Source organism: Synechococcus sp. R70.1 (genome assembly GCF_047461675.1).
Lineage (GTDB): Bacteria > Cyanobacteriota > Cyanobacteriia > Thermostichales > Thermostichaceae > Thermostichus.
In genome coordinates this window covers 1-92,622 of record NZ_JANSHR010000078.1, presented here as the reverse complement: position 1 = coordinate 92,622, position 92,622 = coordinate 1, and the positions used below count along the sequence as shown (strand labels likewise).

82 protein-coding genes and 2 pseudogenes are annotated in these 92,622 nt (G+C 60.1%); 61 read left to right on the top strand and 23 right to left on the bottom strand.

What is annotated here, in order from left to right:
- Nucleotides 1-151 precede the first annotated feature (151 nt).
- Nucleotides 152-1,390, bottom strand: a complete 1,239-nt coding sequence (locus NW807_RS09415; protein ID WP_414393861.1) for a phosphoglycerate kinase — start codon at nucleotides 1,388-1,390, stop codon at nucleotides 152-154.
- A 134-nt stretch (nucleotides 1,391-1,524) separates the two neighbouring features.
- Between NW807_RS09415 and pds the strand changes: the two genes are divergently transcribed.
- The 3 genes from pds to NW807_RS09400 are packed head-to-tail and all read left to right on the top strand — an operon-like array spanning nucleotide 1,525 to nucleotide 4,739.
- The gene (gene pds / locus NW807_RS09410; RefSeq protein WP_414425935.1) at nucleotides 1,525-2,937 is read left to right on the top strand and encodes a 15-cis-phytoene desaturase; all 1,413 of its coding nucleotides are present in this window, start codon (nucleotides 1,525-1,527) and stop codon (nucleotides 2,935-2,937) included.
- Nucleotides 2,938-2,985: 48 nt separating this feature from the next.
- A complete protein-coding gene (locus tag NW807_RS09405) occupies nucleotides 2,986-3,873 on the top strand; it encodes a phytoene synthase (protein ID WP_414425932.1) in 888 nt (295 codons plus the stop codon).
- 50 nt (nucleotides 3,874-3,923) lie between these two features.
- Nucleotides 3,924-4,739 (top strand): ABC transporter permease, encoded by an 816-nt coding sequence (locus NW807_RS09400; RefSeq protein WP_414425931.1) that lies wholly within the window; start codon nucleotides 3,924-3,926, stop codon nucleotides 4,737-4,739.
- On the opposite strand, the gene NW807_RS09395 is transcribed toward NW807_RS09400, so the two are convergent.
- Entirely contained in the window at nucleotides 4,736-5,158 is a 423-nt protein-coding gene (locus tag NW807_RS09395) for a hypothetical protein (protein WP_414425930.1), read from the bottom strand. The two genes, NW807_RS09400 and NW807_RS09395, sit on opposite strands and share 4 nt — an antisense overlap.
- Complete coding sequence (locus NW807_RS09390; protein WP_414425929.1) at nucleotides 5,113-5,430, bottom strand: hypothetical protein; 318 nt, start codon at nucleotides 5,428-5,430, stop codon at nucleotides 5,113-5,115. Before NW807_RS09390 ends, NW807_RS09395 begins: the two co-directional genes overlap by 46 nt.
- A 155-nt stretch (nucleotides 5,431-5,585) precedes the next feature.
- On the opposite strand from NW807_RS09390, the gene NW807_RS09385 reads away from it, so the two are divergent.
- Both NW807_RS09385 and NW807_RS09380 read left to right on the top strand, forming a co-directional pair.
- Complete coding sequence (locus NW807_RS09385) at nucleotides 5,586-6,155, top strand: DUF3727 domain-containing protein (RefSeq protein ID WP_414412124.1); 570 nt, start codon at nucleotides 5,586-5,588, stop codon at nucleotides 6,153-6,155.
- 82 nt (nucleotides 6,156-6,237) lie between these two features.
- On the top strand, nucleotides 6,238-8,019 hold the full coding sequence (locus NW807_RS09380) for an NFACT family protein (RefSeq protein WP_414405994.1): 1,782 nt from the start codon (nucleotides 6,238-6,240) through the stop codon (nucleotides 8,017-8,019).
- A gap of 3 nt (nucleotides 8,020-8,022) precedes the next feature.
- On the opposite strand, the gene NW807_RS09375 is transcribed toward NW807_RS09380, so the two are convergent.
- Together NW807_RS09375 and NW807_RS09370 are read right to left on the bottom strand one after the other, a co-directional pair.
- Nucleotides 8,023-9,315 (bottom strand): serpin family protein, encoded by a 1,293-nt coding sequence (locus NW807_RS09375; protein ID WP_414425928.1) that lies wholly within the window; start codon nucleotides 9,313-9,315, stop codon nucleotides 8,023-8,025.
- Nucleotides 9,316-9,435: 120 nt separating this feature from the next.
- Nucleotides 9,436-10,752: a lipopolysaccharide biosynthesis protein gene (locus NW807_RS09370; protein WP_414425927.1), complete on the bottom strand. Its 1,317-nt coding sequence runs from the start codon at nucleotides 10,750-10,752 to the stop codon at nucleotides 9,436-9,438.
- Between the two features lie 46 nt (nucleotides 10,753-10,798).
- Here NW807_RS09370 and mrdA point away from each other — a divergent pair, with 46 nt between their 5' ends.
- The 4 genes from mrdA (at nucleotide 10,799) to NW807_RS09350 (ending at nucleotide 15,602) form a co-directional block, all read left to right on the top strand.
- Complete coding sequence (mrdA, locus tag NW807_RS09365; protein ID WP_414425926.1) at nucleotides 10,799-12,691, top strand: penicillin-binding protein 2; 1,893 nt, start codon at nucleotides 10,799-10,801, stop codon at nucleotides 12,689-12,691.
- A gap of 280 nt (nucleotides 12,692-12,971) precedes the next feature.
- Nucleotides 12,972-13,280, top strand: a complete 309-nt coding sequence (locus NW807_RS09360; protein ID WP_414393879.1) for an HU family DNA-binding protein — start codon at nucleotides 12,972-12,974, stop codon at nucleotides 13,278-13,280.
- A gap of 60 nt (nucleotides 13,281-13,340) precedes the next feature.
- Nucleotides 13,341-14,522, top strand: coding sequence for a pyridoxal phosphate-dependent aminotransferase (locus tag NW807_RS09355; RefSeq protein ID WP_414405990.1), 1,182 nt, complete (start codon nucleotides 13,341-13,343; stop codon nucleotides 14,520-14,522).
- 168 nt (nucleotides 14,523-14,690) lie between these two features.
- Nucleotides 14,691-15,602 (top strand): hypothetical protein, encoded by a 912-nt coding sequence (locus NW807_RS09350; RefSeq protein ID WP_414425925.1) that lies wholly within the window; start codon nucleotides 14,691-14,693, stop codon nucleotides 15,600-15,602.
- A gap of 20 nt (nucleotides 15,603-15,622) precedes the next feature.
- Here the strand turns inward: NW807_RS09350 and NW807_RS09345 are convergent, their stop codons facing one another.
- Both NW807_RS09345 and NW807_RS09340 read right to left on the bottom strand, forming a co-directional pair.
- On the bottom strand, nucleotides 15,623-16,099 hold the full coding sequence (locus tag NW807_RS09345) for a bis(5'-nucleosyl)-tetraphosphatase (RefSeq protein ID WP_414425924.1): 477 nt from the start codon (nucleotides 16,097-16,099) through the stop codon (nucleotides 15,623-15,625).
- 148 nt (nucleotides 16,100-16,247) lie between these two features.
- Complete coding sequence (locus NW807_RS09340; protein WP_414425923.1) at nucleotides 16,248-17,669, bottom strand: DUF2079 domain-containing protein; 1,422 nt, start codon at nucleotides 17,667-17,669, stop codon at nucleotides 16,248-16,250.
- A 361-nt stretch (nucleotides 17,670-18,030) separates the two neighbouring features.
- Here NW807_RS09340 and NW807_RS09335 point away from each other — a divergent pair, with 361 nt between their 5' ends.
- From NW807_RS09335 to NW807_RS09320, 4 genes are all read left to right on the top strand, one after another.
- The gene (locus NW807_RS09335) at nucleotides 18,031-19,755 is read left to right on the top strand and encodes an electron transfer flavoprotein (protein ID WP_414425922.1); all 1,725 of its coding nucleotides are present in this window, start codon (nucleotides 18,031-18,033) and stop codon (nucleotides 19,753-19,755) included.
- A 142-nt stretch (nucleotides 19,756-19,897) separates the two neighbouring features.
- Nucleotides 19,898-21,304 carry a sugar transferase gene (locus NW807_RS09330; protein WP_414425921.1) on the top strand — a complete coding sequence of 469 codons (1,407 nt, stop codon included), beginning with the start codon at nucleotides 19,898-19,900 and terminating at the stop codon, nucleotides 21,302-21,304.
- Nucleotides 21,305-21,322: 18 nt separating this feature from the next.
- Nucleotides 21,323-22,093, top strand: a complete 771-nt coding sequence (gene purC / locus NW807_RS09325; protein WP_414425934.1) for a phosphoribosylaminoimidazolesuccinocarboxamide synthase — start codon at nucleotides 21,323-21,325, stop codon at nucleotides 22,091-22,093.
- Between the two features lie 49 nt (nucleotides 22,094-22,142).
- Nucleotides 22,143-23,552 (top strand): DUF2157 domain-containing protein, encoded by a 1,410-nt coding sequence (locus NW807_RS09320; RefSeq protein ID WP_414425920.1) that lies wholly within the window; start codon nucleotides 22,143-22,145, stop codon nucleotides 23,550-23,552.
- Between the two features lie 988 nt (nucleotides 23,553-24,540).
- On the opposite strand, the gene hemC is transcribed toward NW807_RS09320, so the two are convergent.
- On the bottom strand, nucleotides 24,541-25,527 hold the full coding sequence (gene hemC, locus NW807_RS09315) for a hydroxymethylbilane synthase (protein WP_414425919.1): 987 nt from the start codon (nucleotides 25,525-25,527) through the stop codon (nucleotides 24,541-24,543).
- Between the two features lie 265 nt (nucleotides 25,528-25,792).
- Between hemC and NW807_RS09310 the strand changes: the two genes are divergently transcribed.
- From NW807_RS09310 to NW807_RS09285, 6 genes are all read left to right on the top strand, one after another.
- Complete coding sequence (locus NW807_RS09310; protein ID WP_414405981.1) at nucleotides 25,793-26,254, top strand: YlqD family protein; 462 nt, start codon at nucleotides 25,793-25,795, stop codon at nucleotides 26,252-26,254.
- 182 nt (nucleotides 26,255-26,436) lie between these two features.
- A complete protein-coding gene (locus NW807_RS09305; protein ID WP_414425918.1) occupies nucleotides 26,437-27,864 on the top strand; it encodes a glycosyltransferase family 2 protein in 1,428 nt (475 codons plus the stop codon).
- 70 nt (nucleotides 27,865-27,934) lie between these two features.
- Nucleotides 27,935-28,927: a ketol-acid reductoisomerase gene (gene ilvC, locus NW807_RS09300; protein WP_414425917.1), complete on the top strand. Its 993-nt coding sequence runs from the start codon at nucleotides 27,935-27,937 to the stop codon at nucleotides 28,925-28,927.
- A gap of 23 nt (nucleotides 28,928-28,950) precedes the next feature.
- Nucleotides 28,951-30,258, top strand: a complete 1,308-nt coding sequence (gene serS, locus NW807_RS09295; protein WP_414425916.1) for a serine--tRNA ligase — start codon at nucleotides 28,951-28,953, stop codon at nucleotides 30,256-30,258.
- 90 nt (nucleotides 30,259-30,348) lie between these two features.
- Nucleotides 30,349-30,783 (top strand): BlaI/MecI/CopY family transcriptional regulator, encoded by a 435-nt coding sequence (locus NW807_RS09290; protein WP_414393902.1) that lies wholly within the window; start codon nucleotides 30,349-30,351, stop codon nucleotides 30,781-30,783.
- Nucleotides 30,780-31,652 (top strand): M56 family metallopeptidase, encoded by an 873-nt coding sequence (locus tag NW807_RS09285; protein WP_414425915.1) that lies wholly within the window; start codon nucleotides 30,780-30,782, stop codon nucleotides 31,650-31,652. Before NW807_RS09290 ends, NW807_RS09285 begins: the two co-directional genes overlap by 4 nt.
- Here NW807_RS09285 and NW807_RS09280 read toward each other — a convergent pair.
- Complete coding sequence (locus tag NW807_RS09280; protein WP_414425914.1) at nucleotides 31,605-33,788, bottom strand: tetratricopeptide repeat protein; 2,184 nt, start codon at nucleotides 33,786-33,788, stop codon at nucleotides 31,605-31,607. The genes NW807_RS09285 and NW807_RS09280 overlap by 48 nt on opposite strands.
- A gap of 120 nt (nucleotides 33,789-33,908) precedes the next feature.
- Between NW807_RS09280 and NW807_RS09275 the strand changes: the two genes are divergently transcribed.
- Together NW807_RS09275 and ilvB are read left to right on the top strand one after the other, a co-directional pair.
- Nucleotides 33,909-34,325, top strand: coding sequence for a thioesterase family protein (locus NW807_RS09275; RefSeq protein WP_414393908.1), 417 nt, complete (start codon nucleotides 33,909-33,911; stop codon nucleotides 34,323-34,325).
- A gap of 244 nt (nucleotides 34,326-34,569) precedes the next feature.
- A complete protein-coding gene (gene ilvB / locus NW807_RS09270; RefSeq protein ID WP_414425913.1) occupies nucleotides 34,570-36,366 on the top strand; it encodes a biosynthetic-type acetolactate synthase large subunit in 1,797 nt (598 codons plus the stop codon).
- Nucleotides 36,367-36,422: 56 nt separating this feature from the next.
- Here the strand turns inward: ilvB and NW807_RS09265 are convergent, their stop codons facing one another.
- The 5 genes from NW807_RS09265 to tatA form a co-directional block, all read right to left on the bottom strand.
- A complete protein-coding gene (locus tag NW807_RS09265) occupies nucleotides 36,423-38,036 on the bottom strand; it encodes a glycoside hydrolase family 57 protein (protein WP_414425912.1) in 1,614 nt (537 codons plus the stop codon).
- Between the two features lie 123 nt (nucleotides 38,037-38,159).
- Nucleotides 38,160-39,635, bottom strand: coding sequence for a glycogen synthase GlgA (gene glgA, locus NW807_RS09260; RefSeq protein ID WP_414393913.1), 1,476 nt, complete (start codon nucleotides 39,633-39,635; stop codon nucleotides 38,160-38,162).
- A gap of 143 nt (nucleotides 39,636-39,778) precedes the next feature.
- Nucleotides 39,779-40,210: a DUF2996 domain-containing protein gene (locus NW807_RS09255; RefSeq protein ID WP_414405973.1), complete on the bottom strand. Its 432-nt coding sequence runs from the start codon at nucleotides 40,208-40,210 to the stop codon at nucleotides 39,779-39,781.
- Nucleotides 40,211-40,252: 42 nt separating this feature from the next.
- A complete protein-coding gene (locus NW807_RS09250; protein WP_414405972.1) occupies nucleotides 40,253-40,618 on the bottom strand; it encodes an NAD(P)H-quinone oxidoreductase subunit M in 366 nt (121 codons plus the stop codon).
- A 197-nt stretch (nucleotides 40,619-40,815) separates the two neighbouring features.
- Nucleotides 40,816-41,070 (bottom strand): twin-arginine translocase TatA/TatE family subunit, encoded by a 255-nt coding sequence (gene tatA / locus NW807_RS09245; protein ID WP_414405971.1) that lies wholly within the window; start codon nucleotides 41,068-41,070, stop codon nucleotides 40,816-40,818.
- A 239-nt stretch (nucleotides 41,071-41,309) separates the two neighbouring features.
- Between tatA and glgB the strand changes: the two genes are divergently transcribed.
- Nucleotides 41,310-43,610, top strand: coding sequence for a 1,4-alpha-glucan branching protein GlgB (glgB, locus tag NW807_RS09240; protein ID WP_414425911.1), 2,301 nt, complete (start codon nucleotides 41,310-41,312; stop codon nucleotides 43,608-43,610).
- A gap of 24 nt (nucleotides 43,611-43,634) precedes the next feature.
- Nucleotides 43,635-45,029, top strand: coding sequence for a TldD/PmbA family protein (locus NW807_RS09235; RefSeq protein WP_414393922.1), 1,395 nt, complete (start codon nucleotides 43,635-43,637; stop codon nucleotides 45,027-45,029).
- A gap of 24 nt (nucleotides 45,030-45,053) precedes the next feature.
- Here NW807_RS09235 and NW807_RS09230 read toward each other — a convergent pair whose 3' ends face one another.
- On the bottom strand, nucleotides 45,054-46,355 hold the full coding sequence (locus NW807_RS09230; RefSeq protein ID WP_414425910.1) for a class I SAM-dependent methyltransferase: 1,302 nt from the start codon (nucleotides 46,353-46,355) through the stop codon (nucleotides 45,054-45,056).
- A 71-nt stretch (nucleotides 46,356-46,426) separates the two neighbouring features.
- Nucleotides 46,427-47,809: a dihydrolipoyl dehydrogenase gene (gene lpdA, locus NW807_RS09225; protein ID WP_414425909.1), complete on the bottom strand. Its 1,383-nt coding sequence runs from the start codon at nucleotides 47,807-47,809 to the stop codon at nucleotides 46,427-46,429.
- A 112-nt stretch (nucleotides 47,810-47,921) separates the two neighbouring features.
- Between lpdA and NW807_RS09220 the strand changes: the two genes are divergently transcribed.
- The 13 genes from NW807_RS09220 to NW807_RS09160 all read left to right on the top strand — a co-directional run bounded on the left by NW807_RS09220 (nucleotide 47,922) and on the right by NW807_RS09160 (nucleotide 58,983).
- Nucleotides 47,922-48,701 (top strand): HAD family hydrolase, encoded by a 780-nt coding sequence (locus tag NW807_RS09220; RefSeq protein ID WP_414425908.1) that lies wholly within the window; start codon nucleotides 47,922-47,924, stop codon nucleotides 48,699-48,701.
- The gene (locus tag NW807_RS09215; RefSeq protein WP_414425907.1) at nucleotides 48,701-49,555 is read left to right on the top strand and encodes a M28 family peptidase; all 855 of its coding nucleotides are present in this window, start codon (nucleotides 48,701-48,703) and stop codon (nucleotides 49,553-49,555) included. The genes NW807_RS09220 and NW807_RS09215 overlap by 1 nt, the downstream gene beginning before the upstream one ends.
- 246 nt (nucleotides 49,556-49,801) lie before the next feature.
- The gene (locus tag NW807_RS09210; RefSeq protein ID WP_414425906.1) at nucleotides 49,802-50,563 is read left to right on the top strand and encodes a ChaB family protein; all 762 of its coding nucleotides are present in this window, start codon (nucleotides 49,802-49,804) and stop codon (nucleotides 50,561-50,563) included.
- A gap of 154 nt (nucleotides 50,564-50,717) precedes the next feature.
- Nucleotides 50,718-51,650, top strand: a complete 933-nt coding sequence (locus NW807_RS09205) for a DnaJ C-terminal domain-containing protein (protein WP_414425905.1) — start codon at nucleotides 50,718-50,720, stop codon at nucleotides 51,648-51,650.
- Nucleotides 51,647-51,928: a chaperone modulator CbpM gene (locus tag NW807_RS09200; protein WP_414393933.1), complete on the top strand. Its 282-nt coding sequence runs from the start codon at nucleotides 51,647-51,649 to the stop codon at nucleotides 51,926-51,928. Before NW807_RS09205 ends, NW807_RS09200 begins: the two co-directional genes overlap by 4 nt.
- Before the next feature lie 54 nt (nucleotides 51,929-51,982).
- Entirely contained in the window at nucleotides 51,983-52,732 is a 750-nt protein-coding gene (locus tag NW807_RS09195; RefSeq protein ID WP_414393935.1) for a photosystem reaction center subunit H, read from the top strand.
- A 102-nt stretch (nucleotides 52,733-52,834) separates the two neighbouring features.
- Entirely contained in the window at nucleotides 52,835-53,227 is a 393-nt protein-coding gene (gene rplU / locus NW807_RS09190) for a 50S ribosomal protein L21 (RefSeq protein ID WP_414393937.1), read from the top strand.
- Nucleotides 53,228-53,264: 37 nt separating this feature from the next.
- On the top strand, nucleotides 53,265-53,528 hold the full coding sequence (gene rpmA, locus NW807_RS09185) for a 50S ribosomal protein L27 (RefSeq protein ID WP_414393939.1): 264 nt from the start codon (nucleotides 53,265-53,267) through the stop codon (nucleotides 53,526-53,528).
- Between the two features lie 93 nt (nucleotides 53,529-53,621).
- Nucleotides 53,622-55,115 carry a cellulose synthase gene (locus tag NW807_RS09180; RefSeq protein ID WP_414425904.1) on the top strand — a complete coding sequence of 498 codons (1,494 nt, stop codon included), beginning with the start codon at nucleotides 53,622-53,624 and terminating at the stop codon, nucleotides 55,113-55,115.
- Nucleotides 55,116-55,318: 203 nt separating this feature from the next.
- A complete protein-coding gene (locus tag NW807_RS09175; protein WP_414425903.1) occupies nucleotides 55,319-57,079 on the top strand; it encodes an MBL fold metallo-hydrolase in 1,761 nt (586 codons plus the stop codon).
- 59 nt (nucleotides 57,080-57,138) lie between these two features.
- Nucleotides 57,139-57,894, top strand: coding sequence for an ABC transporter ATP-binding protein (locus tag NW807_RS09170; RefSeq protein WP_414393944.1), 756 nt, complete (start codon nucleotides 57,139-57,141; stop codon nucleotides 57,892-57,894).
- 112 nt (nucleotides 57,895-58,006) lie between these two features.
- Entirely contained in the window at nucleotides 58,007-58,588 is a 582-nt protein-coding gene (locus tag NW807_RS09165) for a TIGR04376 family protein (RefSeq protein ID WP_414393945.1), read from the top strand.
- Nucleotides 58,589-58,689: 101 nt separating this feature from the next.
- Nucleotides 58,690-58,983 (top strand): PipX family protein, encoded by a 294-nt coding sequence (locus tag NW807_RS09160; RefSeq protein ID WP_414393947.1) that lies wholly within the window; start codon nucleotides 58,690-58,692, stop codon nucleotides 58,981-58,983.
- Nucleotides 58,984-58,989: 6 nt separating this feature from the next.
- On the opposite strand, the gene pheS is transcribed toward NW807_RS09160, so the two are convergent.
- Together pheS and NW807_RS09150 are read right to left on the bottom strand one after the other, a co-directional pair.
- Nucleotides 58,990-59,991 carry a phenylalanine--tRNA ligase subunit alpha gene (gene pheS / locus NW807_RS09155; RefSeq protein ID WP_414406277.1) on the bottom strand — a complete coding sequence of 334 codons (1,002 nt, stop codon included), beginning with the start codon at nucleotides 59,989-59,991 and terminating at the stop codon, nucleotides 58,990-58,992.
- Between the two features lie 112 nt (nucleotides 59,992-60,103).
- Complete coding sequence (locus NW807_RS09150; RefSeq protein ID WP_414393949.1) at nucleotides 60,104-60,715, bottom strand: chromophore lyase CpcT/CpeT; 612 nt, start codon at nucleotides 60,713-60,715, stop codon at nucleotides 60,104-60,106.
- 692 nt (nucleotides 60,716-61,407) lie between these two features.
- Here NW807_RS09150 and NW807_RS09145 point away from each other — a divergent pair.
- From NW807_RS09145 to murJ, 6 genes are all read left to right on the top strand, one after another.
- The gene (locus tag NW807_RS09145) at nucleotides 61,408-61,926 is read left to right on the top strand and encodes a phycocyanin subunit beta (protein WP_414393951.1); all 519 of its coding nucleotides are present in this window, start codon (nucleotides 61,408-61,410) and stop codon (nucleotides 61,924-61,926) included.
- A gap of 85 nt (nucleotides 61,927-62,011) precedes the next feature.
- Nucleotides 62,012-62,494, top strand: a complete 483-nt coding sequence (locus tag NW807_RS09140; protein ID WP_414393953.1) for a phycocyanin subunit alpha — start codon at nucleotides 62,012-62,014, stop codon at nucleotides 62,492-62,494.
- Nucleotides 62,495-62,660: 166 nt separating this feature from the next.
- A complete protein-coding gene (locus NW807_RS09135) occupies nucleotides 62,661-63,518 on the top strand; it encodes a phycobilisome rod-core linker polypeptide (protein WP_414406279.1) in 858 nt (285 codons plus the stop codon).
- An 18-nt stretch (nucleotides 63,519-63,536) separates the two neighbouring features.
- Nucleotides 63,537-64,373, top strand: a complete 837-nt coding sequence (locus tag NW807_RS09130; protein ID WP_414425902.1) for a HEAT repeat domain-containing protein — start codon at nucleotides 63,537-63,539, stop codon at nucleotides 64,371-64,373.
- A gap of 171 nt (nucleotides 64,374-64,544) precedes the next feature.
- Nucleotides 64,545-64,889 (top strand): DUF4278 domain-containing protein, encoded by a 345-nt coding sequence (locus NW807_RS09125; RefSeq protein WP_414420634.1) that lies wholly within the window; start codon nucleotides 64,545-64,547, stop codon nucleotides 64,887-64,889.
- Nucleotides 64,890-65,058: 169 nt separating this feature from the next.
- A complete protein-coding gene (gene murJ, locus NW807_RS09120; protein ID WP_414406282.1) occupies nucleotides 65,059-66,654 on the top strand; it encodes a murein biosynthesis integral membrane protein MurJ in 1,596 nt (531 codons plus the stop codon).
- Here murJ and sigC read toward each other — a convergent pair.
- Nucleotides 66,651-67,751: an RNA polymerase sigma factor SigC gene (sigC, locus tag NW807_RS09115; RefSeq protein WP_414393961.1), complete on the bottom strand. Its 1,101-nt coding sequence runs from the start codon at nucleotides 67,749-67,751 to the stop codon at nucleotides 66,651-66,653. The genes murJ and sigC overlap by 4 nt on opposite strands.
- Nucleotides 67,752-68,262: 511 nt before the next feature.
- Here sigC and NW807_RS09110 point away from each other — a divergent pair.
- Nucleotides 68,263-68,850, top strand: coding sequence for a cofactor assembly of complex C subunit B (locus tag NW807_RS09110; RefSeq protein WP_414425901.1), 588 nt, complete (start codon nucleotides 68,263-68,265; stop codon nucleotides 68,848-68,850).
- A 4-nt stretch (nucleotides 68,851-68,854) separates the two neighbouring features.
- Here the strand turns inward: NW807_RS09110 and mutS are convergent, their stop codons facing one another.
- Nucleotides 68,855-71,530 (bottom strand): DNA mismatch repair protein MutS, encoded by a 2,676-nt coding sequence (gene mutS / locus NW807_RS09105; protein WP_414425900.1) that lies wholly within the window; start codon nucleotides 71,528-71,530, stop codon nucleotides 68,855-68,857.
- Nucleotides 71,531-71,903: 373 nt separating this feature from the next.
- Here mutS and NW807_RS09100 point away from each other — a divergent pair, with 373 nt between their 5' ends.
- Together NW807_RS09100 and NW807_RS09095 are read left to right on the top strand one after the other, a co-directional pair.
- Nucleotides 71,904-73,040 carry a FecCD family ABC transporter permease gene (locus NW807_RS09100; protein WP_414425899.1) on the top strand — a complete coding sequence of 379 codons (1,137 nt, stop codon included), beginning with the start codon at nucleotides 71,904-71,906 and terminating at the stop codon, nucleotides 73,038-73,040.
- Nucleotides 73,037-73,474: an ABC transporter ATP-binding protein gene (locus tag NW807_RS09095; protein WP_414425898.1), complete on the top strand. Its 438-nt coding sequence runs from the start codon at nucleotides 73,037-73,039 to the stop codon at nucleotides 73,472-73,474. Before NW807_RS09100 ends, NW807_RS09095 begins: the two co-directional genes overlap by 4 nt.
- Here the strand turns inward: NW807_RS09095 and NW807_RS09090 are convergent.
- Nucleotides 73,444-73,617, bottom strand: a pseudogene (locus NW807_RS09090) (UDP-N-acetylglucosamine 2-epimerase (non-hydrolyzing)); the annotation flags it as partial. The gene NW807_RS09095 and the pseudogene NW807_RS09090 sit on opposite strands and share 31 nt — an antisense overlap.
- An 863-nt stretch (nucleotides 73,618-74,480) precedes the next feature.
- Between NW807_RS09090 and mgtE the strand changes: the two are divergent.
- From mgtE to NW807_RS09075, 3 genes are all read left to right on the top strand, one after another.
- Nucleotides 74,481-75,920 (top strand): magnesium transporter, encoded by a 1,440-nt coding sequence (gene mgtE, locus NW807_RS09085; RefSeq protein WP_414425897.1) that lies wholly within the window; start codon nucleotides 74,481-74,483, stop codon nucleotides 75,918-75,920.
- A gap of 104 nt (nucleotides 75,921-76,024) precedes the next feature.
- Entirely contained in the window at nucleotides 76,025-76,222 is a 198-nt protein-coding gene (locus tag NW807_RS09080) for a hypothetical protein (RefSeq protein ID WP_414425896.1), read from the top strand.
- 27 nt (nucleotides 76,223-76,249) lie between these two features.
- Nucleotides 76,250-76,951 carry an MgtC/SapB family protein gene (locus NW807_RS09075; RefSeq protein WP_414374796.1) on the top strand — a complete coding sequence of 234 codons (702 nt, stop codon included), beginning with the start codon at nucleotides 76,250-76,252 and terminating at the stop codon, nucleotides 76,949-76,951.
- 4 nt (nucleotides 76,952-76,955) lie between these two features.
- Here NW807_RS09075 and NW807_RS09070 read toward each other — a convergent pair whose 3' ends face one another.
- The gene (locus tag NW807_RS09070; RefSeq protein WP_414406314.1) at nucleotides 76,956-77,579 is read right to left on the bottom strand and encodes a TMEM165/GDT1 family protein; all 624 of its coding nucleotides are present in this window, start codon (nucleotides 77,577-77,579) and stop codon (nucleotides 76,956-76,958) included.
- A gap of 401 nt (nucleotides 77,580-77,980) precedes the next feature.
- Here NW807_RS09070 and NW807_RS09065 point away from each other — a divergent pair.
- The 13 genes and pseudogenes from NW807_RS09065 to NW807_RS09005 all read left to right on the top strand — a co-directional run bounded on the left by NW807_RS09065 (nucleotide 77,981) and on the right by NW807_RS09005 (nucleotide 92,041).
- Nucleotides 77,981-79,269 (top strand): annotated as a pseudogene (locus NW807_RS09065) (RNA-guided endonuclease InsQ/TnpB family protein).
- 70 nt (nucleotides 79,270-79,339) lie between these two features.
- The gene (locus NW807_RS09060) at nucleotides 79,340-79,735 is read left to right on the top strand and encodes a hypothetical protein (RefSeq protein ID WP_414425895.1); all 396 of its coding nucleotides are present in this window, start codon (nucleotides 79,340-79,342) and stop codon (nucleotides 79,733-79,735) included.
- A gap of 189 nt (nucleotides 79,736-79,924) precedes the next feature.
- Complete coding sequence (locus NW807_RS09055) at nucleotides 79,925-80,266, top strand: hypothetical protein (protein WP_414425894.1); 342 nt, start codon at nucleotides 79,925-79,927, stop codon at nucleotides 80,264-80,266.
- Between the two features lie 85 nt (nucleotides 80,267-80,351).
- The gene (locus NW807_RS09050) at nucleotides 80,352-80,648 is read left to right on the top strand and encodes an energy transducer TonB (RefSeq protein ID WP_414343054.1); all 297 of its coding nucleotides are present in this window, start codon (nucleotides 80,352-80,354) and stop codon (nucleotides 80,646-80,648) included.
- A gap of 32 nt (nucleotides 80,649-80,680) precedes the next feature.
- A complete protein-coding gene (locus NW807_RS09045) occupies nucleotides 80,681-81,727 on the top strand; it encodes an ABC transporter substrate-binding protein (RefSeq protein WP_414425893.1) in 1,047 nt (348 codons plus the stop codon).
- 25 nt (nucleotides 81,728-81,752) lie between these two features.
- Nucleotides 81,753-83,306, top strand: a complete 1,554-nt coding sequence (locus tag NW807_RS09040; RefSeq protein ID WP_414425892.1) for a ferredoxin--nitrite reductase — start codon at nucleotides 81,753-81,755, stop codon at nucleotides 83,304-83,306.
- A gap of 32 nt (nucleotides 83,307-83,338) precedes the next feature.
- Nucleotides 83,339-84,661, top strand: coding sequence for a CmpA/NrtA family ABC transporter substrate-binding protein (locus NW807_RS09035; RefSeq protein WP_414425891.1), 1,323 nt, complete (start codon nucleotides 83,339-83,341; stop codon nucleotides 84,659-84,661).
- Between the two features lie 133 nt (nucleotides 84,662-84,794).
- On the top strand, nucleotides 84,795-85,748 hold the full coding sequence (gene ntrB, locus NW807_RS09030) for a nitrate ABC transporter permease (RefSeq protein ID WP_414393981.1): 954 nt from the start codon (nucleotides 84,795-84,797) through the stop codon (nucleotides 85,746-85,748).
- Nucleotides 85,749-85,802: 54 nt separating this feature from the next.
- The gene (locus NW807_RS09025; protein ID WP_414404936.1) at nucleotides 85,803-87,794 is read left to right on the top strand and encodes a nitrate ABC transporter ATP-binding protein; all 1,992 of its coding nucleotides are present in this window, start codon (nucleotides 85,803-85,805) and stop codon (nucleotides 87,792-87,794) included.
- 34 nt (nucleotides 87,795-87,828) lie between these two features.
- Nucleotides 87,829-88,671 carry an ABC transporter ATP-binding protein gene (locus NW807_RS09020; RefSeq protein WP_414425933.1) on the top strand — a complete coding sequence of 281 codons (843 nt, stop codon included), beginning with the start codon at nucleotides 87,829-87,831 and terminating at the stop codon, nucleotides 88,669-88,671.
- A gap of 75 nt (nucleotides 88,672-88,746) precedes the next feature.
- Entirely contained in the window at nucleotides 88,747-89,667 is a 921-nt protein-coding gene (locus NW807_RS09015) for an L-lactate dehydrogenase (protein WP_414394376.1), read from the top strand.
- Nucleotides 89,668-89,706: 39 nt separating this feature from the next.
- Entirely contained in the window at nucleotides 89,707-90,420 is a 714-nt protein-coding gene (gene trmB / locus NW807_RS09010; protein ID WP_414393985.1) for a tRNA (guanosine(46)-N7)-methyltransferase TrmB, read from the top strand.
- 67 nt (nucleotides 90,421-90,487) lie between these two features.
- On the top strand, nucleotides 90,488-92,041 hold the full coding sequence (locus NW807_RS09005; RefSeq protein ID WP_414425890.1) for a lysostaphin resistance A-like protein: 1,554 nt from the start codon (nucleotides 90,488-90,490) through the stop codon (nucleotides 92,039-92,041).
- A 12-nt stretch (nucleotides 92,042-92,053) separates the two neighbouring features.
- On the opposite strand, the gene NW807_RS09000 is transcribed toward NW807_RS09005, so the two are convergent.
- Nucleotides 92,054-92,622: tetratricopeptide repeat protein (locus NW807_RS09000; RefSeq protein WP_414425889.1), on the bottom strand; the 569-nt coding region annotated here is incomplete at its 5' end.

Here is a 92,622-nt window from a genome sequence, read left to right as displayed (position 1 = left end):
CCCCCCCCTTTTTTTTTTAATTATACGGCCACCCCCTATATCAACACAAGGATTATCGGCGGCAGCGTCATATGTTTATAAGAGACAGATCCAAAAAAGTGGGGGCTGGGCCCAGCCCCCACTTTTTTGCCTTTAAGGGGCTGCGCAGAACCTACGCTTCGCTGAGGGCAGCAATGCCAGGCAGCTCCTTGCCCTCAAGCAGTTCCAGGCTGGCGCCGCCACCCGTGGAAATGTGGGTCATCTTGTCCGCTAGGCCCGCTTTTTCCACAGCCGCCACCGAGTCGCCGCCGCCAATGATGGTGATGGCCCCGGCCTGGGTGAGGTCGGCCAGGGTGCGGGCAATGGCTTCTGTACCTGCGGCAAAGCGGTCAAATTCAAAGACGCCCATCGGCCCGTTCCAGACTACGGTCTTGCACCCCTGTAGGGCAGCCTGGAAGGCTTTGACCGATTCCGGGCCAATGTCCAAGCCCATCCAGTCTTCGGGGATGGCGTGGATGGAAACCGTTTGGGCGTTGGCTTCAGGGTCAAACTTATCGGCTACCACCACATCCACCGGCAGCAGCAGCTCGACGCCCCGGGCTTTGGCTTTCTCCATCAGGGAGCGAGCTAGATCCAGCTTGTCAGTTTCCACCAAAGACTTGCCAGTTTTAATCCCTTGGGCTTGGTAGAAGGTGAAAATCATGCCGCCACCCAGGAGGAGCTTATCCACTTTTTCCAAGAGCCGCTCGATGACGCCAATCTTAGTAGAGACCTTGGAGCCGCCGATGATGGCCGCCAGGGGCCGCTGCGGATTCTCGATGGCGCCGGAAAGAAACTGCAGCTCCTTTTCCAGGAGATAACCAGCTACAGCAGGCTGGAGGTAGGCAGTGACGCCAGCAGTAGAGGCATGGGCGCGGTGGGCGCTGCCAAAGGCATCGTTGACGAATAGATCGGCCAGCGAGGCCAGCTTGCGGGCAAATTCTGGGTCGTTGGCTTCCTCTTCGGGGTAAAAGCGAACGTTTTCCAAGAGGGCCACCTGGCCGTTTTCCAGGTTGTTCACCACCGCTTCGGCCTCAGGGCCAATGCAGTCGGGGGCAAAGGCCACCGGCTGGCCCAAAAGCTGGGCAAGGCGGACGGCTACAGGAGCTAGGCTGTTGCCCTCGCGGGTAATGTGAACAGCGCCAGTCTCTTTGTCTTTTTTGATGGGGCGGCCTAGGTGACTCGTGAGGATGACCTTGGCCCCTGCCTGGGCCAGGGCCTGGATGGTGGGCAGGGAGGCGCGGATGCGAGTGTCGTCAGTGATGTTGCCCTGAGGATCCAGAGGGACGTTGAAATCCACTCGCACCAGTACGCGCTTGCCTTTGAGATCAAAGCCAGATGACAACAGAGATCCCAGTGTTTGCTTGGCCATCTTTGTCGCTCCCCCTGGATTTTTTCCGTATCCTACCAGGGATCGGATCCCGGCGGGAAAGCAGGGCTCTCGCAGCCGCCAGCAATTGTAACGGTTTGCAAATAGAATGGTAGTGTTGCTTGAGCGTCACCGTCATGCGCGTTGCCATTGCTGGGGGAGGGCTGGCAGGGCTGGCCTGTGCCAAGTACCTCTGCGATGCTGGGCATCAGCCGCTGCTTTTTGAGCGGCGGGATGTGCTGGGGGGGCTAGTGGCCGCCTGGAAGGATGCCGACGGCGACTGGATCGAGACGGGGCTGCACAACTTTTTCGGCGCCTACCCCAACACCTTGCAACTGTTCCGGGAGCTGGGCATCTCGGATCGCCTGCAGTGGAAGGAGCATAGCTTGATCTTCAACCAGCCAGACAAGCCGGGCACCTACTCCCGCTTTGACCTGCCGGACATTCCCGCCCCCTTCAACGCCATTGTGGCCATCCTGCGCAACAACGACATGCTCACCTGGAGCGAAAAGGTGAGGTTTGCCCTAGGGTTGGTGCCGGCCATGGTGCGCGGCCAGCGCTACGTGGAGCAGATGGATCGCTACACTCTGCTGGAGTGGCTGCGGCGGCAGGGCATTGACGAGCGGGTCAACACGGATATTTTCATCGCCGTCTCCAAGGCGCTGGCGTTTATCAACCCGGACGAGATCTCGGCCATGGTGCCCTTGACGGCCCTCAACCGCTTTTTGCGCCAGAAAGACGGCTCCAAGATTGCCTACCTGGACGGTGCCCCGCCGGAGCGGCTCTGCCAGCCGATGGTGGACTACATCGTAGCCCACGGCGGACAGGTGCACTTGAACGCGGCGCTGCAGGCGATTGACCTCAACCCTGACGGCAGCGTGGCCGGCTTTCGCGTCGTCACTCCTTCCGGACCCCTGCAGGTAACTGCCGATGCCTACGTCTCGGCCCTTTCGGTGGATGCGCTCAAGGAGCTGCTGCCAGCTCAGTGGTGGGGGATCCCCTTTTTCCAAAAGCTGCGCGAGCTGGAAGGGGTGCCGGTGATCAGCCTGCAGATTTGGTTTGACCGCAAGATTACTCACATTGACCACTCCCTGTTTTCCCGCTCGCCTCTCTTAAGCGTGTATGCCGACATGAGCAACACCTGCCGCGCCTATGCCGATCCCCACCGATCCATGCTGGAGCTGGTGCTGGCCCCGGCTGCCGAATGGATCGAGCGCAGCGACGAGGAGATCTTTGCCGCCACCCTGGAGGAGCTGAAAAAACTCTTTCCCCAGCATCTCACCGGCCCCAACCCGGCGCGGGTGCGCAAATGGGTGGTGGTGAAGACCCCGCGCTCGGTTTACAAGGCTACTCCAGGCCGGCAGCAGTACCGCCCCACCCAAGTTACCCCCATTCCCAACTTCTTCCTAGCCGGCAGCTACACCTTGCAGCCCTTCCTAGGCAGCATGGAGGGAGCCATCCTCTCCGGCAAGTGGGCGGCTGAGGCTATCCACAAAGGGATCCCCTCCCCAGCGGCTGCTTGCTCACGTTTGGCACCGGCAGGGGTCTAGCTTCCCATAGTGTTGAGATGTGGCCCTGCGCCTCTGGAGACGAGCCCAATGAGTCCGCTTGAGCAGTCCTTTGCCCTCTGCCGCCAGATCACGGCTAAGCACGCCAAGACGTTCTATTTGGGGTCCCTACTCCTGCCTCGACCCAAACGGCGGGCCATCTGGGCCATCTATGCTTGGCTGCGGCAAACGGACGAGCTGTTGGATGGGCTAGAGGCCAGCCAAGTAGAGGTGGAAGTCACCCGCCGCAAGCTGGAGCAGTGGGGAGCTCATCTGGAGTCCCTGTTCCAGGGGGGGGAGCCGCAAGTCCCCACTGACCTGGCTCTTATCCACACCATCCGCACCTACCGCCTCTCCATTGAGCCCTTCCGCGAGATGTTGCGGGGGCAGAGCATGGATCTGGACATTCGGCGCTATGCCACCTGGGAAGAGCTGCGGGTCTACTGCTACCGCGTGGCTGGGGTAGTGGGCCTGATGTGCTCCGAGATCATGGGGTTTGTGCCAGGGCGGGATGGCCGCGAGGAGGCGGTGGCCCTGGGGATTGCCATGCAACTGACCAACATCTTGCGCGATGTGGGGGAAGATGCCCGTCGGGGTCGGATCTACATTCCCCTTGAAGATCTGCGCCGCTTCAACTACTCGGAGCGGGATCTGTTTAACCACGTCATCGACGAGCGCTGGATGGCGCTCATGGACTACGAGATCCGGCGGGCTCGAGAGCTCTATGCCCAGGCGGAACGGGGGATCCCCACCCTGCAGCCGGACTCCCGCTGGCCGGTGGCGGCTTCGTTGATGCTCTACCGGCAGATTCTCAACGCCATCGAGCGCAACCACTACCAGGTGTTTCGCACCCGCGCCTATGTGTCCACGCTGGGCAAAGCCTTGGCGCTGCCGGTGGCCTGGTGGCGGTCGCGCCGCTCCAACTACTACGGCTATTAGCGAGCCGTTGGCAGTAGCGGCAGAAAACCAAGAAATAGGAAGGAAAACCTATGGTCAGCCGTGCCCTGAGCCTACCCTATCGGCAAATCTGGGAAGACAGTTTAACCATCTTCTGGCGCGACTGGCTGGATCTGCGCGGGCGGGTCTGGCAGGTGGTGGCCTCGGGGCTGGTAGCCCCCCTTATCTACATCGTTGCCTTTGGGGTGGGGCTGGGCGGATCCCTACGCTCAGAAGCCCTGGCCGATATAGCGGGATCCACGGCGGCCGGCTCCTACCTGCGCTTTATTCTGCCGGGGATGGTGGCGCTTTCCGCCATGACCATTAGCTTTGCCGGCACCACCTTCTCCATCTGTGGAGCGCGGCTATTTACCAAAAGCTTTGAAGAGTTGCTGCTTTTGCCTGTGCATCCGCTGGCGTTGCACCTGGGCAAGGTGTTGGCCGGCATTGCCCGGGGTTTGCTGACGGCTTTGGGCGTCTTGGCGGTGGGGGTGCTAGGTACAGGGGCCTGGGGCCTGCTTCACCCCCTGGCGCTGTTGGTGCTGCTTTTGGATTGCGCCGTCTTTGCCGGCATTGGGGTCATCGCTGGCTTGAAGGTGCCCAGCCTGGAGAGCGTGGGCGTGCTCACCAACTTTTTAATTACACCCATGTCCTTCCTAGGGGCCACCTTTTTCGATCCCAGTCAGTTGCCAACCTACCTGCAGGTTTTGGTCTACTGCCTGCCCCTTTCCTACGCCAGCATCGGCATGCGGGCGGCGGCCTACCAGCCCCTCTCCCAGTTCCCCTGGTACACGGTTGTGGTGCTAGCGGGCCTAGCGGCCATCCTGGCCCTGGTGGGAGCCTACCTGTTTTCCCACCAGCAAGACTAGTTGCCTTGGCCAAACACCTCGGGGTAGCGAGCCAGTTGCTCCCCCAGATCCTGGTCGTAGCGCAGGACAATTACCCGGTAGCCCCGCCCCAGGAGCTGAGCTCGAATCTGGTGATCCTGCTCCACTTGGGGAAGCTGGTCGTGCACAGCGCCATCACAGAAGATGCAGACGTTGGGATCATAGAAGAAGTCGACAACACAGCGGGGATCGGCAATGGCTTTCTGAGCGTCGTCGGGAAGGCGATAACCCCCTGCTGCGAGGGTCTCCAGAAAGCGGCGCTCCAGTTCCGAGCGGGGATCGATGAGCTGGCGCAGCCACTCCAGGTGCTCCTGGCGGGAGCGGCCCAGGGAGCGCAGCTCGGTGCGGCTGTTGGCTAGCGCCCCCAAGAGATCCCGAATCCTGTACCGGTCGAGTTCCAACGCCTCCCTTTGGTTGGCAGCCGGGCAGCCTGCCAGAGAAGGTAAGTGCTTGTAGCGTCGGAAACATTCTTGGCGCTTGGCAGGGGAAATAAGGCAGGGGTAACCCGCTCAAAGGGCAGGGTACCTCCCACCAGATGCATAAGCCGCCGGTGGACGTGAACCCCCTCCTCAGGGGTGCCAGTCAGGGGCCGGAGCACCAGGACTTCCTCGGTATCCCCCGGGAGCACCACCCACTCGCGGTGGCGGAAGCGAACAACTGAGCCAGGCTGCATGGAACCCAAAAGGCGCCACGGAACAAGCTTAAACTAGCTGTTGTCCAAGTAGAATCAAGAAGAAGCCTCGCCCTACTGCTACGGGTTTGCCTGGGTGGGCAGTGGGCTTTGGCAAGCCAGGAGGGTGGGGAGGATGTCAATCTGGGCTGTTTTCCATGGCTAAGTCTTGCGAAACCCTGGAGCTCCGCGACGAGCAAAACCAGCCTCTCAAGTGCGAGGTGCTAAGACGGGTGGTCATTGAGGATCAGGTCTATGCCTTGGCCACCCCCCTGGATGCCGTCATCAAAGTGCTGGTGTGGGAGGAGGAGCCCGGGCAGAATGGAGATGCAGAGATGGAAGGGATCCTGGATGAGCCGGATCCCGAGGAGCTCCAGGCGGCTCTCCCCACCCTCCAAGCGGTTTTGGGGGAGTTGAACCTGACCCTGCAGCAAAACGGCTTTGACATCCTGACGGTGCAGGGAGAGCTGCCCCCCGTGGAAGAGGAAGATGTGTTTGAGCTGGGCGAAAGCGAGGAGGAAGCCCAGGAGTTCCAACTGTTGGCTACTTTCTTCCACCAGGACAAACAGTACGGCGTCTTTACGCCCCTTGAGCCGCCGCTCATTTACGTCGCCCTGCCCGACGAGGGGGATCCCTACCTGCTGGATCCAGAGGACTCTCCTGCTCTTTTCAATCAGCTTAGTGCGCTGCTCTTGGATCTAGACGAGGCGGGCGAGGATGAGGAGTAGGTGACGCCTCTCTCCCTGCGGCTTTGAGCTGCTGGCGGTGGCAGGGCGCCTAGACTTTAGCTCGCCCTAAGGAGCAGCAGGGATGCAACCGGTTGACCTGACCACCCTCCGGGCGGTGCTGGCGGATCTCAAACGGGCTGAGGCCGGCGGGGATCCCTTGCTGCCTGCCCGCGTGGAGTGGATCCAGCAGACGGATCTCTGGACAGTGGTGATTGGCCTACGCACCCTCACGGCCCGGCCTTGCTTGCTCCTGTCTTGGCATCCCCAGGCGGCCCGAGTTCACCTCTGTCAGGCTCCCCCCAAGGAGGCAGAGGACTTCCCATTTGGCCAACACCTGCAACGGCACCTGCGGGGCTTGGCCTTGACAGAGCTGGCGCTGCTGGACGAGTGGGAGCGGGTGATTGACTTTCGCTTTGGCCCTCGCCCTGGGGATCCCCCCCAACGCCACCTTTATCTGGAAGTCATGGGCAAGTACAGCAATGCCATCCTGGTGGACGAGGGGGGCGTGATCTTGGCCTGTGGCCACGGGGTCAGCGAGCGGCAGTCGCGGGTTCGCCCCGTGCAGCCGGGTCTACTTTACGAAGCTCCCCCTGCCCTCAGCGATCCCATCCCGCACCAAGCCGAGCCCTTCTCCCAGTGGCAGGAGCGCCTTGCCTTGATCCCTGGCCCCATCAGTCAACGGCTGCTGCGCGGCTACCGTGGCCTCAGCCGGCATTTGGCAGAGGCGATGTGCCTGCAGGCCGGGATCCCACCCCAAACCCCCAGCAACCAACTCTCGCCCCAGGAGTGGCAGGCCCTGTTTTTTTGGTGGCAGGACTGGCTGGCTCGGCTGGAAACAGGCCGGTTTGAGCCGGCACTCACCCCCCAGGGGTACACTGTTCTCGGCTGGGGGGGCTCCAGCGGGGATCCCGTTCAGCCCAACTTGCACCAGCTCCTAGAAACCTACTACCAAGCCCAGCTCAACCGCGAACGCTTTGAGCGGGAGCGGCAGCGTCTGGGGCAAAAGCTAGCTGCCCTGCTGAAAAAACTCCGCCAGCGGCGCGAGCACTTTGAGAAGATGTTGGCCGACTCGGCCCAGGCCGAAGCCTCCAAGCAGGCTGCCGATCTCCTCATGGCCCATCTCCACCTCTGGCGGCCAGGGCTGAGCTCGATTGAGCTGCCGGATTTTGCCAGCGGCCAGAGGGTCAAGATCCCCCTGGATCCGGAGAAAAACGCTGTTCTCAACGCCCAGGCCTACTACCGCAAGCACCGCAAACAAAAGCGAGCCCAGGAGGCCGTCCGACCTTTGCTAGAAGCTGTAGCGCAAGAGATCCGCTACCTAGAGCAGGTGGAAGCGTCTCTGCAGCAGCTAGAAGCCTACCGCGAGCCCCAGGACTTGGCCGTCCTCCAGGAAATTGAGGCGGAGCTGATTCAGCAAGGCTACCTAGAAAGCCCCAGCCGGCTAGAGGGATCTAGGCGGGCCTCCTCAGCCAGCTTCAACCCCTATCGCTTCACTAGCCCCAGTGGCTTTTCTATCTGGGTGGGGCGCAACAACTGGCAAAATGAGCGGCTGACCTTTCGCGTCGCCCAAGACCAGGACTGGTGGTTCCATGCCCAGGAGATCCCGGGCAGCCATGTGCTGTTGCGCCTGCCTCCAGGGGCGGTGGCCGAAAGCGAAGATCTCCAAGCGGCTGCCGACTTGGCGGCCTATTTTAGCCGCGGCCGCTTCAGCGAGCAGGTGCCTGTGGTCTATACCCGCCCCAAATGCGTCTTTAAGCCCAAGGGATCCCCCCCCGGAATGGTGGTCTACAAGCACGAGCAGGTGCTGTGGGGGCGCCCCAGCCGCGCTCAGTTGCTTGTGGAAAGCCTCCCAGCCCTGTTGTAGCCTCTACTTCGGGTCTACTACGGATCCCATAAACAGCAGCGTTTGAGCCGCCGGGTTGCCGCCGGATCCCGAGGCCACAATGGCCAACCAGAAGGGGCGATCCGCTACGAATTGGAAGGGTTCTTGCCGGTCGAGAGCGGTGCGCGAGACAAGCACGCCGGTGGCGGCTGCCGCCTCGGATCCCTCTTCGTTGACTTCGAGGGCCGCCTTGTGCAAGACTCTGCTGACCCGTGTCGGCTCTGGGGTCATCTGGCTGAAATCGGCCCGACGGGAAAAGGCGATCCCCAGGCCCAACTGCTGCAAAGCCGGCCCCAGATCGGTCTCGTAGGCCAGCTTAAGCTTGGGGATCCGCACCGAGCCGGGGCGGGTGGGCAGGGATCCCGTCCATTCTTGCCACGTTTCTGGGCTGAGCTCCTGCCGCAGGGCTTCTAAGCTTACTCCCGGTTTCGGCAGCAGGATCAGCAGGGCCAGCTCCCCTTCCCCATAGGGCAGGCGCACCACCTGGAGCTGCTTGGTCTCCCGGTAGCCGTAGCGGCCGGATTGGGCCATCATCGGCACTTGGACACGGCTGCCATCCGGGCGGGTGAAGGGCTGGGGTTCTGTCAGGGCCGGATCGAAGGGCTGGGTCCACTTTCCCCTGAAATAGATGGCGTTGAGCAAAACCATCCTGTCTTCACGGCCGAGGCGGTCCACAAGGCGGTCAATCTTGCCCTGGGTGCGCTCGGCTACCCAACGGTTGATGGCCTGCACCGTTTGAGGGGATCCCAGCTCCACCCGATTGGCCACTGCTTGGTAATAGGTAGCCAGGGCTTGCAAAAAGGGAGGCCGCAAGGTGAGGGTGGTATCGACCCAAAGACCGTTGGCCATTTGCACCTGGATTGGCCCTGCTGTTTGCGATCTTTCCGCCAGCCAGCGCACCATCTGAGCAGTGGTCCAGTTCAACTCATTGAGGGAGAGTTCCTGGGCCTCCAGGACCTTGGCCATTGCCGCTTGGGTCTCTCCAGCAGCGCCGTTGTACAGCAGGCTCAAGGCTAGGCGAATGCTCAAGGGGGAGAAAAAAAGGTTCTCTCGCGGCTGCTGCCGGAGCAAGTGATCGAAGAGTTTTAGCGCAAAGCGACTTTGGGCTTGCTGGGCCACCGCCTCTTCTCCATACCCTTCCCCGTAGGTCACGGTCGGCTGGAACGGGAGCCGCAGAGGGGTTTCCTGGGATCCCATCCCGTGCGTGGGCCAAAGGCCCAAGAGCAACAGGCCAAACAGAACCAAAAGCGGGATCTGGCTTGCCGAGAATCTGCTCATTCTTGGCTGGGGAACGACTCTGAGGCTATGGTATCGGGCTAGGGGTGGAGGGCTCTTGCCCAAACTGGCCGTTGTGGCTGCGCTTGAGGAGATCCCGGCCAAACTGGCCAAGGCTTTCCTCTAGTCCTCGTTCGCGACAGCGGTGCGGCCCAATTCCTGTCGGATTAGCAGCAGCAGAGCCAGCACCAAGGTCACTTCCGAGAGCAAGGTGGCCAGGGCTGCCCCTCGCCACCCCCACGCCGGGATCCAGATCCCGTTCAAAGCTCCATTCAGGACTAGGGCTGCCAGTTGTCGGCGGCTTCGCAGCTTTTGCAGGCCAGCGCCAGTGAGCAGATGAGACAGCAGCAGGTGGAGCCCTTCTAGCAAAATGACGGGACTAAGCCAGCGCAGGATGAGAGCTGTCTCTTGGTAGGCGGATCCCAGCAGCCAAGGAATCCCGTAGGATCCCAGGGCCACCCCCAAAGTAGCCAAGCTGCCATAGCCGACCACCCAGGGGAAAAGCTGGCGGGCGTAGCGGCAGCCCTGCAGCAGGCCCTGCTGACCCTGGCGGCACAGCTCGGCAAAGTGGCTAGTGAGCAGCGCAATCATCGGCGTTTGCGAGAAGTTGATGACCCGGTAGGCGGCGCTGTAGAGCCCCCCTGTTGCGCTCGAGGCCAGGCGAGGCAAAAGCAGCTTGTCTAGGTCGGCGAAGGTTTTTGCCGCAGCCAGCCCTACGGCAAAGTCCCAACCTGCTCTCAGCCGTGGCCCTACCTCTTGCCAGTCCAGAGCCGCAAGAGAAGGAGCGCACCACCGCCGCATCCTCCAGCTCATTGCCCCCAGCACTGCCAACACCATTAGCCCGTAGAGGATAGCCCATTGGGTCAGGGATCCCCAGCCCAAAACTATCGCCAGCAGCACGGCGCTAACCCGCCCTAGGGCCATGCCGGTGTCGATGAAGGCTACCCCGGCAACTTGCTCTTGCCCAATGAGGATCCCCCTGTACACTTCGGGGAGGGCAATGAACAGCAGGTCGCTCCCCAGCAGGATGCCCACCTCAAGGGGGGAGATCCCGACCAGCCAAAGGCTCAGCAGAGGTGTTAACAGCAGCACTATCCCGCCGCAGCCCAGTCCGACCAGCCACAAGCTGGGAGCGATCTCCTGGGCAGATGCTGCGGATCCTCGGCCGCTCAGGCGCTGGATCAGAAGCTCTGACTGGCCCCAATAGCCAAAGGGGGCAGCTAGATTGCTGCAGGCCAAGATGGCGGAGAACACCCCAAATGCCTCTGGGCCCAACAGCCGCGCCAACAGGACGAAATAGGCTCCAGACAACCCTAAGCGCAGGCCATTGCCCAGCATCAGCCAGGCTGCCTGGCGCAGTCGGTGCCTTGCTTTTCCTAGACGAGGCCTGTCAAAGCTAGAGATACTGAGTAGATGCTGAGGCTGTCCGCCTAGCTGCATCAGCGGGCCCCAAGGTCGGCTCCCATTCTTTTTCCGGCAGTTTTTCATGGCCAAACTTTACCCTGTTGCTCCTGCCCCGCCCAGCTCCAGCGCCTTAGGGGAGCGGAAGCCTCAAGCCTTGTTTTCCCCCCACTCCAAGCCGGCCGTACTGCGACAAGTCCTTCCCCCACCGCCGTCCCCTAGCCCCCCTTGCCTGGGATCCCCCCCGGCCAAAACAGTAGGCCAAGGCTATCGAGCCCTTGCCTTGCTCTTGCTGGCTAGCGGGTTGCTGTGGGGAGGACTGGGATCGCGGCTGGCCTACCTGCAACTGGTGCGTGCCCAGTACTACCGCCAGTTGGCCGACACCAACCGCATTCGCCTGTTGCCCCAGCCGCCGGAGCGGGGACGCATTGTCGATCGCAACGGCGTGTTGCTGGCCGGTAGTCAACTGTCCTACTCGGTCTTTCTCTGGCCGTTGGTGCAGTCGCGGCAAGGTTGGCAGGAGACGATCCCCAAGCTGGCTCAGTACCTAAACCTGGATGCCAAAGAAATTGCCCAAAAACTGGAGCAAGCAGGTTATCGCTCCCCATTCCCTGTGCGCATCCTGCGCAACGCCAGCCCCGAGGTGGTAACTCGGCTGGAGGAGAGAAGCCGGGAACTTCCAGGGGTGATGGTGGAGGCGGAGACGGTACGCTTCTATCCCCACGGCAGCTTGGCCGCTCACCTGCTGGGCTACACCGGCGAGATCCCCCCAGAGCAGCTGCGAGCCGATCCCAGCTATCGCCTGGGGGACATTGTCGGCCTGATGGGGGTGGAGGAACTGTTTGAGAGCCATCTGCGCGGCCAGGGGGGTGGGCGCCAGGTGGAGGTGGACGCCGTGGGAAAGGTGCTGCGGGTGCTAGGCGAACAGCCTCCTCAGCCGGGCAAAACCCTGCAGCTGACGCTGGACGTGCGACTGCAGCAGGCGGCAGAGCGAGCCCTGGGCCAGCAGAAAGGAGCAGTGGTCGCCATGGATCCCCGCGACGGCTCGATCCTGGCTATGGCCAGCTATCCCACCTTTGATCCCAACCTCTTTTCTGGCCGCATCACCCAAGCGCAGTGGGAGAGCCTGCAAAAGCAGGATTTTCCCTTCCTCAACCGCGCCCTGCGGCCCTATCCCCCTGCTAGCACCTACAAAATCATCACCACTGCCGCCGGGATTGAATCGGGGGTCTTCCCTCCCGATACGGTGCTGCAGACGGCTCCCTACATTAGCGTAGGCGGGTGGCGCTTCTGGGAATGGAACCGCGTCGGCTTCGGGCGGCTGAACTACCGTCAGGCGATAGCCTACAGCAGCGACACCTTTTTCTACCAAATTGCTCTAGGCACCAAGGCCGCCCCCTTGCAAGAATGGTCGCGCCGCTTTGGGTTAGGCCAGCCTACCGGGATTGGCCTCAAAGGGGAAGCTGCTGGGCTGGTGCCCGATGCCGCGTGGAAACAGCGCCACTGGCGCGAGTCCTGGTATGTGGGCGATACGGTCAACATGTCCATCGGGCAAGGATTTGTCACCGCCACGCCGCTGCAGATGGCAGTGGTGACGGCAGCGGTAGCCAACGGTGGCTGGCGGGTTCGTCCCTTGCTCTCCCAGCAGGTGATCCCGGAAAGCCCTGTGCCCCTGCGACAGAAGGTGGGCCTCTCCCCTACCACCCTGCAGATCCTGCAGCAGGGGTTGCGGGATGTGGTAGTTTACGGCACCGGCGGCAACGCCAACCTGGGCCCAGGCTTTCCTCCCGTAGCAGGCAAAACTGGCACCGCTGAGGATCCGCCGCGGCGCTCCCACGCCTGGTTTGTCGGCTACGCTCCCTACGATCGGCCTGAGTTGGTGGTCGTGGTTTTTCTAGAAAACAGTGGCGGCGGGGGTGGATCCCGGGCAGCTCCGATCTTCCGCGAGGTGATGCGGGCCTACTTCCAAAGCAACTAGTGATACCCCAGCCCCAACCTTTGCTAGGAGAGCATTAGCATGATCTCAGTGCTACCTTTGTGTTCAAAAAATTCTGCTCTGCTCCTCGATTGGGTTAGCACGAGGGAGTCCCTAAGCTCCTTCTCTAGCCGGCTTCTAGCCTAAGTTGGCTGTAAAATAGGTCAGTGATTTGGAGCCAAATGGCTACAATCCTATCGTCGGCAGCGGCTGTGCCCTGGCACAAGGCTAGCCCTGCTCCTACAGCCACAACTTCTCTGAGCAGCTCATTGAGGAGACCAGGATGAACAAGGCAGAGCTTGTGGAAGCCGTCGCTCATCGCGCTAACGTAACCAAAAAAGAGGCTGAGGCTGTCTTGACGGCAGCCTTGGAGATCATCGTGGAAGAAGTTGCCTCCCGCGATGAAAACGGAGAACCCAAAGGAAAGGTCACCCTAGTGGGCTTTGGTTCCTTTGAGGCCCGCAAGCGCAAAGAACGGGAAGGCCGCAACCCGAAAACCAACGAGAAGATGGTGATTCCCGCCAGCGTTGTCCCCACCTTCACCGCCGGCAAAGCTTTTCGCGATGCGGTGGCAGCTGGCCACAGGTCTTGAACCGCTGGGTTAGGCTAAGTCCCGTTCGCATAGGCGGGAGGAAGTCCTAAGGGGATTGACGTGCAACGGCCTCGACATGGTGGCCACCGAGCTTGGGCAGCAGCGATTGCTGGTTGCCCGGTTGAGGCTATTGTGGATTTTTCCGCCAGCCTCAACCCCCTGGGCCCGCCGCCGTCGGTTGTGCAAGCCCTAGTTCGAGCGCTGGCGGCACCGGACCCAGTTGCCATCAGCTGCTACCCGGATCCCGACTATCGAGAGCTACGTGCTTGCTTGGCGCAGCGCTGGTCAGTCGACCCGGAGTGGATTTTTGTCGGAAACGGGGCGGCGGAATTGCTGACCTGGGCTGCTCGGGAGGCGCAGGGGCTAGAGGTATGGCTGCCCCGTCCCGCTTTTGGCGACTATGAGCGGGCACTGCGGGCAGCAGGTGCCGTGATCAAGCCGCTGGATTGGCTGTCTTGTTCGGGATCGCCCACTGCCGCTTTGCTGCCAGAAGGGATCCCTGGCAACAAGAGAGGCCGGGTGCTCTGGCTAAACAATCCCCACAACCCGACGGGCCAGCTGATCCCGCGGGAGGCCATTCTGCCTCTTCTACCCCACTTTGAGCAGGTGGTGGTGGATGAGGCTTTTATGGACTTTCTCCCGGGAGACGCGCCGCAAGATCCAATTGATCTCTGCGCTGCAGCTGCTTGCCCCAGCGGGTCAGTGGCCCCTTTGCCCCGCAGCCAAACCTTGATCCCCTACCTTGAGGCCCACCCTAACACCCTTGTCATTCGCTCGCTGACCAAGTTTTTTACTTTACCCGGGTTGCGCATTGGGTTTGCAGTGGGCCATCCGGAGCGCTGGCGACGCTGGCGGCAGTGGCGGGATCCCTGGAGCGTCAATGGCTTGGCGGCAGTGGCGGCGGCAGCGGCTTTGGCTGACGCGGACTTTCGCCAGCGCACCTTGATGTGGTTGCCCAGGGCCCGCGAGCATCTGCTCAGAGGTCTGCAGGCGCTGCCCGGTTGGGATCCCTGGCCCAGCCAAGCCAATTTTGTGCTGGTGCGCTGCCCCCTCTCCGCCACGCAGCTTCAAGAACAGCTGCTGCGGCAGTACCGCATCCTGGTGCGGGATTGCCTAAGCTTCCCAGAGCTGGGGGATCGCTATCTGCGTATTGGCCTAAGAACTCTGCCGGAGCAAGAGCGCCTGCTCTCGGCCTGTTGGGAGATCCTGGAAAATCTCTCTCCTATAGCACCCATTGACTGATAGGGGCTTCTTTGGGGCCAAGCTCTAGAGGCCGGCCTCAGCTCTGTGGCATGGTATTAATGGCGTTGTCTCTGTCCCTTGCCCCAGTCCTGCTGTCAAGCTGTCAACGGCTAGAGTGTGAGGTTGGCTTTGCATACTGGTTCCTAAGCGAGGGAGGGTAGGTTATCTATGGACTTTTCTCCACTTCACTCAGATCCTACTCAGCCCCTGCCGCCGCCTCAGAAAACGCAGCTGACGCCCCAACGAACGCTTTCGGAAGTCCCTAGCCGTCTGCATCTGGATCCGCCCAAAGAAGGGAAACATTTCCGTCTCTGGCCGCGTTTACAGCGCCGGGAGTCCATCTCACGGCTGCGGGGGAGCCAGTCCGCTAGCAGCCTTCCCACCCACCGTCCTTTGCCTGTGCTGATCCAAGAGGTGGTGGAAGATTTAGAGGAAGAAGAAGTGCCCCGCCCTTCTAGAGGAGTTTCGCCCCTGGCGGCTTTGCTGGTTTGGGTGCTCTCTTGGGTGGGGATTGGCTTTGGGGTGCGCTGGCTACTCTGGCCAGAGGAGCTGTCGCTGCCCAAAGCTGAAAAGAAACTTGCTTTGGTGGACTTGGCCCAGCTACCCCTGATTCCCGAGGTGGGGGAAGAGTCGTATTCAGGTGGGGTGACTCCCCCTGAGTTAGCGCTGGGGTTGACCACTCCTTCGGTGGAGGAACTGCAAGTTGAGCCTCTTGAAAATGTCCCCAACCCGCTGGATAGCCTGCAAACTCCTCCCAGCCAGGAGACATGGGTGGAGAAATTGGCAGCTAGCCTGGAGCGTCCCTCCCAAGACAAGCTGCCCCGGGCGGTACCTTTGACTGGCAGCGACCCCGACTCGCTGGGGCCAAACCGCGGCGAGGGCACTTTCTTGGTGCTGACCACCTACTCTGGGGAGGAGAGCTTGGCGCAGGCTCGCCGCATTGCCCGTGACGCCTTTGTTAAAGAGGTGAACGGCCAAAAGTTTGTACAGGTAGCAGCCTTTGCACAACTAGAATATGCCCGCTACCATGCCGAGACCTTGAAAAATCAGGGCTTTAACGTCACGATTGTCGAGCAGTAGCTTGGGCCGTTGAGTTGCAATCACCTTTGGTCTCCCCACAGCTCTTCTAGATAAGCTTGGCAGCGGCGTAGAAGCTGGCGGCTTTCTTCAAAGGTCATTTGCTCCAAAGCTTCGGCGTAGGAGCACCAGCGGTAGGCAGCCACCTCCTCCGGTTGAACCTGTAGCTCAGGGGGAGGGAACTGGGTTGGCAGGAGAGCGACGTAGTAGGTAACGGTCTTGGCTACGGCATTCCCGGCGGAATCGGTGAAGGTGTAAACCTCCTGCAGCGATAGAGGCTCGGACTGGCCCGGCAACACTAGAAAGTGATACTCGGTCAGGCCGGTTTCCTCGCGCAGCTCCCGCTGGGCTGCCGCCAGCTCGCTCTCACCCTCATCTTTGTGTCCTTTGGGGAAGGCCCAGTGCCCCTTTTGGTGCTGGATAAGCAGATAGAGATGGGATCCCTGGGCAGGTGGGAGGGGAAGCACTGGGATCACGCCGTAGGCAGCATCCGTCAGCATGAAAAGATTCTAGCTTTCCTGCCCCCCAAATCCTAGGCCTCAGCAAAGAGGGAGGATGTCAGCTGCTCGTCTCCCCACCCTCTTCTTGGTCGGTGGGGTTCGGGATTCTGAGCTGAGCTTCTTGGCCCCTGAGAGCAGCAGGCTAAGCCTAAGGTTTTTCCCGTAGCCTGGAGAACAGGTACACCCCATCGCGATGGTAGAGCAGTCGAAACGAGGCTTCTTTTTGTAAAGCTCGGATCAGAGCATGGGAGAACTCTAGGCTGCTGCGCCATCCCGGATGGCGGCTGTTCAGTAGCACATAATCAAAGGGATCCCATTGGTCAGGGGGGGATCCCCTAAAGCGGCTTTCGTCGGTAAAGTAAATAACCCGCCGGTGGGTGAGGTGGGGGCAGATCTCGTGGGTGGTGAGAACGCCCCCTTGAGTGGTGATCTGGGCAAGGGCCTCTCGAGTGGCCTGCCAAGTGTCGAGAGACTGGAGATAGATAGATCCGAAAAAAGTGTATTTGCCCAGAGCCAGAAAAGCCAGCAGCGACCAGGTCAGGGCCGCTTTCTTGGCAAAACGAGCTTGAAAGCAAGGCGTTTTCATCCTTTCAATCATAGCCAGAAATAAGAAGGGGACAACAGGCAGTGCGTACTGATGCACCAGATCCCGATAGGCAGGATTGCTGGAGAGAATGTTCAGCCCCAAAGTTGGCAGAGCAGGGATCCAGGGATCCCAGTGGCGCCAAGAGAGCCCCCAGGCCACGGGGATAACCAACAAAAATCCATAGAATAGGGTATCGAGAGAGAAGAATTTGCCCAGGACTAATGTTGGCTTGAGCACCAAGTTTTGGATGATCTCAGAAACAGAGCTGCCCAAATAGCTATAGTGGGAGATGGCCGCTGGCTCGCTGCCGCTGAAGTGAGGGATAACCCAAAAAGTGGCTATGCCAAACCAGGCTGAACCTAAGGCTACGGCCACCCAGCCGGCCACCTGGCAGCGCTGTTGCCAGCGCTTCTGGATTCGCCTGCTTTCGAAAAGCAGTAGCCAAACTCCCAGGGCAACAACATTGAGAGACAGCACCGCTTTGCAGCCAAGGATACCGCTCAGGCACAGCAAGAACCCCCACAGGTTGGCAGAGCGAATGCAGAGTATAGCTGCCAAAAAAAGGGGAACGGCCAACACTTCTGGGTGAAAATCAAAAAGGTTGGCGTTAAAGATAGCCGGGTAGAGAAGATAGGCGGCGGCAATGGTCTTTGCCTTTCCAGGATCAACCTCGGCCTGGAGCGCAAGATGGTAAACGGCCAGCGCTCCCAAAGTTAGCGCCAGAGATTGGATGCCGAACAGCCAATAAACCGAGGGGACAATGCGGTACAAGAAACTGATGGGATATAGGATGAAGGCCGCATGATCTCCGAGGATGTGGATCCCTCGGATAGTGGAAAAAGGAACTTCTCCACGGCTAATTAGATAAATTGATTGGTCAAAAATTCCAAGGTCATAGCCGCCCGACTGAAATAAGTGATGTCGCACAACGCTGCAGCTCAAAAGAGCCAAGAAGGCGCAGAGCAGCATTGCCAACAAAGACATAGGCAGAGGACGATTCTTCGACATCCGCCAAGACTGGGGGATCCCACCGGAGCAGATCCAGTTGCTGCCAACGAACCGTCGGTTCTGCCCAGCCGAAGCCGTGTTGCTATCGCAAAAGCTAGGGATTGCTTGAACCCAGACGGCAGTGCAGACAGCTTGGCCCGAAGTCCGAGGCAAAAACCCCGACAGTCTTGCTAGAAGAGGCACCGCGACCGTCCACCGATGAGAAGGAGAGTTGGCCATTGTCTCGGCTGTGGAGGCAGCGCAGAAGCTTGAGAAGGTCTAAAGTTTCGCTTTCTTTCCACCGCCTCTCTTTAGGATACAGGCAGGCCATCCAAAGCCGCTGCGTGGGGAATCCTGCATGGGTGAAGCCATCCGCTACGACCTGCTTTTGGTGGGGGGGAGCTGCTCGAACCTAATCCTGGCCCATCGCCTTCTGGATCTGGCCAAGCTCTCTGGGCTTAAAATCTCCATTGCCATTTTGGAAAAAGCCCGGCAATTTGGTGGGCACATTGTCAGTGGCGCTATCTGCAGCCCCCAGGTGATTGCCAAGCTTTTCCCGGATTTTGAGAGCCAAGGATTTCCCCACGAGGGGCGGGTGGAGGTGAGCCACCTGAGCATATTGGGATCCCAGGAACGGTGGGACTTGCCAGAGGCAGTGATCCCAAAGGGGTTGCGCAAACAGGGGCAGCTCATCCTCACCCTCAGCCATGTCATTCGCTGGCTAGCCGAAACCCTACAAGAAAAGGCTAAAGGGATCCCCAACGTCGCCCTGGACGTATTCCCTGGCTTTGCTGCCCATGAGATCCTCTATGAGGGGGAGCGAGTCATTGGGGTGCGGGTGAGCGACTCCGGCCAGGTTTATGAAGACTGTGTCTTTGCCGAGCTCACTTGTTTTGGCGACAAGGGGTTTATCTCTAAGGATCTGATCGAAAAGTTTCACCTGCGCCCCCGCCCGCAACTGTGGTCAGTGGGGGTCAAGGAGCTGTGGCAGATTCCTGGCTCGCTGCAGGGGCAGGTGTGGCATACCCTGGGCTACCCCGTTTTGGATGGCAGCTTTGGCGGCGGCTTTGTCTATGGTCTCAAAGATAACCGCCTGGCTCTGGGCCTCATCATTGGCCTCGACAGCAAAAATCCCAACCTCAACCCGCAGCAGCGCCTGCAGGAGTTCAAAGCCCACCCCTGGATCCAGTCCCTGATTGCTGGCGGCAAGTTGCTCAAGTACGGGGCGGCTGTCATTCCCGAAGGGGGCTACTACAGCTTGCCCACTCGCTTTGGCGTCGAAGGGGCCTTGCTCTTGGGCGATGCCCTGGGGGTGCTGGATGTGGGCAGCCTGGCCGGGATCAACAACGCCATGGAGACCGGTTACCTAGCAGCGGGCCTCATTCACGACGGCTTCTTGAAAGGAGATCTGCGGATCCAAGAGGCCTACCAAAAGGCGGTGATGGAGAGCTCCGTTGGCCAAGATCTCTACCGTAGCCGCTACTTCCGGGAAGCCTTTTTGGAAAACCCCCATCTGCTGGATGCGTACCTGCCCCAGATCTGCCGCAGCGTGGATGCCGGCCACCCTTGGCTGGGATCCCTGCGCTGGGGCCTGCAGGATCCCGTGCGTCGCGGCAGGGAACTCCTGCGTGCCTATACCCTGCTGACGGGACGGGTCAGCGCCAGCGAGCCACCCCCACGGGGATATGTGGCCCCCCATGCCGCCATCCAGGCGGACTTTGTGGCCCCCAGCGTTGTGGATCCCGAAACATTGACCACTCGAGCGGGCTATTTCTCGCGATCCGAGGCCGTCTTTTTTGCGGATCCCCGCTACCCCGAAGGCAACCGCCATATCCTCGAGTTTAGCGCCGACACCTGCCGCCAGTGCATTGCCACCTACGACAAACTCAACCGCCCTACCCCCTGCGTGGCCGATTGCCCGGCAGAAGTCCACCACATCCGGGAACGCAACGGCCTCCGCTCCCACGCCATGGCTTTGGAAAACTGCATCCAGTGCCGCACCTGCGAGATTGTCTGCCCCTATCTCAACTTGCGGGTTAACCCCAGCTACGAGGGATCCGGCCCCGATTTCTACGGGCTGTAGTGTCCTCTAGGTTGGCTAGGGCAGCTCTCTGGCCAGTTGGGACGGCCAACCACTAGAATCCCAGTCTGGACTCTAGAGGAGACAGTTCTTGGCCAATCCCTTTAGCCAGAGGCAGTCCTCTTGGAGGAGGACGGGGCCCTTTTTGGGTAGCTACACCCTGAGCCTAGATCCGCACCACCTGTGGGTGCCCTTGGCCTGTTTTGGGGATGGGCTCTGTATTTGGCTGGCCTTCGGGGCAGCTTACTGGCTGCGCAGCCTAGGCCCTCACCAGCTTTTGCCGTGGGATGTTTACGCTGGCCTGGGGTTGCTGACCGTTCTCAGCTACTGGGGCGTTCAGGCCGGTTTGGGAGGATACGGCGAATCAAAGCGCCTATCTCGCTTTGAAGAATGGGCCAGCTTGCTGCTGGGGCTGGGGGTGACCTTCGGCCTGGTGCTGGCAGGGGCCTTCTTCGTGCGCTCCGTCTCGCTGTCGCGCTTGGTGGTGGGCTATGCTGGCCTGCTGGCTCTGCTCGGCTTGACGGTAATGCGGGCAGCGCTGCGGCTGGGCATGGGCTGGCTATACGCCCGCGGCCAGGGGCGGCGACGGGTCATCTGGGTGGGATCCGGCTTGCTCTTGGCTGAGGTGCTGGAGCGGCTAGAGCGCTGTCCAGCCTTGGGGTTTGAGGTCAAGGCTTGGGCCGTGGCTGGGGATCCCTCGGCGCCAGAGCCGGGGCCTCTGCAGAAGCTGGAGCGGCTTGAGCCCGCTCATCTGGTGGCCTATGTACAGGCTCACCCTGAGATCCAGGAGGTGTGGTTTGGGCAGCCCCAGTTGGCCTCTGCGCCCCTCTTGCTGAGCTTGCAAGCCCTCTCCGTTCAAGTGCGCCTGGTGCCAGAGCTTCTCAGCTTCTTAACCGTTAACCTCCAGTTCCACTCTCTGGATGGGATCCCGCTGCTGACGCTGCGGCAGCCCCCTCTGCGCTATGCCCACAACCGTTTCCTCAAGCGCGCTGTAGATATCCTAGGGGCCTCCCTGGGTCTGGTGTTGCTTAGCCCGCTCTTCCTGGTCATCGCTCTGCTGGTGGCCTGCAGCAGCCCTGGCCCCATCCTGTATTGGCAGGAGCGGGTAAGCTTGGAGGGGCGGCGCTTTTGGATTGCCAAGTTCCGCACCATGCGGGTAGATGCGGAGGAGCCTGGGCAACCGGGCTGGACGCGCCCTGGGGATCCGCGCCGAACCAAGATAGGAGCCTTTTTGCGCCGCACCAATCTGGACGAGCTTCCCCAGCTTTGGAACGTTTTGAAGGGGGAAATGAGCCTGGTGGGCCCTCGCCCCGAGCGGCCCTACTTCGTGGAGCAGTTTAGCCAGGAGATCCCCAAGTATCCGGATCGGCACTTGGTGAAAAGCGGCCTTACCGGCTGGGCCCAGATCCACGGCCTGCGGGGAGACACCAGCATTGCCCGCCGCACCCAGTATGATCTCTACTATGTGCAAAACTGGTCTCTGTGGCTGGATCTGCGCATCCTGGCCATCACCCTCTGGCAAGGGATCCGCGGACGGTTGAACGGATATTAGGGGTTGCTCATGTCCAACTTGCCCACGCCCCAAGAGCTCCTCTACGAGGGCAAAGCCAAACGGGTCTACCGCACCGCCGATCCCCAGGTTTACCTCTGCCAGTACAAAGACGACGCCACGGCTTTTAATGCCCAAAAGCGGGGATCTATCGCCGGCAAGGGGGAGGTCAACTGCACCGTCTCTAGCCGGGTGTTTGCCTACCTGGCGCGGCAGGGCATCCGCAACCACTTTCTGGCCCAAACCGGCCCCACCGAGATGCAGGTGCGAGCCTTGCACATCCTGCCTTTGGAAGTGGTGGTGCGCAACCGTGCTGCTGGCAGCCTCTGCAAGCGCCTGGGCCTGGAGCGGGGCCTTCCCATCGAGCCACCGCTGGTGGAGTTCTATTACAAAAACGACGCCCTGGGGGATCCCCTGGTGACTCCCGACCACATCCGCCTATTGCAGTTGGCCACGCCAGAGCAAGTGGAGGTTTTGGGATCCCTGGCTTTGGCAGTCAACACTCACCTTCGCGACTTCTGGAGGCGCTGCCGGCTGGAGCTGGTGGACTTTAAGTTGGAGTTTGGCTTGGACGAGGAAGGGCAGATCTGGCTAGCGGACGAAATTAGCCCCGACACCTGCCGTCTTTGGGATCTAGAGGGAGCTGAGCCACGAGTGCTGGATAAAGACCTCTTTCGCTTTGATCTCGGCGATCCGGCAGCCGGCTACCAAGAGGTGCTGCAGCGGGTGCTCCAGGCTACGGATCCCAATCTCCCCTCTCCCTTTGGGAAAGGGGTTGGGGGTGGGGGCTAGAATACTGGCGACATACCCTGCTACACCCGGCACCTTGACGGGATCCCCTGTGACTTCTCCCCGCCCCGACGACCGCTTCCGCCGTCAACTGGCTAATCTACTGGACACCTGGGTGGAGCAGGGGCTAATCCAGCCGGAGCAACGGGATCGCCTGGGGGAGTACTACCAGCTAGAGAGCTTGCCGAGAACAGCCGGCAGCCGCTTTACCCTGTTGCTGCTGCTGTTTGGCGCCGTGCTAGTGGGCTTGGGGGCGATCTCCTTCGTGGCCGCCAACTGGGACGCCATTCCCCGCTGGGCCAGAGCCTTGGGATCCCTGGCTCTCACGCTGGGGCTGCAGGGGGCCGGCTTTCGGCTTAGGCAGCAGGGCTCCCCGCGCTTGGGCAGCGCCTTGTTGATTGCCGGCGAGCTGTCTTTGGGGGCTGCCATTGGCCTGACGGCCCAGTGGGTTCAAATCGGGGGATCCCCGGCGGGCTTGTTCTTGGCCTGGGGGCTGGGCAGCCTGGCCATGGCCTACAGCTTGGTCCACACCCCCAGCGGCATCTTGGCCTGTCTCTTATTCGCCCTGGCTGGGATAACTACCCTGTGGGAGGAGGGGATCGGCTCGGCTCTGGATCCTCTCTACCCCTGGCTGGCCCTTGGCCTATTGCTGCCCCTTGCCTATGGGTGCCGCTCCCGTTGGATCTTGGCTTTGGCATTGGTGAATTTCGGCCTGGCGCTAGAAAGGCTGGCAGGGCGCTGGGACGGGTCTGCAGAAAGCTTGACCCTCTGGCTGCTGCTTGGTCTTGCTGTCGTCTGGGGGCTGGGCTTTTGGCACCAACGCCGTGGGCAGTGGCTAGGCCAGATCTTGACCGGAGAAGATGGCCAGGAGGGCGAGCAGGAGCAAGGCTGGGATCTGGACCCGACGGCGGAGGGGCTGGCCTTCCTGGGGTTGGGCTTTCTCCTCTACCTCTGGAGCTTTCGTGAGCTTTGGGACTGGGATCTCAAACCTGTACCCTTAGTCCAAACTGTGGATCCCTGGGCGGGCCTGTCGGCAGCAGGATTGCTATTGCTAGCCGGTTGGAGCTGGTGGCAGGGCTGGCAGGCAAAGCGATCCCAGCCCGTTTCTGCTTGGCTGAAGGATGCTGCCGTTCTGTTCTCGCTGGTTGCCTTGGTGCTTTTGCTGGGGATCCGCAGCGCCCTGCCTTTGAACCTAACCGCAAAGGTAGCCTTGGCCTTCTTTGCTCCCTGGATCGTGACCCTTTCGCTCGTGGGATTGTCGGTGGTGCTCTGCTGGGAAGGGCTGCAGCAGAGGCGGCGGAGCCGCTTCTGGCAGGGGCTATTGGGCCTGACCTTGGTGGTGCTGACCCGCTTTTTCGAGTACCAGACCAACCTGATGACCAAATCGGCGGTGCTGGTGGTCTGTGGGATCGGCGTGATCTGGCTGGGGCTGAAGTTTGAGAGACGTATCTTCAATGCCTAGGAATCTTTCCTTTGGCTTTCTCAGGAGCTCAAGAGTCAATAGAAGTTGACAAAAAATCGCGACACTTAGGGAACTTACTCTTCTCTGAAAAGTCTTTGTTGGTAGAAAGTTTCTTGGAGAACGTCAATGAAAAAAACAGGCCTGGGCCTAGGTATACTGGCTCTAGTCTCTTTTGGTTTCTGGAGCTATGGCCCTTCCTCGATTGCCTCTGGTAGAGATCTGTTTTGGGGGCACTTTCCGGTAGCGCAAGCTCCAAGGCCGGCTGTGCCAGCAAGGCCCAGGACTCCAGAACCCGCGCCCTCCCCTGCTCCCGAAACTGAGGCCATCGATGAGCTGTTCCGCCAGATCCCCATTCTCCCCTCTCCAAGACCGTTGCCCACGCTCCCCTGCCCTCGGCCCATGAGGTTGCAGTCGGTGAGGCTGCAGGCTCCGCCACCCAGCCCCGCTGTTCCTTTGCAGCCAGAGATTCCAGCCACCATTTGGAGCAATCTCCAGGGTCCTTATGGAACTACAACTGGTCAGAACCAAACCCAAATAAAGTCTTTGCTCACACTTTTCAATGGAATCCTCCTTGTAAAGCAGGCTGCCGGCTGGGAGGTACTCTGACGTTTGCCTACCGCAACAATTTGCCGGCTAGCAGCAACAGTTCTCCGGATGCGGGCAACGACAAGTACTACGTGTATAACGGCGGCACTCTAACTCAATCGGGGTTCCTATACGCTTCACCTGTTAGTTCGACAGGTCAGACTTTTACCAAAACCCTAACGCTCTCGCCCGCTGAAGTTGCCAACAACAAGGTTACGTTGGTGGTTCAAGACGACACGGCTGTCTTGGAAGCTAAGGTGGAGCTCAACTACTGCTGCTGTGAATGTGAGTTCCCTATCTGAGGCAAGTCCTTGGCAGCAGTAACGGCAGAGGGGGGGATCTAAAACTCTCCCTGCCGTTTTTCTTTCCCTTGGCCAGTTTCCCGAGAGCTAGCCAAGAGAATTTAGCAGCGAGCCCGGGCAAAGATCTCCTGCAAGATCTCGTCGGCTCCCTGCTGCTTCAGCTTCTCCGCCAGGGCCACCCCAACCGCTTCCGGATCGGCGGTGGATCCCGTCTGGGTATCGCGGATGAGCCGTCGCCCCTCTAGGTCAGCCACCATGCCGGTCAGGTGCAGCTCTTCCCCTCGAACTTGGCTGTGGACGCCGATGGGCACCTGACAGCCCCCCTCCAGCGCCCGCAGGAAAGCTCGCTCGGCCAAACAGCGGGCTGTCGCCTCCGCATCAGCCAAGGGTCGGATGAGCTCCAGAATCCGCTCGTCCCCCTGCCGGCACTCGAGCCCCAGGGATCCCTGGCCAACCGCGTACAAGAACACACTGGGATCCAGCACCTCGTGGATCCGGTCGGTTTTGCCCAGCCGCTTTAGGCCGGCCACCGCCAAAATCAGGCCGTCGTACTCCCCCCGCTCCAGCTTGGCCAAGCGCGTGTTGAGGTTGCCCCGCACGTCCTTAAACTGCAAGTGGGGAAAGGCGTGGCGCAGTTGGGCCAGTCGCCGCAGCGACGAAGTGCCAATCACCGTCCCTTCGGGCAGGGTGGCCAGTTGGTAGCCACGCAGCTCCTCCCGCAGCACCAGCGCGTCCAAAGGATCCTCCCTTTGCGTAATCGCCCCTAGTACCAGGCCTTCCGGCAAACGGGTGGGCAAATCCTTGAGGCTGTGCACTGCCAGATCGCTGCTGCCGTTGAGCAGACTGACCTCCAACTCCTTGGTAAACAAGCCCTTGTCTCCAATTTTGGCTAGCGCCACATCTAGGATGATGTCTCCCTGAGTGGAAAGCGTGTGCAGCTCCAGCGGCAATCCTGGATGGTGGGCCTGCAACTGTCCCATTACCCAGTAGGTCTGGGCCAAAGCCAGCTCGCTTTTGCGGGAGGCGATCCGCACTGGCTGGGCAGCCCCTGCCGAGGGTTGCCAGGGAGTTGAGGCCAGTTCGCTCATGACTGCTGCAAAATCCGAGAACACCGTCTTTCACGCTAACTGACTTCGCGCCGCCGCAGGGCAGCGACCTTCAAGATCCTTAACCAAAGCTGCCATTGCCCCCAGCCCAGACTTTACTGCAGGGATCCCAGCCGGTAGGATAAAGTAGGTGAGTTCGCCGGCTCAGCAGGAGAGGATTTAGTCGGTTGAGCTTCTCTTCCCCAAGTCCAGAGTTTTTGAGGGGAGATTTCCCCGTCTGCTTGGTCATCTGCCTGGCATAGGTCTTATGGAAGAAAACAACGTCGGCAACGGCACTCAGTTACTGCTCAAGCGCACCATCCCTGTTAAGGTGGTGGTCACCCCCCTTTGGAAGAAAGAAATGCGGGAGCAATTGGAGCGGCAGATTGAAGCCACCGATGCTCAGATACAGCAACTGGAGTTTCAGGGTAAGCGGGCCATTGCCGAAATCGAAAAACAAAGCCCTAACCCTAATAGCCCTCAGGTGCTCCAGCAGGTGGAAGCGGTGAAAAGCCGCGTGAACGAGCAAAAGATTAGGCTCTTGGATCAGAAAAACCAGTTGCTCCAGCAGCTCAACCAACTGAGCGACCTGGAACTGAACCAGGAGGTGCTGCAGGGCAGCGTGGAGAGCTTCTTCTACGTGCAAAAGGGAGACAACCTGATTCAGAAAATGCAGGTGGAGATCCTGCTTGAAGATGGGGTCATTAAGGAAATTCGCGGCAACCCATGAGCTCCCCATTGGGGCAGGAGGGATCCCTTGCTGCAGGGGTGGCAGCCTAAGAGCTTAGGTTTTCAGCCCAACTCGGTGACAACCCAGTGGTGACTAATGATTAACGACCTCTGAACAGCCGCCAGGCCTAGGCTTAGGCAAGCCGGTTGATTTGGGCAAAGCTGTTCGACAAGATACTCCCCATGTCTGAGTTTGTCTGGTCAGAGGCGGTTCCCCTAGAGGATCTGGATCTCCCCGAGTGGTTGCTCACCTCAGCCCAGCGCCGCCGGCTTAAAGCTCTGCTAGTTTTGGCGATGGTGTGGGGGGTAGTGAGCCTGATGCATCAGGTAGCCGTGGCCCGTTGGCTTACTGTTGGCCTAGCTACCTTCATGGTTATCCACGTCAACCGCCTGTTTCGCCTGCAGCCGGCAGACCCGCCGCCTCCCTTACGGCTTCACCCCCTGGAAACCCCAGCTAGAGACGAGGTTGACAAGGGATCTCCCAACCTTCCCTCAGAGGCTTTGGCCTTGCAGGAGCCACCTCTGCCGCGGGTAACGGTGCTGATCCCGGCCAAAAACGAGAGCGCTGTGCTACCGCGGCTGCTGCACAGCCTTAGCCAGCTGGACTACCCTCGCAGCCATCTAGAGCTCTGGGCCATTGATGACGCCAGCAGCGATGCCACCCCAGACATCCTGCAGGAGGCCCAAAAATGGCTGCCGCACCTCCGAGTTTACCGGCGGCCCCCAGGGCGAGGGGGCGGAAAGTCTGGTGCCCTTAACGAGGTCCTCCCCCTGACCCAGGGAGAGATTATCCTTGTCTGTGATGCCGACGCCATTGTGCCCTCGGATCTACTGGTTCGCACCCTGCCTTTATTTGCTCAGCCTCCTCGTCCTGGTCGGCGGGCAGTAGGTGCTGTACAGGTGCGCAAAGCCCTGAGCAACCCCAACGTCAACTTCTGGACGCTGGGCCAGGTGGCAGAGATGGCCTCCGACGCCTACTTGCAACAGCAGCGGGTACTCATCGGGGGTATTGGCGAACTGCGGGGCAACGGCCAATTGGTACGGCGGGATGTTCTGGAAAAGTGCGGCGGCTGGAACGAAAGCACCCTCACTGACGACCTGGATCTCACCTTGAAGCTCCACCTAGCAGGGGTGGATATTGCCTTCCTCACCGAGCCCGCTATTGTCGAAGAGGGGGTTACCTCTTGGAAAAGCCTTTGGTACCAGCGCTGTCGTTGGGCAGAAGGGGGTTACCAGCGTTACCTTGACTATTGGCCAGGGATCCTCAGCGGGCGCCTAGGCATGGCCAAGAGCGTTGATCTCTGGGCTTTCTTTATCTCCCAGTATCTGCTGCCTATGGCTTTGGTTCCCGATACCCTCTGGGTGCTGTTGACGGGCCACTCTTCAGTGCTGCTTCCCCTGAACGCTCTAGTTATGGGATCCCTGACCCTGGCCTTCTATCGCGGCCTACGCCAGGTGGAGGGGCTACGCGGGCGGCAACTGTGGTGGCGTACGGTCCTGGGGTTGCTCTACATGCTCCACTGGCTGCCGGTTATGATTGTCACCACGGCTCGGATGTGTGTGCAACCCAAACAGCTGAGGTGGGTGAAGACCGTTCACTATGGCCACTGAACCTGCTCTGTTTTTCCCTGCCATCCTGGTATCCTAGTTCAAACGCAGCTACTCCCTACCCAGCCTAAGTATGGCTCGCCTCTACTACGATACCGACGCCAACCTAGAGTTCCTAAACGGCCAGGCGGTGGCCATCATTGGCTACGGCAGCCAGGGGCACGCCCACGCTCTCAACCTGCGCGACAGCGGTGTCAACGTCCTCGTCGGCCTCTACCCCGGCAGCCCCTCTTGGCCCAAAGCCGAGCAGGAGGGGTTGACCGTCAAGACCGTGGCCGATGCCGCTGCTGCCGCTGACTGGGTGATGATCCTCTTGCCGGATGAAGTCCAAAAGGCTGTCTTCCAAAGCGAGATCCGCCCCCATCTGCGGCCGGGCAAGGTGCTTCTATTTGCCCACGGCTTCAACATCCACTTTGGCCAGATCCAGCCCCCCCCGGATATCGACGTCATCATGGTGGCTCCCAAAGGCCCTGGTCACCTGGTGCGGCGCACTTACCTAGAGGGGCAGGGGGTGCCCTGTCTCTTTGCTGTCTATCAGGATGCCTCCGGGATGGCGCGGGAGCGGGCTATGGCCTATGCCAAGGCGATTGGCGGCACTCGAGCTGGCATCCTCGAGACCACCTTTCGGGAAGAGGCCGAGACCGATCTCTTCGGCGAGCAAGTGGTGCTCTGCGGCGGCCTTACGGCCCTGATCAAAGCGGGGTTTGAGACGTTGGTGGAAGCAGGCTATCAGCCGGAGCTGGCCTACTTCGAGTGCCTGCACGAAGTTAAGTTAATTGTGGATCTCATCGTCGAGGGGGGGCTGGAGAAAATGCGCCAGAGCATCTCCAACACGGCGGAATACGGCGACTACACCCGTGGCCCCCGCCTCATCACGGAGCAAGTCCGTGCCGAGATGAAGCGCATCCTTGCTGAGATCCAAAGTGGCCAGTTTGCCCGCGAGTTTGTCCTAGAAAACCAGGCAGGTAAACCCGTGTTGACTGCGATGCGCCGCCGCGAGGCCGAGCACCCCATTGAGAAAGTGGGCAAGGAGCTGCGGGCCATGTTTAGCTGGCTGAAAAAGTAAGAAGTTCTTGCTAGGCAGGTCTTGTGCTGGATCTAAAGCTGCTGCGGGATCGCCCGGAAGAAGTGCGCCAAGCCCTGAGCAAGCGCGGGGCCGTCGCCGATTTGGACAGGATCCTAGAGCTGGATGGCAAGCGGCGCCAGTTGGAGACCCGGCGCGTTGCTCTGCAGGCCGAAAGCAACAGCCTTGGCAAGAAAGTGGGCGAGCTCATCCGGCAGGGGGCGGATCCCCAGGGAGCGGAAGTGACGGCCCTGCGGCAGCAAGGAGCAGATCTCAAGGCTGAGATTGCCCAGCTGGAACAGCGGGAGCGGGAGCTGGAGGAGGAGATACGGACTCTTCTCCTCACCCTGCCCAATCTGCCCTTACCCAACGTGCCAGTGGGCCAGGATGAGACGGAAAACGTGGAGGTGCGCCGCTGGGGGGATGCGCTAAAACCCACCCACCCCGTTCTTCCCCATGACGAGATTGCCGAGAAGCTGGGCCTCTTGGAGGTTGGCCGTGCCGTCAAGGTAGCCCAGAGCCGCTTTGTGGCCATGGTAGGGGCAGGAGCAGCTCTGGAGCGGGCTTTGATTGCCATGATGCTGGAGCGCCACATTGCCGCTGGCTACACCGAGGTGATCCCTCCTTTTTTGGTCAACAGCGCCGCCTTAGAGGGGACAGGGCAACTGCCCAAGTTTGCCTCAGAGAGCTTTCGCTGTGCTGAGGACGACCTCTGGCTAATCCCAACGGCAGAAGTGCCCCTCACGAACCTGTACCGGGATGAGGTGATCCCGGCCGAACGTCTGCCGCTTTATTTTTGTGCCTACACACCTTGCTTTCGCCGCGAAGCCGGCAGCTATGGCCGGGACACCAAGGGCCTAATCCGGCTGCACCAGTTTCAAAAGGTAGAGTTAGTCAAGATTACCCATCCCCAGCAATCGGAGGCCGAGCACGAAAAACTCGTGCAGGATGCTGAGGCCATCTTACAGATGCTGGAGCTGCCCTACCGGGTGGTGGAGCTGTGTACCGGCGATCTCGGTTTTTCGGCGGCCCGCTGCTTCGATCTGGAAGTGTGGTTCCCCTCCCAAAACCGCTACCGTGAGATCTCCAGTTGCTCCAACTGCTGGGATTTCCAGGCCCGCCGCGCCAACCTGCGCTACAAAGAGGCTGGGCAAAAGGGTACCCACTTCGTCCACACCCTCAATGGCTCCGGTTTGGCGGTGGGACGGACTCTAGCCGCTCTGTTGGAAAATCACCAGCAGCCAGACGGCTCGATCCGCATTCCCCAGGCGCTGCGTCCTTTTCTAAGCCCTCGCTTCCTAACAGAAGACGGCACTCTCCAGAGTGCTCCCTGAGCCTTTCTATAGACTTCTTGTTCAGGAAGGAAGGGCGCTGCCGAGGCTTAAGCTAGCCTGGACTAAGTGCCCCTTCTCAGGCAGGGGATCATGTTGCCAAAGCATCGTCCCAAGCAACTGTCACTGGGCCCTCTGGAGTCGGAGATCCTTGAAATCCTTTGGGATCTCGGCAGTGCCAGCACTCGTCAAATCCACGAGCGCATTCTGGCCGACCCGGATCGGGAGCTGGCTTATGCCTCGGTAACCACCGTTTTGCGGCGCCTGAGCCAAAAGGGCTGGGTGAGCTGTGAGCGGCGCACCGATGCCGAGGGGCGGTCTTTGCCAATGCTGTGGCGGCCTCGTCTCTCTCGCCAGGAAGCTGCTAGCCTAAGAGCCTTTGCCCACTTGCAGCAGTTTTTGGCGGTGAGCGACCCAGACACCGTGGCCGCCTTTGCCGACAGCCTGGATCAGGCCAGTGTTTCCCAGTTGCAGGCAATTGCCGAACGGCTGCGAGCAGCCCGCCAGGCTAGGAGGGATCCCCAGTGAGCCACCTGGGCATGTTGCTGTTGGGCTTGGCCTTCAGTTGGCTGTGGCGAGCCCAAGTGCGGCTAGATAGGGCGGGCTCCTGGGCGCAGCGCTGGCAGTGGGCCTGGATCCACTTCTTGCTGCCGCCCCTGTTTTTGCTAACAACCGCCCTGGCTTTGGCCTGGATGGGGCCACGGGGACAAATGGCTGGAGCGGGAGGGTGGTTTTCCTACGGCTGTGCGCTGTTGGTACTGGCGGCGGCCGCAGGCTTGGCCCTGCGCTGGATTGGGGAGTACTGGTGCTCCTGTCAACGCGCCCACCGGCAGGCCCTGGCGCAGGTGAATTTGTGTGGCTTTTCGGCTTACGTTTTGGACTTGGAGATCCCTTTTGCCGCTCAGGTAGGCGTGTGGAACTCGCAACTGGTAGTTAGCCGCGGCCTGCTGCAGCAGTTGGATGAAGAACACCTGCGGGCAGTGCTGATCCACGAAGAGGCCCATCGCCACTACCGCGATACCCTGTGGATGTTGGCGGTGGGCTGGCTGCGCCGCCTTAGCGCTTGGCTGCCGAATACGGAGCTTCTCTGGCAGGAGTTGCTGACCCTGCGGGAACTGCGAGCGGATCGCTGGGCAGCCCAGCGGGTGGATCCCTTGGTGCTGGGAGAGGCGCTGCTGCAGGTGGTGAGCTATGGGAGGGGACAGCAGCCGTCAAATGCCTGGGTTGGCTTTGCCCTGGAAATGGACCCCCCTCCAGGAGGGCGCCTGCAAGAGCGCATTGAGGCTTTGCTGCAGCCCAAAGGGCCTGAGGTCTCCGGGCCCTCGCCGTCTCGGGAGAGTTGGGGTTGGCTAGGGTTGGCGCTGTTGCCCCTGCTCGCTATTCCCTTTCACACCTAAAAGTCCAGGTCTGCCTACTGGCTGCTGCACAGGGGTGGGCAGGTCTTCTTGAGGGCTGAGGGTCTCCAGCGCTGGCAAGGCTGAACCTGGCATTGCCGCAGGGGCAGGGCTCGCGGCGGGATTGACAAGAGCCAACTCCTGCAGCGCCGCTTGGGCTGGCTGAAACTGGGGGTCTAGCTCTAGGCAGCGCTGCCAACTAGCCTGGGCCGCTTCCCGCTGGCCAGTCCGCAGTTGGGCTAGCCCCAAGGTATGCCAAAAGGCAGGCCGCTGGGGCTCCAGTTCTGTGGCCCGTTGGGCGTCGGCTAAAGCCAGCTCCAATTTCCCCAGCTTCAGGGCTTCCCAGGCGCGGTTGTTGAGGGCCACTGCGTCCTCGGGGGTCAGCTGCAAAACCCGCGAGTAGGCCTCCACCGCTTTTTCTGCCTCTTTCAGGTCGCCATAGACCAGTCCTAAGGCAAACCAGCCCCAGGGATCCTGCTCATTGAGGCTGGTTCTCTGCTGACTGGCAGCAAGGGCCTCCTCCAGCCGACCCAAGCGCCGCAGGCTTGTGATCTGGCCAAACCAGCAGGCTACGCTGCCAGGACGCTGCTGCAGTAGGCGTTGGAACTGCTCCAAACTAGCCTCGTACTGCCCCAACGCTTGCAGAACCGCCGCCAGGGCATAGCGGGCCGGAAAGTTCTCTGGCTGGATCTTCAGGGCCTCCTCGAAGTGGATGCAGGCCTCTTTGAGGTAGCCCAATTTCTGGAAAGCCACGCCGCGGGCATACCAGCCTTTGGGGTTGTCAGGGTCATAGCGCAGGGCGCGTTCCAGGGCTTTGCTGGCTAACCGGTACTGCCCCAGGCGCAACAGGGCCACGCCCAAGTTGTATAGCGTCACGGGATCCCGACGGCGCAGTCGCAGCGAGCGCTTGTAACACTCAATGGCTGAGCGCAGCCGCTGGCAGTGGAGCAGAGCATTCCCTTGGTAGCGCCAGACCCGCGCGCTCCTGGGATTGAGCTTCAAGACCCGGGCAAAACTGGCCGCCGCTGCACTGGGCCGCCGCAGCCGTCGCAGGGCAATCCCACGCGCCAACCAGCTGCGGGGTTGCTTGGGGTTATGTCGCAACGCCTTGTTCAAGCTGTTGAGGGCCAGCTTTGGCCGTTTGAGTTGCAGCAGACGAATGCCGCGATTGTGCCAGGCCAAGGCATCTTCGGGGTTGCTCTCCAGCACCCTGTCGTAGTTGACCACCGCCGCTTTGTACTGGCCCAGGCGCCCCAGAATTAGGGCCAAGCGCAGCCGCGTCTCCTCGTCATAGGGGTTAATGCTCAGGGATCCGTGGTAGCTGTCGATTGCCTCGCGGTAGCGGCCTAACTGCACCAACACGTCGCCGCGCCGACTCCAGGCCAGGGCAAAGTTGGGATCCATGTTCAAGGCGCGGTCGTAGGCAGCTAGAGCCTCGGTTAGGTTGCCTCGCTTGCGCCACTCCTCCGCTCGCTCAAACTGGATATCGGCGCTATTCCACTGAAACAGGCGCTGAAGAAATTGCAAAATGGCAATCTTGCGTGCCCCTTCCTCTGGTGTAGCGGAAGGCAGTTCGCCGGTGGCAATGCGCAGGATGGCTAGCTGAATGGCTCGTAGAAAAGCTTGGAACCCCCGCACTTCCTCATCCTCAGGAGGTTCCTCACGGCGGCGGTAGTGCAGCCGAAATCGCTGGAGATCCCCAGGGGCGGGAAAGCTGGGGTCCAAAAAGTGCATCAGCTCGCGGGCCCGGTACTCAAACAGCACCGGGTCTTCCTCAGAGCCGCTAAAATCCACCAGCGGCGCTTCTGCCAGGGGCTGAGGCAGCTCAGTGGGCGTGTGGAGCAGGGTCAATAGACGCTGGTTTTGCCGGGGCGGGGCGTGGGAGAAGCCACTGTAGAGCTCATCTCGGGGCCAGGGATTGGCAACAAACTCCGGCGAGGCCACCACCCCAATCCAGCGGCACTGCTCGATGGCCAGTTGCAGTTCCAGCTTGCGGTTATCCCCGGGTTGCAGCATCCAGCGATCGAACCAGACCTTGAACCCCTCTTGGTCCAGCCGCTCGGCCAGTTGCCGTACCCAGCGGGTCTGGGCGCGGTGGTAGCGCAGGAAGAGATCGAATTTGTAGGGTCCTGAGGACATGAACGCCCCCTTGCTGCCTCCTTCCAGCTTATCTTTGCTACTGCCTCAGTGGCTTGGGGCTGTAAAATATCGCGAGGACAGCGCTCCCCCTCCCAGCGCTTCTGTGCTGCGTCTTTTTCCGTGAAACCCGTTCCCCTTGGCACCCGTGGCACTTGGCAAGGGATCCCTGGCCCTGAGCACACGGCAGAGGCCCTGGGCAACCCGGGTGTGCAGGTCATCGCCTCCCCGGCTCTGTTGGCGCTGATCGAGCGATGTGGCCACACCACCTTGCAGCCCTTCTACGAGGCAGAAGAAGCTGCCGTCGGGATCCGCTTTGCCCTGGAACACCGCTCGGCGGCGGTAGTGGGGGATCCCTTGCAGGTTGAGGTTGAAGTCGTGGCTGTGGAGGGAAGGCGCGTTCAGTTTCAGGCAGAGATCACCCAGCAGGGGCGACTGGTGATGCAGGGATCCTATACCTGTCAGGTGATTGATTTGCCCCGTTTTCTAGCCCGCTATGGATTGACGGCAGGGGATCCCAGTCGGTGCTCAAGCTCCTAGGGGGATAGCTGCTGGCCAGCTTTGCGGGAGTTTGCCTCATGGGGCAACCTCGCCAACAAGCTAGGGGGCTAGCGGCTACCTTCTTCTATCCAGAGCGCGGCAGACGCTGTCTTTACAGAGATCCACCCCCAAGCAGAGCCCCAGAGCAAACCCCTGCTAGACTGTTGAATTGAATTAAAAAGCTGGCCAGTCTTCTGATGCAGGCGCTCCAGGTTGAACGGTCGGTAGGGGGGGAGAGGACATCGTGGCAACGGGGGCCTACGCACTGGTGGATAGCTTACATCGCCATGGGGTGCAGCACATTTTCGGCTATCCGGGAGGAGCAATCCTGCCCGTTTACGACGAGCTGTACAAGGCCGAATCCCAAGGGCTACTCAAGCATTTCCTAGTCCGCCACGAACAGGCCGCTGCCCATGCTGCCGATGGCTACGCCCGCGCTACCGGCAAGGTGGGGGTGTGCTTTGCCACCTCGGGGCCGGGGGCAACCAATTTGGTGACAGGCATCGCCAACGCCATGATGGACTCTGTGCCTCTGGTGGCCATTACTGGCCAGGTGCCCCGCCATTTGATTGGTACTGATGGCTTTCAGGAGACTGACATTTTTGGCATCACCCTGCCCATTGTCAAACACTCCTACGTGGTGCGCGACCCCCGGCAGATGGCCCGGATTGTGGCCGAGGCCTTCCACATCGCCAGCACGGGGCGACCCGGTCCAGTGTTGATCGACATCCCCAAAGATGTGGGCCTGGAAGAGTTCGACTACCAGCCGGTCAGTGAGGTCCATATCCCCGGCTACCGGCCCACTGTGCGGGGCAACCCTCGCCAGATCCACGCGGCAGCCCAACTTATCCTGCAGGCCAAGCGACCCTTGCTCTACGTGGGCGGCGGGGCCATCATCTCCGGAGCCCATGCTGAGATTGCGGAGCTGGCCCACACTTACCAGATCCCGGTAACCACCACCCTCATGGGCAAGGGGGCCTTTGATGAGAATGATCCCCTCTCAGTGGGGATGCTGGGCATGCATGGCACGGCCTACGCCAACTTTGCTGTTACCGAGTGCGACCTGCTCATTGCCCTTGGAGCTCGCTTCGACGACCGTGTAACCGGCAAGCTGGACGAATTCGCCAAGCATGCCAAAGTTATCCACGTCGATATCGACCCAGCGGAGGTGGGCAAAAACCGCGTCCCTGACGTGCCGATTGTGGGAGATGTGCGCACCGTTTTGGTGGAGCTGTTGGCGCAGCTAAGCAAAATGCCCTACACCCCTGGCCAAACGCAAGCTTGGCTGGCGCGGATCGAGCGCTGGAAACGGGAGTACCCCTTGCAGGTGCCCTCCTATGAGGGCGTGATCGCCCCGCAGCAGGTCATTGAGGCGTTTCGGCGCCATGCTCCCCATGCCTACTACACCACTGATGTGGGTCAGCACCAAATGTGGGCGGCCCAGTTTCTGCGCACTGGACCCCGCCGCTGGATCTCCAGCGCCGGCTTGGGCACCATGGGCTACGGCTTTCCAGCAGCCATAGGAGTCAAGGTGGCCCTGCCTCACGAGGAAGTCATCTGCATCAGTGGCGATGCCAGCTTCCAGATGAATATGCAGGAGCTGGGCACAGTGGCCCAGTACGGCATTGCCACTAAGGTGGCCATTATCAACAACGGCTGGCAAGGCATGGTGCGGCAGTGGCAACAGGCTTTCCACGGCGAGCGCTATTCTCACTCCGACATGGCGGCGGGCATGCCAGATTTTGTCAAGCTGGCCGAAGCCTTTGGTATCAAGGGCATGCGCGTCGATCACCCCGATCAAGTGGACGACGCTATCCAGGAAATGCTGCGCCATGAGGGGCCAGTAGTGGCTGATTTTGTGGTCAAGCGGGATGAGAACTGCTACCCAATGGTGCCTGCCGGCAAGGCCAACTACCAGATGATTGGTCTGCCGGAAAAGCGACAACTGGAGCAGGCCGCCGAGTTGATCTATTGCCCCAACTGCGGCGCCAAGAACCCCAGCTCGCACAAGTTCTGCCCCGAGTGTGGCGCCAAGCTCTAGAGCCAGGGATCCCTGCAGAGATCCCCGGCTTTGGAACTCCAGCCCTTCTGGGCACTCTAGAGGGGCCGGTAAACCCGGTAGTTGATATTGGGGAAGATGTTGTCCATATATTCCACCTTGGCCAGCCACTGCTCATCTTCGGGCGTAACTTTTTCCCGCCGAAACTGACCCGCTTGAATCTTCTCGTAGAGGTGGTTGAAGCGCAGTAGGTGAGACTTGGTGCGCCGTACCGCGTAGGGAACCATCGTCCCCGTGCGCATGATAAAAGCCCAGTCCGAGGATTGAGCTAGCATCAGCTCCCGCGCCGCCTGGTTTAGGGCTCGCCACTCCAGCTCATCGGCAGGCTCACGGCGGCTCAGCTCAATCATGCGCTCGGTAGCCTTGTGGAGGTGGGGATAGATCCAGGCATTGGTGGGGTTGAGCCAGTACTCGTGGAAGCCGCGCGCCCCCCAGCTAGACTGAGCAGGTTTGCACACCTGGTGGGTAGGGTTCTCCCGCAGGTACTCCGCCAGGTGGGTCATGCGATAGGTATTTTGGTCAAAGTAGCTCTTGCGGATGAGGAAATCCAAAAACCAGGGTCCCTCATACCACCAGTGACCGAAGAGCTCGGCATCGTAAGGAGCCACCACCAACGGCGGACGCCCCATGACGCTGGACAAGTACTCGATTTGCCGTTGGCGGTTGAACATGAAGTTGCCTGCATGTTCGGCTGCTTTCTCTCGCGCCCAGTAGGGATCGTAGAGTTCCTTTTGCCCCAGATCCAGGTTGCGCCCGGTGATGCGGTGGTACTTGATGCCGGTGTTCTTCCGCTGGCCATTGGGCATGATGTAGGGCTTGATGTACTCGTAGTCGGCCTCGTACCCCAGGTCTTTGTAGAACTCGCGATAGACGGGATCCCCAGGGTAGCCTACCTCCGCCGACCACACCTGCTGGGAAGACTCGTGGTCGCGACCGAAGACGGCAACGCCGGTCTCAGTAAAGATGGGGGCGTACATGCCGTAGCGGGGCCGTGGCTTGGCATATAGCAGGCCGTGGGCGTCGGTAATCATGTAGCGCAGCCCAGCATCGGCCACCATCCGCTCCAACCCCTGGTAGTAGGCGCATTCGGGTAGCCAGACCCCCCGTGGCCATTGGCCAAAGTGCTCGTTGTAGTGCTCGCAGGCTACTATCAACTGCGCCCAGACTGCCTGGGGATACATCTGCATCAGGGGCAGGTAGGCATGGGTAGCGGCGCAGGTGATGATCTCCAGGTTGCCGCTGTCCTGAAACTGCTTGAAGGCCTGCACCAGATCCCGGTCGTACCGCTCCCAGAGATCCCGCACCATGGCAAATTGCTTGATGTAGTGCTCCGCCAGGTAGCGAATGTGGCCGTTGTGGGCATTCTTGTCGTACTCCAGTTGGGCTAGCTCTTCCAACTTGGTGAGGTAGTGGTCGTAGCGCTCCTGCAGCAAGGGATCCCGCAGCATCGACACCAGAGGTGGCGTCAAGGACATGGTGAGGCGAAAGTCAATGCCATCTCTCCGGAGCCCCTCGAACATGTGCAGCAGCGGGACATAGGTCTCGGTAATGGCTTCGTAGAGCCATTCCTCTTCCAGTACAAAGTCCTGCTCGGGGTGGCGCACAAAGGGCAGGTGCGCGTGGAGTACCAGGGCAAGATAACCCAAACTCATAGGTAGAAGATAGCGGAGTAAGCTCGCCTTCCTGGGCAATAAAAAAGAGCGGGATCGCTACCTATCGTCCAGCATTTCCCCCTTGCGGTCAAGGGCGGGGATCGCTGGGGATCGCTGGCTGGATCAGCGGTGACGAATGAACTCGTAGATCTCTAGGTATTCTTTGCCGGGGTAGTTCCAGGAGTAGTCATAGCTCATGCCCTGGATTTGCAGCTGGCGAAACTGGTCGGGAGCGGTGTACCACAGGTCAATGGCCCGATCCAGCGCCGACTCCAGAGCCGCGTGATCTGTGTGGTAGAACACGTAGCCATTGCGTTGCTCCGGCAATTTGCGAGTGTCGTAGTCGCGGTCGAAAACCGTATCCGCCAGGCCGCCCACCCCTCTCACCACGGGCACTGTGCCGTACTTTAAGCCAATCATCTGCGTCAGTCCGCACGGTTCGTAGTGGCTGGGCACCACGAGGATATCTGCCCCTGCATAGATAAGGTGGGAGAGCTCTTCGTTGAAAGCTAACTCGATGTGAACATCGGGGTTGTCGTTGAGATAGCGTTTCTCATGGGCAAACCAGGCGCCAATTCCTGGCTCGGTGGCGGATCCCAGCAGGACAAACTGAGCATTTTTAAACAAGGAGCGATAGATGGCATGATGCACCAGATGTACGCCCTTTTGCTCATCTAGCCGCCCGATATAGGCCACAATAGGCTTGTCAACATCGCGTAGCCATAGCCGCTCCCGCAGGGCTTTCTTGTTTTTGGCCTTGTTTTCTAAAGTCTGTGCAGTGTATTGAAAAGGGATAAAACGGTCAATCTCGGGGTTCCAAATGTCGTAGTCAACGCCGTTTAAAATGCCGCGAAACTTGTGCTGGTGCAAGTAGAGCGTGTGTCCCAGTCCATAGCCGTAGTCGCCAAATCGTGCTTCCAGGGCGTGGGTGGGTGAGACTGTTGTTACAAAGTTGGAAAAGACAATCCCCCCTTTCATAAAGTTGAGGACAAAAGGGTTGAAGTTATCGCGCAAGCGGTCGTAGTGGAAGTAATAGGGCTCGCGATTGAGTCCCGTGGCCCACAGAATTTCTGGCCCCCCAAAGCCCTGATGCTTAAAGTTGTGAATGGTGTAGCACACCCGCTGGTTTTCCATGCCGTGGTACTTGTAAATCTCAAACAGCAGCACCGGCACCAGGCCTGTCTGCCAGTCGTGACAATGGATGATGTCGGGGCGCTTGTTGCTTTTGAGGAGAAACTCCAGGGCAGCCTTGCTGAAAAAGGCAAAGCGCATGTTGTCATCTGGGCAGCCGTAATAACAGCCGCGGTTAAAAAAGTTATCGCTGGAGTGGGGCTCAATGAAAAAGCAAAGGCGGCCATGCACCCAGCCGCAGTACACCGAGCAGTGAATAGCCCCGCCATACCAGGGCACCCAGAGGTCGCGGTAGGCGTCGTGCAGGCCCCAGATTTGGTCGTAGCGCATGACGTCGTATTTGGGCAGAATCAGCTCGACGCAGTGCCCCCGCACTTCTAGCTCCCGGCTGAGGCCGTACACCACATCCCCCAGCCCACCTGCCTTGATGACTGGGGCACATTCCGACGCAATCTGCACGATGTACATTTCGCAATCCCCTGCAGCATCGCCTTACCTTTCTTCACAAAATAATCCCTCCCCCCTTGTGAGCAGATCTCCCGCAAGGCTAAAAAAGGATCCCGCTGGCGGGATCCACGGAGAGCTACTTCCAGGGTTGGCCAGGGGCTCCCTCAATACCACTGCTGGGCGTAGAGGCGCTGCACCAAGTAGAACACCAACAGGGGCACATCGACGCGGCGCTCGTCGATCATAAAAGACTCGAGGGTGCTGGCCGGAGATCCTGCAGTAGTGCAGCGGAAGAACTTACGGCCGTTTAGGGATCCCTCGGCAAAGAGGACGCTAAACTGCTTCTGGCCGCCGGCAAAGGAGCCAATCAGCGTCTTGCCTTCCAGGCGCAACTGCAAATCGTGGACGCCGCGTTTTTGAAAAGCGGCAATGGCCGCCGGGATCACCTCTTCTGTAATCAGTTGCTCGAAGGGTTTTTCTTCTTTGACTTCTTTGGCGGGTTTTTTCGCAGCAGCCTTGGGAGGGCGGGTTGCTTCCTCAGCAGGCTTGGCGACTTCGGCGGCAGTTTCCTGGGCGGGAGTAGGTTCTCCAGACATGGGCTGGACTCCGATAACAGCTAGTGGGGAAGGGGAAAGAAGCTAGCTTTTGGGAATGTACTGATCCACAACTTTTTCCGCAGGGATCTGGGGAAAGCCTAGGCTGTAGTTGAGGGTGCGCCCTTGCAGGTTGTAGGCAATCTCCCCTTGACGAAGCAGGGAGCGGATGAAGTGCTCCAGCTCAGACCCGATGCGCCGCAGGTTGTACTCCGTCAGATCCCGGCCTCGGTACTCCTCCACCAATTCCTCGAAGCGGGCATAGACCTTCTGCAGAGCAGCGTCGTTCCAGACTAGCTCGTTATCGGGATCCACATCGAGGGTCAGCACATCGTCGCGGGGCACCAAGCGGTTGTCCGCCGTCACCTCGCCAGCAAAGATGTGAACGTGGCGGGTGGTGCACTTGAGCATGGCAGTTGCTCCGGTTGTAATCCTACACTTTTCCTCAGGGTATCACTCCTAGGGGTGTGTGGGACACCTGGATCTCCGCCGCCAATGGAGGGGAAGAGGCAGGATCCCTAGAGTGCAGGTGGGGCAGGCAGGGACTTCGACGTCCAAGGGGGGATCAGCCAGCTACAAAGACAGCCATCGATGCGAATAGGTCATACCTAGGCGGCATCCTTTTCAGGCACCTTCTCTGCCTTTGGCTTCTCAGCGCTAGTAGGAGACTCCTCCTCACGGCTGGGGTTATTCATCTCTTCCTTAAAGCTGCGCAAGGCTTTGCCAAGGGCGCTGCCCAACTCTGGCAGCTTCTTGGGGCCAAACACCACCACTGCGATCAGCCCAATCACCGCCAGCTCTGGCAGGCCCATGCCAAAGATGCTAACAGCCAGGATAGGTTTGCTCAACAGCAGGATAGCCATAAATCCTCAGAACCTGAAAAACAGAACAGGCTGACCAACCCAGCTTGGAAAGGGATTGCCCGTCTCACTCTAGCAAGTTCTCCCTTCCAGGAGAAAGCGCTTGGCTCCTGCTTTCTTGGGAGCTGGTTCTCGAGGAGGATAATGTCAAGGCAAGCTGGAGAACTCCTAGCGGGGACGCTCGAGCTAGAGCGGTAGCCAGCCGTCGTTAGACTGAGATCAAGGGTCTGCTGGGGGTTGCCATGGGCTTTCTCCTGTCTGCCGAGCAAGTGGTTCAGTTTGTTACCAACCAATGGCAGGATCCCTATGCTGTTTTGGGGCCACAGCAGATAGAGCAGGGGGAGGTGTCCTTCTGGCTGGTGCGTGCCTTGGTGCCTAACGCGCGGCAGGTTTGGCTGGTGGAACGTGCCACTGGGCAGGCCCACCCCATGCAGCCGCTGCATCCAGAAACCCTGTTTGAGCTGCGCTTCGAGCCAGGAACCCCCCTGCCAGACTACTTTTTGCGAGCGCAGCGGGTTTGGGATCCGGAGGGCCAACACCTGGAAGAATGGGAGGATCCGTATCGCTTTCCGCCGGAGAAGGTCAACCACATCGGCGAGCTGGATCGCTACCTCTTCAACGAGGGCAACCACCACCGCATCTACGAGAAGTTGGGCGCTCACCCCATAAGCGTGGACGGGGTTCAGGGAGTGCACTTTGCCGTCTGGGCTCCCAATGCCCGCAACGTCAGTGTTATTGGCGACTTCAACCACTGGGATGGGCGCCAGCACCAGATGAAGCGCCTAGACGAAAGCGGCATCTGGGTCCTGTTTATCCCCGGCCTTGGGCCAGGAACCATCTACAAGTACGAGGTGAAGGCCCCCTGGGGGGACATCTACGAAAAGTCGGATCCCTACGGCTTCCAACAGGAGGTGCGCCCCAAAACCGGCTCCATTGTGGTTGACCTCAACACCTACACCTGGCACGACCAGGAGTGGATGGAAAAACGGGCTGCCACTGACCCGCTGCGCTCCCCCATTTCGGTGTACGAGGTCCACCTGGGATCCTGGATGCACGCTTCCACCGAAGACCCGCCCGCCGATGGCCACCTGGTGCCAGTGGAGCGCAAGCCCAACACCCGCTTTCTCACCTACCGGGAGCTGGCGGACAAACTCATCCCCTACGTCAAGGAGATGGGCTTTACCCACATCGAGCTCCTGCCCGTGGCCGAGCACCCCTTTGACGGCTCCTGGGGCTACCAGGTTATCGGCTACTACGCCGTAACCTCCCGCTACGGCTCCCCGCAGGACTTTATGTACTTTGTCGATCGCGCCCACCAGGAGGGAATTGGTGTCATTGTCGATTGGGTGCCAGGGCATTTTCCCAAAGACGGGCATGGGCTGGCCTTTTTTGACGGTACCCACCTCTACGAATATGCTGACCCCCGCAAGGGCGAACACAAAGGCTGGGGCACCTTAGTTTTCAATTACGGCCGCAACGAGGTGCGCAACTATCTGGTGGCCAACGCCCTCTTTTGGTTTGACAAATACCACGTTGACGGCATTCGGGTGGATGCAGTGGCCTCGATGCTCTATCTGGATTACGACCGCAAGGAATGGATCCCCAATTGCTACGGCGGTCGGGAACACCTAGAGGCCATCGACTTTTTCCGTCAGCTCAATACCCTTATTTTCAAGTACTACCCTGGTGTTCTTTCCATTGCTGAGGAATCGACTGCCTGGCCAATGGTGACCTGGCCAACTCACGTGGGCGGTCTGGGCTTTAACCTGAAGTGGAACATGGGCTGGATGCACGACATGCTGGATTATTTCCGCATGGATCCCTGGTTTCGCCAGTTCCACCACAACCTCGTGACTTTCAGCCTCATGTATGCCTTTAGCGAAAATTACATGCTCGCTTTTTCCCACGATGAGGTGGTACACGGCAAAAGCCACATGCTGGGCAAAATGCCGGGGGATCTGTGGCACAAGTTCGCCAGCTTGCGGGCTCTCTACGGCTACATGTTCACTCACCCTGGCAAGAAAACCCTGTTCATGAGCATGGAGTTTGGCCAGTGGAACGAGTGGAATGTTTGGGCAGATCTAGACTGGGAGCTGCTGCAGTATGAGCCCCACGCTAAACTGCGCCACTACGTAGCCACTCTCAACCAGCTGCTGCGCTCGCAACCGGCTCTCTACACCCAAGACACCAAGCCAGAAGGCTTCCGCTGGATCGACTGCAGCGACCATCGGGGCATTATCTCTTTCATCCGCTATGGGGAGGATCCCAAGGAGTGGCTGGTGGTGGTCTGCAACTTCACCCCCGTGGTCTGGCCGAACTACCGCATTGGGGTGCCGGAGCGGGGGTTTTACCGGGAGCTCCTCAACAGCGACGCGGTGGAGTTCTGGGGCAGCGGCGTTGGCAACCTAGGAGGCAAGTGGACAGAGGACTGGCCCTACCACAACCTGCCCTACTCTCTTGATCTCTGCCTGCCCCCTCTTTCAACCTTGGTGCTGAAGTGGCAGCCGGAGGACTCCGCCGAAAACAAAGCTATGCTGGATTGAGTACGGCCTTCCCTGCTCATCGCCATGCGAGATCTCCTGCGCGACATCCTCCGGGATTACTCCGGCTTTGTGGAGCTGCGCTACCACAGCAAAGTCTTTCGCAGTGTCACGGCGGAAAAGGGCCGCATTGAGCGCACGGCAGTTCGGCGGCGCTCGGGGGTGGGGGTACGGGTGCTAGAAGACGGCACCTGGGGCTTTGCCGCCACCGGGGATCTCTCACCCGCAGCCATTCGCAAGGCCATTGCCGAGGCCCAGCAAGCGGCCCGCGCCAGCGCCAACTGCCGCAAGCAGAAGCTGAAGGCTTTGCCCCGCGTCCAACTAGCCCAGGGGGAGTTCTGCGAGCCCGGAGTGGAGGAAGTGGTCAACAAGCCACTCGAGGCGAAGATTCAATTGGCTTTGGAAACAGAAGCCCAGGCGCGCAAGTCCTCCACTCGCATCACCTCCGCCAGTTGCACCTACAACGAGATCTACGAGGAGAAAGCCATCGTCACCACCGATGGGGCGGATGTAGCCTTCCGGCTGGTGCGCCCCGAATTGCGGGTGCAGGCGGTGGCTGAGGCCGATGGCCAACTCAGCAGCGGCACGGAGTCCATTGGCGTGACGGGGGGGTGGGATTGCCTTTTTCGGACGGATCCCTTGCAGATGGCGGAGAAGGCGGCTGCCACGGCAGTGGATCTCCTCTCTGCAGGCTATGCCGAGGGGGGATGGGCCACCGTCATCCTCTCCCCTTCCATCGTGGGACTGCTGGTGCATGAAGCCATTGGCCACACGGTCGAGGCCGATTTCGTCCTCGCGGGCTCGGTGGCGGCTGGCAAGCTAGGGCAGCGGGTGGCCAGCGAACTGGTTACTCTCAAGGACTCTGGCCGTTCTGAATTTATGCCGGGGGCAGGGGGAACGCTGCCCGTGGACGATGAAGGTGTTCCCACCCAAACCACTACCATCATCCAGAATGGCATCCTAGTGAGCTACCTGCACAACCGGGAGACTGCCGCCCACTTTGGCGTCGAGCCCACCGGCAATGCCCGCGCCTGGGAGTACGCCGACGAGCCGCTCATCCGCATGCGCAACACCTACATCGAGCCGGGATCCCAGACGCTAGAAGAGATCCTCGCTAGCACCCCCGACGGCTACTTCCTGGATGGGGCCAGAAACGGGCAAGCCGACTCCACGGGCGAGTTCATGTTTGGCGTGGAGCGGGCCTACCGCATTCGCAATGGCAAGCTGGCGGAGTTATTGCGGGGAGTCACCATCACCGGCAATGCCTTTGAGGTGTTGCAGTCGGTGGATGCTGTGTCGCGAGATTTCCTTTGGGATCTCGGATCCGGCCACTGTGGCAAGGGCCAGCCAGCCAAGGTGGATGCCGGCGGGCCCTACATTCGCTGCCGCGCCATTGTGGGTGGCCGCCAGCCCGCCTCGTAGCTCCTTAGGAAGGGGGGGAGTTAGTTAAGGAGCAACTCGCAGCACTAGCCGATCCGCCTCCCACTCCCGAAAGAGGCGAAGGACGTGCTCGGCTCTCTCGGCGTGGTCGGCCAAGATCTCGGCGCCAGAACGAGCTTGCTTGGCTAGGGGCAACAACAGCTCCACCACCTGGTAGCGGCTGGAGGCGATCATCTTGCCGGGAATGCGAGCAATGGACCAGAAGATGTCCATTTTTTGAGCCGCGATCTGGGTCGGATCCACCTTGCCTAGCAGATCCGAAAAGGGGATGGTTTGATCCCAGTAGCGCACTTTGCCGTGCTGGACAAAGAGGGGGTTGAGCTGCCAACGGGAGCTTTGGAAAAACTCAGGGGTAAAAGGATCCCAACTGGCCACCTTTTTGCCCTGATGGCAGCACCAAAAGAGATTTTGCGTGTGGTAAAGAGGCTCCAGATACTCGATAACTCGTAGCTGGTCGAGGCGAGAAAGGGCCTCGTAGCGGCGATGGAACTCGGTGTGAGTAGCAGCAATTAAAGGCTTGGCGTTCCAGTAGTCCAAGTAGGGGGCTACATCGATAAACTCCAAGCCCGCCTGGGCCAGAAGGTCGGGGATTTCGCCGATGTCAAAAGGAATGTCGTTGGCGTGGAAGAAGTTGTCGACGATGTTCTCGTCTGCTAGGTAGTATTCCTCATGGGCCTTGGCGTGCTTGGCCAAAAGGGAGTTGGGATGAGCTGCCTTCAGCAGTTGCCGCACAAATTCGATCTTTTCCCGGGTGGCCGGTGGAGTAATCCCCAGCAGCTCCAAAGCACGGCGAATGCGGTAGACATGCCAACGGCCTGAGCGGTTGTAGAGCATCAGGGCCATTACCCCGTCGGGAGCCAGGCGCGAGGCCAAGTTCTTTAGGGCCTTGACGGGATCGGCGGTGTGGTGGATTACCCCGTAGGAGCTGATCATGTCAAAGCTTCCCTCCGGCCAGGTGGAGGGATCCATGAGATCCCCATAATGCACCGAGCAGTTGCGCAGGCCGTGGTACTTGATCCGCTTCTGGGCAATTTCCAGAGCTGGGCGGCTGAGGTCGATCCCTACCACGGCGCCATATCCGGGGTTGCTGGCGGCGATGACGTGCATCTCCCAACCAGTGCCGCAGCCGGCCACCAAAAACCTGGCCCCAGTGGGCTCTTGCAAGGTGCGGGTGCGGGCATATTGGGCCAAGGTATAGCTGCCCAGGCTGGAAAAGCCCTCAAAGGGCTGGTCGTAGGGAACAGGGGGATAGGGGAAGGTTTCGTACTGGGCTTGCACTGCCCGTGTAATCTCGGCTTCGGTAACCAAGAGGACTTCCTCCTGCGTACTTCCCTCCCAATCGTATGGCTTTCTCAAGGGCTGGAGGGGAAACCTGCTGGCTAGGCCACTGCCAAGCTGTGGGCAGCTCGCCGGTAAGCTTCTTCCAGCGTCTCTGCTAGGGTGGGGTGAACATGCACCAGGCGAGCCAGTTCTTGCACCGTGGCGCGGCGGGCAATGGCCTGGGCCGCCTCGTGGATGAGATCCGCTGCGTGGGGACCAAAGATGTGGGATCCCAGCAAAAGCCCCGTCTCCTTGTCGAAGACCAGCTTCACCATGCCCTCAGTCTCGCCAGAGGCAATGGCCTTGGAGTTGCCGCCAAAGTAGGTGCGCACCGTGCCCACGCTATAGCCCTCGGCTTTGGCTTGGGGCTCAGTTAGCCCCACAAAGCCCATCTCGGGGTGGGTGAACACTGCTGCCGGGATGCTCAGGTAATCCATGTAAGCAGGGCGGCCACAGATGTTTTCCACCGCCACCCTCCCCTGGGCTGCTGCCGCGTGGGCCAACATCATCTTGCCCGTCACGTCGCCAATGGCCCACAGGTGGGGCAACTCCGTGGCCATGCGGCTATCCACCGGCACGAAGCCGCGCTTGTCTAACTCCACCCCTAGCTCTGCCAGGCCCAGTTCCTCTGAGACCGGGATCCGCCCGGCGGCCACTAGACAACCATCCACCTGCAGCGTCTCGCCGTTGGAGAGGTGAATCGTTACTGGCTGGCCAGGGATCACCTGCTTGGCCGTGATCCCCACGTAGGTCTGGATTTGCCTGGGTTTGATCAGCACCCGCTGGGCCAGGCGGGCAATATCGGGGTCAAAGGCCGGCATCAGGGTCTCCAGGGCTTCGATGAGGATCACCTGGGATCCCAGCGCCGTGTAGACGTCGGCAAACTCCTGTCCAATGTAGCCGCTGCCGATGATGGCCAGCCGCTCCGGGATCCACTCCAGCCGCACCGCCTCGTCGCTGGTAAACACCGTCCGGCCATCCACCTCGATCCCCGGCGGCACGAGGGGTCGAGAACCCGTAGCCAAGATAATGTCCCGCGCTGTGTAGGTCTGGGATCCTCCTTCCCCCTGCACTTCGACCGTTTGCAGCCCTGCCAGCCTGCCTCGTCCCCGCAGGATCGTTACCCCCAGCTTTTCCAGCGAGCGGGTCATGTCGGCGCGGATCTTCTCCACCACCTGGGCAGCGTGGGCGGCAATCGCCTCCCGGTCAGCCTGGACGGATCCCACCTGCAGCCCTAGCTGGGAGCTGTTTCGCAGTTCCCGCAGGCGTCCTGAGGCGGCCAGCAGCGCCTTGGAGGGGATGCAGCCGCGGTTGATGCAGGTGCCGCCCATTTCGGCGCACTCGACGATGGCGGTTTTTAGGCCGGACTCGACGGCATGCAACGCCGCGCCGTGGCCGCCAACGCCAGCACCGATGATGATCAAGTCAAAGTCAAAGCTCATGGCGAGACTTGGATAACCGGTGCCTCATTTTCTCATCTTGTTGGCCTTCCTAGGAACCGGCTGAGAGGATCTAGCATAGGGTGGCTTGTCCCGTTGGCCAGAGGCTGGCCGGATGGAGCTGCAAGCTTTGATTTTCGACGTGGATGGCACGCTGGCAGATACAGAGCGGGATGGGCACCGCGTGGCCTTTAACGCGGCCTTTGCTGAGGCAGGGTTGGACTGGCACTGGTCGGTGGAGCTCTACGGCCAGCTCCTGGCTATCACAGGCGGCAAAGAGCGCATTCGCCACTTCATCGAGACCTGCCAGCCGCCACTGCCTGCCGAGGAAGACCTGACGGCCCTGATAGCTCGGCTGCACCAGGCCAAAACCCGCCACTACACGGCTCTATTGGCCCAAGGAGGGATCCCTTTGCGCCCCGGTGTCAAGCGGCTACTGCAGGAGGCCAGAGCTGCTGGGATCCGCTTGGCCATTGCCACCACCACCACGCCCGAAAACGTGACGGCCCTCTTGGAGCAGACCCTGCCGGCGAGCCTGGGCTGGTTTGAGGTCATCGCTGCCGGCGATGTGGTTCCCGCCAAGAAGCCAGCTCCGGACATCTACTTCTACACCTTGGAGCGGATGGGCTTAGATCCCCAGGAGTGTCTGGCCTTTGAGGACTCCGAGAACGGGCTGCGCTCGGCCCAGCAGGCTGGCATCCCTGTCGTGGTGACGGTTAACGATTACACTCGAGATCAGGATTTTTCTGGGGCAGCTTTGGTGCTGGATCATTTGGGAGAGCCTGATCTGCCTTTTCAAGTGTTGGCAGGAAGGGCGGGATCCCACAGTTACTTCAGCCTGGAGCTGGCCCGCCAGGTTCACGCCCAAGCCATCCACTCTGAGGTAGAAAACTGATGCCGGAGGTGGGGAGCGAAGACCTGCAGCGGCACCTAGAAGCCCATCTCCGCCAGGTAGCCCAGCCCCGCGATCCCGACTGGTCGCCTTTGGGCCACCGGCAGGTGGAGCAGTATATCCAAAAACAGCTTTCCGAGTGCGGCCCGGTGGAGCCTTTCCCCTTTGAGGCCAACGGCCGCCAGCACTGCAACTGGATCTTGAAGTTGCCCGGATCCCGCCCGGGTCGGCCGCCTATCCTGGTGGGAGCCCACTTTGACGCTGCTCCGGCCACCCCTGGAGCCGACGACAACGCCAGCGGCATAGCGGTGTTGCTGGAATTGGCCCGCCATTTTGCTGCTGACCCTGCCCCTTCTCCTCTGTGGCTGGTGGCCTTCGACCTGGAAGAGCGGGGGATGATAGGCAGCAGGGCCTACGCCCGCTTTCTCAGACAACAGCGCCAGCCCCTGCGGCTAATGCTGTCGTTGGAGATGCTGGGCTACCGGGATCCCACCCCTGGATCCCAGCGCTACCCCGCCGGCCTTGAGAAGCTCTACCCCAACCGGGGAGATTACATCGGTCTCATCGGCAACTGGCCCACCTGGGGGGATCTGCTCAAGCTGCAGCGTGATTTTCAAAAAGTGGGGATCCCTTGCTGTTGGTTGTTGGCCGGGCAGCGGGGCTTGATCCTGCCTGCCACTCGCCTGAGCGATCACTCCCCCTTTTGGGATGCGGGCTACGCCGCCGTTATGGTTACCGACACCGCCTTCTTGCGCAACCCCCATTACCACAAGCCAAGCGACACCCTCGAAACCCTAGATCAAGACTTCCTGACGGGGGTCTGCCAGGGCTTGATGGCCGGGATCCGCTTGCTGTAGCTCCTCCAAACCCCCCAGTCATTCCGGCAGCAAGTAGCGTGCGTTGAATCCCAACTCCCCTCTCCTGGAAGGAGGCCAGGGGTAAGGATGGAATTGGCATCCTCAGTACGGAGATTTCTCCAGGGGGTTCGCAATTCTTCGACTGGATCCTTTGTTGATGAGGGGAGACAATGGATGAGAGTAGTAATGGGGAAAAGGTTAAAAAAACCTGCCTTGGCACTGTAAAACTCAGCAGGAGCATTGTGTATGAGCGCTTTTGCCCAAGCTCCCAAAAAGTGTGTTTCCGCCGCTTTCAAAGAAGAGCGCAAGCTGCAAGAGTGTATCCAGCGGCTTTTGAACCGTGGCATTCCCAACGATCGCATCTCCATTATTGGCCGCAACTTTCAAACCGAAGCCAAAATTACCGGGTTTATCACCCGCAAAGAGGTGGTTCTGGACGGTCTGACCAATGGGGCCATCTATGGATCCCTGTTCGGATCCCTGCTGGGGCTGCTCACTGGCGTGGGGGTGCTGTTCATTCCCTTTTTGGGGGCAGTGGTGGCCGCTGGGCCTCTGGGAGCCGCTTTGTTGGGGGCAACGGGCGGCGCTTTGTACGGAGCACTGGGAGCGGGCCTGGGATCCGCCCTGATTGCCTTGGGTATGCCGCAGGAGAAAGCCGCCATCTACCAAACCCGGATACAGGCGGGCGAGTTCTTGTTGGTGGTGCAAGTACCGGAAGAGAAGTCGGGCGAAATTTACTTGCTGCTGCAGAGTGCTGGCGGAGAGGAAGTTTCCATTGCCGACTTGAACTTGCCCAGTGAGCCAGAGGGAGACTTAACCCCAGAGAGCATCTCGCCGGAAATCCGCGCTGACCTCTCGGAAGAAGCGCAGCAAACCTTTGTGGAAGCCTACAACCAAGCCAAACAAGAGGGCAATAACTCCACCCATGCACTCTTCAAAGCTTGGGAAAAGGTCAAACAAATTTTCACACGAGATGAGAAAGGGATCTTCTCCAAACGCAAGACCTAGCCCAAAAAGTTTCCGAAGTAGCGAGAGCACAGTAAAGCGCCATCTCGCCGCTCTGCCTGTACGTGTTCTGGGTCTGCTCCAATTTTTTTAGCTGCAACCTTATATCCTGAGAATAGCCCGAAAAACTCTAACCTAACCTTGCAGGGGTGAGCCTATGGCTGCGAGTGACTTCAAGGATTACTACAAGATCCTGGGCGTCAGCAGAGATGCCTCTGCCGAGGAAATCAAGCGCGCCTATCGCAAGTTGGCCCGCCAGTATCACCCCGACGTGAACCCCGGCAACAAAGCAGCCGAGGAGCGCTTCAAGGAAATCAACGAAGCCTACGAGGTGCTCTCCGATCCAGACAAGCGGCGGCGCTACGACCAGTTTGGCCAGTACTGGCAGCGAGTAGGCACTGGTGCGGCGGCGGGGCCGGGCATGGAGGGATTTGCCCAGTACGCCACCTTTGAGGACTTCATCAACGAGCTGCTGGGCCGCATGGGATCCCGCCGCGGCGGCTTTCAGGGCTTCACCACCGGGTTTGGGCCGTTCGTCTCGGTGGATCTGCCGGGGCAGGATGTGGAGGGCACCCTGGGTCTCAGCTGGGCAGAAGCTTTCCACGGCACCCAAAAGCGGCTAAGCGTGGACGGCGAAACCCTCACCATCCGCATCCCCCCCGGCGCCAAACCGGGCAGCCGCCTCCGCGTCAAGGGCAAGGGTCAATATAGCCCCTTTGGCGGCCCAAGAGGAGATCTCTACCTCACCCTGGAGCTGCCTCCCCACCCCTTCTTCCGCTTCGAGGGCGACAACCTGGTTTGCGAGCTGCCCATCACCCCTGACGAGGCGGTTTTAGGCGGCACGGCGGAAGTGCCCACCCCCACCGGTCGGGTGCAACTGAAGATCCCTGCCGGCGTGGATAGCGGCCAAACCCTGCGGCTGCGCGGCCAAGGCTGGCGGGATCCCCAAGGCCAGCGGAGCGACCTGCTGGTGCGGCTGAAGGTCGTCACGCCCAAATTCCTTTCCCCAACTGAGCGGGATCTCTACGAAAAACTGCGGCAAAATCGAAGCTGGGATCCCCGCGCCCGGCTGCAGGAGGTGAGTCTATGAGCCTGGCCATTGTGCGGGTGGAGGAGCGGCTCTATACCTTTGAGCAGGCAAGCGAAGTAGCCGGGATCCCTCCTCACCTGCTGGAGTGGTTGCTCGGGCAAGGCCTGGTGGAAGCCGAAAGCTGCTACCTCAACCCCCAGCAACTGCGGCGCTTAATCCAGATGACCCGCCTGCATCGCGACTTGGGCCTTAACTGGGTCGGGGCGGCCATGGTTTTGGACATGGCCCAGGAAATTGCCCGCCTCAGGGCGCAGCTACACTACTACCGTGGAGGCTAAGCAGCCCAAGGCTTTAGCCCCCCCGCTGCTTGTCAACTTCAGGAGAACTTCTGTATGGAACAAATCGTCCGACGCAGCCAAGTGGTGGGCCTGCTGGCCATAGATGGCAGCACTGCCACAGCCCTGGGCACTGTCGAGGAAGTCTGGGTCGATGGGCAGGGACGGGTCTGCTACTTTACCAGCCAGCAGGGATACACCCCCTTGGAGCAAATCTCTCTCATCGGGCCGGACGCGCTGCTGACCTACTCTACCGTTTTTGATACCCCCCTAACCCCCATCAGCTCTCTTTACCGTCGCACAGTGCGCATTGGGAATCGAGAGGTCGGCTGGATTGAGGATTTTCTCTTTGACTGGGAGACTGGAGCGATTGCCGCTTATATTCTGGGTGGCAGCATTGCCGAGCCTTGGGGGGGGCGCGCCGTTCTCCTGCCTGAGGACGTAGAGGCCATCGACGTGGACGCGGTGGTAGTCAAGGAAGATGCTCCCCAGCGACTCCAATCGGAGGCCGAGGGCCTAAAGAACTTTTGGAGCGAAAAGTCTCGCCAAGTCAAGCAGCTCATTCAGCGCATGGGGGATCGCCTCAAAGCCCTAGTCAGCCCGCAGGATCCGCCCGAGGTAGTGCGCGTCAAGGTCAAGCAAGTGCGGGACGAGCTAGCCAAAGGGGGCAAGTTCGACCTTTCCCTGCTGGATGAGGCGGCAGAGTTCCTACAGCAGAAATGGGAAAGCTGGCAGCAGCGCCTTAAACGGGCTGCCCAGCGCATGCAAGCTGCCCTCCAGGCCGCTTGGGAAAAGCTGACCGAATGAAGCTGACAGGAAGCAAGTTTTTCCGCTAGGATTATAAGTCGCTGTCAATGCTCGGATCAGGTTTTAAGACCCGCAGGGGCACCTGTACGGCAAGGAAAAGGCATGACCTACGCGATTGTGGAAACCAGTGGCAAGCAGCTTTGGGTAGAGGCGGGGCGCTTTTACGACATCGATCACCTGCCTGATACAGAGGAAAACAGCTCTTTGGCCCTCTCCCAGGTCTTGTTGATCAACCACGAGGGACAAGTAACCCTAGGGCGTCCCTATATTCCCGAGGCGGTGGTGAGGGCGCGGGTTTTGCAACACCGCCGAGGCAACAAAATCATCGTCTACAAGATGAGGCCGAAGAAGGGAACCCGCAGGAAAAGAGGCCATCGTCAGCTCTTGACCCGTGTGCTCATTGAGTCCATCGAACTAAACGGGACACCGCTAGCCACAGCCCCAGCAACTTCGCAGCCTGCTCCAGAGCCAGGGATCCCTGCGGCGGAGAACTAGAAGTTTTCAGCGGCAACACAGGTGCATAGGAGGCGCTATGGCTCATAAAAAAGGAACGGGCAGCACCCGCAACGGCCGTGACTCCAATTCCAAGCGGCTGGGTGTGAAGTGCTTTGGCGGCGAGCTGGTTCATCCCGGCTATATCCTGGTCAGGCAACGGGGCACCAAGTTCCACCCAGGGGTGAACGTGCGCATTGGTAGGGATGACACCTTGTTTGCGGTAGCTACAGGCATTGTTACCTTTGAGCGCTACGGCAAACGGCGGCAGAAGGTGAGCGTTTACCCCGTGGCTGCGCAATAGGCAGCGATTTTTCCAAGCAACCTGTCCCCCAGCCTGCTCTTGTGCAAGGGAAGGGATCCCAGTTTGGCCCAGTGCCCAATGTGGAGAGTGCCTGTGAGATGGAGGGGGGTGCGGGTGCATTTGTTCCGTTGGGTGGGGTTGCTGCACCTCATTGCCGGGGTGGCCTATCTCTACTGGCGGATTACCGAGGGGCTGACCGGTCTGGGATCCCTTTTGTTTTGGGGTGCGGAGGCCTATGTCTGGCTGGCAGCAGTGGGGTTTACCCTTAGTCGCTACGCCCAGGTGCCGAGCGAGACCCTTCCCTCTCCCGAGGTTCTGCAGCCGGCGTTTTCTCAGCTGCCGCGGGTGGACGTGCTGGTCATACGTCAGCGGGACTCTCTGGAGGCCACTCGGCAGACGGTGCTCTCAGCCCTACGCTTGGATTACCCCTGGGAGCGGCTATTTGTCCACATTGTGGATCGGGTTGAAGACAGGGAAATGGCCAAGGTGGCGCAGGCCATTCCCTGCGAGTACTGGCCTTGCCCCAGCCCCACGACCGATCCTCTAGCCTACCTACTGAGATCCGGCCATCTGCAAGGAGAGTACCTGCTGCTACTGCAGCCAGGCCATTTTGTCGAGCCGGACTTTTTGTGGCAGACTCTGCCTCTGTTTTATGACTTTCCAGAGCGGGCCCCCATCGCCAACTCAACCGGCTTTGTCCAGGCCATGCTGCGCACCCTAGGTCGGCCCCAGGCCGTTCACCCCCTGCAGCAACTGCTGGCGGTGGGATCCCAAGGCTACCAGGCAGCGCCGCTATTGGGATCCGGCTGTCTCATTCGGCGGGCGGCCCTGGAGGGGATCCCGCACATCGACATTCGCCGTCCTGTGCAGTTGGGGTGTCAGATGCACTGTCGCGGCTGGCAGTCCTACCTGGCTCGCCAAGCCCAGGTCACCGGCGCTTTGTTACCCTTGCGCAACCGCCGCGTGGCTCTGCTGGCAATTTTTTCGGCCTTGCGGGAAAATCCCTTCTGGGGCAAGCCGACCACCCAGCAGCAGCGCTTTCAGTACCTGTGGCTGGCCCTCTGGGCCGCTGGAGGGGCGGCGGAGCTAGCCTATTTGGCGGTGCCGATCCTCTTCCTCTGGACGGGCTGGATGCCAGTGCCGGCCTTTGACAGGGTTTTTTTTGCCTGGTTTCTGCCCTATGCCCTGCTGGGGCGGCTCAGCTGGCTGTTGGCCTTTCCTCCCTCTCGGTGGGGGGCTGCGTGGCAGTCAGAACGCCAGACAGGTAGCCAGTTTTTCCAGTCCATCCAGGCGTTGGTGCAGGCAATGCGGGGGGTGCCTCCCTATCCCGAGCAGCCATCCCAACTCTCTCTTGGCCCGCAGGCCTTGGCCATTGCGTTGACCCTAGCAGCAATGGGGGTAGGATCCCTGCGCTTTGCTGGCAACTGGGATCCAACCTGGCTGGAGCTGCTGTTTGGCCTGGTCTGGGCCTTCTACAACCTGATGATCCTGACGGTGCGCCCGGACGACCACGATTTTGCCGGCTTTGCCTTGCGTAGCCGCAACCCGGCGCCAGCAGAGATCTCAGATGCACTCCCCAACTCCTAAAGTGGAAGCTCTCAGCCAGCTGGAGGCAGGCAGAGGCCAAAAGCTATGCTGGAACTGGAGAAGCAATAGCGCTATCGATAGGGCGAAGTGCCAGAGACTGCCTCCATGGACGGATGGAGAGCAGAGGTCTCCACCTGAGCCCTCCGTGGGTTCGGCAAAGCTTGAGCGTGCTCTTCTAAAAGACAACCAAAGACAACGCACCTGTGGAGTCAAAGAGACCTCCCCTTCGACTATTCCCCCTAGGCACAGATCCCCGCTGGCAGGGCTGTGCCTACTGGCTGGAGATGGGATCCTACCGTTTGCTTCTCGATTGTGGCTTGCCTGCTCCCGCTCTCCTCAAAGCCTTGCCAGGGATCCCCGATGCTGTTATCTGCAGCCATGCCCACTTTGACCATGTGCAGGGGCTACCTGGCTTTTATCGCCGCTACCCACAGGTGCCCATTTACGCCACCCCGGTGACGGCTCATTTGGCCAGCGGCCTCTGGGAGCGCGGCATCTGGCCAGACTACGACCGGGAGATTCGCTTTCCTCCTTTTCGGGCGCTACCTTTTGGCCAGGCGCGGGAGATCTTGCCTCACTTAATGCTCACCTTCTTTACTGCCGGGCACCTGCCGGGGGCAGCGGCAACCCTGTTGCAAAATACCCAGACTACTCCAGCTCAAACCTGCCTGTACACTGGCGACTGCTCCCTGGCCTCAACTCGCTTTGCCCCTGGCTTGGATCTGAGCGCCTTGCGCCATTGGCAGCCGGATGTGCTGCTCATCGAGGCCTCCCTGGGCTCTACTCGCCATCCACCCCGTCGCCATCTGGAAAACCGCCTGGTGGAGCGCCTGCTTGGCGCCTTGGCTGCAGGCCAGACGGTGCTGTTCCCGCTGCCAGTGCTAGGGTTGGGCCAGGAGTTGATTTTCCTCCTCAAAGCTCACCACCGCTTTACCCAAGCTTCCCAGGAGCTGACGGTGTGGGTGGCGCCAGGCCTAGCTGCAGGCTGCGATCTCTACGAACGCTTGCTCCCCTACCTGCCGGAGCCCGTGCGCAATTTTGCCACCTACCAGCCCTTGTTCTGGGAAGACCGCCTGCAGCCGCGGGTGCAGCCCCTTACGGCGGTGGATCCCTTGCCCCAGGGCCTGTTGCTGTGCGACGCCGATGCCGATCCGGAGGCCTGGGAGCCCATCTGGTTACGCCTGTTGGCCCAACCGCAGCGCTCCTGCCTGCTGCTGCGGCTGCCGGAAGTGGAGCTGGCTACGCCGTTTGAGCAGTGGCCAGCGCCGCTGCGCTCCCGCGTTGGGGTGGAGTGGTTGGCCTGGCACAGCCACAACGATGTTGGGCATCTTGCCCAGATCGTCCACACCTTTCGCCCCCAACATGTGGTTTTGGTGCACGCCAGCCCCCAGCAAGCGCAGGAGCTGGCGGATCTGCCCGAGCTGTGCAACCGTTACCATGTCCACTGCCCCCAGCCTGGCCATTGGCTGGAGCTGGTCGACAGCCGTCTGCAAACCTTGGTCAAGCCGTCCGAGTTCCTCAGGGATCCCGGCGTGCGCTACGAGGGGGAGGTGGAGGAGATCTGGCAGGAACAGGGCTCGCCTCGCTCCTTGGCCGGGGTTCAGGTGCGCCTACCCCCCCAGATTACCGAGGATCCTCGCTGGGCCGCCTGGGCTGAGACCGGCTTGGTGGAGGCTCGCTGGCAGGGATCCGAACTGGTGCTGCGCGGCCTTTCGCCGCGAGAGCTGATCCGGCCGGCGGAGGTTGCCCCCTCCTCTGGCCTTGTGCTGCGCCCCAAACCCGCCCCTGTCTTTGCTGCCGGGGGCATGAGGTGCCAGAGCTGCCGCTTTGCCCGCCAGAGCTTGTCCGCCCACACCCAAGTTCTTCGCTGCGATCAAGAGCGCTCCCCCCTCTACCGCCTCCAGGTAGATCCCCAGGGGAGCTGCCCCTATCACCAACCGCGGGAGATCTGCTCTTCCGGCTAGTGCCCAGGGCAGTCGCCGCCCAAAAGCCGGCTAGAATGGGGCCAGTTGCGGTGTCAACCATGCTCGAGCAACAACCCTGGGCAGATCGTCGCCAGGGGGCGGTTGGATCCCTGGAGCGTCCCGCTGAGACCCTGGCCCCAACCCGCCTGCCCTTGGTGCAAATGGTGGGGGTTAACAAAGTCTACCCGCTGCTAGAGGGCAGTTTCCAGGCTCTCTACGACATCAACCTGACAATCTGGCCGGGAGAGTATTGCGCCATCATGGGACCCTCGGGCTCCGGCAAGTCCACCCTGATGAACCTCATGGGCTGCTTGGATCGGCCTAGCTCGGGGCGCTACTGGCTAGACGGCGTGGAAGTCTCTGCCCTGCCGGATGGGGAGCTGGCCCGGATTCGCAACCAAAAAATTGGCTTTGTCTTCCAGCAGTTTCACCTCCTGCCCGTCTTAACCGCCCTGGAGAACGTGATGCTGCCCCTGGCCTATGCCGGGATCCCCGAGTCAGAACAGCGCCGGCGAGCTAAACAGGCTCTAGAACAAGTGGGCTTGGGAAGTAAACTCCACCAGCGCCCAGCCCAGCTCTCTGGCGGCCAGCAGCAGAGGGTGGCGATTGCCCGCGCCATTGTTAACCGGCCACAACTGCTTTTGGCCGATGAGCCGACTGGCGCCCTGGACAGGCGCACCGCCCAGGAAGTGCTCAGCCTTTTTGCCGAGCTCCACAGCCAGGGCATTACTCTCGTCGTAGTTACCCATGACCTAGAGGTGGCGCGGGCCGCCCAGCGCCTCATCCACGTTGCCGATGGACATTTGCTGCCCTAGACCTGGACCTGCCTGAACAATTGGGCTCTTGAGGACTGGCCGGCTTCCTCCTCTCTAGGACTAGCTAGCTTGCGCTAGTCTAAACACAATCCCCTGAGCCTCTAGCAAACTTATGGGACTCATTGAAGATATCAGCCGGTTTTTGGAAACCCGCCTAGAGGAATTCCTCAGAGCCCATCCGGAGATTGAGCTGCAGCTCCTTGCCGAGGAATTGCGCCAGCAAGAAGAAGAAACTCGGCAGCTGCTCCAGGAAAGCCTTGCCCAGCGGCAAGCTCTCCAGCGCAGCATTCTCCAGTTGGCAGAGGAAATCAAGACCTGGCACTTTCGCATCGAAAAGGCCGAACGGGCCAACCGCCCGGATCTGGCTGAGGGAGCGCGCCGACGGGAAGCCGAGCTTTTGGAGCAAGGGAGCCGGTTATTCAACCAAGGGAAGGCTCTGGAGGAGAGAATCCGGCAACTGGAAGCTCTGCTGCCGCAAATTGCCCAGCGCCGCCAAGAGGTGCGCACCAAGCTGCAAGAAGTCAAAGCCGCCCAAACCCAGAAGGCCAGCGAGCCGGATCGGAAGTTCAACCCCTGGGGCAGTCTGTTTGAGGATAAGTTGGAGGAGGAATTTCGGCGGCTGGAGATGCAGCTCGAAGTGGAAAAAGAATTGGACACCATAAGGAAGAAGGTGCAGGAACAGCGGCGGCAATAACGGCTTCCTCGTGAAAAACTCTTTCTTATAGCCCCGGTGATGCTGTCTTTGAAACAAGTTCCTTCCCCCAAGAGCGATCCAAGAGTGGTACGCTATTGCGCATGAAAGAGTTCTATCTAAATCACCCCACATTTGGTCTGCTCTACGGCTTGTGTCAGGTTAACGAAGGGGAGGCCATCTTCACCACCCTTTATGCCCAAAGGCTGTTTTTTCGGGTCTACTTCAAGCCCCCCGCTGACGACGACCCCTCTGCTGTGGAAGAATTGGTCTTTGACCCGATTAGCCGCAACGAAGCCCGCCAAGTTCTCGAAGAGCAGATGCGCTTGCTGCGCCGCGCCAACCGCAAAGACGAGCTGGAACATCTGCAGTTGGTTTACAAACGCACCTTTTCCTAAGCCGCTCTAGAATTGCGACAGAAAGCGCAGGTCGCTGCTGTAGAACAGCCGGATATCCTGAACGCCGTGCAGGAGCATGGCCACCCGCTCGACACCGATCCCTGCCGCAAAGCCGGTGTAGCGCTCTGGGTCATAGCCAACTGCCTGAAACACATTGGGATCCACCATGCCGCAGCCGAAAATCTCCAGCCACTTGGAGCCAAAGCGTACGTCCATTTCAGCCGAGGGCTCCGTGAAGGGAAAGTAGCTAGGCCGAAAGCGGGTTTCCTGCTGGCCTAACAGGCGAGTCACGAACTCCTTGAGGGTGCCCTTGAGGTCAGTGAAGGTAAGGTTTTCCCCTACTGCCAAGATTTCCACCTGGTGAAACACGGCCGAGTGGGTGGCATCGACCTTGTCGCGGCGCATCACCCGTCCCGCGTGGACAATGCGCAGAGGCGGCTGGTGTTGCTCCATGTAGCGCACCTGCACCGAAGAAGTTTGGGTGCGCATCAGATAACCCTTTTCTAGATAGAGGGTATCCTGCATGTCCCGCGCCGGGTGGTCGGCAGGGGTGTTGAGGGCTTCGAAGTTGTAGTACTCCGTCTCGATCTCCGGGCCATGGACTACCGTATAGCCCATTCCCACAAAGATGTCGAGCATGCGGTCAATGGTGGCCTGCAGCGGGTGAACCCGGCCCAGCGGCCGGCGCGGCCCCGGCATAGTGACATCCAAACGCTCTGCTTCTAGGCGGGCTTGGAGCTTGGCTTCGGCTAGGGCTCGTTTGCGCTCCTCCAGGCTGGATTGCAGGGCCTCTTTGAAGCTGTTGGCCAAAGCTCCGATAGCTGGCCTTGCTTCCGGCGGCAGCTTCCCCATTCCCCCCAAGATCTTGGAGAGCTTTCCCTTCTTGCCCAGGTAGTCGATGCGGATTTGCTCCAGGGCGTCTAGCTCGGCAGCCTGGGCCACTTGGGCAAGTGCTTCTTCCTGAAGGGTGAGCAGCTGTTGGCGCAGGATGTCCTGTTCCTCTTGCATGGAGTCGGTTATTCCCCCACTTGTGGTAGCCCAGCCAAGCAGCTAGGAAGGAGGATCCCTGCTGTGGGCTAGGTCACTTCTTCAACCGTATCATTTTTGCCTGCAGCGCCTCCTACTGCAGCAGCTCCCTCTGCCAATCGACAACTTTGCGAAAGCGAAAAGGGCCTGCCAATGCCCCCCACACCTGGCGGTGGGTAACTGGATCCATGCCTCGGTCGTGGCTGCAGAACTCGCTTTCGCTCAACTGCAGCGTGGTCTGCAAATAGGTGGTTTGGCCGTTGCGCACTACCCAACAGCGACACCCCGGCTCTGTGGTGCCGACAAAGTGGGATCCCTGCCTCTTCACATGCACATCACACCCCGGCAGGTAGGCCAGATCCGCAGGGCTCAATTGGCTGAGCTGCCCGGCTCTTTCGCGGGCACAGCCCCGCCACCGCTGGGGCTCCAGAGGACGGTAGTTGCGAATCACGATCCCGTCCCCTACTTGGGTAAGCTCCACCACCGCCTGACGATAGGGCTCCTCCAGATGGCCGCTGTAGGCCTGCTCCACATAAAAGCCGATCCCTGCCAACACACCGGCTGGCAAGGGGCGATAAGCCACCCGGATGGAGGCAAAAAAAGGCGGGTTCTCCCAGGCTTGCTCTTGGTTGCTGAAGTCTCCCGCTAGCCACCGCGCCATTTGCAGCAGCTCGGAAGAGAAGGTGGGCTGCAACTGGATCGCCATAGCCTCAAAGCCAGAGTAGGGGCCACTACACGGCTAAGTCTGGGGTTTTCCGGGCCGCGTTTTCCCGGTGAAAGCCTGCTCAGATTTTCTCTCAGCTTTGCCTTGCCTAGGAGACTGGCGCAGGTATTAAATTATGTGTACTTTATGAGAAGGTTTACTTGGATACAGAAGCGGGCCTCTTGACTTGACGGCAAAGCCATGAGCAAGGCTGTCGTTGTTCCTGATATTGTAAACTCATGTAAAGTAGCATTGTTTTTTGTAAAAACCAAGGCCCCAAAGGATTTGGACAAAAAGGCCAGAGTTGCCTACTAGGAGCAGATCTGGGGTTGTTTGCATCTAGTAAAGGCCCTTTACATTTTTTGATTCAATCCCTCCCCGACCTCGCGGTAGAAGTAAGAACTGGAAGCAAGGCAAGCTGGCTTTTCCTCACTTACCCAGTGCAGGGTGTCAGCAGCAAAAAATCCTTGTTTCACCCCGATTCCCCACAGTCTGCCAGCAAGTGGCTTCATTCTTGAAGCTGGCTAGGCAAGGTGAGGTGGGGGGGATCCCTGGCGGTGGTTCTGTTGGGGCAAAGATTTGCGCTAACAGGGCTCTTCGGTAGGGAAGCTGCAAAAGACTGCTGGGTTCGTAGAGCGCTTTTGCCCTCTAGTAGAGATTTAACCTCTTTTGCTTTCGCTAGGAGATTGAGAACCATGAACGACGTATTTAGCAAAGTTGTTGCCCAAGCTGATGCCAAAGGCGCTTTCCTGGGAGAAAACGAGTTTGCGGCACTGCAGCAGGTGATTGCTGACGGAAACAAGCGTTTGGACGCAGTGAACCGCATCACCAGCAACGCCTCCAAAATCGTGACCGATGCTGTCCGCGAATTGTTTGCTGAGGAGCCTAATTTGAATGCTCCTGGCGGCCCTGCCTATCCAAGCCGCAACGTGGCTGCCTGCTTGCGGGATATGGACATCATCCTCCGCTACATTACCTACGCCGTGGCGGCTGGAGACCCGAGCGTCCTGGATGAGCGCTGCCTGAATGGCTTGCGGGAAACCTACCAAGCTCTTGGCACCCCTGGCAGCTCTGTGGCCAATGGCATCCAGAAGATGAAAAAGGCGGCAGTGGCAGTGGTCAATGATCCCAATGGCATTACGCGCGGTGACTGCAGTGCTTTGATTGCCGAAATCGAGTCCTACTTCGATCGCGCCGCTGCTGCAGTGGTCTAGTATTCCGCAGCTATTTGCAAGCTAAGCTTTGAATCCTTTGTATTGTTGCCTTGACTTGAGCTGAGGTAAAGGAGCGTTTTGAGTCATGCAAACCCCAATTGTTGATGCCATTGCCACTGCCGATAGCCAAGGACGCTATCTCAGTAACAGCGAATTGCAAGCCATCAGCGGCCGTTTTCAGCGGGCAGCCGCTAGCATGGAAGCAGCTCGCGTCCTGAGCAGCCGTGCCGAGGAGCTGGTGCGCGGTGCCACTGAGGCCGTTTATGCCAAGTTCCCCTACACCACTCAGCCAGGGGGACAATGCTACACCCAGGCGGGTAAAGACAAGTGTGCCCGCGACGTGCGCCACTATCTGCGCTATATCACCTACTGCTTGGTTACCGGTGGCACTGGCCCCCTGGACGAATGTATGCTGGCCGGGATCCGAGAGATCAATGCTGCTTTTGAACTCTCTCCCAGTTGGTACATTGAAGCTCTACGCTACATCAAGGCCAACCATGGCCTGACCGGGCAAGCAGCCACTGAAGCCAACGCCTATATTGACTACGCCATCAACGCGCTCAGCTAGTTCTTAACCCCAAAGCTGGGTTCAAGGCAGTAGGGATCCCCGGGGTGAAGGGGATCCCTCTCCGTAGGCTGCAGTGGCCGTGGCTCTGCAGGGAGGAGATCTTGAGGGGGTAAATCTTTCAGTTTCAAAGTTGGTCTAGCTGGTTTGTTGGATTTGAGGAGTTAGCATGAGCGGAATTACAGCGGCAAGCCGGATGGGGATCCGGGGCATCACAGAGACAACTCCTTTAGAGTTGCGCCCCAATGCCAGCCAGGAGCAGCTCAACGCCATCCTGCGGGCTATCTATCGCCAGGTTTTGGGCAACGATCACTTATTTGCCTCCGACAGGAAGGAGCTGGCCAGTGCGGAATCGTTGCTGCGCCAGGGCAGCTTGACGGTGCGAGAATTTGTGCGTTTGCTTGCCAAGTCGGAAGCCTACAAGCGGCGGTTTCTCTACCCCAACTCGCAAACCCGCGCCATCGAGCTTAACTTTAAGCATCTCTTGGGGCGAGCTCCCACCAGTCCAAAAGACATTGCCCGCCACCTAGATATCTATCACTCGGGAGGCCACAGCGCGGAGATTGACTCCTACATTGACAGCCCAGAATACCTAGAAGCGTTCGGCGATAACATTGTTCCTCATCCACGCGGCTTTGAATACCGCAAGGCCCACACCACCCGCGACTTTACCAACCTCTTTGCTCTTTACGGAGGCTATGCCAACAACGACCGCTCCCAGGGGCGGAGGCCGCGCCTGATGATTCCCCTGGCCACTGGGTTTACCCCAGCTATTCGCCGCATTGGGGTACGAGGACTGCTGCCACCCAGCCCCATTTCCAAGCACTTGGGGCCGCCCACGGGTCAGTCTGACCGCATGTTTTGCATTGAGGTAACGCGGCTGCTCAACCCACCCTCGGCCCTAGCGACTTCTAGCCGCGTGCGCAAATCCAACCAGCAGATCTTCGTTTCTGCCGATCAACTCTCGGCAACAATGCAGCGACTTCTCAAAGCGGGCGCCAAGATTGTCAGCGTCCGCAGCGCCTAGCTGTTGGAGTTTTGGCCTGTGGACTCCTTGAGCCCAGTAGCTCCTCCAGACTCCTATCCGTCGGCGGATCTCACCCCGGCTGGGCAAATTGCCAAGCTGCGATACGGGGATCCGGGAGAACGCTACTACGCGGCTTGGTGGCTGGGGCGCATGCGAGTGAGAGAGGGGATCCCGGCCCTCATCGAGGCTCTGGCCGATGAGACCGATCGCACGGCTCAGGGGGGATATCCGCTGCGGCGCAATGCCGCCCGCGCCCTGGGCAAGCTGGGATCCCCTGCGGCGATCCCGGCTCTAAAAGAGGCTTTGCGCTGCTCCGACGGCCAAGTGGTGGCGGCAGCAGCCCAGGCGCTGGTCGAGATTGCCCTGGCCAACTTCCTCGACCGGGATCCCGCCCAGCTTGAAGACCTGGGAGGGGCATTGCTGCAGGGGCTGCGCCGCGCGGAGCAGGGTCTCCAGACGGAAGCCCTTGCTGCCTTAGAGGCCCTCATCGAGGCGCTTGGACAACTGCAGGTGTCTTCTGCCCTGGAGCCGATTCGCCTCTACCGAGATCACCCCTCCCTTCGTTTGCAATGTGCGGCAGGGCAGGCCTGTTACCGCTTGACAGGAGATCCCACTTTTCTTGAGCCTCTGCTGTCGCTGCTGGCTCATCCCAACGTTCATCTGCGGCGGGCTGCCCTCCTGGATCTAGGGGCCAGCGGCTATTTGCCGGCAGCTCCGGCCATGGCGAGAGCGGCAGTAGAGGCTAACCTCAAGCTGCTTGCCCTCAAGCAGTTGGTGGAGGTGAGCCTCAGACGTGGAAAGGAAGACGGAACTAACTTGCACCAGGTGCTACGGCTAATCGACGAGCTGCTTTAAAGTTGACATCCAAAGGCTTATTTTGTTAAAGCTGATACAGAATGAAGTTGGGTTTTACCCTCTGGGCCACGCCAGGGAAGCTGAAGCTGTTGTCCTACAGCTCCCGAGAAGCGGGCTACGGAAGTTGCTTTCCCCGTCAGATGGCCGCCGTCTACTTGGAGGACTCTTCATATGCAACTGACCTATCGCGGCATTGCCTACGTCTTTGTCCCTTCTGCCCCCGCGAGCTGCCAGCGGCAGGCGGTGCGAGTGCGGTACCGGGGCTTAGCGTGGGACTGGCCAGCTCAATCGGCATCTGTGGCGCTGCCACAGTCTTTTGCCTTGACGTATCGAGGCCTTGTCCTCAACCCAGTGGCGAAGACAGCGAGCAGGGCGCCGGCAGCTATCTCCCCGCATATGGAGACCCATCGGCAGAATCTGCTGCGCCGGCTGCAGGAGCGCATCCGTTCCGCCCAGGCCCGCGGGGATGAGCATCTGTTGCAGCAACTGGAACAGGAGCGACAACTCCTGGCCTGAGCTCTTCCTCGACCTCCCTCCATAGGTCAGGAGAATTCGGGATAATGGTGCTGCCCTATGCTGAACGAGGGGGGTAGCGGCTGTGAGCTTGCGGGTGGATTTCGAGAAGGAAGGGACGGCAGCATCTCGCCAGTTGCCCCCTGCCAAGGCGGCGGTGGGGAGCTAGGGCATGAAGGAAGGGATCCCAGGGGGCTCTTCCTCCCACCGTTCCTTGCTCTCAGTAGCGGGGCTAGTGGCCGGTGCTACCCTGCTCAGCAAGGGCATGGGGTTTGTCCGGCAGGCCCTGATTGCGGCAATCTACGGCTCCGGGCTGGAGTACAGCGCCTTTGGGGTGGCCTATGTCCTGCCCGGTTTCTTGTTGATCCTGCTGGGCGGGATCAACGGTCCTTTTCACAGTGCCATCGTCAGCATTCTTAAAAAGCAGCAGCTCTCAGAAGAAGCAGCAGCCCGCTGGCTGGAGTCAATCTCCACCTTGGTGGGCTGTCTTCTCTTAACCGTGACCTTGGGCCTATGGTGGGGAGCCGACTGGGTAGTGCGCCTGACGGCGCCGGGATCCAGCCCTGCAGTTCATGCCCTTGCTGCCCAGCAACTGCGGATCATGGCGCCGCTGGCCTTGCTCTCGGGGTGGATTGGCATTGGCTTTGGGGCACTCAATGCGGCCGAGCACTACCTCTTGCCTGCCCTCAGCCCCCTGATCTCCAGCCTGGCAGTCATCGGGATCCTGCTTAGCTTGGGGTGGACAGGGATCCCAACCTTGCTGGCCTGGGGCGTACTTGTCGGGGCCATTGCCCAGTGGTTGGCTCAGGTACCGTTGCAGCAGCGGCTGGGGCTGGGGCGGCTGCGGCTGCGCTTTGAGTGGGGATCCCCGCAGGTGCGAGCCGTGGGCCTGCTCATGCTGCCAGCGGTCATCTCCTCTGGCATGATCCACATCAATGTCTACGTGGATCTCTTTTTTGCCTCCTTTGTGCCCGGGGATCGCACCATCGGCAACTTGGGCTACGCCCAGCTTTTGGTGCAAACCCCCCTGGGGATCCTTTCCAACATGGTGCTGGTGCCTTTGATGCCCCTCTATGCCCAACTAGCAGGAGAGAGAGACCGCTGGCCCGAGCTGTGCCGGCGCATCCGGCAAGGGTTGATGGTGACCGCCATCCTCACCCTGCCCCTTGCCATGCTGTTGGTGGCCTTGGCCGAACCCATTGTCCAGGTGGCCTACCAACGGGGTCGCTTTACGGCGGAGGCAACCCAGGAGGTGGCGGCTCTGCTGATGGCCTATGGCCTGGGGATGAGCTTTTACCTGCTGCGGGATGTGCTGGTGCGCATCTTTTACGCTCTGGAGGACGGAACCACGCCCCTGCGCATCAGTGGCCTAGCCATTGGCCTCAACGCCCTTCTGGACTTCCTATTTCTACAGGTCTTTGGGGCACCAGGCATTGCCCTGGCCACAGCAGGGGTTAACCTAGTAGCCCTGATTGGACTGGGGATCTGCCTTCACCAGCGCCTGCCAGGGATCCCCTGGCAAGAGATGGGACAAGCCCTACTGCCCCTGCTGGGGATTACCGTCCTAGCTGGTGGGCTTAGCCACTGGCTGTGGATGCAGCTACGCGCCTACGAGATCTTGGGATCCCCCCTGCTCACCGCCCTTGTCTGGGCTGGGCTGGCCGGTGGCCTGGGCCTAAGCCTAGTGGTAGCTGGAGCTCTGTATCTGCAGATCCCGGAGGTGGAGGGGCTGGCCCTCCAGATCTGGAGGCGGCTTGCTCGCCCCTAATTGATGGCCTCCAGGTAATCGCGTACCCGGTTGCGCCGCTTAGGCTGCCGCAGCTTCTGCAAGGCTTTGGCCTCGATTTGCCGTACCCGCTCCCGCGATAGATCCAAAGCGCGGCCAATTTCCGCTAGGGAGTAGGTGCGACCATCCCCCAGCCCAAAGCGCATGCGAATCACATCCCGCTCGCGGCTGGTGAGATCCTCCAACAGCTGCTGCAGATCGCGCTGGAGGGCCTCGCGCATCATCATCTCTTCAGGAGAGATGTCATCGGTCTCTAGCAGATCCCCTAGCTCGGTGTCCTTGTCTTTGCCCACCTTGGTTTCCAGAGAAACCGAGCGCGGCACCCGCACCAGCAGCTCCCTGACCTGGGGCACGGTCATCTCCAGCTCGGAAGCAATGTCCTCAATGGTGGGGGTACGGCCTTTTTCCTGGGAAAGCTTGCGCTGGGCCTTTTTGATCTTGTTTAGCTTCTCGGTTATGTGGACAGGCAAGCGGATGGTGCGGCTTTGGGTGGCGATAGCCCGGGTGATCCCCTGCCGGATCCACCAGTAGGCGTAGGTGCTGAAGCGGTAACCCTTTTTGGGGTCAAACTTCTCCACTGCTCGCTCCAGGCCCAGCGTGCCCTCCTGGATCAAATCCAGCAGCTCCAGGCCGCGGTTTTGGTATTTTTTCGCCACCGACACCACCAGGCGCAGGTTGGCCTTGATCATCTGTTCCTTGGCCCGCTTGCCGATGCGCTGGATCTGTTGCAGCTTTTCAGGCGTAAGGTTGGCCCACTCAGGGAACTGGTTGGCCCTAGCCACCCATTCTGCCAGAGTAGGCTCCCGCCCCAGCTCTTTCTGCAAACGCAGGCGCACATCCAAGAGCTTCATGTAGTCTTGGACTTTTTGGGCCAGCGCCACCTCCTCGTCTCGTCCCAAGAGGGGAACACGTCCAATCTCCTGGAGGTAAAGGCGCACCAGGTCAGTGGAGGGTCGAGCTGGCCCCTCTTCGGCGTACTCGCTTTCGGCAAACTCCGCCTCTTCCTCCTCCGTCAGGTCGAGGAGGTCGGTTGGAGTTTCAAACAAAGTGTCGTTGGCTTCAGGTTCGTAGATAGACATGTAAGTGCTACTGAGTGAAATAGCAACAGAGACAGTCAAGCAGCTGGACTAACATTGAAGAGAGGGCTAAGTTTAGGGTTCCCCAGGGACGGTGGCTGTACGCTGTCATCATCCCCCCGGAGACAACACTCTCCTCTGGCTAAGTCCAACCCTGGAATCCTGCCCTCGGTAGGGAACGGCTGAGATAGCCACGAAGGAAGCCACCTGCTGGCGAAGTGTAAGCCCCTTATCATAACTTAATTATAGTTGCCTCTCTCAGCTTAGCTGCATGAGATTGGGCGCAGATTTCTCCCCCCTGAGCCGTCGTCACGGTTGCTGGAAAGCGCAGGGTTTTTGCTGCTGCGCCATTGTTCCTGCGTCGAGGTAGGATCTACCAAGCGTGGCTACTGCCGGAGGCAACCAACCTCTCTGCAGAACTTAAACTAGGAGGTAGAGGGTCAACTTCCACGAGCTATTTTTCTGCCCCTTTCCTGCTACGGTGGAGAGGCTACAGGTCAAGCCGCCCGACCAGATGGGGTTCGTTCCTGTCATCCCTATGAACTGGGTAGCTACATCACTCCCTCTCTCCCTGAAGGGAGAGGCCATTTCTACCCTAGCGCTGACGCTGCTTCTGGGGATCGGCCTATTCTTTTTTCTGCGAGCCTCAGGTAGAGATCGCAGCGAAACCCGCTTCTATTCTAGCAGCCGCAGTCTGGAGGAAATGGGATCCCTTCTCCGAAAGCACCTGGAAGGGCGGGCCTATCGCTTGCAGTTTGCCGATGCCGAGGGGATCGCCACCTTTATCGGTCAGGCCCGGCCCAGCGTTGGGTTGGCTGTTTTTTTGACAGGGCTAGCAGGAGTGGGTCTTGCCTGTTTGGCTCTGGTGCTGTCCCTGCTGGAGCCGGCGTGGGGAGCCTGGCCCTGGACCCTGGTGCTGGCCGCTCCCTGGGCGGGCTGGTACTACTGGCGGCGCAACTACCGGCTGGAGCGGCTTCGCCTGAAGCTGCAAGAGGCTGACCCACCCCCTGGATCCCTGCTGTGGGTGGAGGGGCAGCGGGATGAGCTGGAGGTGCTGGCTGCCAGCTTGGGGCTGCAAGAGCGGGAGCCGGAGCGAGGGTAGAGCCCTAAGGCTCCTCGGAAAAGAGGGAGGCCGGGATCAGAGACAGTTGCTCCGCCGGGGCGGGGTTGCGGATCTCGAGGGGCTCAGGGTGTTGTTCAGGCTGTTTTTTCTTGGGGGAAAGGCGGCTTTTCCCTTGGCTGCGCAGACCTAGGCCAATGCGGCTGTGTTGTTCCACTAGGGCCAGCACCTGCTTGGCCCGCTCGATCACCGGCTGGGGCAGGCCGGCCATGCGTCCTACCTCGATGCCGTAGGAGCGGTCGGCCCCACCGGGCTGCACCTGGTGCAGGAAGATGATGCGATCCGGCAGCTCTTTCACCACCACCTGGAAGTTGGCCACGTTGGGCAGCAGGGTCTCCAGTTGGTTGAGCTCGTGGTAGTGGGTGGCAAAGATCGTGCGGGCGCGCACCTGGGTGGCGAGGTACTCAGCCACCGCCCAGGCAATGGAGAGGCCGTCGAAGGTGGCGGTGCCGCGGCCAATCTCGTCCAAAAGCACCAGGGAGCGCTCGCCGGCGTGGTTGAGGATGTTGGCCGTCTCGTTCATCTCCACCATGAAGGTGGACTGTCCCGTGGCCAGGTCATCGACAGCGCCGATGCGGGTAAACACGCGGTCACACAAGCCCAGCTCCGCCCGCCTTGCCGGCACAAAGCTGCCCATCTGGGCCAGGATCTGGATGAGCCCGATCTGCCGCAAATAGGTGGATTTGCCCGACATGTTGGGGCCAGTGAGGACAATCAGATCCGGGCCGTGGGGGGATCCCAGACGCACCGAGTTGGGGACAAATAGGCCCTGGGGCAAAGACTTCTCCACCACCGGATGGCGCCCTTCCTCGATGACTAGGCGGCGATCTTCCGTGATCACGGGACGGGTGTAGCCCTGCTGCACGGCCACCTCGGCCAGGCCAAAGAGGGCATCGACGGCGGCCAGGGTCTGGGCCACCTGGCGGATGGCGGCAGCTTGGGATCCTGCCTCTTGGCGCAGGTGCACAAACAGCTCGTATTCCCGCTGGTTGATCTCAGTCTGAGCGGTGAGGACGCGGGCTTCTTTTTCTTTGAGCTCAGGGGTGATGAAGCGCTCTTCGTTGGTCAGGGTCTGCTTGCGGATGTAGTCTTTTGGCACCTGCTGGGCCTTGGCGCGGCTGATGCTGATGTAGTAGCCGAAAGCCTTGTTGAAGCCAACTTTGAGGGTGGGGATCCCAGTGCGCTCGCGCTCGGTTTTCTCCAACTGGGCAATCCACTGGCGGTCTTGCTCCACCTGCTGCCGCAGCCTGTCCAGCTCCGGATCGACGCCGGGCCGGATTAGCCCCCCTTCGGTGAGCACAGGGGGAGGGGAGGGCAGGAGGGTGTGCTCGATGCGGCGGCCCAGGTCAACCAGGGCGGGATCCACCTGCTGCAAGCTCTGCAGGAGAGGGGTCTTGGCTTCGGCCACCAGCTCCGCCAGTTGGGGCAGTTTGCCCAAGGAGGAGCCCAGGGCCACCAGCTCGCGCGGGTTGGCGGTGCCGGAGGCGACGCGGTTGGCCAAGCGCTCCAGGTCATAGAGAGAGTCCAGCAGGGATCCCAGGCGGGTGCGCAGGGAGGGGTTTTCCAACAGCTCCTGGATGGTGTCCTGGCGGAGGCGGATTTGCTCGAGATCCCGCAAAGGCTGCAGCAGCCAACGGCGCAGGGTGCGTCCTCCCATGGCGGTGCGGCTGTGATCCAGCACCCAGAGCAGGGATCCGACAAAGGCCCCCTCGCGGATGGTCTGGGTGAGCTCCAAGTTGCGGCGGGTTTGGGGATCCAAGATGAGGTAATCCGTCAACTGGTAGGTGCGAGGGGGACGTAGGAGGGGATGGCCCCCCTGGGGAGAAGGCTGCACCAGGTTCTTTTGCGTCTCCTCCAGGTAGTGCAAGAGCCCTCCCGCCGCCCGAATTGCCAGGGGCAGCCCCTCGCAGCCCAAGCCCTCCAAAGAGCGCAGGCCATAGGTCTGTAGCAAGTTTTCTCGAGCCACCGCCAGCTCAAAGGGCTCCGCCGGGCGCAGGGTATAGGTGTACTGGCCGGGCAGGCCCAGGGGAGCTTGGGGATCCCCAGGCCGAATTAGGCCCAGGCCCAGCCCTTCCTCGGTGGGCAGCAGGATCTCCGCCGGCTGCAGCCGGGCCAGCTCCTGTTCTAGCTGCTCTTGCCCCTCGCTCTGGCAGACCCAGAACTCGCCGGTAGAAATGTCGGCGTAAGCCAGGCCCCAGGGGGTTTGCTTGGAGCCTCTCAGGCGGACCACGGCGGCCAAGTAGTTGTTTTGCCGTGCCTGCAGCAGCCCCTCTTCGATGACCGTGCCGGGGGTGATGACCCGCGTCACTTCCCGCCGCACCAAGCCTTTGGCCTGATCCGCCGGCTCCATCTGGTCGCAGACGGCCAGGGCATAGCCTTTGGCCACCAACTGAGCAGCATAGCGGTCAAAGGCGTGGTAAGGGATCCCGCACATGGGCACCCGTCCTATGGCCCCTGCCTCCCGCCCGGTGAGCACCAGCTCCAGCTCCCGCGACACCACTTCCGCGTCCTGGAAAAACATCTCGTAGAAATCCCCTAGGCGGTAGAGCAAGATGGCGTGGGGATACTGCCGCTTCAGCTCCACATAGTGCTGCATCATGGGGGTGAGCAGGGCGGGATCCACCTCTAAGGCATCCCAAGTAGGCTCGGCGGAAGAACTCATGGCATCAAAACGTGGGCAAGCAATGGGCTGAAGGTTCGGAGTCTAGCCAACTCGAGCCGACCAGCTTGGGCCATTCTAGATCCAGGTCTAGATGAAGTTTGAGACGTTTCCCCAGCCCTTCTCCCCTGATTCCCATTTCGCGGTTGGTTGCCATGACCTCGCTCAGGGTAGTTGGATCCCCCCTGAGGTAAGTCTGAATGGCTGGGCAGAGGCGCTGCCCGGTCTTGTCCAAAAGCCCTGAAGCGCAAGAGAGAGAAATTTAGGCACAAGCTATTGAAACTGACTTGCAACATCCAAGAAGCCTTGCTATTCTAGCGACTACGTTTTGTTGAGTTTGACTTTCAATAAAGCTCGGGAGGGAGGCCTGGCCAACTTGGCTGAGTTTTCCATCCTGCCCTTGCGGGCGGAGGGGGTTTCTTGGCCTCAGAAGGCTCTCTTCCTGGGCAAAGCTCGAGAGGCTTTCCCGGTGCTGGTCGATCGCGAGTGTCCGTATACAGAGGTTGAGGGGGGCAGAGGCTGGGGGCAAAGAAAGCGGCTGCTCTCGCCAATCGGTTTGACCTGTTTGCTATTGAGTTTCATTTTCCTAGTACTTTTGGTCTCGATTGCTTTGGGATCCGTTCCCATGACTTTCCCAGAACTCTGGCAAGCCCTGTGGGGGCAGGGGGATCCCATTCGGCAGACGATTGTTTGGCAGTTGCGGCTGCCGCGGGCGCTCTTGGCCCAGTTGCTGGGGGCGGCTCTGGGGATGGCAGGGGCCCTGTTGCAGGGGATGCTGGGCAATGGGCTGGCGGATCCCTACCTGCTGGGCATTTCGGCGGGGGCGGGCCTGGCGGCGGTGGGGTTGCTCACCTTGGGAGAGTGGACGGCTTGGGTGCCCCTGGCCGCTTGGGTGGGCGGGGTGCTGACTACCGTGTTGGTGTACGGGTTGGCGCGTACTCCCTCGGGACTGGCGGTGGAGCGGCTGATCTTGGCGGGGGTGGCCGTCAGCGCCCTGTTTGGGGCCATTAGCTCCACCTTGTTGTTGATGGCCGATGACCGGGTGCAGGTGGCTCTCACCTGGTTGATCGGCAGCTTGAGCGGGCGGGGCTGGCCAGAGGTGCAGGTGGCCGGGGCGTATATCCTGGTCGGCTTGGGATTGGGATGGGGGCAGGCGCGGGCTTTAAACCTGCTGAGCTTGGGGGAAGAGATGGCGGTGAGCTTGGGGATCCCTCTGGCGCGGACGCGGGTGGTGATTGGTCTGGTGGCGGCTTGGCTGGCGGCAACCGCCGTCAGTGTGGGGGGGTTGATCGGCTTTGTCGGTTTGGTGGTGCCCCACATGGTGCGGCAGGGGGTGGGATCCGATTACCGCTGGCTGTTGCCCCTTTCTGCCTTGGCGGGGGCGACCCTGCTGAGCGGTGCCGATATCCTGAGCCGTTTGGGCCCGATAGAGCTGCCGGTGGGGATTGTCACCGCTGTGATGGGGGCTCCCTTTTTCGGCTGGCTGCTGTGGCAGCAGGGGGCAGGGCGATGAGAGAGCCCATCCTGCAGGTCGAGGATTTGAGCGGGGGCTACGGATCCCGGACGGTGGTGCGACAAGTGAGCTTCAGCGTGCAAAAGGGGGAATGGCTGAGCATTGTCGGCCCCAATGGTTCCGGCAAATCGACGGTGCTGCGGCTGTTGAGTCGGGTTCTGATTCCCCAAGCTGGGCGCGTGTACTTGGGCGGTCGGGATCTGCACGCTCAACTCACTCCAAAGCAGGTGGCCCGGCAGTTGGCTCTTTTGCCCCAGCAGCCGAGGATCCCGGCAGGGCTGACGGTGCGGCAATTGGTCAGTCTGGGGCGTTCTCCCCACCAGCCCTGGTGGGCGTGGCAGTTGATGCGGGCCGATTGGCAGCGGGTGGAGTGGGCTCTAGAGCAGACAGGACTGGGATCCCTGGCGCTGCGACCGAATAGCCGCATCACCTGATCCACCATTTCCCGGTGTTTTCCGGTCAAGATCGGCTCGGTGCGCAGATGGGGACTGGCACGCAGGGCTTGGATCACCGGGGCCAGCTTAATGGCTTCGGGCCGTGTGCCCAAGATCACGGCAACGAGGGGAAGGGAGGCCATAAGCTCAAGGACATCGGCACCTATAGGAGATGGGAAGCGCAGCTCATTGAAGCAAGGCCACCAACAAACCACTAACAAAAACCACTAACAAAACAGAGGCGGCGAAGGGTGTGGGTTGCTCAAGGTCGCAAGCCACCGAGATGTAGACTCTGCTGAGTCAGGCTGAGGGCAATGTCGAGACGAGAGGAACCACAAGGGGGCTATTGCTGCTCACCCCGATCTTACCCCTCCAGCTGCCCCACCAATTTTTCACCGGATGAGCTGGAGAAAAAGGGTTGACGGGATCCCACTCCTGCAACTAACCTAAAGGGGGCTGAAGAGATCCTCTTCTGGCTGTCCGGGTTGTTTCGGTTAACCTTTTTGGAGGAAAACGTTCAACAGCATGGACGCTTCCGGTAGTTGTAGCGCCAGCCACCAGTGGATGGTCTTCGAGGAGCACGTTCTTGAAGACTGGGCTCTTACTGGTGTCTTCCTTTTCCCCGCTGACAGCTTCTGTCGTCGCTTGAGAGGATCCCGTTTCGCCAACGCGAAGGGGTGGGAGAGTTTTCCCGGCTAGCTTTTGACTTGGGTGGCTCTCTCAGTCGGCGACGAACAGATGAGCTGAGCAGAGCCTTACCTGAGCAATGGGTTTGTACAGCCCTGTTCAGAAAAGGGGAGATCAGGAGTAATTCCGAGGGGATTCCCCTTGACTTTCCTGTTGTGGGTTTTGGGGTTTCCGCAGGCCTGGGGATCCCTTGGAGTCCCTTTTATCGGCTTGGGCGCTTGCGATCCAAGCTGGGCTTGGAGGCCTGGCGCTAGACCTACGGCTTGCTGCGCGGCCATCCAAGGGTTTCAGGGCTTCCCTGTGAGCCTTGGAGCACCGGTTGGCTGTTGACCTCCTGGTTCTCTTCATCCCGGCTGACCCCAACGTTCGGAGGTTTATCATGCGGCACAACATTCTTCGCGATCTCCTAACCCCTGCTTCCTTGGAAGCCGCCAAGCGAGAGGCCAACCGCGCTCCCATTGCCGAGCTGGTGCAGCAGTTGATGGAGATTTCACCTCGGCAGCGGGCTTTGGCTTTCCGCTTGCTGGAAAAAGACAGAGCCATTGCAGTGTTTGAGTATCTGCGGCCCGAAGAGCAGGCCGATCTCATTCGCAGCATGGAAAGCCCAGAAGTGATCCGGCTGGTAGAAGCCTTACCTCCGGATGAGCGGGTGCGTCTGTTTGAGGAGCTGCCGGCCAAAGTAACCAAGCGCCTCATTGCCAACCTCAGCCCAGAAGCTCGGGAAGCAGTGAATATCTTGCTGGGTTATCCAGAGCGCAGTGCCGGTCGGCTAATGAACCTGCGCTACTTGTCGGTACGGGATACCCTCACCGTCGGGGCTGCTCTGGCCAGCGTGCGGGACTCTCAACTGGGAGACGATGAGCTGGATGTGATTTTTGTGGTGGACGATCAGCGGTTCTACAAAGGTTTGGTTCGCACCGTGCGCCTCGTGAAAGCGGATCCGGATTTGCCCATTCGGGAGCTGATTGAGGGATCGGATATTTTTGCTCGGGTTACCGACCGGGATCTCCAGGCAGCTCGTTTGCTCAAGGATTCCGGCTTGCCGGCTATTCCGGTGGTCGACAGTGAAGGACGCTTGGTGGGAGATATCACCTTTGAAGATGTCATCAACTTGGTGGAAGAAGAAGCCACCGACGCCGCTCTGGCCCAAGCAGGGGTGGGCAACTTGCTCAGCCGAGACAAGGTTTGGAGCGAGCGCCTGGTTAGAGGCTCCCGTTGGTATGCCGTCCGCCTGCGCATCACGTTTTTAGTCATCACCTTGATTGGCGGCATGTTGGTGGGGGGAGTGATCGAAACCTTTGAGGAGGTGTTGCAAGCAGTAACGGCAGCGGCTGTTTTCATCCCCTTGGTCATGGATATGGGCGGTAATGTCGGTACCCAATCTACGACCATCTTTGCCCGTGGCTTGGCTTGGGGCCACATCAACGTGCGGCAGTTTCTCCCCTATTTGCTGCGGGAAGCCAGCATTGGTGGCATTATCGGTGTGATCCTGGGGGCCACGGCTGGGGTGATTGCCTACTTCTGGCAGGGGGCACCCAATGGGATCCCACAATTGGGTCTAGCGGTGGGCTTGGCTCTGGCCATTGTCCTCACTTTGGGGGCTATCTTGGGCGCCATTTTGCCCTGGGTGATGTTAAAGCTGGGCTTTGACCACGCTCCCGGAGCAGATCCTTTTATCACCACCATTAAAGACTTCACCGGCCTCTGGGTGTATTTCACCCTGGTGGCTTGGCTAGTCGGGATTGAAGTGGAGCTCTAGGGCTGCTCTCTTCGCCTTGCAGTCCAACTTTGGCTCCCAGGCTACCCCCGGCCTGGGGGAGCTGGATTCAGATTGAATCCGATTATTCGTTCAGGAGGTGTGCCATGACTTTGAAAGCTCCTTCCACCACAGCTCAGTTCCGGTTGCTGCTGCAGCGCTACGCCCATCGAGTCAGCATAACCTGTGCTTTAGAAACAGGTGGTAAGCTGGCCCCAGAATCCGCCTTTGCTCAACTGGAAACCCTCTGGCAAACCTTGCAACAGGAAGCCACTGCCCTTGGGATCCCAGATGAGGATGGCTAAACTTTACCCTTTCACGAGAACCGGAGCATGACCTGGATTGACTTCACCTTGCGTTTGGCCGTTGCCTTTGTCCTGGGATCCCTCATTGGCCTGGAGCGACAGTGGCGGCAGCGCATGGCCGGCTTGCGCACCAATACCCTGGTGGCCACGGGTGCAGCTTTGTTTGTCATGCTCTCGGTTCTCACCCCTGATGAAAGCAGCCCGACCCGTATTGCGGCCCAAGTGGTATCGGGGATTGGCTTTTTGGCCGGGGGCGTGATTCTTAAGGAAGGAGCCAGCGTCCGTGGCCTGAACACCGCCGCCACCATCTGGTGTGCAGCCGCGGTGGGAGCCTTTGCCGGATCGGGGTACATTCCCCAAGCTGCCATTGGGGCCGCAGCTGTGTTGATCTCCAACGTTGTGCTGCGTCCGCTGGGCTACCGCATCAACCAGCAGCCTTTGAAAGGCACAGAACTGGAACTGGTCTATGAGTGTTCATTTGTCTGCAAAAGCCAAGCAGAGGCCCACATCCGCGCCTTGCTCCTGCAGGGTATAGCTCCCACCCATCTCAAACTGCGCGCCCTCTACAGCGAAGACCTGGAGGACAAGCCCGATCTGGTCAAAGTCGAAGCAGAGCTAGTCACCCAGACCCGCGACGACCAAGCCCTGGAACTTGTCGTCAGCCGCCTCAGCCTAGAGCCAGGTGTGATCACTGCCCGATGGCGGATCATCGAACAGGAATTTGGCTGATCCCTCATCCTGCCAACTCCCAACCGGTCAGCAACGCAAACACCAGAAATAAGCCGCCCCCCACCCAATGCACGGCGCGTTCAGAGATGTGAGCTGCTAAAAAACGACCTCCCACCACCGCCAGCCCCACCATCAGTCCATGGCCGAGGGTAGCCCCTGCCCAGACGCTCAATCCCGGGTGGGTAGCCGCCAAGGAGATGGTGGCAATCTGGGTTTTATCCCCGAACTCGGCCAAGGCCGTCAAGCTAAAGGCTTCCCACACCACAGCCCAAGCACCGCCGCGGCCCGCCCCTTTTTCTTCTGCCTGCTCCACCAGCCTGAGGGCTTCTTCCTCTTCTTCTTTTTCCTGCTGGGGAGTCATCTTGTAAGCTTGCCAGAGCATTCTCAGCCCAAAAGCCGCAAAAACCCCAGCCGACAACACTCGCACGCCCAGCGGCGGCAGCAGCTTGAAAAGCACCTTCCCGGCCACCACCGCCAGCAAGGTCATCACGGCCAAAGCCAGCCACGTCCCCAAGAAAACCCAGCGGCGCGGGTGTCGCATAGCCAGAATCAGGGGGGTAAAAAAGGTTTTATCCCCAAACTCTGCTACCGTAACCAACAGCAAACTTGACGCAAAACCAACCCACATCGTTTAGCCTCCAACCTCTCTTGTGTGTGGAATCGGTTCACACCTAGAGGTGAAGGCTGGGAAAGTCAGACGGACTCACCAAGCTCACCTCTGCGTGAACTCAGCGAAAGTCTCGTCACCAAAGCAGCCTGCCGGGCTTGCTTTGTCTCTTGCACCGGGCTGTTTTTAGCCAGTATGTCGATGCAGAGGGCGGTAAGCCGCCTGACTACTCCCTTTCCGTCTGAATGGTAGCATGCTGAGCTCCCAGTGGGAGTCATTCATTCAAGCATTCAAGAAAAGCTCTCCAATGGGATCCCCCAAGACTTGCTGTGCCTTGGCCGATATCAGCTAGAAATCGCAGGAGCCCCGCACTGTACCCGTAGGGTCAGTGTCGGGAGGAATGCGGAAGTTATGATAGAACCATGACCCAAGTCCTGACCGTAGCTTGCAAGCTCAAGGTGTCCCAGTCGCAAGCCGCAAAGTTGGATGAGACAATGGATGCCTTTGTGCAGGCATTGAACTGGGTCAACCAAAACACACCAGAAAAAGTAGTCAACGCAGTCAAACTCCAATCCCTTTGCTATTACCAGATTCGCGCTCGGTTTGGCTTGTCCAGTAACTTGGCTCAGCAGGTCTGCAGACGGCTGGCCGGTGCCCGTAAAGTTGCCCGACAGAAAAACCGTCCGGTCAAAGCGTTCAAGAGAGGCTTTGCGACCTACGATGCCCGTATCTTTTCGTTTCGCGAGAAAGACTGGACGGTGTCGCTGACCACGGTGGAGGGTCGGGAGCGCTTTGAGCTGGCGATTGGCCGTTACCAGAGAGAACAGTTGGCAGGCTCCAATCCCAAATCTGCCACTCTGGTCAAGCGTAAAGACGGTTCCTACTCCATTCAGATCTGTGTGGAAACGGAACCGTGCCCACCGCAACGCACGGACAGAGTGCTGGGCGTGGACTTGGGCAGGACGGATATCGCCCATACGTCAGAGGGGGACAACTGGAATGGGCAGCAGTTGAACCGAGTCCGCGACCACTACTCCAAGCTGAGGGCGGCACTCCAACGCAAAGCCAGTAAGGGCACACGCAGTTCGCGGCGCAGATGCCGTCAACTGTTGCAACGGCTGTCTGGCAAGGAAAGACGCTTTCAAACGTGGGTCAATCAAGGTGCTCCACACCGCTAACGCGACCGCATCTCCAAAGCTATTGTCTCTAGGGCAAAGGCGACAAACAGCGCTATTGCTCTGGAAGACTTGACAGGGATAAGGACTCCGTCCCGCTGGCGCGATCGGGAAAGGGTCAATCAACAGCCGCGCAGCAAAGCCGAACGGCGCAGGGCCAACAGTTGGGCGTTTTATCAACTCCGTCAATTTTTGGAGTACAAGGCTCTGCGTGCGGGGGTTGCTCTGATTCTTGTTCCGCCTGCCTACACGTCGCAGACCTGCCACCAGTGTTTGCACATTCATCCCGACCCTGCGCAATCCTACCGCAGTGGAAAGAAGTTTAAGTGTGGGCACTGTGGATGGGAAGGAGATGCGGATTTGAATGGTGCGAAGGTGATTGCGCTTTTGGGGGCTGCTGTAAACCAGCCTAGAGGTCAAGCCTACGGCTCGCTTCGCGAACGTGGTTGGCTTGCCAACTGCAGGGCTACCGTTCGCGCCAGCGGGCCGGAGGCCTTAAGCCCGCCCTGTACTGCGAAGCAGTCAGGGTCGGGTAGTTTACTTTTTCCACCCGGTTTTAGGGGCCAAGACCCGAGGCCGTGTTTACTCTGGATCCTGCTCTAACCGATGCTTGCCGAGCCACCTGCCCACACCCCCAAGGGATCCCTCTCTCTTCTTCGGAAGTCCTGTCCCCAGCTTTTGTGGCGACTGCAGGGGTGGTATTGGCAGCAGGCGGGCATGGCCTGGGAGGCGGGGCTGGCTTGGTTGGCGTTGTGGCTTTGGGCTGGCGCAAGAGAGAGCGGCTGGCTGGAGTGTGCCGAGGAGCTGCTGCAAGAGGCTTGGGTGGCCGGCTATAGCTGGGCTGCCCTCTGGACAGCTTGCCAGGAGGGGGAAGATCCGCCGGGGACCGTCCTCCACCTGCGAGCCAGGGATCCCCGACCGCTGCGCCGGGAGGGGTTGATTTCCCTCCTCTTGCACCTGATGGCGCTGCTGGGGCTGGCTTGGTGGGGATCCCGGCCTTGATCAGACGCAGAACTCCGGATCCCAGTCACGCTTTTGCTGGAGGATCCCGAGCCACAGTTGCTCGAACCGGATTCAGAATCCATAGAATCTCTCCCACCAGAGCCAACAGCAGAGCCGCCCGGCCCGGCCCCGGAATCGCCCCCTGCAGACGATCTATCCCCACCGGAGCCTGTGCCCCAAGAGATCGAGATGCCAGCCATCCCGGAGGCTGAATCTTTGCTGGCCCTGCAAACTCCGACCCCTACACCCATTCCCACGGCAAAGCCAGAACCCACCCCTACTCCTCCGCTGACCCCATTACCGACAGCCATCCCGCAACCCACTCCTCCGCCACAACAGCCCACCCCAACTCCGGCGGTTACCCCCACCTCTACAGCGACTCCACTCACCTCCGCCCCGGTTACCTCAAGCACCCCTCTGCCCCGCTTTACCCTTTACCCCCTTGATCCAAGGGATCCGTTCCAGCGTAAAGACTGCCGCCGCTCCGCCTTCCCCCGGCAGCGAGAGCAGATTGGGGCCAAGGGATCCTGAAACTGGGACACCTGGCGGTATAGGTGCAGCCCAACCCCATTCCTCTGCCCCAACACCTGCCACCCCCACTTCCTCCCCACCGACAGTGGCTGCCAACCCCCAGCCGGACATCCTGGCCCGCCCGATCCCCGGTCGCAATCCTCCGCCCCCCTACCCTCCTCAAGCTCGCCGTCTCGGCCAACAGGGGCAGGTGCTGCTGCGGGCCAAGGTCAATGCCCAGGGGCAGGTGCAGCAGGTGGAGATCGCCTCTTCCAGTGGGTTTCCCGCCCTGGATAGGGCAGCGCAGGAGGCGGTGCAGCGGTGGGAATTCAGCCCGGCCTTGAGAAACAACGCCCCCATCGAGTCTTGGGTGGTGGTGCCCATCCAGTTCACCCTCAATTGATTGCTGTTTGGGAATGGTTTTGGAGATTGTCTATGCTGTCTCGTCTTTCTCGCCGTCAACCGTTCGCCTTTGGTCTGGCCAGCGTGGGGGCCTGGGGAATGGGGCGTTTGGCCCAAGCCCAAGGTCGGATCCCTCAGGAGCCACTCCTGTCAGCGAGACAGAGTCCTTTTCGTCGGGTAGCCAGCCTCACCACCTTGACTGCCGATATCCTCTATCGCTTGGCCCCCGATAGGTTGGTGGGGATCCCTGCCAGTCGTTTGTTGGAGGAGGATCCCCGCTTCCAAGGCTTGACCCGCCTGGGGCTGGGCAACCAACCCAACCTGGAGCAGCTTGTGGCCCTACAACCGGACTGGGTGGTGGGGGCCAGTGGCTTTCACGAGGCTCTGGCAGAACGGCTGCAGGAGCTGGGGATCCCCATCTACCTCACCCGCGTGGACAGTTGGGCTGCTTTGGAAGAGACGATTGCCACCCTGGCTGCTGCTTTGGGGGCGGATCCCGATCCCTTGCTGCGGCAGTATGGATCCCTTTTGCCCCAGGAACTGCCCCGCGTTCGACCCAAAACCTTGCTCTTGGTGGGCACCCAGCCGATTCTTTCTCCCAACCGGCAAAGCTGGGCCGGGGATCTGCTGGAACGCTTTGGCGCGGACAATCTCACCGCTACTTTGCAAAGCCAAGGGCCTTTTCGGGGCTACGTCACCCTTTCGGCAGAGCGCATCCTGGAAGCCAACCCAGAAGTTCTGCTGGTGGTCAACCCGGAGGCGGCGGATCCCTTGGCGTTTTTCCGTTCCCGCCCCTTTTGGAATCGGTTGCAAGCCGTCCAAACTGGGAAAGTTTATGGATTTGACTACTACGGCTTGGTCAATCCCGGCACCCTGGAGAAGATCAGGGCTGCCTGTGAGCAGTTGGCTAGGGTTTTTTTGAGGTGGGATAGAGGGGCAGTAAACGCTGTTTTTCCTATCAGGGGAAAGGGGATCCCCCCCCTATGCATAAACCACAACTTAGCTATGCCGAAATCGCATAGCTCGTTAAGAAGTGTAACGCCAACTACCAAAGTCAATGGTTCGTCATCGCTAGGGTAGGCGGTGTTATCCCACGGCAGCGATCATGGCGAACCAGTTTGAACGCCTTAAAAGCGAGAAGGATGGGCTGGCGGTTAAGGACGAGCTGGAAGCTTTTGCCCAAATGGGCTGGGAGAACATCCCCGAAGACGACCGAGATCACCGCCTCAAGTGGCTGGGGATCTTCTTTCGCAAGCGCACCCCTGGCAAGTTCATGCTGCGGCTGCGCCTGCCCAATGGGATCCTGACCAGCGGCCAAATGCGCAAGTTGGCCGAGATCCTCTGCCCCTACGGCCAAGATGGCGTAGCCGACATCACCACTCGGCAAAACCTGCAGCTGCGGGGCATTCCCATTGAGGACATGCCTCAGGTTCTGCGGCAACTCAAGGAGGTGGGCCTGACCAGCATCCAGTCAGGCATGGATAACGTGCGCAACATCACGGGATCCCCTCTGGCCGGTATCGACCCGGATGAGCTGATCGACGTGCGTGGCCTCACCCGCAAAGTGCAGGACATGGTAACCAACAACGGCGAGGGCAACCCTTCTTTCTCCAACCTGCCGCGCAAGTTCAACATCGCCATCTGCGGTTGTCGCGACAACTCGGTGCATGCCGAGATCAATGACCTGGCTTTTGTGCCTGCTTTCAAAGAGGGCAAGCTGGGCTTCAACGTCTTGGTGGGAGGCTTTTTTTCGGCCCGCCGCTGTGCCGAGGCCATCGGGCTGGACGTTTGGGTAGATCCCCGCGATGTGGTTCCTCTATGTGAGGCGGTGCTGCTGGTCTATCGGGATCACGGCCTGCGGGCCAACCGGCAAAAGGCGCGGCTGAGGTGGCTCATTGACGAGTGGGGCCTGGAGAAGTTTCGGGTGGCGGTGGAGCAGCAGATTGGCCACCCTCTGCCCAGAGCGGCGGAAAAAGACGAGGTGGTCTGGCACAAGCGGGATCTGCTGGGAGTACACGCCCAAAAGCAACTGGGCCTTAACTTTGTAGGCCTGCACGTGCCCGTCGGGCGGCTCAACGTCCCGGAGATGAGGGAGCTGGCTCGCTTGGCGGAGGTGTACGGCTCCGGAGAGCTGCGGCTAACGGTGGAGCAGAACGTGCTCATCCCCAATGTGCCCGACTCGCGGGTGGGGCCGCTTCTCCAAGAGCCGCTCTTGAAAAAGTTCTCCCCCAACCCGGGACCCTTGCAGCGGGGGTTGGTGTCCTGTACGGGCAACCAGTTTTGCAACTTTGCCCTCATCGAGACCAAAAACCGCGCCGTGGCCCTGATGGAAGAGCTGGAAGCCGAGCTGGAGATTCCTCAAGCGGTGCGCATCCACTGGACAGGCTGTCCCAACTCCTGCGGCCAGCCCCAGGTGGCCGATATTGGCCTCATGGGCACCACCGTTCGCAAGGACGGCAAGCCGGTGGAGGCGGTGGACATCTACATGGGAGGAGAAGTGGGCAAAGACGCCAAGCTGGGCGAATGCGTGCGCCAAGGGATCCCTTGCGAAGACCTCAAGCCCGTCTTGGTGGAGCTACTGATTGAGCACTTCGGGGCCAAGCCGCGTCGTGATCCCTCGGCTGCTCAGACCTCTGCTTCTCCCTTGATGACCTACTAGGCAGTTCGTCGTTCGAAATTTTGGAGGTTGTGATGTCTAAGCTATTCAACACTTCCTCTCCCATCTCCCGTCGCCAGTTTTTGGCTGGGGCAGCTGCCCTTGCGGCTGGAGCAGCTACGGCTGGGATCCCCCGCGCCCAATCCCAATCCTTGGGGCAGGGCTACTGGGTAGCTCAAGCTGATACCCCAGAAACCACGCGAGCCAGGCTGGGATTTATCGCCCTCACCGACGCTGCCCCCCTCATCATTGCCAAAGAGAAGGGGTTTTTTGCCAAGTACGGCATGAAAGACGTGGAGGTGGTCAAGCAGGCCTCTTGGGGTACCACCCGCGACAACTTGGTGCTGGGATCCGCCGCCGGCGGCATCGATGGGGCACACATCCTCACCCCCATGCCCTACCTCATCACCACCGGCAAAGTTACCGATGGCAAGCCGGTGCCTATGTACATTTTGGCCCGTCTCAATCTGGACGGTCAGGGCATCAGCATTTCCAACGAATATCGGGATCTGAAAATTGGCTTGGATAGTTCCCCCCTCAAAGCCAAGTTTGCCGAGCTTCGAGCTGCCGGCAAAGATCCCAAATGCGCGATGACCTTCCCCGGCGGTACCCACGACATGTGGATGCGCTACTGGCTGGCGGCAGGCGGGATCGATCCCACCCGCGATGTCTCCCTCATTGTGGTGCCGCCCCCGCAAATGGTGGCCAACATGAAGTCCAAAACCATGCAAGCTTTCTGTGTGGGCGAGCCTTGGAATGCCCAGCTGGTGAACCAAAAAGCGGGGTATAGTGCCCTCACCACCGGCGAGCTATGGAACAACCACCCGGAAAAGGCCTTTGCCCTGCGGGCCGACTGGGTGGATGCGCACCCGAAAGCCACCCTGGCCCTGTTGAAAGCAATCCTAGAAGCCCAGATCTGGTGCGAGCAGATGGAAAACAAAGAAGAAATGTGCCGCATCATTAGCAACCGTCGCTGGTTGGGGGTTCCCGTAGCGGATATCTTGGGCCGCGCCAAAGGCACTTTCGACTACGGCACCGGCAAGGTTGTTGAGAACAGCCCCCATTTGATGAAGTTCTGGCGAAATAGTGCTTCCTACCCCTTCAAGAGCCACGATCTCTGGTTCTTGACCGAAAACATCCGCTGGGGTTACCTGCCTGCTGACACCGATACCAAAGCTTTGGTGGATAAGGTCAACCGAGAAGATCTCTGGCGCGAGGCCGCCAAAGCCATTGGCCAGCAGGCTGCTATTCCCCCCAGCACCTCCCGCGGCGTGGAAACCTTCTTCGATGGGGTGAAGTTCGATCCCGAAAATCCTGCCGCCTATCTGGAGAAGTTGGCGATTAAGAAGCTGGCCTAACTTGCTGACTTGCCTGAGTTGGTAACTGCCCAGGAGAGAAGGGATCCGCCAACTTCTACCTAGGGTGTTCAAGTTGAACCCCTTCTCTCTTGGGATCCCTCTAAGCTAACTTCAACCTCACTCCTAGTAGACTATGAGACTTCCCGAATCCGCCCTAAAGTTGAGCTACCACCTCTTGCGGATCTTCCTTTCCCTACTGGCTGGCCTAGGACAATGGCTGCTGAAAACTGGCCCAGGTTTTGCTCTTCAGGCCAACGCCGGCATTGGTTCACCCGCTAGCTCTACCTTTGCTTGGCGGCAACGGGTTCAGGTTTACAAGGTGCTGCGCCGCATTCTGTTGCCCGCCACGGCCATTCTAATCCTGCTCATTCTCTGGCAAATTGCCTATAGCCGGCCGGGAGCCAACTTGCCCACACCTCTCCAAGTTTGGCAGGACACTTGGGATCCCCTCATTAAAGATCCCTTTTTTGACTATGGTGGCAATGCTAAAGGGCTGTTCTGGCAAATTTGGGCCAGCTTGCGGCGGGTGTTCATTGGGTTTGCCCTGGCCGGCTTGGTGGGGGTCGTGGGCGGCATGATCATTGGGGTTAACCGCTGGCTCTACGAGGCCTTGGATCCCATCTTTCAGGTGCTGCGCACAGTGCCACCTTTAGCCTGGCTGCCCATTTCCTTGGCCGCCTTTCGCGATGCCAATCCTTCCGCCATTTTTGTTATCTTCATCACTGCCCTCTGGCCTATTTTGATCAACACCATCGCTGGCGTGCAGCGGATCCCACAGGATTACCGCAATGTGGCCAGAATTCTGCGTCTGTCTGGCTGGAAGTATTTCTTCAAGATCGTCTTCCCGGCAACCGTGCCCTACATTTTCACCGGCTTGCGCATTGGGGTGGGCCTGTCTTGGCTGGCTATTGTGGCGGCGGAAATGTTGATTGGCGGCGTGGGCATTGGATTCTTCATTTGGGATGCCTGGAATAGCTCCCGCGTTAGCGAGATTATTCTGGCCTTGGTCTATGTTGGCCTAGTTGGACTTTTGTTGGATCGCATCACGGCTTGGATTGGCTCGCTGGTGGTGAGCGAAGATCACTAGGCTAAGTTTTCCTGATCCCAACAATCCATTTCAAGGAATCCCTTAGGTAGCCTTATGAAGACCCAGCCTTACATTGAAGTTGATCATGTAGACAAAGATTTTCTTCTAGACAATGGAGAAGTCTACCCTGTCCTGAGAGACATCCATCTAGAGATCCAAAAAGGGGAGTTTGTCTCGCTCATTGGCCACTCCGGCTGTGGCAAATCGACCTTGCTCAATATCCTTGCCGGCTTAGAGCAGCCATCCCGAGGCGGTGTTCTCCTAGAGGGCCGGCAGGTGACGGATCCCGGGCCGGATCGCATGGTGGTGTTTCAGAACTATTCCCTGCTGCCCTGGCTGACGGTGCGGGAAAACATTGCTCTAGCCGTAGACGAGGTGCTGGGATCCCTTCCCAAAGCGGAGCGGAAGCAGATTGTGGAAGAGCACATCCGGCGTGTGGGGCTGCAGGGGGCAGCCGACAAGCGCCCGGCCCATCTGTCGGGGGGGATGAAACAGCGGGTGGCCATTGCCCGGGCTTTGGCCATTCGCCCCAGGGTACTGCTGTTGGATGAGCCGTTCGGGGCGCTGGACGCCCTTACCCGCGGCAGCCTGCAGGAGCAACTGATGGAGATTGCCCAGGCCGAGCAGCTCACCTGCGTCATGGTGACCCACGATGTGGACGAGGCGCTTCTGCTTTCGGATCGAGTGGTGATGCTCACCAATGGCCCTGAGGCCCGCGTCGGCCAGATCTTGCGGATCCCGTTTCCCCGCCCCCGCCACCGCCTGGAAGTGGTGAATCACCCCGAGTACTACAGCCTGCGGGGGGAGATGATCCACTTTCTCAACCAACAAAAGCGGGCCCGCCAGAAAACTCTCACCCGCGTGGCCATTGCCAAGGGGGGGCTGGAAAAAGTCAACTTGGCAATTGGCTTTGTGCCCCTCAACGACTGCGCCCCTCTGGTGGTGGCCCAAGAAAAAGGCCTGTTTCAAAAGCACGGTCTGGAACAGGTCACCCTGGTGCGAGAGCCGGGCTGGAAGACCATCTGGGAAGGGATCCGCTCCGGTCGGCTGGATGCGGCTGTGGTGGTGGCCGGGATCCCGTTGGCGTCCACTCTGGGAGTAGGGGGAGTGCCGGTGCCTTTGGTAACCTCGTTAACCCTCTCCCGCGGCGGCAGCGCCATTACCTTTGGGCGTCGACTTTTGCTGCAGGGGGTTTTTAGCCCCTGGGATCTTGGCAACTACCTGAGGCAAACCCCAGAGGCCGTCCCTACCCTGGGGGTGGTTCACTCGGCTTCCCTGCACAACTTCTTGTTGCGTCATTGGCTGGCTAGCGGAGGGGTGGATCCGGATCGCGACGTCACGTTGACAGTGATCCCACCCCCGCAGATGGTGGCCCACCTCAAAGCCGGCAATATCGACGGCTACTGCGTGGACGAACCCTGGAACTCCCGCGCCGTTAGGGAAGGGCTGGGGTTCATCGTCACCACCACTCCCGAAATCTTGCCCAGCCACATCGAGAAAGTCCTAACAGTGCGCCAGGACTGGGCCCAAAGCTACCCCCGCACCCACGTGGCTCTGGTCAAGGCGTTACTGGAGGCTTGCCACTACTGCGATCAGCCGCAGCACCGTTCTGAGATCTTGGAGTGGCTGGCCCAGCCTCAGTATGTGGGCGCGGCCCTGGAGGATCTGCAGCCAGGGTGGAGGGGCATCCTGCAGCGGGGAACTGCCGATGAGTCGCAAGTGATTGTCGGTTTCCATCAGTTTGCCAACGGGCGCAACACCTGTCCGGAAAGATTGGAGCACCTCTGGATCCTGACGCAAATGGCTCGCTGGGGCCTCTGCGCTTTTCCTCGCAATTGGGTTTCTGTCCTCGAGCAAGTGCTAGACGACAAGACCTATGCCCTAGCCGCCAGAGACCTGGGGCTGCCGGATCGGGCCCACGACCGTGGAGCCTTGCTCTTTGGCGATGGATCTCGCTTTGATGGCGAGGATCCCATTGCCTACCTGGAGTCGGTGGCCATAGGGCAGGAGCCGAAGCTGCAGAACTACCGGCTTAGCGAAGTTTAGCTTTTGTTACCTTACTCAACCCGAAAACGCCATGATGACCCGCTCTCGCCTATCTTCCTCGCCGTTGTCTTCAACAGTTTCTGCCGCAGGGCTGCCTCTTCTGCGTCTTCAGAATGTGGGCAAGACCTACTGGACTGCGGCAGGGCCCTTTGTTGCCTTGGAAAACATCAATCTGGAAGTAGCTGCCGGGGAATTCGTCTGCATTATTGGCCACTCCGGCTGTGGTAAGTCCACCTTGATCAACATGGTGGCCGGGTTTTCTGCTCCAACGTCCGGGTCCATTACCCTCAAGGGCCAGCCCATCACTGCTCCAGGGCCGGATCGGATGATGGTGTTTCAGAACTATTCCCTTTTGCCTTGGCTGACAGCTTTTGAAAATGTTTATCTGGTGGTGGATCAGGTCTATCCCGATAAATCCCCCAGCGAGAAAAGGGAAATCGTTCAGGAACACCTGGAACTCGTGGGCTTGGCCGAAGCAGCCCACAAGCGGCCCAAGCAGCTTTCTGGCGGCATGAAGCAAAGGGTGGCCATTGCGCGCGCTCTGGCCGTTCGCCCTGAAGTGCTGCTATTGGACGAGCCCTTTGGGGCCTTGGATCCCATTACCAAGGAAGAGCTCCAGGATGAGCTGCTAGCCATTTGGCGGGATCACCGCTGCACGGTTTTGATGATTACCCATGACATCGACGAGGCTCTTTATCTATCAGACCGGGTGGTGATGATGACCAACGGCCCTGCTGCTCGTATTGGCGAGATCTTGACCATTCCTTTCGAGCGACCGCGCATCCGCTCCCGTATCATGGAAATGCCTGAGTTTTACGAGCTGCGCCACTCTGCCCTCGACTTTCTCTACCGTCGCTTCGCCCATGTCTTGGATTAAGCCATGACGGCCTCTGGGCACCAACCTCTGTCTCTCCTTCAGCAGCAGGCTAAGCAGCAGGCTCCTCGTCGCCTTTTGAAGGGATCCATCATCGGCGCTGGGCAAGTGGGCATGGCCTGTGCCTACGCGATGGTTATCCAAAACACGCTAGACGAGCTGGTTCTTCACGATATCGACCGCGCCAAGCTGGAAGGAGAGGTGATGGACCTGGTGCACGGGATCCCCTTTGTCGAGCCGACGCGGATCTGGGCAGGGGAGCTGGCCGATTGCGCCGGGTCTGATGTGGTGATTTTAACGGCAGGGGCCAAGCAGCGGCCTGGGGAAACCCGCTTGGATTTGGTCCACCGCAACGTCGAGATCTTCAAAAGCCTGATCCCGGCCCTGATGGAGCATTGTCCAGAGGCCATCTTCCTCGTGGTGAGCAACCCCGTTGATGTCATGACCTATGTCTCTTTGAAGTTGTCGGGGCTGCCGCCAGGGCAGGTGATGGGGTCGGGAACGGTCTTGGATACGGCCCGCTTTCGCTACCTTTTGGCCCAGCGGCTGGGGGTGGATCCGCGCAGCCTGCACGCCTACATCATCGGCGAGCATGGGGATAGCGAGGTGGCCGTCTGGAGCAAGGTCAATATCGCCGGCACGCCAATTGGCCAGCTTTCGCCAGCCTGGGATCCCGCCCACTTGGGGGATATTTTCGAGCAGGTGCGCAACGCCGCCTACGAGATCATCCGCCGCAAAGGGGCCACGAGCTATGCCATTGGCCTAGGGGTGGCGCAGATTGTCCAGGCGCTGGTGCGGGATCAGCGGCGGGTTTTAACCGTGAGCAGCCTCACCCAGGGGGAGTACGGCCTGCCGGAGGTCTGCCTTAGCTTGCCCAGGGTCGTTGGACGGCAAGGGGTGGAGCGCACGCTAGTCATGGCCCTTACCGAGAGCGAGCAGCAGCAATTGCACCGCTCGGCCCAGATCTTGCGGCAGGTCATTGACAGTATCCAGTGGTAGCTTAGAGGGTTCCCTCTGCAAGAGCCGAAGCTGGCGCTTATGGCAACAGAAGTGCAACGGCCCAGTCCTAGAAGCCAACCCAAGGAGGGCTCTTCTTCTCCCCCCTGGGCTGACCTCCCGCTGCAAAAGGGGCTTGGCCAACGGCTGCGGCAACACGTCAACCCCCTGCAGGCTCAGTACCAACAGCCTGCTTCCCCACCCCACTGGGAACGGGTGTATCGGCGGCTGGGACAGCCCTTTCACTTGGATATCGGCAGCGGGAGTGGGCGCTTTCTGCTGCGCCTGGCCCAGGAACAGCCCGACTGGAACTTTTTGGGCGTGGAGATTCGGCAGCCGCTGGTGGAGCGGGCCAATGCCTGGCGGGACGAGCTGGGGCTGGACAATGTCTATTTCCTGTTTGCCAACATCAACGTCTCCCTAAGGCATCTGTTTGCCCCTGGGGAGCTTAGCCGCGTCACCATTCAATTTCCGGATCCCTGGTTTAAAAAGCGCCATCACAAGCGGCGGATCGTCCAGCCCCAACTGGTGGCGGATCTGGCGCTGCTGCTGCAACCGGGCAGCCCTGTTTTCTTGCAGTCGGACGTGCAGGAAGTTGCCGAGGAGATGGTCGCTCGTTTCCTAGAGCATCCGCAGTTTTGGAATCCCTACCAGGGTCCCCTCGATGACAACCCCTTTGGCATTCCTACTGAGCGGGAGTGGCAGTGTCTGCAGTTGGGGCTGCCCATCTACCGTTATTGGCTGGAGCGACGCTGACTCCTTCAGTCGGCTGAGGCCAAGAGAAGCTAGGATATAAGCCGCTGGAGTTGCCGCCGTTGCTGCCATGTCTCCCTCTGAAGCCACGGCTTTTGTCGATCCCTTTTTCGGTTGGCTTTCTGTTCGCCGGGGGCTCCTCAACCTGCTCAGTTTGCTAGCTTTTGTCATTGCTGGGCTTGCGTTGGCCAGCAGTTGGTTCCAGCCGCCGCTGCAAACGAAGCTGGATCTGTTGCAAATTGATCTTGCCCTGCAGGCTGCCCGCACCCTTGACGATCCTCGCTATCAGGATCTGGCCCGAGCTCTGCTGGATCAGGAGGTGTTCAAGGTAGCTAGCAGTCGCTACCAGCAGGTGGCCGACAACTACGCCGAGCGCCTACAGCGCCTGAAACGGGTGGCAGGGCTGGAGACGAGGGGCGAAGGGTCCACAGGGGATCCCGCTCTCCTCACGTCTGTCCAGGAGCTGCAGGCAGAGGTGGACGGGCTACGGCTGCGCCTGGGCTTGCTCTACGCTTACCAGGAGGATCTGGAGGCGGCCCACCGGCAGTGGCAGCAAGTGGTTGATCCCAGCCGTCCCTTCGAGTTGGAATCCCCGCAAAAGGAGGCGGCCCAGGTCTTGCAGGGGCTATGGGGGACGCCGCGGCGTATCTTGCCAGAGGCCGAGGTACACCTCCGCAACCACCTGGACGGCTGGTTTGAGGCGGTGGCCCTGCAGCAGCTCTACCGGCTACAACAGCGCGGCGACAGCCTCAATGCCCTTAACCAGCAGCAGGAAAAATTAGCTCTGGCAGCTTTGTTCCGGCTGGCGGTGGTGGGCGGGATCCCCCTGCTGGGGGCGCTGCTGGGGCTGATCCTCCTAGTGGGCTGGCTGGGCTGGAGCTTCTGGCGCCAACGTTCTCTCGTGGGTCCTCCCTGGGAGGTGCCTTGGCCAGGGATCGGGGCGCAGGCAGTGCTAACGGGATGGTTCCTGGGGTTTCTTCTTCTCAGCGCCTTGGTGCCTCGACTCTACACCACCCTCCTTGGCCTGGGAGCCCAGCAGCTTAGCCCTTGGCACCAAGGAGCGACCCTGTTTCTCACCTACAACTCTGGGGCTTTGCTGGGGGCAGGGCTATTGTCCTGGCTCCTACGTGCCTACCCAGGCTGGCAAAAAGTGCTGCAGGTGCGCCTAGGGGGTCCTTGGCTGCTCTGGGGCCTGTGCGGCTACGGGGCGGCCCTACCGCTGGTGGTGCTGGCGGCGGCGCTGTCGCAGCTACTGCTGCCGCAGGCGGGGGGCGGCAACCCCATTTTGCCGCTGCTTTTGGAGAGCCACGGCTGGGGGGCGCGGTTGCTATTTCTAGCTGTGGTCTCTGTCTGTGCCCCCGTTTTTGAGGAGGTGCTGTTTCGGGGCTTTTGGCTGCCGACGCTGGGCCGTTACCTGCCGATGGGGGCTGCCATTGCTCTAAGCGCCTTCACCTTTGCCATTGCTCACCTCAACCTTGCCGATTTGCTGCCCTTGACCATGCTGGGGGTAGTGCTGGGAGTGGTGTACAGCCACAGCCGCAACCTGCTAGCCCCCATCCTGCTCCACAGCCTCTGGAACACGGGATCCCTGGTCACGCTGCTGGTGCTGGCGGGCGCTTCCTGAAGGGAGCTGAGCCTACTTTTTCTTGCCGAAGATGCCGAAGAGGCGGCTCCAGAAGCCACCGCTTTCTCCCTTGCGGGAGGGCGGCACCACTTTTTGGGGCTGGGAGGTCTGACGGCTAGCCGAGGGAACGGGAACCGGCTGCTGGGTGGTGACCTGCTGCAGCCAGCGGCGCACTTCGGCCATCAACTCGGCGTTGTTGGGTTCTAAGCGACTGGCCTGCAGAAAGTCAGCCTTGGCCATACCGGCGTTGCCCTGCTTCAGGTGGGCAATACCCCGGTGCAGATAGTAGCGGGCCACGTTGGGCTGGGCGCTGATGGCAAAGTTTAAGTACTGGATGGCAGCCCGGTACTGCTTGCGCTCGATCATGTCCAGGGCCTGCAGGAAGCGGGTCTCGGCAGGACTGGGTTGGGGAGGTGGAGGCGGGGCGGCAGGAGAAGGGGGCGGCGGAGCTGGGGGGCTGGTCGGGATCCCGCCCAGGGGGGTGGTTTTTGGGGCAGGAGCTGGGCTTGCCTTGTAGCCAGCCTTGAGCCACCGATAGGCCCGGTTGAGCTCGCGCCGTTGCTCGGTTTTCACCCGCAGGG

Coding starts and splice junctions, on each gene's coding strand:
- NW807_RS09290 (WP_414393902.1), top strand. CDS start 30,349: ATGTTGCCAAAGCATCGTCCCAAGCAACTGTCACTGGGCCCTCTGGAG.
- NW807_RS09350 (WP_414425925.1), top strand. CDS start 14,691: ATGGACTTTTCTCCACTTCACTCAGATCCTACTCAGCCCCTGCCGCCG.
- NW807_RS09025 (WP_414404936.1), top strand. CDS start 85,803: ATGAAGACCCAGCCTTACATTGAAGTTGATCATGTAGACAAAGATTTT.
- glgA (WP_414393913.1), bottom strand. CDS start 39,635: ATGTACATCGTGCAGATTGCGTCGGAATGTGCCCCAGTCATCAAGGCA.
- NW807_RS09170 (WP_414393944.1), top strand. CDS start 57,139: ATGCTCGAGCAACAACCCTGGGCAGATCGTCGCCAGGGGGCGGTTGGA.
- NW807_RS09135 (WP_414406279.1), top strand. CDS start 62,661: ATGAGCGGAATTACAGCGGCAAGCCGGATGGGGATCCGGGGCATCACA.
- NW807_RS09005 (WP_414425890.1), top strand. CDS start 90,488: ATGTCTCCCTCTGAAGCCACGGCTTTTGTCGATCCCTTTTTCGGTTGG.
- NW807_RS09310 (WP_414405981.1), top strand. CDS start 25,793: ATGGAAGAAAACAACGTCGGCAACGGCACTCAGTTACTGCTCAAGCGC.
- tatA (WP_414405971.1), bottom strand. CDS start 41,070: ATGGCTATCCTGCTGTTGAGCAAACCTATCCTGGCTGTTAGCATCTTT.
- NW807_RS09265 (WP_414425912.1), bottom strand. CDS start 38,036: ATGAGTTTGGGTTATCTTGCCCTGGTACTCCACGCGCACCTGCCCTTT.
- NW807_RS09340 (WP_414425923.1), bottom strand. CDS start 17,669: ATGTCTTTGTTGGCAATGCTGCTCTGCGCCTTCTTGGCTCTTTTGAGC.
- NW807_RS09305 (WP_414425918.1), top strand. CDS start 26,437: ATGTCTGAGTTTGTCTGGTCAGAGGCGGTTCCCCTAGAGGATCTGGAT.
- NW807_RS09250 (WP_414405972.1), bottom strand. CDS start 40,618: ATGCTCAAGTGCACCACCCGCCACGTTCACATCTTTGCTGGCGAGGTG.
- NW807_RS09255 (WP_414405973.1), bottom strand. CDS start 40,210: ATGTCTGGAGAACCTACTCCCGCCCAGGAAACTGCCGCCGAAGTCGCC.
- NW807_RS09205 (WP_414425905.1), top strand. CDS start 50,718: ATGGCTGCGAGTGACTTCAAGGATTACTACAAGATCCTGGGCGTCAGC.
- NW807_RS09165 (WP_414393945.1), top strand. CDS start 58,007: ATGGGACTCATTGAAGATATCAGCCGGTTTTTGGAAACCCGCCTAGAG.
- NW807_RS09400 (WP_414425931.1), top strand. CDS start 3,924: ATGGTCAGCCGTGCCCTGAGCCTACCCTATCGGCAAATCTGGGAAGAC.
- NW807_RS09220 (WP_414425908.1), top strand. CDS start 47,922: ATGGAGCTGCAAGCTTTGATTTTCGACGTGGATGGCACGCTGGCAGAT.
- lpdA (WP_414425909.1), bottom strand. CDS start 47,809: ATGAGCTTTGACTTTGACTTGATCATCATCGGTGCTGGCGTTGGCGGC.
- NW807_RS09080 (WP_414425896.1), top strand. CDS start 76,025: ATGACTTTGAAAGCTCCTTCCACCACAGCTCAGTTCCGGTTGCTGCTG.
- NW807_RS09370 (WP_414425927.1), bottom strand. CDS start 10,752: ATGCAGCTAGGCGGACAGCCTCAGCATCTACTCAGTATCTCTAGCTTT.
- NW807_RS09335 (WP_414425922.1), top strand. CDS start 18,031: ATGGGTGAAGCCATCCGCTACGACCTGCTTTTGGTGGGGGGGAGCTGC.
- NW807_RS09415 (WP_414393861.1), bottom strand. CDS start 1,390: ATGGCCAAGCAAACACTGGGATCTCTGTTGTCATCTGGCTTTGATCTC.
- NW807_RS09195 (WP_414393935.1), top strand. CDS start 51,983: ATGGAACAAATCGTCCGACGCAGCCAAGTGGTGGGCCTGCTGGCCATA.
- NW807_RS09390 (WP_414425929.1), bottom strand. CDS start 5,430: ATGCAGCCTGGCTCAGTTGTTCGCTTCCGCCACCGCGAGTGGGTGGTG.
- NW807_RS09380 (WP_414405994.1), top strand. CDS start 6,238: ATGCAACCGGTTGACCTGACCACCCTCCGGGCGGTGCTGGCGGATCTC.
- hemC (WP_414425919.1), bottom strand. CDS start 25,527: ATGAGCGAACTGGCCTCAACTCCCTGGCAACCCTCGGCAGGGGCTGCC.
- NW807_RS09125 (WP_414420634.1), top strand. CDS start 64,545: ATGCAACTGACCTATCGCGGCATTGCCTACGTCTTTGTCCCTTCTGCC.
- ntrB (WP_414393981.1), top strand. CDS start 84,795: ATGAGACTTCCCGAATCCGCCCTAAAGTTGAGCTACCACCTCTTGCGG.
- NW807_RS09070 (WP_414406314.1), bottom strand. CDS start 77,579: ATGTGGGTTGGTTTTGCGTCAAGTTTGCTGTTGGTTACGGTAGCAGAG.
- NW807_RS09020 (WP_414425933.1), top strand. CDS start 87,829: ATGACCCGCTCTCGCCTATCTTCCTCGCCGTTGTCTTCAACAGTTTCT.
- ilvC (WP_414425917.1), top strand. CDS start 27,935: ATGGCTCGCCTCTACTACGATACCGACGCCAACCTAGAGTTCCTAAAC.
- NW807_RS09160 (WP_414393947.1), top strand. CDS start 58,690: ATGAAAGAGTTCTATCTAAATCACCCCACATTTGGTCTGCTCTACGGC.
- NW807_RS09095 (WP_414425898.1), top strand. CDS start 73,037: ATGAGAGAGCCCATCCTGCAGGTCGAGGATTTGAGCGGGGGCTACGGA.
- NW807_RS09055 (WP_414425894.1), top strand. CDS start 79,925: ATGCCAGCCATCCCGGAGGCTGAATCTTTGCTGGCCCTGCAAACTCCG.
- glgB (WP_414425911.1), top strand. CDS start 41,310: ATGGGCTTTCTCCTGTCTGCCGAGCAAGTGGTTCAGTTTGTTACCAAC.
- NW807_RS09280 (WP_414425914.1), bottom strand. CDS start 33,788: ATGTCCTCAGGACCCTACAAATTCGATCTCTTCCTGCGCTACCACCGC.
- NW807_RS09375 (WP_414425928.1), bottom strand. CDS start 9,315: ATGAGCAGATTCTCGGCAAGCCAGATCCCGCTTTTGGTTCTGTTTGGC.
- NW807_RS09075 (WP_414374796.1), top strand. CDS start 76,250: ATGACCTGGATTGACTTCACCTTGCGTTTGGCCGTTGCCTTTGTCCTG.
- NW807_RS09060 (WP_414425895.1), top strand. CDS start 79,340: ATGCTTGCCGAGCCACCTGCCCACACCCCCAAGGGATCCCTCTCTCTT.
- trmB (WP_414393985.1), top strand. CDS start 89,707: ATGGCAACAGAAGTGCAACGGCCCAGTCCTAGAAGCCAACCCAAGGAG.
- rpmA (WP_414393939.1), top strand. CDS start 53,265: ATGGCTCATAAAAAAGGAACGGGCAGCACCCGCAACGGCCGTGACTCC.
- NW807_RS09150 (WP_414393949.1), bottom strand. CDS start 60,715: ATGGCGATCCAGTTGCAGCCCACCTTCTCTTCCGAGCTGCTGCAAATG.
- NW807_RS09210 (WP_414425906.1), top strand. CDS start 49,802: ATGAGCGCTTTTGCCCAAGCTCCCAAAAAGTGTGTTTCCGCCGCTTTC.
- NW807_RS09200 (WP_414393933.1), top strand. CDS start 51,647: ATGAGCCTGGCCATTGTGCGGGTGGAGGAGCGGCTCTATACCTTTGAG.
- pds (WP_414425935.1), top strand. CDS start 1,525: ATGCGCGTTGCCATTGCTGGGGGAGGGCTGGCAGGGCTGGCCTGTGCC.
- NW807_RS09405 (WP_414425932.1), top strand. CDS start 2,986: ATGAGTCCGCTTGAGCAGTCCTTTGCCCTCTGCCGCCAGATCACGGCT.
- sigC (WP_414393961.1), bottom strand. CDS start 67,751: ATGTCTATCTACGAACCTGAAGCCAACGACACTTTGTTTGAAACTCCA.
- mutS (WP_414425900.1), bottom strand. CDS start 71,530: ATGAGTTCTTCCGCCGAGCCTACTTGGGATGCCTTAGAGGTGGATCCC.
- NW807_RS09145 (WP_414393951.1), top strand. CDS start 61,408: ATGAACGACGTATTTAGCAAAGTTGTTGCCCAAGCTGATGCCAAAGGC.
- NW807_RS09360 (WP_414393879.1), top strand. CDS start 12,972: ATGAACAAGGCAGAGCTTGTGGAAGCCGTCGCTCATCGCGCTAACGTA.
- NW807_RS09045 (WP_414425893.1), top strand. CDS start 80,681: ATGCTGTCTCGTCTTTCTCGCCGTCAACCGTTCGCCTTTGGTCTGGCC.
- NW807_RS09140 (WP_414393953.1), top strand. CDS start 62,012: ATGCAAACCCCAATTGTTGATGCCATTGCCACTGCCGATAGCCAAGGA.
- murJ (WP_414406282.1), top strand. CDS start 65,059: ATGAAGGAAGGGATCCCAGGGGGCTCTTCCTCCCACCGTTCCTTGCTC.
- rplU (WP_414393937.1), top strand. CDS start 52,835: ATGACCTACGCGATTGTGGAAACCAGTGGCAAGCAGCTTTGGGTAGAG.
- NW807_RS09040 (WP_414425892.1), top strand. CDS start 81,753: ATGGCGAACCAGTTTGAACGCCTTAAAAGCGAGAAGGATGGGCTGGCG.
- NW807_RS09345 (WP_414425924.1), bottom strand. CDS start 16,099: ATGCTGACGGATGCTGCCTACGGCGTGATCCCAGTGCTTCCCCTCCCA.
- pheS (WP_414406277.1), bottom strand. CDS start 59,991: ATGCAAGAGGAACAGGACATCCTGCGCCAACAGCTGCTCACCCTTCAG.
- NW807_RS09110 (WP_414425901.1), top strand. CDS start 68,263: ATGGGGTTCGTTCCTGTCATCCCTATGAACTGGGTAGCTACATCACTC.
- NW807_RS09385 (WP_414412124.1), top strand. CDS start 5,586: ATGGCTAAGTCTTGCGAAACCCTGGAGCTCCGCGACGAGCAAAACCAG.
- NW807_RS09235 (WP_414393922.1), top strand. CDS start 43,635: ATGCGAGATCTCCTGCGCGACATCCTCCGGGATTACTCCGGCTTTGTG.
- mrdA (WP_414425926.1), top strand. CDS start 10,799: ATGGCCAAACTTTACCCTGTTGCTCCTGCCCCGCCCAGCTCCAGCGCC.
- NW807_RS09035 (WP_414425891.1), top strand. CDS start 83,339: ATGTCTAAGCTATTCAACACTTCCTCTCCCATCTCCCGTCGCCAGTTT.
- NW807_RS09215 (WP_414425907.1), top strand. CDS start 48,701: ATGCCGGAGGTGGGGAGCGAAGACCTGCAGCGGCACCTAGAAGCCCAT.